General features: G+C 70.3%; 98 protein-coding genes and 2 pseudogenes (2 of these 100 running past the window's edge). 48 read left to right on the top strand and 52 right to left on the bottom strand.

Annotated elements, in window-relative coordinates:
- Window positions 1-44, bottom strand: the 5' portion of a protein-coding gene (locus tag ACSMXX_RS26410) for an amidohydrolase family protein (protein ID WP_473181179.1). Its footprint begins 1,048 nt before the window's first position; the window shows 44 of its 1,092 coding nt (coding positions 1-44); it begins with the start codon at window positions 42-44; its stop codon lies beyond the left edge, outside the window.
- Between the two features lie 489 nt (window positions 45-533).
- Between ACSMXX_RS26410 and ectA the strand changes: the two genes are divergently transcribed.
- From ectA to alc, 10 genes are all read left to right on the top strand, one after another.
- A complete protein-coding gene (gene ectA, locus ACSMXX_RS26405; RefSeq protein ID WP_473181178.1) occupies window positions 534-1,061 on the top strand; it encodes a diaminobutyrate acetyltransferase in 528 nt (175 codons plus the stop codon).
- A gap of 134 nt (window positions 1,062-1,195) precedes the next feature.
- Window positions 1,196-2,464, top strand: coding sequence for a diaminobutyrate--2-oxoglutarate transaminase (gene ectB, locus ACSMXX_RS26400; protein WP_473181177.1), 1,269 nt, complete (start codon window positions 1,196-1,198; stop codon window positions 2,462-2,464).
- A gap of 79 nt (window positions 2,465-2,543) precedes the next feature.
- A complete protein-coding gene (locus ACSMXX_RS26395; protein WP_197353269.1) occupies window positions 2,544-2,945 on the top strand; it encodes an ectoine synthase in 402 nt (133 codons plus the stop codon).
- A 107-nt stretch (window positions 2,946-3,052) separates the two neighbouring features.
- On the top strand, window positions 3,053-3,952 hold the full coding sequence (gene thpD / locus ACSMXX_RS26390; RefSeq protein ID WP_473181176.1) for an ectoine hydroxylase: 900 nt from the start codon (window positions 3,053-3,055) through the stop codon (window positions 3,950-3,952).
- Window positions 3,953-4,090: 138 nt separating this feature from the next.
- Window positions 4,091-4,933 (top strand): urea carboxylase-associated family protein, encoded by an 843-nt coding sequence (locus tag ACSMXX_RS26385; RefSeq protein ID WP_473181175.1) that lies wholly within the window; start codon window positions 4,091-4,093, stop codon window positions 4,931-4,933.
- 220 nt (window positions 4,934-5,153) lie between these two features.
- A complete protein-coding gene (locus ACSMXX_RS26380; RefSeq protein WP_473181174.1) occupies window positions 5,154-5,843 on the top strand; it encodes a GntR family transcriptional regulator in 690 nt (229 codons plus the stop codon).
- Between the two features lie 279 nt (window positions 5,844-6,122).
- Entirely contained in the window at window positions 6,123-7,643 is a 1,521-nt protein-coding gene (locus ACSMXX_RS26375) for an NCS1 family nucleobase:cation symporter-1 (RefSeq protein ID WP_473181173.1), read from the top strand.
- Window positions 7,644-7,718: 75 nt separating this feature from the next.
- The gene (locus ACSMXX_RS26370; RefSeq protein WP_473181172.1) at window positions 7,719-8,444 is read left to right on the top strand and encodes an aspartate/glutamate racemase family protein; all 726 of its coding nucleotides are present in this window, start codon (window positions 7,719-7,721) and stop codon (window positions 8,442-8,444) included.
- A 118-nt stretch (window positions 8,445-8,562) separates the two neighbouring features.
- A complete protein-coding gene (gene allB, locus ACSMXX_RS26365) occupies window positions 8,563-9,939 on the top strand; it encodes an allantoinase AllB (protein ID WP_473181171.1) in 1,377 nt (458 codons plus the stop codon).
- Window positions 9,936-11,126 (top strand): allantoicase, encoded by a 1,191-nt coding sequence (gene alc / locus ACSMXX_RS26360; protein ID WP_473181170.1) that lies wholly within the window; start codon window positions 9,936-9,938, stop codon window positions 11,124-11,126. The genes allB and alc overlap by 4 nt, the downstream gene beginning before the upstream one ends.
- Window positions 11,127-11,207: 81 nt before the next feature.
- Here alc and ACSMXX_RS26355 read toward each other — a convergent pair whose 3' ends face one another.
- Window positions 11,208-12,740 carry an aldehyde dehydrogenase (NADP(+)) gene (locus ACSMXX_RS26355; protein ID WP_473181169.1) on the bottom strand — a complete coding sequence of 511 codons (1,533 nt, stop codon included), beginning with the start codon at window positions 12,738-12,740 and terminating at the stop codon, window positions 11,208-11,210.
- 121 nt (window positions 12,741-12,861) lie between these two features.
- On the opposite strand from ACSMXX_RS26355, the gene ACSMXX_RS26350 reads away from it, so the two are divergent.
- On the top strand, window positions 12,862-13,632 hold the full coding sequence (locus ACSMXX_RS26350) for an IclR family transcriptional regulator (RefSeq protein WP_473181168.1): 771 nt from the start codon (window positions 12,862-12,864) through the stop codon (window positions 13,630-13,632).
- Between the two features lie 52 nt (window positions 13,633-13,684).
- Window positions 13,685-14,116 (top strand): DUF952 domain-containing protein, encoded by a 432-nt coding sequence (locus ACSMXX_RS26345; protein WP_473181167.1) that lies wholly within the window; start codon window positions 13,685-13,687, stop codon window positions 14,114-14,116.
- Between the two features lie 161 nt (window positions 14,117-14,277).
- Here the strand turns inward: ACSMXX_RS26345 and ACSMXX_RS26340 are convergent, their stop codons facing one another.
- The 3 genes from ACSMXX_RS26340 to ACSMXX_RS26330 form a co-directional block, all read right to left on the bottom strand.
- Window positions 14,278-14,862 (bottom strand): carboxymuconolactone decarboxylase family protein, encoded by a 585-nt coding sequence (locus tag ACSMXX_RS26340; protein ID WP_473181166.1) that lies wholly within the window; start codon window positions 14,860-14,862, stop codon window positions 14,278-14,280.
- Between the two features lie 115 nt (window positions 14,863-14,977).
- Complete coding sequence (locus ACSMXX_RS26335; protein WP_473181165.1) at window positions 14,978-16,390, bottom strand: hypothetical protein; 1,413 nt, start codon at window positions 16,388-16,390, stop codon at window positions 14,978-14,980.
- On the bottom strand, window positions 16,390-17,448 hold the full coding sequence (locus ACSMXX_RS26330; RefSeq protein ID WP_473181164.1) for a 5-dehydro-4-deoxyglucarate dehydratase: 1,059 nt from the start codon (window positions 17,446-17,448) through the stop codon (window positions 16,390-16,392). Before ACSMXX_RS26330 ends, ACSMXX_RS26335 begins: the two co-directional genes overlap by 1 nt.
- 291 nt (window positions 17,449-17,739) lie before the next feature.
- Between ACSMXX_RS26330 and ACSMXX_RS26325 the strand changes: the two genes are divergently transcribed.
- Window positions 17,740-18,549: an NAD-dependent epimerase/dehydratase family protein gene (locus ACSMXX_RS26325; RefSeq protein ID WP_473181163.1), complete on the top strand. Its 810-nt coding sequence runs from the start codon at window positions 17,740-17,742 to the stop codon at window positions 18,547-18,549.
- Between the two features lie 66 nt (window positions 18,550-18,615).
- The gene (locus ACSMXX_RS26320; RefSeq protein ID WP_473181162.1) at window positions 18,616-18,945 is read left to right on the top strand and encodes a GlsB/YeaQ/YmgE family stress response membrane protein; all 330 of its coding nucleotides are present in this window, start codon (window positions 18,616-18,618) and stop codon (window positions 18,943-18,945) included.
- Window positions 18,946-18,982: 37 nt separating this feature from the next.
- On the opposite strand, the gene ACSMXX_RS26315 is transcribed toward ACSMXX_RS26320, so the two are convergent.
- Both ACSMXX_RS26315 and ACSMXX_RS26310 read right to left on the bottom strand, forming a co-directional pair.
- The gene (locus tag ACSMXX_RS26315) at window positions 18,983-19,849 is read right to left on the bottom strand and encodes a polysaccharide deacetylase family protein (protein ID WP_473181161.1); all 867 of its coding nucleotides are present in this window, start codon (window positions 19,847-19,849) and stop codon (window positions 18,983-18,985) included.
- Window positions 19,850-19,959: 110 nt separating this feature from the next.
- The gene (locus tag ACSMXX_RS26310; protein WP_473181160.1) at window positions 19,960-20,574 is read right to left on the bottom strand and encodes a TetR/AcrR family transcriptional regulator; all 615 of its coding nucleotides are present in this window, start codon (window positions 20,572-20,574) and stop codon (window positions 19,960-19,962) included.
- Window positions 20,575-20,690: 116 nt separating this feature from the next.
- Between ACSMXX_RS26310 and ACSMXX_RS26305 the strand changes: the two genes are divergently transcribed.
- From ACSMXX_RS26305 to ACSMXX_RS26280, 6 genes are all read left to right on the top strand, one after another.
- A complete protein-coding gene (locus ACSMXX_RS26305) occupies window positions 20,691-21,914 on the top strand; it encodes a DMT family transporter (protein WP_473181159.1) in 1,224 nt (407 codons plus the stop codon).
- Window positions 21,799-22,932 (top strand): TerD family protein, encoded by a 1,134-nt coding sequence (locus ACSMXX_RS26300; protein WP_473184981.1) that lies wholly within the window; start codon window positions 21,799-21,801, stop codon window positions 22,930-22,932. The genes ACSMXX_RS26305 and ACSMXX_RS26300 overlap by 116 nt, the downstream gene beginning before the upstream one ends.
- A gap of 225 nt (window positions 22,933-23,157) precedes the next feature.
- The gene (locus ACSMXX_RS26295) at window positions 23,158-24,555 is read left to right on the top strand and encodes an NADP-dependent succinic semialdehyde dehydrogenase (RefSeq protein WP_473181158.1); all 1,398 of its coding nucleotides are present in this window, start codon (window positions 23,158-23,160) and stop codon (window positions 24,553-24,555) included.
- A 443-nt stretch (window positions 24,556-24,998) separates the two neighbouring features.
- Window positions 24,999-25,772, top strand: coding sequence for a crotonase/enoyl-CoA hydratase family protein (locus ACSMXX_RS26290; RefSeq protein WP_473181157.1), 774 nt, complete (start codon window positions 24,999-25,001; stop codon window positions 25,770-25,772).
- A 148-nt stretch (window positions 25,773-25,920) separates the two neighbouring features.
- A complete protein-coding gene (locus ACSMXX_RS26285; protein WP_473181156.1) occupies window positions 25,921-26,373 on the top strand; it encodes an effector-associated constant component EACC1 in 453 nt (150 codons plus the stop codon).
- Window positions 26,370-28,256: a caspase, EACC1-associated type gene (locus tag ACSMXX_RS26280; protein WP_473181155.1), complete on the top strand. Its 1,887-nt coding sequence runs from the start codon at window positions 26,370-26,372 to the stop codon at window positions 28,254-28,256. Before ACSMXX_RS26285 ends, ACSMXX_RS26280 begins: the two co-directional genes overlap by 4 nt.
- A 48-nt stretch (window positions 28,257-28,304) precedes the next feature.
- Here ACSMXX_RS26280 and ACSMXX_RS26275 read toward each other — a convergent pair whose 3' ends face one another.
- Window positions 28,305-29,897, bottom strand: coding sequence for a hypothetical protein (locus ACSMXX_RS26275; RefSeq protein WP_473181154.1), 1,593 nt, complete (start codon window positions 29,895-29,897; stop codon window positions 28,305-28,307).
- A gap of 308 nt (window positions 29,898-30,205) precedes the next feature.
- Between ACSMXX_RS26275 and ACSMXX_RS26270 the strand changes: the two genes are divergently transcribed.
- Window positions 30,206-32,044 (top strand): endonuclease/exonuclease/phosphatase family protein, encoded by a 1,839-nt coding sequence (locus tag ACSMXX_RS26270; RefSeq protein WP_473181153.1) that lies wholly within the window; start codon window positions 30,206-30,208, stop codon window positions 32,042-32,044.
- A 176-nt stretch (window positions 32,045-32,220) separates the two neighbouring features.
- On the opposite strand, the gene ACSMXX_RS26265 is transcribed toward ACSMXX_RS26270, so the two are convergent.
- The 12 genes from ACSMXX_RS26265 to ACSMXX_RS26210 all read right to left on the bottom strand — a co-directional run bounded on the left by ACSMXX_RS26265 (window position 32,221) and on the right by ACSMXX_RS26210 (window position 42,401).
- Window positions 32,221-33,117 (bottom strand): EI24 domain-containing protein, encoded by an 897-nt coding sequence (locus ACSMXX_RS26265; RefSeq protein WP_473181152.1) that lies wholly within the window; start codon window positions 33,115-33,117, stop codon window positions 32,221-32,223.
- Window positions 33,118-33,228: 111 nt separating this feature from the next.
- Entirely contained in the window at window positions 33,229-34,236 is a 1,008-nt protein-coding gene (gene dapD, locus ACSMXX_RS26260) for a 2,3,4,5-tetrahydropyridine-2,6-dicarboxylate N-succinyltransferase (protein ID WP_473181151.1), read from the bottom strand.
- Window positions 34,237-34,407: 171 nt separating this feature from the next.
- Entirely contained in the window at window positions 34,408-34,974 is a 567-nt protein-coding gene (locus tag ACSMXX_RS26255) for a TetR/AcrR family transcriptional regulator (protein WP_473181150.1), read from the bottom strand.
- Window positions 34,974-35,294: a DMT family transporter gene (locus ACSMXX_RS26250; RefSeq protein ID WP_473181149.1), complete on the bottom strand. Its 321-nt coding sequence runs from the start codon at window positions 35,292-35,294 to the stop codon at window positions 34,974-34,976. Before ACSMXX_RS26250 ends, ACSMXX_RS26255 begins: the two co-directional genes overlap by 1 nt.
- Window positions 35,295-35,432: 138 nt before the next feature.
- The gene (locus ACSMXX_RS26245) at window positions 35,433-35,762 is read right to left on the bottom strand and encodes a metal-sulfur cluster assembly factor (protein ID WP_473181148.1); all 330 of its coding nucleotides are present in this window, start codon (window positions 35,760-35,762) and stop codon (window positions 35,433-35,435) included.
- Window positions 35,759-36,226 (bottom strand): Fe-S cluster assembly sulfur transfer protein SufU, encoded by a 468-nt coding sequence (sufU, locus tag ACSMXX_RS26240; RefSeq protein ID WP_473181147.1) that lies wholly within the window; start codon window positions 36,224-36,226, stop codon window positions 35,759-35,761. Before sufU ends, ACSMXX_RS26245 begins: the two co-directional genes overlap by 4 nt.
- A 44-nt stretch (window positions 36,227-36,270) precedes the next feature.
- Window positions 36,271-37,542, bottom strand: a complete 1,272-nt coding sequence (locus ACSMXX_RS26235; RefSeq protein ID WP_473184980.1) for a cysteine desulfurase — start codon at window positions 37,540-37,542, stop codon at window positions 36,271-36,273.
- Window positions 37,543-37,547: 5 nt separating this feature from the next.
- Window positions 37,548-38,312, bottom strand: a complete 765-nt coding sequence (gene sufC / locus ACSMXX_RS26230) for a Fe-S cluster assembly ATPase SufC (RefSeq protein WP_473181146.1) — start codon at window positions 38,310-38,312, stop codon at window positions 37,548-37,550.
- 7 nt (window positions 38,313-38,319) lie between these two features.
- Window positions 38,320-38,658 carry a non-heme iron oxygenase ferredoxin subunit gene (locus ACSMXX_RS26225; RefSeq protein WP_473181145.1) on the bottom strand — a complete coding sequence of 113 codons (339 nt, stop codon included), beginning with the start codon at window positions 38,656-38,658 and terminating at the stop codon, window positions 38,320-38,322.
- On the bottom strand, window positions 38,655-39,863 hold the full coding sequence (gene sufD / locus ACSMXX_RS26220) for a Fe-S cluster assembly protein SufD (protein WP_473181144.1): 1,209 nt from the start codon (window positions 39,861-39,863) through the stop codon (window positions 38,655-38,657). Before sufD ends, ACSMXX_RS26225 begins: the two co-directional genes overlap by 4 nt.
- Before the next feature lie 109 nt (window positions 39,864-39,972).
- Entirely contained in the window at window positions 39,973-41,394 is a 1,422-nt protein-coding gene (gene sufB, locus ACSMXX_RS26215) for a Fe-S cluster assembly protein SufB (RefSeq protein ID WP_473181143.1), read from the bottom strand.
- Window positions 41,391-42,401, bottom strand: coding sequence for a helix-turn-helix transcriptional regulator (locus tag ACSMXX_RS26210; protein WP_473181142.1), 1,011 nt, complete (start codon window positions 42,399-42,401; stop codon window positions 41,391-41,393). The genes sufB and ACSMXX_RS26210 overlap by 4 nt, the downstream gene beginning before the upstream one ends.
- 188 nt (window positions 42,402-42,589) lie before the next feature.
- Here ACSMXX_RS26210 and ACSMXX_RS26205 point away from each other — a divergent pair, with 188 nt between their 5' ends.
- The 4 genes and pseudogenes from ACSMXX_RS26205 to ACSMXX_RS26190 all read left to right on the top strand — a co-directional run.
- Window positions 42,590-43,516, top strand: coding sequence for an ABC transporter ATP-binding protein (locus ACSMXX_RS26205; protein WP_473181141.1), 927 nt, complete (start codon window positions 42,590-42,592; stop codon window positions 43,514-43,516).
- A gap of 47 nt (window positions 43,517-43,563) precedes the next feature.
- On the top strand, window positions 43,564-44,280 hold the full coding sequence (locus tag ACSMXX_RS26200; protein ID WP_473184979.1) for an ABC transporter permease: 717 nt from the start codon (window positions 43,564-43,566) through the stop codon (window positions 44,278-44,280).
- An 81-nt stretch (window positions 44,281-44,361) separates the two neighbouring features.
- Window positions 44,362-45,504 (top strand): COX15/CtaA family protein, encoded by a 1,143-nt coding sequence (locus ACSMXX_RS26195; RefSeq protein ID WP_473181140.1) that lies wholly within the window; start codon window positions 44,362-44,364, stop codon window positions 45,502-45,504.
- A 91-nt stretch (window positions 45,505-45,595) separates the two neighbouring features.
- Window positions 45,596-45,907: pseudogene (locus ACSMXX_RS26190) on the top strand (hypothetical protein); the annotation flags it as partial.
- A 244-nt stretch (window positions 45,908-46,151) separates the two neighbouring features.
- On the opposite strand, the gene ACSMXX_RS26185 reads toward ACSMXX_RS26190, so the two are convergent.
- Window positions 46,152-47,093, bottom strand: coding sequence for a heme o synthase (locus ACSMXX_RS26185; RefSeq protein ID WP_473184978.1), 942 nt, complete (start codon window positions 47,091-47,093; stop codon window positions 46,152-46,154).
- Window positions 47,094-47,434: 341 nt separating this feature from the next.
- Between ACSMXX_RS26185 and tkt the strand changes: the two genes are divergently transcribed.
- From tkt to pgl, 5 genes are read left to right on the top strand one after another with little or no spacing between them, the layout of a single operon-like run.
- Complete coding sequence (gene tkt / locus ACSMXX_RS26180; protein ID WP_473181139.1) at window positions 47,435-49,510, top strand: transketolase; 2,076 nt, start codon at window positions 47,435-47,437, stop codon at window positions 49,508-49,510.
- Window positions 49,511-49,564: 54 nt separating this feature from the next.
- Window positions 49,565-50,707 carry a transaldolase gene (tal, locus tag ACSMXX_RS26175; RefSeq protein WP_473181138.1) on the top strand — a complete coding sequence of 381 codons (1,143 nt, stop codon included), beginning with the start codon at window positions 49,565-49,567 and terminating at the stop codon, window positions 50,705-50,707.
- A gap of 5 nt (window positions 50,708-50,712) precedes the next feature.
- Window positions 50,713-52,239, top strand: a complete 1,527-nt coding sequence (gene zwf / locus ACSMXX_RS26170; protein ID WP_473181137.1) for a glucose-6-phosphate dehydrogenase — start codon at window positions 50,713-50,715, stop codon at window positions 52,237-52,239.
- Window positions 52,236-53,267 (top strand): glucose-6-phosphate dehydrogenase assembly protein OpcA, encoded by a 1,032-nt coding sequence (gene opcA, locus ACSMXX_RS26165; RefSeq protein WP_473181136.1) that lies wholly within the window; start codon window positions 52,236-52,238, stop codon window positions 53,265-53,267. The genes zwf and opcA overlap by 4 nt, the downstream gene beginning before the upstream one ends.
- A 41-nt stretch (window positions 53,268-53,308) precedes the next feature.
- Window positions 53,309-54,073: a 6-phosphogluconolactonase gene (gene pgl / locus ACSMXX_RS26160; protein ID WP_473184977.1), complete on the top strand. Its 765-nt coding sequence runs from the start codon at window positions 53,309-53,311 to the stop codon at window positions 54,071-54,073.
- A gap of 84 nt (window positions 54,074-54,157) precedes the next feature.
- Here pgl and ACSMXX_RS26155 read toward each other — a convergent pair whose 3' ends face one another.
- The 13 genes from ACSMXX_RS26155 to ACSMXX_RS26095 form a co-directional block, all read right to left on the bottom strand.
- On the bottom strand, window positions 54,158-55,624 hold the full coding sequence (locus tag ACSMXX_RS26155) for a Glu/Leu/Phe/Val dehydrogenase dimerization domain-containing protein (protein ID WP_473181135.1): 1,467 nt from the start codon (window positions 55,622-55,624) through the stop codon (window positions 54,158-54,160).
- Window positions 55,625-56,187: 563 nt separating this feature from the next.
- Window positions 56,188-57,837, bottom strand: a complete 1,650-nt coding sequence (gene pgi, locus ACSMXX_RS26150; RefSeq protein ID WP_473181134.1) for a glucose-6-phosphate isomerase — start codon at window positions 57,835-57,837, stop codon at window positions 56,188-56,190.
- A 160-nt stretch (window positions 57,838-57,997) separates the two neighbouring features.
- Window positions 57,998-58,333, bottom strand: coding sequence for an RNA polymerase-binding protein RbpA (locus ACSMXX_RS26145; protein ID WP_473181133.1), 336 nt, complete (start codon window positions 58,331-58,333; stop codon window positions 57,998-58,000).
- Between the two features lie 267 nt (window positions 58,334-58,600).
- Window positions 58,601-58,837 (bottom strand): preprotein translocase subunit SecG, encoded by a 237-nt coding sequence (gene secG / locus ACSMXX_RS26140; RefSeq protein ID WP_473181132.1) that lies wholly within the window; start codon window positions 58,835-58,837, stop codon window positions 58,601-58,603.
- Between the two features lie 188 nt (window positions 58,838-59,025).
- Complete coding sequence (tpiA, locus tag ACSMXX_RS26135) at window positions 59,026-59,802, bottom strand: triose-phosphate isomerase (protein ID WP_473181131.1); 777 nt, start codon at window positions 59,800-59,802, stop codon at window positions 59,026-59,028.
- Window positions 59,803-59,947: 145 nt separating this feature from the next.
- Window positions 59,948-61,180, bottom strand: coding sequence for a phosphoglycerate kinase (locus tag ACSMXX_RS26130; RefSeq protein ID WP_473181130.1), 1,233 nt, complete (start codon window positions 61,178-61,180; stop codon window positions 59,948-59,950).
- A 149-nt stretch (window positions 61,181-61,329) separates the two neighbouring features.
- Window positions 61,330-62,334: a type I glyceraldehyde-3-phosphate dehydrogenase gene (gap, locus tag ACSMXX_RS26125; protein ID WP_473181129.1), complete on the bottom strand. Its 1,005-nt coding sequence runs from the start codon at window positions 62,332-62,334 to the stop codon at window positions 61,330-61,332.
- A gap of 221 nt (window positions 62,335-62,555) precedes the next feature.
- Window positions 62,556-63,533 carry a DNA-binding protein WhiA gene (gene whiA / locus ACSMXX_RS26120; RefSeq protein ID WP_028435605.1) on the bottom strand — a complete coding sequence of 326 codons (978 nt, stop codon included), beginning with the start codon at window positions 63,531-63,533 and terminating at the stop codon, window positions 62,556-62,558.
- A complete protein-coding gene (locus ACSMXX_RS26115; protein ID WP_473181128.1) occupies window positions 63,524-64,576 on the bottom strand; it encodes a gluconeogenesis factor YvcK family protein in 1,053 nt (350 codons plus the stop codon). The genes whiA and ACSMXX_RS26115 overlap by 10 nt, the downstream gene beginning before the upstream one ends.
- 17 nt (window positions 64,577-64,593) lie before the next feature.
- On the bottom strand, window positions 64,594-65,622 hold the full coding sequence (gene rapZ / locus ACSMXX_RS26110; protein WP_473181127.1) for an RNase adapter RapZ: 1,029 nt from the start codon (window positions 65,620-65,622) through the stop codon (window positions 64,594-64,596).
- 25 nt (window positions 65,623-65,647) lie between these two features.
- Window positions 65,648-67,657, bottom strand: coding sequence for an excinuclease ABC subunit UvrC (gene uvrC / locus ACSMXX_RS26105; protein ID WP_473181126.1), 2,010 nt, complete (start codon window positions 67,655-67,657; stop codon window positions 65,648-65,650).
- Between the two features lie 123 nt (window positions 67,658-67,780).
- Window positions 67,781-68,437: an MBL fold metallo-hydrolase gene (locus tag ACSMXX_RS26100; RefSeq protein ID WP_473181125.1), complete on the bottom strand. Its 657-nt coding sequence runs from the start codon at window positions 68,435-68,437 to the stop codon at window positions 67,781-67,783.
- Window positions 68,438-68,539: 102 nt separating this feature from the next.
- The gene (locus ACSMXX_RS26095; RefSeq protein WP_473181124.1) at window positions 68,540-69,271 is read right to left on the bottom strand and encodes a maleylpyruvate isomerase family mycothiol-dependent enzyme; all 732 of its coding nucleotides are present in this window, start codon (window positions 69,269-69,271) and stop codon (window positions 68,540-68,542) included.
- A 214-nt stretch (window positions 69,272-69,485) separates the two neighbouring features.
- Between ACSMXX_RS26095 and uvrA the strand changes: the two genes are divergently transcribed.
- Together uvrA and ACSMXX_RS26085 are read left to right on the top strand one after the other, a co-directional pair.
- Window positions 69,486-72,449 (top strand): excinuclease ABC subunit UvrA, encoded by a 2,964-nt coding sequence (uvrA, locus tag ACSMXX_RS26090; protein WP_473181123.1) that lies wholly within the window; start codon window positions 69,486-69,488, stop codon window positions 72,447-72,449.
- Between the two features lie 515 nt (window positions 72,450-72,964).
- A complete protein-coding gene (locus ACSMXX_RS26085) occupies window positions 72,965-76,282 on the top strand; it encodes a phosphodiester glycosidase family protein (RefSeq protein ID WP_473184976.1) in 3,318 nt (1,105 codons plus the stop codon).
- A gap of 51 nt (window positions 76,283-76,333) precedes the next feature.
- Here ACSMXX_RS26085 and ACSMXX_RS26080 read toward each other — a convergent pair whose 3' ends face one another.
- The 4 genes from ACSMXX_RS26080 to uvrB form a co-directional block, all read right to left on the bottom strand.
- A complete protein-coding gene (locus ACSMXX_RS26080) occupies window positions 76,334-77,299 on the bottom strand; it encodes a TerC family protein (RefSeq protein ID WP_473184975.1) in 966 nt (321 codons plus the stop codon).
- A gap of 389 nt (window positions 77,300-77,688) precedes the next feature.
- The gene (locus ACSMXX_RS26075) at window positions 77,689-79,668 is read right to left on the bottom strand and encodes a TerD family protein (protein WP_473181122.1); all 1,980 of its coding nucleotides are present in this window, start codon (window positions 79,666-79,668) and stop codon (window positions 77,689-77,691) included.
- An 89-nt stretch (window positions 79,669-79,757) separates the two neighbouring features.
- Window positions 79,758-80,336 (bottom strand): TerD family protein, encoded by a 579-nt coding sequence (locus tag ACSMXX_RS26070; RefSeq protein ID WP_473181121.1) that lies wholly within the window; start codon window positions 80,334-80,336, stop codon window positions 79,758-79,760.
- A 201-nt stretch (window positions 80,337-80,537) separates the two neighbouring features.
- Entirely contained in the window at window positions 80,538-82,670 is a 2,133-nt protein-coding gene (uvrB, locus tag ACSMXX_RS26065; protein ID WP_473181120.1) for an excinuclease ABC subunit UvrB, read from the bottom strand.
- 159 nt (window positions 82,671-82,829) lie between these two features.
- On the opposite strand from uvrB, the gene ACSMXX_RS26060 reads away from it, so the two are divergent.
- From ACSMXX_RS26060 to ACSMXX_RS26050, 3 genes are all read left to right on the top strand, one after another.
- Window positions 82,830-83,720, top strand: coding sequence for a glycerophosphodiester phosphodiesterase (locus ACSMXX_RS26060; protein ID WP_473181119.1), 891 nt, complete (start codon window positions 82,830-82,832; stop codon window positions 83,718-83,720).
- A 242-nt stretch (window positions 83,721-83,962) separates the two neighbouring features.
- Entirely contained in the window at window positions 83,963-84,574 is a 612-nt protein-coding gene (locus ACSMXX_RS26055) for a methylated-DNA--[protein]-cysteine S-methyltransferase (protein ID WP_473181118.1), read from the top strand.
- A gap of 205 nt (window positions 84,575-84,779) precedes the next feature.
- The gene (locus ACSMXX_RS26050) at window positions 84,780-86,141 is read left to right on the top strand and encodes an MFS transporter (RefSeq protein WP_473184974.1); all 1,362 of its coding nucleotides are present in this window, start codon (window positions 84,780-84,782) and stop codon (window positions 86,139-86,141) included.
- Here the strand turns inward: ACSMXX_RS26050 and ACSMXX_RS26045 are convergent.
- The 3 genes from ACSMXX_RS26045 to ACSMXX_RS26035 all read right to left on the bottom strand — a co-directional run bounded on the left by ACSMXX_RS26045 (window position 86,116) and on the right by ACSMXX_RS26035 (window position 88,433).
- On the bottom strand, window positions 86,116-86,832 hold the full coding sequence (locus tag ACSMXX_RS26045; protein WP_473184973.1) for a PIG-L deacetylase family protein: 717 nt from the start codon (window positions 86,830-86,832) through the stop codon (window positions 86,116-86,118). The two genes, ACSMXX_RS26050 and ACSMXX_RS26045, sit on opposite strands and share 26 nt — an antisense overlap.
- A gap of 99 nt (window positions 86,833-86,931) precedes the next feature.
- Window positions 86,932-87,747 carry an MHYT domain-containing protein gene (locus ACSMXX_RS26040; RefSeq protein WP_473181117.1) on the bottom strand — a complete coding sequence of 272 codons (816 nt, stop codon included), beginning with the start codon at window positions 87,745-87,747 and terminating at the stop codon, window positions 86,932-86,934.
- Between the two features lie 221 nt (window positions 87,748-87,968).
- Entirely contained in the window at window positions 87,969-88,433 is a 465-nt protein-coding gene (locus tag ACSMXX_RS26035; protein ID WP_473181116.1) for a type II toxin-antitoxin system PemK/MazF family toxin, read from the bottom strand.
- A 57-nt stretch (window positions 88,434-88,490) separates the two neighbouring features.
- Here ACSMXX_RS26035 and ACSMXX_RS26030 point away from each other — a divergent pair, with 57 nt between their 5' ends.
- A complete protein-coding gene (locus tag ACSMXX_RS26030) occupies window positions 88,491-89,195 on the top strand; it encodes a type 1 glutamine amidotransferase (RefSeq protein ID WP_473181115.1) in 705 nt (234 codons plus the stop codon).
- Window positions 89,196-89,231: 36 nt separating this feature from the next.
- On the opposite strand, the gene ACSMXX_RS26025 is transcribed toward ACSMXX_RS26030, so the two are convergent.
- A complete protein-coding gene (locus ACSMXX_RS26025) occupies window positions 89,232-89,900 on the bottom strand; it encodes a nucleoside/nucleotide kinase family protein (RefSeq protein WP_473181114.1) in 669 nt (222 codons plus the stop codon).
- 248 nt (window positions 89,901-90,148) lie between these two features.
- Here ACSMXX_RS26025 and ACSMXX_RS26020 point away from each other — a divergent pair, with 248 nt between their 5' ends.
- The 4 genes from ACSMXX_RS26020 to ACSMXX_RS26005 all read left to right on the top strand — a co-directional run bounded on the left by ACSMXX_RS26020 (window position 90,149) and on the right by ACSMXX_RS26005 (window position 93,861).
- On the top strand, window positions 90,149-90,616 hold the full coding sequence (locus tag ACSMXX_RS26020; RefSeq protein WP_473181113.1) for an excalibur calcium-binding domain-containing protein: 468 nt from the start codon (window positions 90,149-90,151) through the stop codon (window positions 90,614-90,616).
- 152 nt (window positions 90,617-90,768) lie between these two features.
- Complete coding sequence (locus ACSMXX_RS26015) at window positions 90,769-91,077, top strand: acylphosphatase (protein ID WP_473181112.1); 309 nt, start codon at window positions 90,769-90,771, stop codon at window positions 91,075-91,077.
- Window positions 91,074-92,000, top strand: a complete 927-nt coding sequence (locus ACSMXX_RS26010; protein WP_473181111.1) for a Mut7-C RNAse domain-containing protein — start codon at window positions 91,074-91,076, stop codon at window positions 91,998-92,000. Before ACSMXX_RS26015 ends, ACSMXX_RS26010 begins: the two co-directional genes overlap by 4 nt.
- 247 nt (window positions 92,001-92,247) lie before the next feature.
- Window positions 92,248-93,861 (top strand): alpha/beta hydrolase, encoded by a 1,614-nt coding sequence (locus ACSMXX_RS26005; RefSeq protein WP_473181110.1) that lies wholly within the window; start codon window positions 92,248-92,250, stop codon window positions 93,859-93,861.
- A gap of 159 nt (window positions 93,862-94,020) precedes the next feature.
- On the opposite strand, the gene ACSMXX_RS26000 is transcribed toward ACSMXX_RS26005, so the two are convergent.
- From ACSMXX_RS26000 to ACSMXX_RS25990, 3 genes are all read right to left on the bottom strand, one after another.
- Window positions 94,021-94,404 (bottom strand): hypothetical protein, encoded by a 384-nt coding sequence (locus ACSMXX_RS26000; RefSeq protein ID WP_473181109.1) that lies wholly within the window; start codon window positions 94,402-94,404, stop codon window positions 94,021-94,023.
- 88 nt (window positions 94,405-94,492) lie between these two features.
- The gene (locus tag ACSMXX_RS25995; protein WP_473181108.1) at window positions 94,493-95,812 is read right to left on the bottom strand and encodes an SWIM zinc finger family protein; all 1,320 of its coding nucleotides are present in this window, start codon (window positions 95,810-95,812) and stop codon (window positions 94,493-94,495) included.
- A gap of 208 nt (window positions 95,813-96,020) precedes the next feature.
- A complete protein-coding gene (locus ACSMXX_RS25990) occupies window positions 96,021-98,939 on the bottom strand; it encodes a DEAD/DEAH box helicase (RefSeq protein WP_473181107.1) in 2,919 nt (972 codons plus the stop codon).
- A gap of 184 nt (window positions 98,940-99,123) precedes the next feature.
- Here ACSMXX_RS25990 and ACSMXX_RS25985 point away from each other — a divergent pair, with 184 nt between their 5' ends.
- Complete coding sequence (locus tag ACSMXX_RS25985) at window positions 99,124-99,810, top strand: DinB family protein (RefSeq protein WP_473181106.1); 687 nt, start codon at window positions 99,124-99,126, stop codon at window positions 99,808-99,810.
- Window positions 99,811-99,877: 67 nt separating this feature from the next.
- Here the strand turns inward: ACSMXX_RS25985 and ACSMXX_RS25980 are convergent, their stop codons facing one another.
- The 5 genes from ACSMXX_RS25980 to rpsA form a co-directional block, all read right to left on the bottom strand.
- Window positions 99,878-100,477 carry a hypothetical protein gene (locus ACSMXX_RS25980; RefSeq protein WP_473181105.1) on the bottom strand — a complete coding sequence of 200 codons (600 nt, stop codon included), beginning with the start codon at window positions 100,475-100,477 and terminating at the stop codon, window positions 99,878-99,880.
- Window positions 100,478-100,600: 123 nt separating this feature from the next.
- Window positions 100,601-100,975, bottom strand: coding sequence for a tetratricopeptide repeat protein (locus ACSMXX_RS25975; RefSeq protein ID WP_107374435.1), 375 nt, complete (start codon window positions 100,973-100,975; stop codon window positions 100,601-100,603).
- Between the two features lie 170 nt (window positions 100,976-101,145).
- Window positions 101,146-101,748, bottom strand: coding sequence for a dephospho-CoA kinase (gene coaE, locus ACSMXX_RS25970; RefSeq protein WP_473181104.1), 603 nt, complete (start codon window positions 101,746-101,748; stop codon window positions 101,146-101,148).
- A gap of 115 nt (window positions 101,749-101,863) precedes the next feature.
- Entirely contained in the window at window positions 101,864-102,844 is a 981-nt protein-coding gene (locus ACSMXX_RS25965; protein ID WP_473181103.1) for a proteasome assembly chaperone family protein, read from the bottom strand.
- A 243-nt stretch (window positions 102,845-103,087) separates the two neighbouring features.
- A complete protein-coding gene (rpsA, locus tag ACSMXX_RS25960) occupies window positions 103,088-104,629 on the bottom strand; it encodes a 30S ribosomal protein S1 (RefSeq protein ID WP_473181102.1) in 1,542 nt (513 codons plus the stop codon).
- A 352-nt stretch (window positions 104,630-104,981) separates the two neighbouring features.
- On the opposite strand from rpsA, the pseudogene ACSMXX_RS25955 reads away from it, so the two are divergent.
- Window positions 104,982-105,839: pseudogene (locus tag ACSMXX_RS25955) on the top strand (class I SAM-dependent methyltransferase).
- 44 nt (window positions 105,840-105,883) lie between these two features.
- Here the strand turns inward: ACSMXX_RS25955 and ACSMXX_RS25950 are convergent.
- Together ACSMXX_RS25950 and polA are read right to left on the bottom strand one after the other, a co-directional pair.
- Complete coding sequence (locus tag ACSMXX_RS25950; RefSeq protein WP_473181101.1) at window positions 105,884-107,563, bottom strand: lytic murein transglycosylase; 1,680 nt, start codon at window positions 107,561-107,563, stop codon at window positions 105,884-105,886.
- Window positions 107,564-107,635: 72 nt separating this feature from the next.
- Window positions 107,636-110,293, bottom strand: a complete 2,658-nt coding sequence (gene polA / locus ACSMXX_RS25945) for a DNA polymerase I (protein WP_473184972.1) — start codon at window positions 110,291-110,293, stop codon at window positions 107,636-107,638.
- A 46-nt stretch (window positions 110,294-110,339) separates the two neighbouring features.
- On the opposite strand from polA, the gene ACSMXX_RS25940 reads away from it, so the two are divergent.
- The 6 genes from ACSMXX_RS25940 to ACSMXX_RS25915 all read left to right on the top strand — a co-directional run.
- Window positions 110,340-110,543 carry a hypothetical protein gene (locus ACSMXX_RS25940; protein ID WP_473181100.1) on the top strand — a complete coding sequence of 68 codons (204 nt, stop codon included), beginning with the start codon at window positions 110,340-110,342 and terminating at the stop codon, window positions 110,541-110,543.
- A gap of 127 nt (window positions 110,544-110,670) precedes the next feature.
- The gene (locus ACSMXX_RS25935; protein ID WP_473181099.1) at window positions 110,671-111,165 is read left to right on the top strand and encodes a PaaI family thioesterase; all 495 of its coding nucleotides are present in this window, start codon (window positions 110,671-110,673) and stop codon (window positions 111,163-111,165) included.
- 10 nt (window positions 111,166-111,175) lie between these two features.
- Complete coding sequence (locus tag ACSMXX_RS25930; protein WP_473181098.1) at window positions 111,176-112,096, top strand: hypothetical protein; 921 nt, start codon at window positions 111,176-111,178, stop codon at window positions 112,094-112,096.
- Between the two features lie 289 nt (window positions 112,097-112,385).
- Complete coding sequence (locus ACSMXX_RS25925) at window positions 112,386-113,627, top strand: branched-chain amino acid ABC transporter substrate-binding protein (RefSeq protein WP_473181097.1); 1,242 nt, start codon at window positions 112,386-112,388, stop codon at window positions 113,625-113,627.
- A 99-nt stretch (window positions 113,628-113,726) separates the two neighbouring features.
- The gene (locus tag ACSMXX_RS25920) at window positions 113,727-114,656 is read left to right on the top strand and encodes a branched-chain amino acid ABC transporter permease (protein ID WP_473181096.1); all 930 of its coding nucleotides are present in this window, start codon (window positions 113,727-113,729) and stop codon (window positions 114,654-114,656) included.
- A 5-nt stretch (window positions 114,657-114,661) separates the two neighbouring features.
- Window positions 114,662-115,343 carry the start of a branched-chain amino acid ABC transporter permease gene (locus tag ACSMXX_RS25915; RefSeq protein ID WP_473181095.1) on the top strand. Its footprint extends 1,151 nt past the window's final position, so the window shows 682 of its 1,833 coding nt (coding positions 1-682); the start codon lies at window positions 114,662-114,664; the stop codon falls past the right edge of the window.

Genomic DNA, 115,343 nt, shown 5'->3' with positions numbered 1-115,343 from the left:
GCCAGCACGCGCCCCTTGATGTGGAGATTGCCGAGGTCGCTCATGCCACGCACCCTATGAGGCGGCGCCCTTGTTCCTGCACCCGTCCGGCAAGGGCACTACGCTGGGGCCCGTACACACAGTGGTGATCCCATTGCGTGTCCCGGGGAAAAGATGCGACATCGAAGCCATTAGCGGAGAATGCATTTCCGCGGCTATGCAGAGCGTAGCTTCCTGTATTCTTCTGCCCGCTTTCGGATTCTTTAAACGCTAAGATTTTTCACCGGTTATCACGGCGGAATTCGGCCGTGGATCAGGGTCGTTACGGCAATGTGACGGACTCCACAGACCGCCCGGTCCGCCCTGGAAAATACTGATATGCAGGGACGAAAGGGTACCCCTTGACGCACGGGCGCGCCTGCGCGCGATAACACACGAACCCCCTTCTGCGTAACCCTGCCCCGCCGTGCGTTTTTGCTGTCTGCTAGGTAAATTTAATACCCATGACCGCCGCACAAGCAGACCATGCACGTGCCCACAGAGATTTCCTGGAAATGCCGGAAGGGCTGACACTCGACGCTCCGCGACTGGAGGAGGGAGCGGCGCTCTGGCGCATCGCCCGCGACTCCCGGACGCTCGACCTCAACTCTTCCTACAGCTATCTCCTGTGGTGCCGCGACTTCGCCGCCACCTCCGTGGTGGCGCGTGACGCGGGCGGTGAGCCGGTCGGATTCATCACCGGCTACGTGCGCCCGGCGCGCCCGCGGACCCTCGTCGTCTGGCAGGTCGCCGTCGACGAAGCGGCACGCGGCCGCGGACTGGCTGCGGCGATGCTGGACGGGCTGACCGCCCGCACGGCCCGGGAACTGGGTGTCGACGGGATCGAGACCACCGTCACCCCCGACAACACTCCCTCCAACCGCCTCTTCACCTCCTTCGCGGAGCGTCACGGGGCGGCTACGGAGAAGGAGGTGCTCTTCGATGCCGGAGTGTTCCCGGAGAGCGGTCACGAGCCCGAAGTGCTGTACCGGATCGGCCCGGTGGCGTCCCTGACGGACATGGGCCGGCCAGGCGCGCACTGAGACTGCGCGCTCCGCCGCTCCGGTGTGCCGCTTCGCACCCCATGGACTTCGAACCATCCGCGACCCCCATTCCGCGACGATCCCGACCCCCCGACCGAACTTCTTCGCACGCAACTCACTCCCAGGAGCATGCCGTGACCATCACCCAGCCCGACCTCAGCGTCTTCGAGACCGTCGAGTCGGAAGTCCGCAGCTACTGCCGTGGCTGGCCCACGATCTTCGACCGGGCCCAGGGCTCGCACATGTACGACGAGGACGGCCATACCTACCTCGACTTCTTCGCCGGAGCCGGCACGCTCAACTACGGCCACAACAACCCCGTACTGAAACGCGCGTTGCTGGACTACCTGGAGCGTGACGGGGTCGTGCACGGCCTCGACATGAGCACCGCCGCCAAGCGGGCCTTCCTTGAGACCTTCCAGGAGAAGATCCTCAAGCCCCGCGGCATGAACCACAAGGTGATGTTCCCCGGCCCGACCGGCACCAACGCCGTCGAGGCGGCCCTGAAGCTGGCCCGAAAGGTCAAGGAGCGCGAGTCCATCGTCTCCTTCACCAACGCCTTCCACGGCATGTCCCTCGGCTCGCTCGCCGTCACCGGCAACGCCTTCAAGCGCGCCGGCGCGGGCATCCCGCTGGTGCACGGCACCCCGATGCCCTTCGACGACTACCTGGGCGGCACCACCGACGACTTCGTCTGGTTCGAGCGGCTGCTGGAGGACCAGGGCTCCGGCCTGAACAAGCCCGCTGCCGTCATCGTCGAGACGGTGCAGGGCGAGGGCGGCATCAACGTCGCGCGCGCCGAGTGGCTGCGCGACCTGTCCGACCTGTGCAAGCGGCACGACATGCTGCTCATCGTCGACGACATCCAGATGGGCTGCGGCCGTACCGGCGCCTTCTTCTCCTTCGAGGAGGCGGGCATCAAGCCGGACATCATCACACTGTCCAAGTCCATCGGCGGCTACGGGATGCCGCTCGCCCTCACCCTGTTCAAGCCGGAGCTGGACATCTGGGAGCCGGGCGAGCACAACGGCACCTTCCGCGGCAACAACCCGGCCTTCGTCACGGCCACCGCCGCCTTCGAGACGTACTGGACCGACAGCCAGATGGAGAAGCAGACGCTCTCCCGCGGCGAGCAGGTCGAGACGGTTCTGCGGGCGATTTCGGAGGAACACAGCGAGGACGTCGCCGACTTCCGCGGCCGCGGGCTCGTGTGGGGTCTGGAGTTCCACGACAAGGACCGCGCCGACGCGGTGGCCAAGCGGTGCTTCGAACTGGGCCTGCTCATCGAGACGTCGGGCCCCGTGAGCGAGGTCGTGAAGCTGCTTCCGGCGCTTACGATCACTCCCGAGGAACTGGACGAGGGCCTGCGTGTGCTGGCCCGGGCGGTGCGCGAGACCGCGTAACTCACCCGTTCACGGCCCGCCCCGGTTGCGTCCGGGGCGGGCCGACCCCGTAATGAAGAGAGAAAGGTACGCCAGAACCGTGATTGTTCGTTCTTTCAAGGACATCGAGGACACCGACCGTCACATCAAATCCGCATCCGGCACCTGGGAAAGCAAGCGGATCGTGCTGGCCAAGGAGCGTGCCGGCTTCTCCCTGCACGAGACCGTGCTGTACGCCGGGACGGAGACGTCGATGTGGTACGCGAATCACATCGAAGCCGTACTGTGCGTAGAGGGCGAGTCCGAACTCACCAACGATGAGACGGGTGAGAAGCATCTGATCACCCCCGGGACCATGTATCTGCTCGACGGGCACGAGAAGCACACAATGCGCCCCATCACCGATTTCCGGTGCATCTGTGTCTTCAATCCGCCCGTAACGGGCCGGGAGGATCACGACGAGAACGGCGTCTACCCGCTTCTCACCGAGCCTGACGACTGAGCCCACGAGGCTCGGCCGGCACAGGCCGCTCAGGCGGCTCCGCCCGCCGCGGCTTCGGCCGCTCGCCCACCCAACAGGGCCGTACGAGAGGAGAGGAAGGCAACACCATGACCACCGCACCCGAGCGCACCGCCGACCTGTACCCGACTCGCGGAGCCACCGAGGTGGCCACCCCACGCATGGACCCGGTCGTGTGGTCCGAAGCGGGTACTCCGGGGCCCATCGAGGCCGCGGTCCTGGCGGAATACGAGCGGGACGGGTTCCTTGCGGTCGATCAGCTCATCACCCCCGATGAGGTCGACAAGTACCGCATGGAACTGGATCGGCTCACCACGGATCCGGAGGTCCGTGCCGACGAGCGCTCGATCGTCGAGCCTCAGTCGGACGAGATCCGGACCGTGTTCGAGGTGCACAAGATCAGCGAGGTCTTCGCCGAACTGGTGCGGGACCCGCGTGTAGTGGGCCGGGCGCGGCAGATCCTGGGATCGGACGTCTACGTCCACCAGTCCCGGATCAACGTCAAGCCGGGCTTCGGTGCCACTGGTTTCTACTGGCACTCCGACTTCGAGACGTGGCATGCGGAAGACGGACTCGCGATGATGCGAACCGTGTCGGTCTCGATCGCGCTGACCCGGAACTACGACACCAACGGCGGCCTGATGATCATGCCGGGGTCGCACAAGACCTTCCTCGGCTGCGCGGGCAAGACGCCGAAGAACAACTACAAGAAGTCGCTGCAGATGCAGGACGCGGGCACGCCGTCCGACGAGTCCCTGTGCAAGTTCGCCGACGCGCACGGCATCAAGCTCTTCACAGGCGAGGCCGGTTCGGCGACCTGGTTCGACTGCAACTGCATGCACGGGAGCGGTGACAACATCACTCCGTACCCGCGGAGCAACGTGTTCATCGTCTTCAACAGCGTGGAGAACGAGGCCGTGGAGCCGTTCGCGGCGCCGGTCCGCCGTCCCGACTTCATCGGGGCGCGCGATTTCACCCCCGTGAAGTGACGCGGCGCGGAGCGCGCTGAGCCCGCTGGATGAGGGGGGAGGCCGCATGACGGCCTCCCCCCTTTTCTGCCGGGCGGATCTTTGATGCGATCTCTGCCGGCACGCTCCGTGGAACCCTCCGGGAGGGAGAGCACACTCATGGCCGGCACTGCCGCCGCCTACCAGGCCGACGAGGGCGGCCCGCTCGACGTCGACCGCGCCTTCTACGCCAGGGTCTCCGCGGACGCAGGCCGCGAACTGGTGAACAGCTTCACCGTGCCCGTGCGTTCAGGCCGCGCGTGGGAGGTGCCGGCCGGACATCTGTGCCGCCTGGTGACGGTGGACGGGCCCCAGGTCGGCGACCTCAACGTATGGAACCGGCACGACCCGCGCGAGCGGCTGTGGGCCTCCCGCACACGGCAGTTGCAGCGTGCGCACGTGAGCGTCCACGACCGGCTGTGGTCCACGCTGCCCTTCCTGCGCCCGCTGCTGACGGTCACCGGCGACACGCTCGCCTCGTACGGACGCGACGCTGAGGGCGGCAGGGTGCACGACCTGCTGGGCACGCGCTGCGATCCGTACGTCAACCGCATGCTGACCGGCGAGGACTTCGACTTCCACTGTCACTCGAATCTGGTGCGGGCCGTACTGCCGTACGGGCTCACCGAGTTCGACGTGCACGACGTTCTGAACGTCTTCCAGTGCACCGGACTCAACGAGGACGACCAGTACTTCATGAAGGACTGCCCCGCACGGCCTGGCGACCACTTCGAGTTCTTCGCCGAACTGGACCTGCTGTGCGCGCTGTCGACGTGTCCGGGCGGCGATCTGTCCGTACCGATGTGGGGGCCGGGATCCGATGTGGACCCTGTGGAGTTCTGCCATCCGATCGGGGTGGAGGTCTACCGCGTCGATCCCGGGCTGCTCAGCGGCTGGGCGGCGCCGGAGCGGGCCGCCTACCGCGGACTGCACGGCATGATGCGCCCCGAGTGGCGGCCCTGACCTCCCTGCTGCCTCATACGCCGCGTCGGGACGTGCTGTGCGCGTTCGCCGGAGCCCAGGTGCGGCGGGAGTCCGCGGAAGGGGACGCGCGCCTTGGGCGGCCACCTGACGGAGCAGGTCACCGAGGACTCGTGATCGACCCCCGCACCCGCGCACCCCGGCCAGGCCTCGGGCACAGAGCTTAGGCTGGGGTGCGAAGACCTGAGGAGGCTCTGTGTCCGTGACTGAGGACCCCGGTCCGGAGAAGTCCGGGTTGCGATCCGGATCGGACAGTTCCGGCCGGCGCGCACCGCTGCGGGACCAGGTCCGCAATGCGCTGCAGGCCAGGATCAGTCAGGGCGTCCTTCGGCCGGGTGACCGGATCTTCGAGCAGGAGGTCGCCGCCGAGTTCGGCATGTCCCGGGTACCGGTGCGGGAAGCCATCCGCATGTTGCAGAGCGAGGGCCTGGTCGACGTGCTGCCGCAGCGGCGCGGTGTTTTCGTACGCAGTCTGGGCCGCCGGCAGGTCGAGGAGCTCTTCGACGTCCGCGAGGCGCTGGAGGTGCTGGCGGCGAGGCTGGCGGCGGAGCGTGCACCGTCGGAGACCGCGGACCGGCTCGGCGAGCTGGCCGGCCGCGCACGCCGCGCGTGGGAGGCCGGCGACGTCGAGGCGATGTCCGATGCCAACGCCGAGTTCCACGACCAGCTCGTCGTGCTGTCCGGCAACGAGGTGCTCGCGTCCATGCTGGAGCCGCTGCACGGGCGTCTGGCGTGGTTGTTCCGGATCAACCGGGAGCCCGACCGGGTGTGCGGCGAACATGAGGAACTGCACGCCGCGGTCGTGGCCGGGGATGTGGAGCGGGCGCAGGACGTGGCGCGGCGGCACGTGCGGTCGAGTCGCATGATGGTCCTCGACCGCGTCCTGTACTGAAGCGGCTTCCCGGCCGCCCACCGGGCGTGGGGCAGGGCACCGGAAACGGACTTTCTCTGCCGCGGCAGGGAGGTCCCCTTGGCCCCAGTCAGGCTCGACACCCGGAGTGCAGGAGTCGTCTCGCAAGGTTCTGGCTCGTCATGGGCGTAGCGAGGACTGTGTGCTCGTCGTGCGTTTGCTCTTGACCCCGGGCCCGACCGCTCCTAGCTTACGTATACGTTCAAATATACTTCCGCATAGCGGAATTCAACATTCGTTTCGCGGTAACTAGGAGCAGCCATGTCTCCTGAGCACGCACACGCCACAACCGCGGTGACCTCCTTGGAGCCGCCACCTCAACACCCGGCACGACGCCTCAGTTCACGTCTCTACAACGAGGACCTCGCCCCGCCCGTCGAGCGGCGCTGGAAGACGTACAGCATCTTCGCGCTGTGGATGAACGATGTGCACAACATCGGCAACTACACGTTCGCCGCCGGTCTGTTCGCGATCGGGCTCGGTGCCGTCCCCTCATTCTTCGCCCTGCTGATCGGCATCCTCGTCGTGTTCTGGGGGATGAACCTGATGGGACGCATGGGACAGAAGACCGGGGTGCCCTTCCCCGTGATGTCCCGCATCAGCTTCGGCATCCACGGCGCGCAGATCCCGGCGCTGATCCGTGCGGTGATCGCCATCGCCTGGTACGGAATCCAGACCTACCTCGCCTCGCTCGCGGTGGTCGTGCTCGCGCTGCGCATCGATCCGGATCTGAGGCCGATGACCCAGGACTCCATTCTCGGCTTGTCCAGCCTCGGATGGATCTGCTTCCTCGGGCTCTGGTTGGTTCAGCTGGTGATCCTCACCTTCGGCATGGAGATCATCCGGAAGTTCCAGGACTGGGCGGGCCCGGCCGTCTGGATCGTCATGCTGGTCATGGCTGTGTGGGTGTTCGTGCTCGCCGGCGACCGGATCTCGTGGACGCCGCCGAACGCGCTGACCGGCTCGGCGATGTGGTGGGAGATGCTCGGCGCCGCCGGGCTGACGATCTCCACCTACGGCACGCTGATGCTGAACTTCTGCGACTTCTCCCGCTTCGCGCCCAACACCCGCTCGGTCATCCGCGGAAACTTCTGGGGACTTCCGGTGAACTTCACCGCGTTCGCGATGGTCTCGATCGTCGTCACAGCCGGGTCATACACCCTCTTCGGTGAGATCATCACCGACCCCGCAAAGATCATCGCGCGCGTGCCGAACACGTTCGTCCTGGTCGTCGGCGCGCTGATGTTCGCCTTCGCCACCATCGGCGTGAACATCGTCGCGAACTTCGTCTCGCCCGCGTACGACCTGGCGAACCTCGCGCCGAAGTACATCAACTTCCGGCGCGGCGGGATCATCAGCGCGGTGCTGGCCGTGGCCGTACTGCCGTGGAACCTCTACAACAGCCCGACGGTGGTGAACATCTTCCTCTCCGGACTCGGCGCCGTGCTCGGCCCGTTGTTCGGGGTGATCATGGTGGACTACTGGCTGCTGCGCCGGGCGAAGATCAACGTTCCCGAGCTCTACACCACCGATCCGGACGGCGAGTACGCGTACCGCCGAGGGTTCAACCCCCGTGCGCTGATCGCCTTCCTGCCGTCCGCCGCGATCGCGACCGTGCTCGCGCTGCTGCCCACCTTCGAGATCCTCTCGGCGTTCTCCTGGTTCATCGGTGCCGTGCTGGCCGGGGTCCTCTACTACGTGGTGGCCGACAGGAATCAGACCTTCACCGACGTCTCGGGCGAACACCTGGGACAGAGCACCGTCGCCGCCGGAATTCACTGAGCCGGTCGTGGGGGTGGTGGCCGGTCATCCCCACCCCCACGGCCACGTGTCCACACGAGTCGATGAAGGAGTCGCATGCGCATCGTCGTCGCCAATGTCAACACCACCAAGGGCGTCACCGAGGCCATCCGTCAACAGGCAGTGAAGGCCGCGACGCCCGGGACCGAAATCGTGGCGGTGACACCGGAGTTCGGGCCGGAATCCGTGGAGTGCAACTTCGAGAGCTATCTCTCGGCGGTCGCCGTGATGGACCGCCTGCAAGCAGTCGAGGAACCCTTCGACGCAGTCGTGCTGGCCGGCTTCGGCGAACACGGCAAGGAGGGTGTGGCCGAACTCGTCGACAAGCCCGTCGTGGACATCACCGAGTCGGCCGCGCACATGGCCTGCCTGCTCGGCCGGCGCTTCTCCGTGGTGACGTCGCTGCGGCGCACCAGGGGGCAGATCCACGACCGGTTGCAGCTGATCGGGCTGGCCTCCCGGTGCGCCTCGATCCGCGCCACCGAGATGACGGTTCTCGACCTGGAGGGCGACCTCGAACGTACTGGTGAGCGCGTCGTCGAGGAGGTGACCTGGGCGGTGGAGGCCGACGGTGCCGATGTCATCTGCCTGGGGTGCGCGGGCATGGCGGGCGTGGCCGATCGCGTCCAGGCCGAGGTCGGGGTGCCGGTGGTCGACGGTGTCACGGCGGGGGTCGCCCTCGCCGAGTCCCTCGTACGGCTCGGCCTCAGCACCTCCAAGGTCGGCAGCTGGGCGGCGCCGCCGCCGAAGAGGATCACCGGCTGGCCGATTTCCCAGCGGTGATCGAGTGCCGGGAAGCCCGGCCGGCGGGCCTTCGCCGGCCTCGCGCCCGGGCCGGCGCGATGACTGCTTCAGCAATTCGTCGTCCGAGAAGTCATCCACGAAGATGAGGGTGCCCGCAATGTCCGAATCTGCCAGGGTGGCCACCGCGGAGTTCGACGTCCTCTTCCGCGCACAACGCATAGCCGGACCGAACGGAGAGGGTTCCGGCAGCGTCGGCGTCCGTGACGGCAGGATCGTCGAAGTCGGCCTTCTGGACGCCGACTTCGATGCCGCCCGCGTCGTGGAGCTCGCCGGCGACGAGGTGCTGCTTCCGGGGCTGGTCGACACCCACGTGCACATCAACGACCCCGGCCGCGCCGAGTGGGAAGGGTTCGAGACCGCGACCCGCGCCGCCGCCGCAGGCGGGATCACCACCCTTCTCGACATGCCGCTGAACAGTCTTCCGCCGACCACCGACGTCGACGCGCTGGAGGTCAAGCGCAAGGCCGCGCTCGACCGCGTACACGTCGACGTCGGGTTCTGGGGTGGCGCCGTCGACGACAACCTCGCGGAACTCCGCGGACTGCACGAGGCCGGCGTCTTCGGCTTCAAGTGCTTCCTGCTGCACTCCGGGGTCGAGGAATTCCCGCCGCTGGATCCCGGTGGACTCGAAGACGCTCTGCGCGAAGTCGCCGGGCACAACGCGCTGATGATCGTGCACGCGGAGGACTCCGAGGCGATCGAACACGCGCCGGCTGCCCACGGCGAAACCTACGGCGACTTCCTCGCCTCCCGGCCGCGCGGTGCGGAAAACGTAGCGGTCGCGCAGGTCATCGAGCTTGCCCGCCGGACAGGCGCCCGTGTGCACATCCTGCACCTGTCGTCGTCCGACGCGTTGCCGATGATCGCCTCTGCCCGTACGGACGGAGTGCGGGTCACCGTCGAGACGTGCCCGCACTACCTCGGCTTCACCGCCGAGGAAATCCCCGACGGCGCCACCCAGTTCAAGTGCTGTCCGCCGGTACGGGAAGCCCGCAACCGCGAACTGCTGTGGAAGGGCCTTGCCGACGGCATCATCGACTGCGTGGTCAGCGACCACTCGCCCTGCACGCCCGACCTCAAGCGCTTCGACATCGGCGACTTCGGCGTGGCCTGGGGCGGCGTCTCCAGCCTGCAGATCGGTCTCTCCGCGGTGTGGACGCAGGCCCGTCTGCGCGGGCACACGCTGTCCGACGTCGTGCGCTGGATGTCGCGCAATCCCGCCGAACAGGCCGGAATGCGGCACAAGGGAGCCATCGCCCCAGGGCACGACGCCGATTTCTGCGTCTTCGCGCCCGACGACGCGTTCGTCGTCGACGTCGCGGACCTGCACCACCGCAACCCCGTGTCGCCTTACGACGGCCGCGCACTCGCCGGCGTCGTGCGCAGCACCTGGCTGAGGGGCGTGCAGATCGCCGGCGCCGGAGCGGATTCGCCCGCACACCAGGGCAAGTTGCTGAACCGAGGAGAGGTATGAGCCGGAAAGACACCGTGTCCGAGGGCGGGCAGCCCGTCGCGTCAGCCTGTTCAGCCCTTCCCGACCTCGCCTCCCGCGCGCTCGGCGGCAGCGTGGTGTTCGCCAACGACGAGCTGTTCGCCGAACGCGAGAATCTGATCAAGCCGGAAACACCCGTCTACCAGCCCTACACCTTCGGCCACAAAGGACAGATCTACGACGGCTGGGAGACTCGCCGACGGCGTGAGGACGGGTACGACTACGCCGTCGTCCGCCTCGGACTCGCCGGGGTGATCCGGCGGCTCGTGGTCGACACCGCGTTCTTCAAGGGCAACTACCCGCCCGAAGTGTCGGTCCAGGCATGCGCTGTCGAGGCATACCCCAGCCCGGAAGAACTGCACGACGCCGACTGGGAAGAACTCCTCCCGCCCACGGCGGTCCAGGGCGACACCCGGAACGTCTTCGACGTCGACGCACCGCGCCGCTACACGCACCTGCGGCTGTGCATGCACCCCGACGGCGGGATCGCACGCCTTCGCGTACACGGGGAGCCCATCGCCGATCCCCGGTGGATCGCCCGTCAACTCGACCTCGCAGCACTGGAGAACGGCAGTGAGGTCACCGGGTGCAGCAACATGTTCTACTCGTCCCCGGCGAACCTGTTCGCGCCCGGATTCGCCCGCGTGATGGGCGAAGGCTGGGAGACCTCGCGGCGGCGCGACGAGGACAACGACTGGGTGTCCGTCCGCCTCGCGGCTCCCGGCAGCGTGCACTGGGCCGAGATCGACACGAGCCACTTCGTCGGCAACGCACCGGGCTGGGCTTCGCTGTCCGGTTGCGACGCGCGCACCAGTGATCCGGCCGAGCCGAGCTCGTGGTGCGAACTGCTGCCACGCACCACCCGCCTGCAACCCGACACGAGGCACAGGTTCAAGCTGTCGGTCCGTGCCGAGATCACCCACGCCCGGCTGGACATCCGTCCCGACGGCGGCATGGCGCGGCTACGGCTGCACGGCAGCGCCAGCGATCACGGCCGAGCGGAGCTCGTCCGCCGCTGGTTCAACCTGCTCCCCGACGCCCACGCTGAGACGGTGCTGACCGGCGAAGCCGGTCTCAGCGCCGATCGCGCCGCCGCCCTGACCGCGCAGCGGCCCCTCGCGTCGGATGCCGCTCTGCCGGCGGAGCTGGCGGTGCTGCTCGACGCATAACCGGGCGCGAGAAGGCAGCAGCGAGAGGGTGGGCGAATCGTTCGGGCCGGACCATTTCGTGAGGGGTTCTCCCCCCGTCGTTCAGTCCTCCCTGCGGCCGTCCACGCGCCGCGGCAGCCCCAGCGGGTTCGCGTCACGCAGTTCGGGCGGCAGCAGCGCCTCCGGAGCGTCCTGGTAGGCGACCGGGCGCAGCCAGCGCTCGATGGCCGTGGCCCCGACGGAGGTCGAGGTGGACGTCGTGGCCGGGTACGGCCCGCCGTGGTGCTGTGCGGGTGCGACGGCGACGCCCGTGGGCCAGCCGTTCACCAGGACACGGCCCGCCAGCGGCGTCAGGGCGGCGAGCAGGCGTGCGCCCTGGCCGCCGTCGCCCGCCGCTTCGGCGCCGCTGAGGTGCAGGGTGGCGGTGAGGTTGCCGGGCAGCCGGGAGAGCGCGGCGGTGACCTCGTCCTCGTCCCGGTAGCGGGCGACGACGGTCACGGGTCCGAAGCACTCCTCAAGCAGCAGCTCGTACTGCGGGTGCGAGAGCTTCTCCGCCGGGACGGTGAGAAAGCCGGCGCTCACCGAGTGCTCGTCCTCGCCCGCGCCCGCGGGTACGGGCGAGGCCACGCCGTCCAGTTCGGCTCGCGCGCTGATTCCGGCGACGAACGCCTCCCGCATACGGGAGTCCAGCAGCGGGCCCTGCGCCGACTTGCTCACGGCGCCCCTCAGGGCTTCCAGCAGGCGGTCGCCGGCCTCGCCCTCGGGCGCGAGCACGAAGCCCGGCTTGGTGCAGAACTGGCCGGTGCCCATGGTCATGGAGCCGGCGAGCCCTTCACCGATCTCCTCGGCACGCTCGGCCGCGGCGGCTCCGGTGACGACGACCGGGTTGAGGGAGCCGAGTTCGCCGTGGAAGGGGATGGGCGTGTGCCGTGCGGCGGCGGCGTCGAAGAGGGCACGGCCGCCGCGTACGGAGCCGGTGAAGCCGACCGCCGTGACCAGCGGGTGCTTGACGAGTTCGACGCCGGCCTCGAAGCCGTGCACGACGCTCAGCACGTCCTCGGGCAGGCCCACTTCGGCTGCGGCGCGCCGCAGCGCGGCGCCCGTCAGCGCGGACGTCGCCGGGTGGTCCGGGTGTGCCTTGACGACGACGGGGCAGCCGGCCGCGAGTGCGCTGGCGGTGTCGCCGCCGGGCACGGAGAAGGCGAGCGGGAAGTTGGACGCGGCGTACACGGCGACGACGCCCAGCGGGATCTTGTAGCGGCGCAGGTCTGGGCAGGGTGGCGTCGCGTCCGGGTCCTTGTGGTTGATGGTGACGCCGAGGTACGCGCCGTCCTCGATCTCGTCGGCAAAGGCGCGCAACTGCGCCTGCGTGCGGGCCAGTTCACCGGTCAGACGGGGCCGTCCGAGGGCGGTCTCCGCATCGGCGGTGGTGATGATCTCCTCGCTCGCCGAGCCGAGTTGCCCCGCGGCGGCGCGGAGCAGCGCGGCGCGCACGGTGCGGTCGGCGAGCGGCTCCCTGGCGGCGTGTGCCGCCCGTACGGCCGTGTCCACCTCGCCGGCCGTCGCCTCCGTGCCGACCTGTTCGCGCTGCTTTCCGGTCCGGGGGTCGACGCTCCACACTGGTGCTGCTGCCACCGCGATTTCCTCCTGCCACGTGCTTGTCTCCGCAGAGAGGCCGTTCGATATGCTGAACATCATCTCTGTCAGTGAACCTGCCGGGGAGCCTATGAGCGCCACAACAGAGGGGTCAAGGACGATGTCAGCTGGCGAGACGGGTGCATCGCAGGTCAAGTCCGCCGTGCGCACTGTGGAGCTGCTCGAGTTCTTCGCGGGAAGGCCGGGGATGCACTCCCTCGCCGACGTCCAGGAAGCGGTCGGGTACCCCAAGTCCAGTCTCTACATGCTGCTTCGCACCCTCGTCGATCTGGGCTGGGTGGAGACGGACTCCACGGGCACAAGGTATGGCATCGGCGTGCGCGCCCTGCTGGTCGGCACCTCCTACATCGACGGTGACGAGGCCGTGGCCGCGGCCCGGCCGACCCTCGACCGGCTCTCCGACGACACCACGGAGACCATTCACATGGCGCGGCTCGACGGCACGAACGTCGTCTATCTCGCCACCCGCCAGTCGCAGCACTATCTGCGTCCGTTCACGCGCGTAGGGCGCCGGCTGCCCGCGCACTCCACGTCCCTGGGCAAGGCACTGCTGGCGACGTACGACGACGAGCAGGTGCGGAAGATGCTGCCGGAGACGCTCTCCACGCTCACCGAGAACACCCTCACCGACCGCGAGGCGCTCATCGAGGAGCTGGCCCTCGTACGTGAGCAGGGCTACGCCGTCGACCGCGAGGAGAACACGCTGGGCCTGCGCTGCTTCGGCGTCGCCATCCCCTACCGGACGCCCGCGCGGGACGCCATCAGCTGCTCGGTGCCGGTCGCGCGGCTCACGCCCGCGCACGAGCAGATGATCAAGGACGCGCTCTTCGACGCCCGCGACCGGCTGACACTGGCGACGCGGCGGCTGTGAGTCGACGCGGGCGGCTGTGAGGCAGGGCCGCGGCCGCGGCTAACGTGTGGGCATGGCTGAGCTGTTGCACATCACGGAGCGTTCCGTGTGGGAGGCCGCCCGCGCGTCCGCATCCGGCACGTACGAGATGTCCACGCGTGGCCTCACCCTGGAGGAGGTCGGGTTCATCCACTGCTCGCAGCGGCACCAACTGCCGCAGGTGGCACAGATGTTGTACGGGGGACGGGATCCGGCGGATCTGGTGGTCCTCGTGATCGACAGCGAGCGGATCTCCGCGCCGGTGCGTTACGAGCCGCCGGAGCCCGCAGCAGTCTGCGCAGAGGCCCCGGGCGACGCAGGCGGTGCGGGCGGCGCGGAGGGTGCGGAGGGTTCGATGGGCGCGGCGGCCGGCCGGAGCGGGTTGTTCCCGCACATCTACGGGCCGCTGCCCGTCCCCGCGGTCGTCGCCGAGGAGCCGTGGACCTGGGAGGCCCCGGAGGGCTGACGCGTGCGGCGGCGGTGCGCCCGTGCGGTGTACGGCCGCAGGCGGACCACGTCCCTCACTCCGCGCCGCCCGCGGCCGTACGGCCCGCCGGCCGCAGCCCCGCAAGCCCCGCAGCGGGCGGCGGCACCCCACAGCCACCCGCGCGGGGCCGTCCCCCCGGCTCAGGAGGCCGCGGCGCCCCTCTCCCCCTTCTGCACGGGCTGCACAGCGCACTGGTCGGAGAAGCCCTGACCGGCGAGACCGAGGGCAGCGTTGATGCGTGAGCGGCTGTTCTCGACGGCGACCATCGCGGTCAGCTCCACGAAGGCGCTCTCCCCCAGCCTCCCGATGAGGGCCTCCGCCATCTCGTCGGTCACCGTCGGCTCGGTATCCGTCATCGCCTCGGCGAACTCCATGACGAGCAGCTCCAGTTCGGTGAAGCGCTCGCGGTGCTCCCGCCAGGCCGGCACGTACTGGATCTTCTCCATCGGCATGCCCAGGTCTTCGGCGAGCCAGTAGCCGAAGTCCACGCACCAGGAGCAGCCGATGCGGGCGGCGGAGACCATCTCGGCGAGGTGCTTGAGGCCAGGATCAAGGTCGCGCCACTTCGCGATCCGGGACTCGTACAAGAGGGTGGCGCTCAGCACCTTGGGGTTGTGTGCGACGGCCCTGACCGGGTCCATGGCCTTGCCGTACTTGCGGCGGGAGTACCACTCGGCGATGCGAAGCGAGATGCCTCGTGGCGGATCGAGCGAGATGCGTGCCATGGCTGGCGCTCCTTCGTCCCTTGGTTCCAGGTGTCCGTGCCGGACCGGGGGCTGTGCTCCGGCTGACACCTGTACGACGGGACGAGCCGCGCGGATGTGACACGCGCCGGTGGGGTCACCCTGCCGGGTTCCCGGAACCGGCGTCCGCGCCGATGCCCCGCAGGGCCTCCGCCACGGCTGCGAGGTCGGAATCCGGGGCCAGCCCTCCGTGGTAGAGCCGCAGCTCGTTCGCGCCCAGGGCGCGGGCGTGGGCCGCGTCCTCGGCGAGGGTGTGCGGGGAGCCGCCCATGCCGGAGACGACGGTGAAGTTCGCGGCGACGGTGAAGGCGCGCGCCCCGGCGTCCCCGCCCGCGCCTTCGTGCCCTTGCCCCCGGGCGGCGCACGGCCCGAACGGGCCGAGCGCACCGGCGCGTTCGGCTGGGCCGCCGGTGCAGGGCACCACCACTCCGTCAACGTCCTCGACGGCCTCGGCGGGCGCGATGCCCGCGTTCGCACCGAGCCGGTGCGGCGCCGGGTCGGCGTGCAGCAGCACGCGGAATCCATGCCCGGAGTCCCGACCGGCGTCCTGGCCGGAACCCTTGCCGGAACCCCGACCGGAACCCTTGCCGGCATCCTGGCCGTCCCGCACCGGGCCCTGACCCACCCCGGCCCGCTCCGCCGCCGCGCTCCGTACCGCCGCCACGGCTTCCCTCCGCAGGCGGCGCGCCGCCTCCCCCCGCCAGGACGCGAAGACGGCGGCCGCGTCGTCGCCCAGCAGCTCACGTACCCGCGCCCACTCCCCCTCCCGGGCGCCGCCGGCGGCGTCCGTCTCCGCGTCCGTGTCCGGCCCCGCACCGCTCCACACCGGCTCCAGGGCGCCGGCGACGCGGGCCCGCAGCTCTTCCGGATCGGCGCCGAGCGCCGCGTACCCGTCCCGGCACACCTCGCAGAAGCACAGCGACATCAGGTACTGGGCTGCGCCGCCCAGCCGGACTCCCCCGGTCTTGTCGTGCGCGTGCAGATGCGCCCAGCCGTACCAGCCGCACGACTCCAGCTCCGTACCGCTGGTGTGGGGCCGCACCGCGGCCTCCCCGGCCAGGGTCACGGCGTATTCGCGCACCTCCGGGCGTGCGATGCACGGCGCCCAGGGATAGCGGTCGCCGTACGCGTTGCGGACGGTGACGTGCCCGTGCTCCTCGCCGAGGCGGGAGTTGTGGGCCAGCACGACCCAGGAGTGCACCTCCAGTCCGGCCTCGATCAGCGCGCGTGCCGCCTCGCCGTACGCGCCGCCCGGATCGTCGCCGTCCACCCACCCCTGCTCGTACGGGCGCAGTCCCCGTCCGCTCCAGCGCTCAGCGCCGGGCGGATAGAGCACCGCGGAGTGCCGCGCGGTGACGACGCGGTGGCGCGGATGGCGCGGCGTGAGGGCCCGGACGGAGTGATACGCGGAGGCCAGGGTGACCTGCTGGACGCCGAGGGCCGCGAGGCGCCGCGGCGCCCCGGGGTCGCCCACGACGTCCCACGGGTAGAGGAACGCGCCGGCGCGCATCAGCGGGCGCCGCCGTCCGCACCCGGCGTCGCGCCGCCCCCGGGCCCGTCCGCCGGCCCGTCGTCCGAAACCAGCGCGAGGCCCCGCTCGATCAGCCCGGCCAGCTCCTTCACATGCGCGGCGGAGGGTTCGGACAGCGGCGGACGCACCTCGCCCACGTCCAGCCCGCGCATCCGCACGCCGGCCTTCACCAGCGAGACGGCGTAGCCGCGGCCGCGGTCGCGCAGCTCGACCAGAGGGCGGAAGAAGCCGTCGAGCAGCCGGTTCACGCAGGCCTCGTCGCCCGTGGTGAGCGCACGGTGGAAGGCGAGGGCGATCTCGGGGGCGAAGCAGAAGACAGCGGAGGAGTAGAGGGTCACGCCCAGACTGCGGTAGGCGAGACCCGTCTGCTCGGCGGTGGGCAGTCCGTTGAAGTAGCGGAACGAGTCCGCCACTTCGGCAGGCACCTCCGTGCGGACCGTGCTGATGATCCGCTGCATCAGATCGAGGTCGCCGTGACCGTCCTTGAGCCCGATGACGCCCGGGGTGCGGGCGAGCCGCGCGACGGTGGACGGCGCGAAGAGGGCGTTGTCCCGCTGGTAGACGATGACGTCCAGGGAGGTGGCCGCGGCCAGCGCGGTGTAGTGCCTGAGCAGCCCCTCCTGCGAGGGGACGACGAGATAGGGCGGCATCGCCAGCAGGCCGTCCGCGCCCGCCTCCTCGGCGAGCGACGCGAACTGGCGGGCGAGCGCCGTGCCGTAGCCCGCGCCGGCGACGACGGGAACCCGGCCCTGCGCCTCGTCCACCGCTGCGGCCACGCAGTCGCGGAACTCCTGCGGCGTGAGCGCGTGGAACTCACCGGTGCCGCAGCAGGCGAAGACGGCTCCCGCGCCCGCGTCCAGGCCCCCGCGCACGTGTGCGCGGAACACGTCGAGGTCGAGCCCGCCGTCGGGCCCGTAAGCGGTCACCGGAAAGAAGAGCAGCCCTTCCAGCCGGTCGGCGAGCGGCCGGCTCTCCGGTGCCGCCGCACCGGACGAGGCGGCCGAGGAAGCTGAGGAGGACGAGGCGGGTGAGGTCATTGCGCGCTCCTGCTCGGGGCGGTACGGAGGCGAGTCACGGCGCCGCACCGCCCGCACCTCCGGGTGATCGTACATCCGTACATGTTTCTGATCTGCGTCTATATTTCTGAACGAGTCAAACGTTAGGCCAGCTCGCCCGCACGGGTCAAGGCCGCACCGTGCGTCCGCCACCTCGTCAGGCGACCGCCACCGAGGGTTGCGAGCCCTGCCCCGCCGTCCTTGACGCCGCAGCCCGGACCTCCATAGCGTGTCTCCATATATGAACCATGTCTATGGACGGAGAATGCGTCGATGTCCGCTCCCCGCACCGTCCTGCTCACAGGCGCCGCCGGCGGCCTCGGAACCCTGATGCGCGGCCTGCTTCCCCGGTACGGATACCGGCTGCGCCTGTTCGACGTCCGCCCCGTCGAGGGCGAGCCCGGCGCCGTCACCGCGGACCTCGCCGACACGGCCGCCCTGCGCGAAGCCGTACGCGGCGTGGACGCGGTGATCCACCTCGCGGGGATCTCCCTGGAGGCACCCTTCGAGAAGATCCTGCACTCCAACATCGAGCGCACCTACCGGCTCTACGAGGCCGTGCGCGAAGAGGGCGTGCGCCGCGTCGTGTTCGCCTCCTCCAACCACGCGGTGGGCTTCACGCCCCGCCCGGCCGACGGCGGCCCTCTCATCCCCGTCGGGACGCCGCACCGCCCCGACACCTACTACGGCCTCTCCAAGTCCTTCGGCGAGGACCTCGCACAGCTCTACTGGGACCTGCACGGCATCGAGACCGTCTCCGTGCGCATCGGCTCCTGCTTCCCCGAGCCGACCTCCGTGCGGATGCTGTCGCTGTGGCTGAGCCCGGCCGACGGCGCCCGCCTCTTCCACGCGGCTCTGACGGCGACGGACGTACGGCACACGGTGGTCTACGGCTCCTCGGCCAACACCCGCCTGTGGTGGGATCTCTCGTCCGCCCGCGCGCTCGGCTACGAACCGCGTGACGACTCCGAGCCGTACGCGGCCGAACTCATCGCGAAACAGGGGGAACCGGACCCGGAGGACCCCGAACACGCCCGTCTCGGCGGGCACTTCTGCACTCGGCCGCCCATCTGGCCGCACTGAACCAGCAGTCGGGGGGCATGATGGACCAGAACCGATCACGCAGGTCGCCCACGGGGAGGGCCCACCATGAACTTCATCGCAGACACCGACCCGGAATCCGCCCTGTCGGGGCTCATGGACTCGGGGCTGCTCAGCTGGCTGATCCTCGGTCTGATCGCGGGCACCGTCGCGAAGGTCATCCTTCCGGGACGCGACCCGGGCGGCCTGCTCGGCACGATCCTCATCGGCATCGCCGGCGCCTTCATCGGCGGCTGGCTCTCCTCCACGTTCCTGCACCGCTCGGTGGACCGTGACTTCGTCGACCCGGCCCTCTGGGTCTCGGCCGTCGCGGGTTCCCTGGTGCTGCTCATCGGATACAGGATCTTCTTCGGCCACTCCCGGGAACGCCGCCGCTGAGGGCCGCCGGCGTCCCCAGCCGCTGAACGGCGGCCGGTCAGCCGCCCCAGCCCTTCCCCGTACGGTCCTCGAACACATCGGTGTCGGACGGCAGTACGGGCGTGTAGCCGGAGTCGAGCAGCCGGGGAAGGAAGTCGCGCAGCGCGGCGACCGTCTGCGAGCGGTCTCCGCCCCCGTCGTGGGCGAGCAGGATCGACCCCGGGCGCACGTTCTCCAGAACGGTCGAGGTGACCTCTCGCGCGCCGGGTTCCTCCCAGTCGCACGTGTCCACCGACCAGCCGAGCGGGCTCATGCCGAGGGAGGCAGAGATCCCGAGGGCCCGCTTGTTCCAGTCGCCGAAGGGGGCGCGGGCCAGGGCCGGTGCCTTGCCCACCGCCTCCTCGACGACGTCGCAGGTGCGGGCGAACTGCTCATGTATCTCGTGGGAACGCATCCGCGTCAGCAGCGGGTGGCTCCAGGAGTGGTTGGCTATCTCGTGACCGGCGTCGGTTATGGCCTTGAGCAGCCAGGTGTGGGCCGACGCGTCGCTGCCTATGACGCAGAACGTGGCCTGCACACGGCAGCGGCGCAGCACCTCCAGCACCTGCGGGGTGTAGACGGGGTCGGGCCCGTCGTCGAAGGTCAGGGCTATCTCGCGCCGGCCGGAGTCCAGCGTGTGTGCGACGGACGTGCTTCCGCGCACCTTCGGGCCGGCCTGACCCGCCTCCGGCTGCAGCCGGTAGGACTGCGGGCGCGCCGCCGTCCGCGAGTGGCGCATCGAGTGCCGGGCGCCGCTTTTCGCGTCCGCGCCGGAGGAGCCGGATCCGCCCCCGGCGGCGTGCGCGCGGTTCGCGGCGCAGGCGCCGGCTATGAGCATCCCGCCGAGGAAGACGCGTCTGGTGTTCATGCGTGTCTCAGATGTCATGCGGGACGTACTGCCACGCCGGAGCGTAGTCACACGTAATCAGACAGTGATTTACCAGGATTCCACCCGGCTGCCGCACTACGCCTCCGGCCCCGGCGGAAGCCCGTCTGCTATTGCGGGAGCCGCGGGACCGGGCCGTCCTGGCAGCCCTCCCGTACGAGGGCGCTGCGGGCCATCGAGCGCGCGGCGGCGACCGGCTCGGCCACGACGTGCAACCCGCCCAGCACCGTCGCCCCCTCGTGCAGCAGCACCAGCTCGTCGGCGAGCCGGCCGGGTTCCCCGGCACCGGCCTCCACCGTCAGCTCCCGCAGGAACTCCCGCAGCCAGCGCTTCTGTCCGGCGATCACCTCCCGGCCGGAGTGCTGCGGATCCGGCAGCTCCGCCGCCGCGTTGACGAAGCCGCAGCCGCGCGGGTTCTCACGGCGCATCCACTCCTCCAGTGCGTCGAAGGTGCGCAGGACGCGCTCACACGGACCCGCGGCACCGTCCGAGCGCACCTGCCCGGTCAGCCACTGCCGCCAGCGCTCGTCACGCTCTCTCAGGTACGCGGCGACCAGGGCCTCCTTGGAGCCGAACCGGTCGTAGAGGGTCTTCTTGGTGACACCCGCCTCCTTCGCGATCAGGTCGACCCCGACGGCCGTGATGCCGCGCCCGTAGAACAGCTCCGCCGCCGCGTCCAGGATCCTGCGGGCTGCCGGCGTGAGCTCCGCCGCCGTCTGCGTCATGACGTCTCCCTGCACCGCTTGCGGTAAACCGATCTGTTTAGTTCACTCTATACCCAGCGAGGTAAACAGATCGGTTTACCTCACGGCGGGACGACGCTGACTGACGGGAGCCACCAATGCCACCTGCGATGCGCACGCACCTCACCGGCGTCGGGCTCGTCGTGATGTGGAGCTCCGGCTTCATAGGCGCGGAGCTCGGCACCCGGCAGGCCTCTGCGGACACGCTCCTGATGTGGCGCTTCCTGACCGCCGCCGCACTGCTGGGGGCAGTCGCGCTCGTGCTTCGGCGACGGCGGCGGACCGCGCGGAAAGGTACGGAAACCGAAGGGGCCGGTCGCGACGGGCGCCGGCTGCCGCCGCGCGCCCTGGTGGAGCAGTCCGTGATCGGTCTGCTCTCCCAGGGCGTCTACCTCGGCGCGGTCGTCTGGGCGGCGGGCCTGGGCGTGCCCGCCGGAACGTCGGCGCTGATAGCCGCCCTGCAGCCGCTCGCCGCCGGTGCCCTCGCCGGCAGGCTGCTCGGTGAGACGGTCACCCGGCGCCAGTGGGCAGGGCTCGCGCTGGGCCTGGCCGGGGTGGCGGCGGTCGTACGGGACGACCTCACCTCGGCGTCCGCGACGCCCCTCGCCTACCTGCTCCCCTTCGCTGGAATGGCCGGGCTGCTGGCCGCCAGCTTCCTGGAGCGCCGTGCCCGCCACCGGGTCGGCGCTCTCGACGCGTTGCCGGTGCACTGTCTGGTGAGCGCGGTCCTCTTCACGGGGCTCGCCGCCGGCGCCGGCGAGGGGCACATGACTCCGCCGCTGACCGGCGAGTTCTGGCTGGCCGTGGCCTGGGTGGTGGTGCTCTCCACCTTCGGCGGCTACGGCTTCTACTGGCTGAGCCTGCGGCACAGCGGCGTCACCCGTACGAGCGCACTGATCTATCTGACGCCTCCCACGACGGTCGTCTGGGCGTACGCGATGTTCGGGGAACGCCCCGGCCTGTTCGCCGTTTCGGGGATGGCGGTCGCGGTGCTCGGGGTGGTCGTCGCGGTGCGCACCCCCGTACACGGCCGCCCCGTTCACGGGCGGGAGCGGTGGCGGGCACAACCGGCACCAACAGGGGCACCGGCAAAGGAACCGCAAAGCACGGCCGCTCGTTACGACCGGCATGACGGCAATGACTCCCGGCTCGAACCTCCCGCTCAGCACGGCCCAGGTGGCGGTGGAGGTGACCGCACCGTCCCGCCTGGACGTCTCAGGACTGCTCCTCGGCGAGAACGGAAAGGTCCGCTCCGACGACGACTTCGTCTTCTACAACCAGCCGGCGGCACCCGGCGTGACGCACAGCAGCGGTGCCGCTGACGCCATCACCGTCGACACCGCGAAGGTGCCGGCCGATGTGCAGAAGGTCGTGGTCACGGCGAGTCCCGACGCTCCCGGCGCCTCCTTCGCGGGGATCGAGCCGACCGCCACCGTCCGCGACGCCTCCACGCGGGAGGTGATCGCCACATTCACTCCGCCCGCCCTCGGCAATGAGACGGCGCTCGTCGTCGTCGAGGTCTACCGCCGCGGCAACGACTGGAAGGTCCGTGCCGTGGGCCAGGGCTACGCCAACGGACTCGGCGGCATCGCCACGGACTTCGGCGTCAACGTGGAGGAACCGGCCGCACCGGTGGCCACCCCGGCACCCGCCCCCACTCCCCAGGCGCCCCCGCCGCCGCAGGCCCCGCAGGCCGTTCCGGCTCCCCCGCCCACTCCCGCGGCACCGGCCCCGCCGCCCGCGGGCAGCGGCAAGATCAATCTCGACAAGGGCAAGGTGAACCTCCAGAAGAACCAGACGGTCTCGCTCACCAAGGGCGGCCGTCCCGTGCTCAGCAGCGTCCGGATGGGCCTGGGTTGGGAGCCCGTCTTCCGTGCCGGCGGCCGGGCCAAGGAGATCGATCTGGACGCGTCCGTCATCGCCTACGACGCCAACCGCAAGAAGGTCGACGCCTGCTATTTCGGCAAGCTCGCCATCCTCAACGGCGTCGTGCAGCACTCCGGCGACAACCTCACCGGAGAGGGCGGAGGCGACGACGAGGCCATCACCGTCCACCTGGGGAACCTGCCGCCCCAGGTCAGCGGCCTGGTCTTCACCGTCAACTCCTTCTCGGGGCAGAAGTTCACCGAGGTGGCCAAGGCGTACTGCCGTCTCGTGGACGCCGCCACCGACCAGGAGCTGGTCCGCTTCGACCTCAGCAACGCCGAGCCGCGCACCGGGGTGCTGATGTGCAAGCTCGTACGGCAGTTCTCCGGCGAGTGGGACATGACGGCGCTCGGTGAGTACGTCGACTCCCGTACGGTCCGCGGCATGGTCAAGCCGGGCGGCGCCGCGCTCTGAGCCTCAGGCCCTGTCCGGACGGTCTCCTCGGGTACGCGAAGACCGTCCGGACAGGGCCTAGCGCCGCGAATCCGGGGTACCGCAAGGGCACGGACACACGAGTGCGCGTACGCCCCGCGGGCCCCGGTTCGCCGTGCCCGGCTCGCGGCGGTCCCGGCCGCCCGGGGCCGGCCGGTTGCGCGTTCGTCGTGCACAGGCACCGAAGCAGCCGAAGGAGGCGCTCACATGGCCATCGCCACGGTGAATCCGGCCACGGGCGAGACCCTGAAGACGTTCGAACCGCTCAACGCCGGCGAGATCGAGGAGCGGCTCTTCAGGGCGCACCGCGCCTTCCGCGAACACCGTCTGACCAGCTTCGCGCAGCGGGCCGCACTGATGCACCGGGCGGCGGACCTGCTGGAGGCGGACCAGGACGGCATCGCCCGCACCATGACGACCGAGATGGGCAAGCCGCTGGTGGCGTCCCGCGCCGAGGCGGCCAAGTGCGTCAAGGCGATGCGCTGGTACGCGGAGCACGCAGAGGCGCAGCTCGCCGACGAGCATCCGGCACCCGGGGACGTGAAGGACTCCGGAGCGGCGCGGGCGTTCGTGCGCTACAGGCCGCTGGGCACGGTGCTGGCGGTCATGCCCTGGAACTTCCCGCTCTGGCAGGTCGTGCGCTTCGCGGCGCCCGCCCTCATGGCCGGCAACACCGGGCTGCTCAAGCACGCGTCGAACGTGCCACAGACCGCGCTCTATCTGGAGGAGCTCTTCCGCCGCGCAGGGTTCCCCGAGGGCGCCTTCCAGACCCTCCTCGTAGGCTCCGGCGCGGTCGCAGACCTGCTCCGCGACGAGCGGGTCGTGGCCGCGACCCTCACTGGCAGCGAGCCCGCGGGCCGCTCGGTCGCCTCCATCGCCGGGGACGAGATCAAGAAGACGGTGCTGGAGCTCGGCGGCAGCGACCCCTATCTGGTACTCCCCTCGGCCGACCTCGACAAGGCCGTACGCACCGCCGTGACGGCCCGGGTGCAGAACGCCGGGCAGTCCTGCATCGCCGCCAAGCGCTTCATCGTGCACACGGACGTCCACGACACGTTCGTCTCCCGGTTCGTGGAACGGATGTCCGCGCTGAAGGTCGGCGACCCGATGGCCGAGGAGACCGACGTCGGCCCGCTCTCCAGCGCGCAGGGCCGCTCCGACCTGGAGGAGCTCGTCGACGACGCCACGCGCCGCGGCGCCACCGCCCTGTGCGGCGGCGGGCGCCCGCTGCACCTCCCGGACGGGTGGTACTACGAGCCGACGGTGCTCACCGGGGTCACCGAGGAGATGAGGATCCACCGCGAGGAGGCCTTCGGTCCCGTCGCGACCGTGTACAGGGTGGACGGCCTGGACGAGGCGGTCGAACTCGCCAACGTCACCTCGTTCGGCCTCAGTTCCAACGCCTGGACGCGCGACTCCGCCGAGCAGGAGCGTCTCACCCGCGATCTTGAGGCGGGCGGCGTCTTCTTCAACGGCATGACGGCCTCGCACCCGGGCCTGCCGTTCGGCGGCGTCAAGCGCTCCGGTTACGGACGGGAACTGGCCGGCCACGGCATCCGGGAGTTCTGCAACGCGACCACGGTGTGGTTCGGGCCGGAAGAGTGACAATGGTGTTGTCCGGTCCGTGAGCGCGACGGACCGGACCGGCAGCACGCCGGGTCCGGCGGGGACCGGACGGGCGGGCCGCACTCCCGCTGAGGCGGATCGGTCCGCTCGCCCGGCCTCTGCCGCTTTTTTCGGGCCGCACACGGCCACTCGCACGCACAGGCGCAGGCACGCGCAGGCACGGCCGCCCGCGGGCCGGGCCACACCGGGCCCGGCCGGGCGCCTGTACCGAACACGCGTGGCAGATCGATTCCGGTCGTCCGCATGACGGACTCCCGTCCCATGGTCCGGGAAGCGCAAGGACCGCTCGGCGACGGCGGCCGGCACCCCGCTCACCGGCCCGGCACCCGTCCGTGGCCCTCGCGCAGCCCCCGGTAGTCTCGGCACCGCACTCGCGCCGCCCCTGCCCGCCCGTCCCCACCCTGCCGGAGGTCGAGCCCGCCGTGACCGTACGAGCCGTACGCACCGAGAGGCGGGGGCCGGTCACCACCGTCGTCCTCTCCCGTCCCGACGCACGCAACGCCGTCGACGGTGCCACGGCCGCCGAACTCGCCGACGCCTTCCGCGACTTCGAGACCGATCCGGAGGCGATGGCCGCGGTGCTGTGGGGCGAGGGCGGCACGTTCTGCGCCGGTGCGGACCTCAAGGCAATCGGCACCGAACGCGCCAACCGCGTCGCACCGGACGGCGACGGCCCGATGGGGCCCACGCGGTTGCGCCTGTCAAAGCCGGTCATCGCCGCCGTCGCCGGCCACGCGGTCGCCGGCGGCCTCGAACTGGCTCTCTGGTGCGATCTGCGGGTCGCCGAGGAGGACGCGGTCTTCGGGGTCTTCTGCCGCCGCTGGGGCGTCCCGCTGATCGACGGCGGCACCGTGCGTCTCCCCCGCCTGATCGGCACCAGCCGTGCCCTCGACCTCATCCTCACCGGCCGTCCGGTACCGGCGGCCGAGGCGTACGACATGGGGCTCGCCAACCGCCTCGTACCACACGGTGAGTCACGCGCCGCGGCCGAGGAACTCGCCGCCCAGCTCGCCCGCTTCCCGCAGACCTGTCTGCGCGGCGACCTCGCGTCCGTACACGAGCAGGAGGGCCTGCCCGAGGACGAGGCGATGGCGCGTGAACTGCGCCACGGACAGGCCCCGTTGCGCCAGGCGGCGGAAGGCGCGGCCCGCTTCGCCGCTGGCGCCGGCCGCCACGGCGACTTCGACTCGATCTGACCGCACCGCCACCGGAGATGCCTGCGGCCGCCACCTCCGCCGGTCTTCGCACGGCTCGTTCTGATCTCCTCAGCGCCGGTACGGGCACTGTGAGTTGCTCCGGGAGTGCGCCGGAAGGCAATGTGTGGCACACAGGGGGTAACAGAGGATGGATTTACGGTTCACGCTGCCCGACGCCACGGATGACGACGAGTTGGGGCAGCTGTACGAGTGGCTGCGCGCCGACCGCGATCTGCGCACCGGCTCCGAGATCACGCTCGCGCCCGCCGCGCCCGTGCCCGGCAGGATGGGCACGGCCTTCGACGTGGTGCAGATCGTTCTCGACTCGGGACTCCAACTGGCCTCTCTCGCCGTCGCGATCGCTTCGTGGCGGAAGGCGTGCGAGCCGCGGTCGGCCGTGACCATCGTCCACGACGATGCGGAGATCAGGCTGCGCCGGGCGGACCTGGACGATGTGCGCACCGTCCTCGACGCCCTGGAAAGGCTCCGCGAGGGTCAGGGCACGGGCACCGACGACGGGCAGGCCGGAGAATCCGGCGGGCCCGGACAGTCCGAGGGGCACGGGGAGTCCGGCAGGTCCCGGGAGGACGGTGTGCGGTGAGTGCGCTGCCCGATCCTCAGCGGTCCGCGGCAGTGATCATCGGAGTCGGTGAGTACACGCACCTGCCCCGGCTGCCCGCCGTCGCCAACAACCGTGACCGGCTCAGGCACACCTTGGCCGACCCGGACGTCTGGGGCCTGCCCGAGAAGCGGTGCCACGAGGTACCGGACCCGCCGACGTCGGCGAAGCTGATCGATCCGGTCATCCGTGCCGCACGGCAGGCCCGCGACACCCTGATCGTGTACTACGCGGGACACGGCTTCGTCGACCACAGGGGCGAGCTCTTCCTCACCCTCCCCGACTCGAAGAACGGGTGGCGTCACACGGCCGTCCCATACGACTGGCTGCGTCAGTCGATCCTCGAACAGAGCAGCGCCCAGCGGCGGATCGTGATCCTCGACTGCTGCTACAGCGGGCGCGCGCTCGAAGGGATGTCTGATCCCGCCGCCAACCTCCCGGCTGCCGCCGGCGTCAACGGCACGTACGTTCTGACATCTGCGGCGGAGAACGCCCAGGCACTCTCCCCGAAGGGCGAGGAATGCACGGCGTTCACCGGAGAGTTCACCCACGTCCTGCGCGAAGGGGTGCCGGACGGAGGGGAGTTCCTGACTCTGGACGCGGTCTACGGACGGGTCCTGGAGTCGCTCAGGTCCAAGAGCAGGCCGGAGCCTCAGGAGCAGGACCGGGGGCGGATCGGCAGACTTCCGTTCGTACGGAACATGCAGTACGAGGGAGCAGCCGAAGACCCTCCGCCGCCCCCGCAGCGGCGTCGGCGCGGCCTCCGCCTGGCCACCGCGGCGGGCGCGCTACTGCTGGCCGCCGCCGTCCCCGTCGCGTGGTGGTGGCTGCCGGGTGAAGCCGGGTCCGGCTCCGGCCGCTGCTCGAAGCACGCCTCACTGGTCGGGCTGACCGACCGGCTCGACAAGGCCCGGTACGAGGGACATCAGCTGTCCGGGCTGTCGTCGCTGGCCCTGGAAGGTCAGTCGCGGGTCCTCGCCCTCTCGGACCGGAGTCATCAGCTCTACGAACTGTCCCTCGGCCCCGGCGGGAAGCCCGAGGAGGTACGGATCGACGACACGATCACCCTTCGCGACAAGGACGGTTCGGACTACTCCCCCAAGGAGTTCGACGCCGGGGCCATGGCGCTGGAGGAGGGTGGGAAGAGCGTGCTCGTGGCGTCGGAGACCGGGTCCTCCGTCAGCCGGTTCGACCGCGGCAGCGGGCGGCGGGTGCACGGATTCGAGGTGCCGGAGAGGTTCCGCGCCGAGCCGGAGGGCGGCGCGCGGAAGAACGGGGGCTTCGAGTCGATGACCCTCAGCCAGAACGGCAGGTTCCTCTACGTGGGCACGGAGGGCTCGCTCCAGGACGACGGAACCCGCGGGGACAGGTCCCTGATCCGCATCCTGCGCTACAAGGGGACACCGGGCGGCGACTACACCCCGAAGAAGCAGTTCGCCTACAGGACGGAGCCCGGACTCGGCCTCGTGGACCTCGTGGCTGTCGGCAGGGGCCGCGTGCTGGCCGTGGAGCGCGGATACACCAGCGGCAAGGGGCACACAGTGCGCGTCTACGAGATCTTCCTGACCAGCAAGAGAACCGATGTCTCCTCGGTGCGTTCGCTGGCCGATACGGAGGACGGGGTGTTCGCGCGCAAGCAGCCGCTCTTCGACCTCGCGGAGTGCCCCGCACCCGGTGGGGAAGACGGCTCGGGAGGCGAGGGGAAGCAGCCCGGTCCGCTGCTGGAGAACGTCGAAGGCGCGGCCCTAGGGCCTCCGTTGACGGAGGGGGAGCACGATGACCGGCGCCTGCTGTATCTCGTCTCCGACGACAACGGCAGAGCCAAGCAGAAGACATGGCTGTACTCGGTCGGCGTCAAGTGGTGAGACGCCGGCTCCGGGCCGCCCCGGCACCGTCGCCGGCGTCGTGCCCGCTCAGCCCAGCCGGCTGCGGGCCTTGAAGGCCGCCTTGCGTGCGTCCTTCGCCGTCTGCTTGTCGGGGTGTACGCGGCCCATCGCCTCCAGGACGTCGCCCGTCGCCGGGTGGTCGACCTTCCAGGCCTTGTCGAAGAACCCCGCGTGCTGATCGACCAACCCCTGTACCAGGCCCTGGAGTTCGGCGGCCTCACCGGCCGTCGCCAGCTGCGCGGCGATCGTGTCGACAGTCAGCCAGAAGACCATCTCCTCGTCGGGCTGCGGGACGTCCTGCGCGCCGTGCTCGACGAGCCACACACGGGCCAGTCCGCCCAGTTGCCGGTCCTCCAGGACTTCGCGCAGGGCCGGCTCGGCCTCCGTACCGATGAGGGAGAGGGCCTGCTGGCATGCGAGGCGGCGGGAGGGTGCGTGCTCGTCCGTGCCACGGGACGCGGTGAGCAGTTCACGGGCGGACTCCAGGGACGTACGGGCTGCGAGCCAGGACTCGATCTCCGCCTGTGCGTTCTCCTCGGTGTACACGGTGAGCGCGCTCAGCAGCGTCTCCGCGTCCGTTTCGGCGAGGTCGCCGACGGCGGGGGCTTCGACGCCCGCCTCGCGCATGCGTACGCGCACACCGTGGATTCCGAGCGGGGTCAGCCGCACCATGCCGTAGCGGGATACGTCCTCTTCGTCGAGGTTCTCCGGCAGTTCGGCGTCCTCGTCGGTCTCCTCGGTCAACGCCTCGTCCACGGGCTGGTATTCGACGAGCCCGGTCGGCGCGAGCATCCGGAACTGCTCGTCGAGCTTCATCATCGCCGCCGAGACCTCTTCGAGAACGGCGTCCGTGGGCTCCTCCATGTCGTCCGGGACGATCATCGAAGCTGCGAGCACCGGCAGCGGCACCATCGCACCGGCGGAGACGGCCTGATCGCTCGCGGTAAGGACGTAGAGATTGCCCAGCGTCCCGTCGAGGAAGTCGGCTTCCTGCTCCGGGTTCCAGTCGAGGGAGTCGAGGTCGATGGCCTCCGGATCGATCTGCCCGTCCTCGCCGGTGACGCCGTCGAGGCCGCCGATCAGGTCCTCGAAGCTCGGGGTCGCGGCGTCGGCGAGCACGCTCTCCAGGCCGCCCTGCCAGATCTCCAGCACGTCCTGCGGGCTGCCACTCCGGAACTGGTCCAGTTCCACTCCGGGACGTGCGGTGCCCACGGGCTCCTCGGTGATGGTGACGCCCCCTGCCGCGCCGGCCTCCGCGCCCGCTTCCCCGCCTTCGTCGGCGCCGCCCCCGCCGTCCTCCTCGACCTCCAACAGGTCCGTGTCGACGGCCAGTTGCCAAGCCTGTGCCGTGTGCATCTCCCCGTCCTCGTCCTCGGAGAGCCCGAGATGGGCGACGGCCTCCTTCAACTGCTCCGCGAGCAGCTCACCTCCGGCACCGACGGGCACACCTGCGGCGCCCCCGGGGCCGGCGGCTCCGCCCTCTTCTCCGGCCCAGACCGCGAGGCGTGCGGCCCACGAGAAGAGCGGTGCGGCCAGTGCGTCCCGCGCGAGTTCGGCTTCGGAGGACAGCCGCACGGGCGGCATGGCGGGACGGTCGCCCCCGGTCGTTTCACCGGACATCAGCGCGTTCATCTCCTACGGGTGCTACACGTTGCGGGAAGGATGCGGCCCCCAGCGTAGACGGGATGTGTCCCGCACTGCCCGAATCGCGTGGCCGTCACTCTTGCGCCTGTCGGTCACCGTCCGACGACTCCGGGTGGCACCGGAAGGCGGCCGCCCGGGAGTTGTGTGGCACACATGCTCAATGGTCCGCATCTGCTTGACAAGTGAGATGAGCACGACAGACTTTTACGCGCGTAGAGATTACCCGTCCGTAATGACCGTACGGACCTGGAAAGTTCGTAATCCGCCACCCCCCGGAGGCACCGTTGTCGTCCCGTCTCGCCCGTACCTCCGCACTCACCGTCGCGGCGGTGTGCGGATCAACACTGCTCGTCATGACCGCCGTCTCCGCGTCCGGGAGCACGGCCGAGGAGCCACGCCTCCACGACATCCAGGGCAGCGCCCGGATTTCGCCGTTCGCCGGCAAGCAGGTCGCGGATGTGCCGGGAGTCGTCACGGCGGTGCGCGGATTCGGCAAGGCGCGCGGCTTCTGGCTCCAGGACCCGAAGCCGGACGACGATCCCGCCACCAGCGAGGGCATCTTCGTCTTCACGGGCGAGAAGACACCCGACGTCGAGGCCGGGGACTCCATACGGATATCCGGCGAGGTCGCCGAGTTCTACCCCGGCGGCGAGGAAGCCGGCGGCCAGTCCGTCACACAGCTGACGGACGCCGAGTGGAAGGCTGCCTCGAAGAAGAAGGCGAAGCTGCCCAAGGCCGTCGGCCTCGACGCGGACCGCGTCCCCGACGCGTACGCACCCGAAGGCAAGGGCGACGAAGGAAACATCGAGTCGCTGAAGCTGCAGCCCCGCAAGTTCGCGCTGGACCTCTACGAGTCCCTCGAAGGCATGCGCGCCGGCCTCAAGAACGCGCCGGTGACCGGCCCGAGCACCGAGTTCGGCGAGCTGTGGGTGACGGCCGACCCCGGTGAGAACCCGACCCCGCGCGGCGGCACCCTCTACGGTGACTACGACCAGCAGAACGGCGCCCGCATGAAGGTGAGTTCGCTGCTGCCGCGCGAGGAGAACCCCTTCCCGAAGGCGGACGTCGGCGACGAGCTGCGCGGTACGACCACCGGGCCCCTCGACTACGACAACTTCGGCGGCTACACCGTACGGGCCACGGCCATGGGCGAGTTGAAGGACAACAAGCTGAAGCGGGAGAAGACCCGCAAGCAGAGCAAGGACGAACTCTCCGTCGCCACCTACAACGTCGAGAACCTCTCCCCCGAGAGCGAGCCCGCGAAGTTCGAGCGTCTCTCCGAGGCGCTGGTGAAGAACCTCGCCTCCCCCGACGTCGTCGCCCTGGAAGAGGTGCAGGACGACTCCGGCCCGCAGGACGACGGCACCGTCGCCGCCGGCAAGACCCTCAAGACGCTCACCGACGCGATCGAGAAGGCGGGCGGCCCGGCGTACGAGGCGCGCCAGATCGACCCCGGGAACAACGCCGACGGCGGCCAGCCCGGCGGCAACATACGCGTCGCGTTCCTCTACAACCCGGACCGGGTCGACTTCACAGACCGCAAGGGCGGCGACGCGACCACGCCTGTGAAGGTGGACGACGACGGCGGTGCGCCGAAGCTGTCGGCCAACCCGGGCCGCATCGAGCCGCAGGACGAGGCGTGGAAGGAGAGCCGCAAGCCGCTTGCCGGCGAGTTCACCTTCAAGGGCCGCCAAGTCTTCGTCGTCGCCAACCACTTCAGCTCCAAGGGCGGCGACCAGCCGATGGAAGGCCGCTTCCAGCCGCCCGTGCGCGAGTCCGAGAAGCAGCGCACCGCGCAGGCGAAGCTCGTCAACTCCTTCGCCAAGAAGGTCGAGTCCGTCGACAAGGACGCCGCGGTCATCGCCGCCGGGGACTTCAACGACTTCCCCTTCTCCCCCAGCCTCGACGCCATCCGCGAAGGCGGGGTCTTCACCAGCCCCATGGACGAGCTGCCGGCCGAGGAGCGCTACGGCTACGTCTTCAACGGCAACTCGCAGGTCCTCGACCATGCGGTGACCAGCCCGGGTGTCGGCCCGGTCAAGTACGACATCGTGCACATCAACGCCGAGTTCCAGGACCAGGCCAGCGACCACGACCCGTCGGTCATCCGCCTGAAGCCGTAAGGCGGCTCACACGGCCGCACCACGACCGTCCCGCCGGCGGGCGCCCTTGAGGGTGGGCGCCCGCCGGTTGTTCCTGCCGTGACCGGCACTCCGGCCGTGCCGTCTCTGCCGCAGCAAGCCGGCCATCGACCGCGCCCCGGTCGGGCTCACCACCACGCTTCCCGGCATGACGCCGCCTACTGCGGGCTTCCCCCGCGGGGCCACGGATCCGGGGTCTTCGGAGCACTGATTCCGGGTGCGGGTGCCGGTGCCTGGCCCGGGCCCGCTCCCGGTCCCCGTCCCGGAGCCGGCCCGAACTGCCCGCCCTCGCGGCCGTCCCGGCTCTCGCGCCGCTCGTCCTCGCCCGTCAGATCCCGTACGAGCAGCGCCGCGCCCGCGACCGCACCCGGCATCAGCACGACCGCGACCAGCGGCACCAGGAACAGCAGCACCAGCGGGACGCCGAAGCCAAGCGCCAGCGCCCTGCGCGTACGCAGGACGCGCAACCTCTCCCGTACGGGAATACCGCGGCGCTGCATGGCCACGGAGACCAGCTCAAGGGTGAGGAAGAAGCCCGAGACGCAGAAGCCGAGCGCGGGCACGACGGTCTGGCCGACCGCCGGCAGGAAGCCGAGGAAGAAGAGCGGGACGGCGAGGAGAAGCATGCGCCACAGCACGAAGAGGCTGTCGCACAGCGACGTCCACACCTCCCGCCACACGGGGCGGTCCGGGCCGGGCGGCGCGCCGCCCTCAGACTCCTCGACCTGCTCCGACAGCTTCTCGTAGAAGGGGTCGCCGATCACGAGCGTGACCGCGGTGAAGGTCACCACCGACAGCAGCAGCGCGCCGATCCAGAGGAGCACCGCGAAGAGCCCGCGCAGGGAGTCCCGCCACAGCTCGTCCCAGTCGTCCGCGAAGGGCGTGGCCCAGGCGGCGACGTCTCCCGCGTAGAAGGCGAGCGCGGTGAGCGCCGCCGCGTAGAGCACCAGAGCCAGCAGCGCGGGCAGCAACCCGAAGCCGAACCACCGTCCGTGGCCCAGCGCCCACCGCTGTCCACGCCCCAAGTACCGCATCCCCGCGGCGAGATCACGCATGCCCGTAAGCCTATGGCCTACGGGCATGCGGGCGGCAACGCGGCCGGGGCGCAGCGGGCCGTGGAGCCACCGGAAAGAACGGGCAATCGGTGAACGGTGCGCGCCCCGCGGTCAGTTGTGGCTGTGGAGCGCCTCGTTCAGCCCGCCCCACGAGCCGCTGCGCTGGAGGACCTCGACCCTGCCGGTCGTCGAGTTGCGGCGGAAGAGCAGATTGTCAGCGCCGGACAGCTCCAGCGCCTTGACGATCTTCCCGTCCGGCAGCGATACGCGCGTGCCGGCCGTCACGTACAGTCCCGCCTCGACGATGCAGTCGTCACCGAGGGAGATGCCGATCCCGGCCTCGGCACCCAGCAGGCAGCGCTCCCCGATGGAGATCCGCTGCTTGCCGCCGCCGGAGAGCGTGCCCATGATCGAGGCGCCGCCGCCGATGTCGGAGCCGTCGCCGACGACGACGCCCGCGCTGATGCGGCCCTCGACCATGGACGTGCCGAGGGTGCCGGCGTTGAAGTTGACGAAGCCCTCGTGCATGACGGTGGTGCCCTCGGCCAGGTGCGCTCCGAGGCGTGCACGGTCGGCGTCGGCGATACGCACGCCCTTCGGTGCGACGTAGTCCGTCATACGCGGGAACTTGTCGACGCTGGTGACGCTCAGATGCCTGCCCGCGGCGCGTGCAGCGAGCCGCACCTGCTCCAGCCGGTCGACGGCGACCGGGCCGAGGCTCGTCCAGGCGACGTTGGCGAGCAGTGCGAACTGGCCCTCCAGGTTCAGCCCGTGCGGCCGTACGAGGCGGTGGCTGAGCAGATGCAGCCGCAGGTACGCGTCGTGCGTGTCCGCGGGCTTGTCCTCCAGCGAGCCGATGACCGTACGCACGGCCACGGTCTCGACCCCGCGCACCGCGTCGGGGCCCAGCGCCTCCCGGGCGGCCTCGCCCAGCGCCTCGGCGGCCTGCTCCGGGCTCAGGCGCTCGCTCCCGACGGGGCCCTCGGGCTCTTCGACGAGTTCGGGGGCGGGGAACCAGGTGTCGAGGACGGTCTCTTCGCCGTCGCTTCCGCGGGAGATGGTGGCGAGCCCGACGGCGACCGCGCCGGTCGTACGAGGTGAGGTGGCTGCTTGCGTCATGCCGCGCACGTTATCGGCCCTCCCGCGGACGAGGCCAACCGGTCTCAGCCGTCGGAAGCCACCGCGGCGGAGGCCGGACGCGGGGCGGACGCCGGACGGGGCGGAGGCCGGACGCGGAGCGGACGCCGGACGCGGAGCGGCGTCGCACCAGCGACGCACCCGCCGGCCTCTTCAGGTCTCGCCCGTGACGCGCGCGAGCGCGGCCCGCACCGCCGCACGGTCGAACGGCCGGTCGGTGAGCAGCAGTTGCAGCAGCAGCCCGTCGATCAGCGCCACGAGGACCCGCGCGGTGGCGGCGTCCGCGGTGTGCCGCCCGATGACGTCGACCATCTCGTCCAGCCACGCCGCGGCCACGGGCTGCAGAGCCGGACGCCGCAGGGCGGCGAGATAGAGCTCGTACTCCAGGCGGATACGGCCGCTGTCCCCGTACGCGTACTCCTCCAGAAGCCGCGTGAGCACGTCCGCGAGCGGCGGGCCCCCGCCGGCCCGCGCGTCCGTCCCGGACAGCGCCTCCGCCCAGTCCTTCATGCCGCTGCGCGGCCCGGTGCAGACCTGCTCCAGTGCGGCCACGAGCAGGTCGTCGAGGCCGGCGAAGTGGTACGTGGTCGACCCGAGCGGCACACCCGCCTCCGCGGCGACGGTGCGGTGGCTCAGCCCTCCGATTCCCTTGAGCTCGACGATCCGGATGGCAGCGTCGATGATGCGCTCGCGGCGCTCCGGGTCGTACCGCCGTGCCATCAGTGGATCCCGCCGAGGTTGAGCACGACGACTCCCCCGATGACGAGCACGATGCCGATGATCTTCGCCGCCGTGACCGACTCCCCGATGAAGACGATGCCGATCGCGGCGATGGCCGCGGTGCCCACGCCGGCCCAGATCGCATAGGCGGTCCCGACGGCCATCGTCTTGAGCGCCTGCGCGAGCAGTATGAAAGCCACGGCATAGCTGAAGCCCGTGATCAGGGACGGCAGCAGCTTGCTGAAGCCGTTGCTGTACTTCATCGCGGTTGTGCCCACAACCTCCGCCAGGATCGCGCCGGCGAGCGTCACATAGACCATGCGTACGAGCGTACACAACGTTGTGTACGGGCGTACATTACCGGGGCCCCGCGCGTCACCCTCCGCCCGTCACCGGCATGAGAAACGGCCATGCCGCCAGGATGTCCTGGCGGCATGGCCGTTCGTGCGCGGCAGCGGTCAGACGTTGAAGCCCAGCGCCCGCAGCTGGTCGCGGCCGTCGTCGGTGATCTTGTCCGGACCCCACGGGGGCATCCAGACCCAGTTGATCTTCAGCTCGTCGACGATGCCCTCGGTCGCGGACTTGGCCTGGTCCTCGATGACGTCCGTCAGCGGACAAGCCGCCGAGGTGAGCGTCATGTCGATCGTGGCGATGTTCGACTCGTCGATGTGGACCCCGTAGATCAGGCCCAGGTTGACGACGTCGATGCCCAGCTCAGGGTCGACCACGTCGAGCAGCGCCTCGCGGACCTCGTCCTCGCTCGCGGGCTTCGCGGTGGTCTCGGTCATGCCGTCTTCTCCTTTACCGAGTCCTCGCCCAGCGCCTGGGCGGTGGCGTCCTTCCATGCCATCCAGCTCAGCAGAGCACACTTCACACGCGCCGGGTACTTCGAGACCCCGGCGAAGGCGACGGCGTCCTCCAGCACGTCCTCCATGGCGTCGTCCGGCTCGAGCTGCCCCCTGGACTGCATCAGCTCCAGAAAGGTCTCCTGGATCGTGCGGGCCTGGCCGAGCTCCTTGCCGACCAGCAGCTCGTTCAGTACGGAGGCACTCGCCTGGCTGATGGAGCAGCCCTGGCCCTCGTAGCTGACGTCGCTGATCGTCTCGCCGTCGTAGCGCACACGCAGCGTGATCTCGTCACCGCACGTCAGGTTGACGTGGTGCACCTCGGCGTCGCCCTCGCGCAGGCCCTTGCCGTGCGGGTTCTTGTAGTGGTCCAGGATCACTTCCTGGTACATGGAGTCCAGCTTCACGAGTCAGTCCGTCCGTCCAGTCCTCTGCGGCCCACGCCGTCGTCCTAGGCGAAGAAGTTCCGTACGTGTTCCACGCCCGCGGCCAGGGCATCCACCTCGGCCGGCGTGGAGTACAGATAGAACGACGCCCGCGTGGTCGCAGGAATTCCGTACCGCAGACAGACCGGCCGTGCGCAGTGGTGTCCCACGCGGACGGCGATGCCCTGCTCGTCGAGCACCTGGCCCACGTCGTGCGGGTGGATGTCCCCGAGCGTGAAGGAGATCGCGGCGCCCCTGTCCTCGGCCGTGGTGGGGCCGATGAAGCGCAGGTCCGGGATCTCGCTCAGCTTTCCCACGGCGTACGCGGTCAGCGCGTGCTCGTGCTCCTGGATCCGGTCCATGCCGATGGCCGACAGGTAGTCGACGGCCGCACCGAGGCCGACGGCCTGGGCGATCGGCGGCGTGCCCGCCTCGAACTTGTGCGGCGCGGGCGCGTACGTCGACGCGTGCATGGTGACCGTCTCGATCATCTCGCCGCCGCCCAGGAAGGGCGGCAGGTCGTCGAGGAGCTCCTGCCGGCCCCACAGCACGCCGATGCCCGTGGGGCCGCACATCTTGTGCCCGGTGAAGGCGACGAAGTCGGCCTGGATCGCCTGAACGTCCAGCACCATGTGCGGTGCCGCCTGTGAGGCGTCGACGACGACGAGGGCGCCGACCTCATGGGCCCGCCGGACGATCTCCTCGACCGGGTTGATCGTGCCCATGATGTTGGAGACGAGCGTGAAGGAGACGACCTTGGTCTTCTCGGTGATGATCTCGTCGACGGCGGACAGGTCGAGCCGCCCGTCGTCGGTGAGGCCGAACCACTTCAGCTTCGCGCCCGTACGCTGCGAAAGCAGCTGCCAGGGAACGATGTTGGAGTGGTGTTCCATCTCCGTGATGACGATCTCGGTGTCGTGCTCGACCTTGTAGGGCTCGTCGGCCCAGCCGAGCATGTTGGCCACGAGATTGAGCGACTCGGAGGCGTTCTTGGTGAAGACGACCTCGTCTCGGCTGGGCGCGTTGATGAAGCCCGCGACCTTGTCCCGCGCCCCCTCGTACAGCGCCGTGGCCTCCTCGGCGAGGACGTGGACACCGCGGTGGACGTTGGCGTTGTGGCGCTCGTTGTAGTCGCTCATCGCGTCCAGGACCTGGCGCGGCTTCTGCGAGGTCGCCGCGTTGTCCAGGTACACGAGCTTGTGCCCGTCGTGGACCGTGCGGTCCAGGATGGGGAAGTCCTTGCGGAGTGCCTCGCTCAGTAGTTGATCAGACCCAGCGAGCAGACCCGGAAGCGTCACATCGCTCACGAAGCGGCGCCTCCCTTCACGTACTCCTCGTAGCCCTCTTCCTCCAGCTTGTCGGCCAGCTCGGGACCGCCGGACTCGGCGATCCGGCCCTTGGCGAACACGTGGACGTGGTCGGGCTTGATGTAGCGCAGGATGCGCGTGTAGTGGGTGATCAGCATGGTGCCGACCTCGCCGTTCTCACGGACGCGGTTGACGCCCTCGGAGACCACCCGCAGCGCGTCCACGTCGAGGCCTGAGTCGGTCTCGTCGAGGATCGCGATCTTCGGCTTGAGAAGCTCCAGCTGGAGGATCTCGTGCCGCTTCTTCTCACCGCCGGAGAAGCCCTCGTTGACGTTCCGCTCGGCGAAGGACGGGTCGATCTGGAGGCGCTCCATGGCCTCCTTGACCTCCTTCACCCACAGCCGCAGCTTGGGCGCCTCACCGCGCAGCGCCGTCGCCGACGTACGCAGGAAGTTGGAGACGGAGACGCCGGGCACCTCGACCGGGTACTGCATGGCGAGGAAGACGCCGGCGCGGGCGCGCTCGTCCGGAGTCATCTCCAGGACGTCCTCGCCGTCGAGGCTCACCGAGCCGCCGGTGATCGCGTACTTGGGGTGGCCCGCCAGCGAGTAGGCGAGCGTGGACTTGCCGGAACCGTTCGGCCCCATGATCGCGTGCGTCTCGCCCTGCTTCACAGTCAGGTCGACGCCGCTGAGGATCTCGGTCGGGCCGTTCTCGGTCTCGACGGAGACGTGCAGGTCGTTGATCTCAAGCGTTGCCATGGGGACTTCAGGACTCCTGTGTGACGGAGACGAGCACAGCCGCATCGGGGCCGTCGCCTTCGATTCTTACGGGGTACACGGGGATGGGGCGGGTCGCGGGCAGCCCGGACGGCTTGCCCGTGCGCAGATCGAAGCTGGAGCCGTGCAGCCAGCACTCGATCTGGCAGTCATCGACCTCGCCCTCGGACAGTGAGACGTTCGCGTGCGAGCAGATGTCGTTGACCGCGAACACTTCTCCCTCCGTACGGACGAGAGCGACCGGCACACCTTCGAGCTCCACCCTCTTGGGAGTGTCCACCTCCAGCTCGCCGAGCGCCGCCACGCGCACGAAGCCTTCGCCGCTCATACGGACGCCTCCAGCTCCGCCTCGATCTTCTCGATGAGGCGCTTCTCCACGTCCGGCAGACCGATCTGCTGGACGAGTTCGGCGAAGAAGCCCCGCACGACCAGCCGCCGCGCCTCCTGCTCGGGGATGCCCCGGGCCTGGAGGTAGAACAGCTGCTCGTCGTCGAACCGGCCGGTGGCCGAGGCGTGGCCCGCCCCGACGATCTCACCGGTCTCGATCTCGAGGTTGGGCACCGAGTCGACCCGCGCGCCGTCCGTCAGGACGAGGTTGCGGTTCAGCTCGTAGGTGTCGGTGCCGGTGGCGGCGGCACGGATCAGCACGTCGCCGATCCAGACCGCGTGCGCCTCGGCACCCTGCAGAGCACCCTTGTAGACCACGTTGCTGCGGCAGTTGGGCCTGTCGTGGTCGACGAAGAGGCGGTGCTCCTGGTGCTGGCCGTTGTCGGTGAAGAACAGGCCGTAGAACTCCGCCTCGCCGCCCGGGCCCGCGTAGTTCACACGAGGGTGGAGACGTACGACGTCACCGCCGAAGGTGACGACGACGGACTTGAACGCGGCGTCCCTGCCCACCAGCGCGTTGTGCTGCGAGCAGTGGACGGCCGTGTCGTCCCAGTCCTGCACGGATACGACGGTCAGCTTGGCGCCGTCGCCGAGGACGAACTCCACGTTGGCGGCCCGCACCGCGTCGCCGGTGTGGTCGATGACGATGACGGCTTCCGCGAAGTCCTTGACCTCGAAGACCGTGTGCCCGTAGGTCACGCCGCCCTCGCCGTGCAGGGACACCCGCACCGGCTCCTTCAGCACGGCCTCCTTGGGCACCGTCACGACCGTGGCCTTCTCGAAGGAGGAGAACGCCTGCGCGGCGACCCGGTCGACCGGGGTGCCGGCCCGTCCGACGCGCGCGTCGTCGCGCCCGACGGTCTCCAGCGTCACGCCCTCGGGTGCGTCCACCTCGACCTTGAGTGAGCCGGACGCCTCGGCCGTGCCGTCGTGCAGCCCCTTGAGCCGCTCGATCGGTGTGAAGCGCCACTCCTCCTCCCTGCCGTGCGGCACGGGGAAGTCCGCCACGTCGAAGGAGGGCGGTGCACTCATCCGGGTGGCGACGGTGGACTCAGCTGCCACCGCGATCGCTCCGGTGGTGTTCGAACCGACCGGTGGGGGTCCTCCCTGGACGACGTCCTCGGGGGAGTTCTGAGCCTCAGCCATGGCGCTCGTATTGCTCACTCTCTGGGAATCGGAAGCCTCGAAGGGACTCTGCGGAAGCTGCCTGGGTCAAGTCGCTTGCGGTGCGGGCCGCGAGGCGCGCGGGCCGGCCTCAGCCGACCGCGCCCTCCATCTGCAGCTCGATGAGCCTGTTGAGCTCCAGCGCGTACTCCATCGGGAGCTCCTTCGCGATGGGCTCGACGAAGCCGCGGACGATCATCGCCATCGCCTCGTCCTCGGACAGGCCCCGGCTCATCAGGTAGAAGAGCTGGTCGTCGCTGACCTTGGAGACGGTGGCCTCGTGGCCCATCGTCACGTCGTCCTCGCGGACGTCGACGTACGGATAGGTGTCCGACCGGGAGACCGTGTCCACGAGCAGCGCGTCGCACAGCACGTTCGACTTCGAGCCCTCGGCGCCCTCGGCGATCTCGATGAGACCGCGGTAGGACGTGCGGCCGCCGCCGCGGGCCACCGACTTGGAGACGATGTTGGAGGACGTGCGCGGTGCCATGTGCACCATCTTCGCGCCGGCGTCCTGGTGCTGGCCCTCGCCCGCGAAGGCGACCGAGAGCGTCTCGCCCTTGGCGTGCTCGCCCATCAGGTAGACGGCCGGGTACTTCATGGTGACCTTCGAGCCGAGGTTGCCGTCGACCCACTCCATGGTCGCGCCCTCGTAGGCCACCGCACGCTTGGTGACCAGGTTGTAGACGTTGTTCGACCAGTTCTGGATCGTCGTGTAGCGGCAGCGGCCGCCCTTCTTCACGATGATCTCGACGACGGCGGAGTGCAGCGAGTCCGAGTCGTAGATCGGAGCCGTGCAGCCCTCGACGTAGTGCACGTAGGCGTTCTCGTCGACGATGATCAGCGTCCGCTCGAACTGGCCCATGTTCTCGGTGTTGATGCGGAAGTAGGCCTGGAGCGGGATGTCGACGTGCACGCCCGGCGGCACGTAGATGAACGAACCGCCCGACCACACCGCGGTGTTGAGCGCGGCGAACTTGTTGTCACCGGGCGGGATGACCGTGCCGAAGTGCTCCTGGAAGATCTCCGGGTGCTCGCGCAGCGCCGTGTCGGTGTCCAGGAAGAGAACGCCCTGCTGCTCCAGGTCCTCACGGATCTGGTGGTAGACGACCTCCGACTCGTACTGCGCGGCGACACCGGCGACCAGGCGCTGCTTCTCCGCCTCCGGGATGCCGAGCTTGTCGTAGGTGTTCTTGATGTCCTCGGGCAGGTCGTCCCAGGTCTGCGCCTGCTTCTCGGTGGAGCGGACGAAGTACTTGATGTTGTCGAAGTCGATGCCCGAGAGGTCCGAGCCCCAGTTGGGCATGGGCTTCTTCTCGAAGAGCCGGTGGCCCTTCAGGCGGAGCTTCAGCATCCAGTCCGGCTCGTTCTTCTTCCCCGAGATGTCGCGGACGACCTCGTCGGAGAGGCCACGCTTCGCGGTGGCACCGGCCGTGTCGGAGTCGGCCCAGCCGTACTCGTACTTGCCCAGCCCGTCGAGCTCAGGGTGAGCAGTCTCCGTAGGAGAGGTCATGCGGGGTTCCTCCCGGCGGTGTTCGCAGGTGCTGTGGTGGCGTTGCTCGCCTTGGTGTCGCTCTTGCTCTTGTTGCTTGTGCTCTTGTTGCTCTTGTCGGTCTTGCTCTGGTGCGTGCTGCTTGCGCTCGTCCTGCCCGGGGCTTCACCGGCGCTCCCGCCGGTGGTCCTGCCGCCGGGCCCTGCGACGTTCCCGGACTGCGACGGGGATCCGCCCCGGGGTCTTCCCGCCGAGGGCAGGCTCTGCGGGACGAAGGTGGTGCACACCCCGTCGCCGTGGGCGATCGTGGCCAGCCGCTGGACGTGGGTGCCGAGCAGTCGGGAGAAGACCTCCGTCTCCGCCTCGCACAGCTGCGGGAACTGCTCGGCGGTGTGCGCCACCGGGCAGTGGTGCTGGCAGAGCTGCTCGCCCGCGGGGGCACCTGCCGGGGCGGGTGCGCTGCGCGCAGTGGCAGCGTACCCGTCCTTGGTCAGTGCCTCCGCCAGAGCCCGGGTGCGCTCCTCCGGCGGCACCCGCTCCAGTGCGCGCCTGTACTGCTCCGCCTGGGCGGCCACTCGGGCGCGGGCGAAGTCCGCCACCGCCGCGTCGCCGCTCTCGCCGCCGCCGGCGCTCTGCGCTATCCAGCGCAGGGCGTCCGCGGCCAGCTTGTCGTAGTCCTGGTCGAAGGCGTCCCGGCCACAGTCGGTCAGTGCGAAGACCTTCGCGGGCCGCCCACGGCCGCGCGAGCCGTAGACCCGCTTCTCATGCGGTTCGACGACGCCGTCGCCCACGAGTGAGTCGAGATGGCGGCGGACGGCGGCCTGCGTCAGCTCCAGGCGCAGCGCCAGCTCGGCGGCGGTGGACGGGCCGTGGTCCAGGATGGAACGCGCCACCCTGTTGCGCGTGCCGCGCTGCTCGTCCTGGCCGCCGGGGCCTCCGGACTGGCCGGACTGGCCGGGCACGGACGAACCGCCGGCGGCCGCTCCGGCCGCCGCTCGCGTCTCGTGTCCTTCAGCCGTCTTTTTCACAACGTCATTGTTGCGTAATTCATCGCGGCGCGGCAAGCCGCCTCCTGACCTGGCGGAATGGCCTGCGTCACGTAAGGGGAGCCTTACCTCCCGCTCACGACCGCCGCCCTGCCGCCCCCGCCGGGGGACCGTCACGCATCTCAACCCCCGGGCACGCAAGGCACTTCGGAATCCTTAGACTCCCCCATATGGGAAGCGGAGGGGCTCTCGAGGTCGTGGGCCTGGTGAAGCGGTACGGCAGCAGGACGGCAGTCGACGGGCTCGGCATGTCCGTCCCGCACGGCACGGTCACGGCGGTCCTCGGCCCCAACGGTGCGGGCAAGACCACCACCGTCGAGACCTGCGAGGGTTACCGCAGACCGGACGCCGGCACCGTCCGCGTCCTCGGGCTCGACCCCGTCGCACAGGCCTCCCGGCTGCGTCCCCGCATCGGCGTCATGCTGCAGAGCGGCGGCGTGTACTCGGGGGCGCGCGCCGAGGAGATGCTGGCCCACATGGCAGGCCTGTACGCGAACCCGCTGCCGGTCGACTCGCTCGTCGACACCCTCGGCCTGGAGAGCTGCGGCCGTACGCCCTACCGGCGGCTCTCCGGCGGCCAGCAGCAGCGGCTCTCGCTCGCCATGGCCGTCGTCGGCCGCCCCGAGCTGGTCTTCCTCGACGAGCCGACCGCCGGCCTCGACCCGCAGGCGCGCCGCGCCACCTGGGAACTCGTACGTGCGCTGCGCACCGACGGAGTCACCGTCGTACTGACGACGCACCACATGGACGAGGCCGAGGAACTGGCGGACGACGTCGTCATCATCGACGACGGCCGCATCGTCGCCGACGGCTCACCGGACGAGCTGTGCCGCGGCGGCGCCGAGAACTCGCTGCGCTTCACCGGACGGCCCGGCCTGGATCTGGCCTCCCTGCTCAAGGCCCTGCCCGACAACACCGCCGCCGCCGAACTCGTCCCCGGCGGCTACCGCGTGACAGGCACCGTCGACCCGCAGCTGCTGGCCACGGTCACCTCTTGGTGCGCGCAGAACGGCGTCATGCCGGACCGCATCTCGGTCGAGCGCCGCACCCTGGAGGACGTCTTCCTGGAACTCACAGGCAAGGAGCTTCGTTCGTGAGCGCCGGCACCTTCATCCCGGCGCCGGGCGCGGCGCCGCTGTGGCGCATGATCGGCGCCCAGGCTGCCCTGGAGACCAGGATGCTGCTGCGCAACGGCGAGCAGCTGCTCCTCACCGTCGTCATCCCGACGCTGCTGCTGGTGCTCTTCAGCTCGGTCGACGTCGTCGAGCTCGGCGGCGGTGCCCGTGTCGACTTCCTCACCCCCGGCATCCTGGCGCTGGCCGTGCTCTCCACGGCCTTCACGGGCCAGGCAATCGCCACCGGATTCGAGCGCCGCTACGGCGTACTGAAGCGGCTCGGCGTCTCCCCGCTGCCCCGCTGGGGTCTGATGGCGGCCAAGACCTGCTCGGTACTGGTCGTCGAGGCGCTGCAGGTGACGCTGCTGACCGTGGTCGCGCTCGCACTCGGCTGGTCGCCGCACGGCAACCCGGCCGCCGTGGCGCTGCTGCTGCTCCTGGGCACGGCCGCGTTCTCCGGTCTCGGGCTGCTGCTGGCGGGGACGGTACGGGCGGAGGCCACCCTCGCCGGGGCGAACCTGGTCTTCGTCCTGCTGCTGGTGGGCGGCGGTGTCATCGTGCCGCTCGACCGCTTCCCGGACGGCGTGCAGAGTGTGCTCGGGGTGCTGCCGGTCTCCGTTCTCTCCGACGGCCTGCGCGAGGTGCTCCAGCACGGAGCCGGCGTCCCGTGGAGTGGCCTCGGCGTACTGGCCGCTTGGGCGGTGGCGGGGCTCGCCGCCGCGGCGGCCTTCTTCAAGTGGGAGTGAAGGGCTCATCCTGGGCGGCTCGCACCCCGTCCCGCCCCTCCCCCGACCCCTCGTGAATGCGCGCACAAGCTCGCCCCTACGATGTCTCCCGTGCCTCCCCTGCCGAACCAGCCGAAGCCGCAGAACCTGCTCGAACTCCTGCGCAATCCGGTCGCGTACATCGCCGGGCGCTGGACGCCCGCCCCGGGCACCGTCCGCCGGGCCGCCCTCTCGGCGCTCGTGATGAGCGTCGTCATCATCGTGACCGGCGGCGCCGTGCGTCTGACCGGCTCCGGGCTGGGCTGCGAGACCTGGCCCAAGTGCAGCAGCGACAGCCTGTACGCCACCTCGGAGATGGGCGTGCACGGGGTGATCGAGTTCGGCAACCGGATGCTGACGTACGTGCTCAGTGCCGCCGTCGGCTGGACCATCGTCGCCGCACGGGCCGCCAAGCCGCGCCGCAGGAGTCTGAGCCGGCTGGCCTGGTCGCAGTTCTGGCTCGTCATGGGCAACGCGGTGATCGGCGGCGTCACCGTGCTGACGGAGCTCAATCCGTACACGGTCGCCGGGCACTTCCTTCTCGCCACGGGGCTGCTCACGGTCGCCGCGCTGACCTGGCTGCGCGCCAGGGAGGGCGACGTACCGCCTCGTCCGCTGGCGGGCCCGCCGGTGAAGAAGCTGGTGGTCATGCTGACCACAGCGGCCGCGGCCCTGGTGGCCGTGGGCACCGTCGTGACGGGTTCCGGGCCGCACGCGGGCGACAGCAGCAAGGTGCCTCGCATGCCGGTCGACGTCGAGGTGGCAGCTCAGGTGCACGCCGCCCTGGCCTGGATCGTGGTCGCTCTGACGCTGGCGGTCTGGCTCGTCCTGCGCGCGTTCGACGCACCCGAGGGTCCGAGGCGCCGCACCCGTGAGCTGCTGATCGTGCTGCTCGCACAGGGAGTCCTCGGCTACGTCCAGTACCTCACGGACCTGCCCGAGGTCCTGGTCGGGCTGCATCTGCTGGGCGCGGCCCTGGTGTGGATCGCGACGCTGCGCCTTCTGCTGTCGCTGCGGGAGCGCGGACTGCCGCCCGGGAGCGCCCCGGAGGAGGTCCGCGCGGCGGCGTCCGGCGGAGCACCCCACGGCACGGAGCCCGAGTACGGGCCCGGCCCGGCCGGCGCCGTGCCGGCCCCCGCCGACGGCGACCGGGACAGGCCCGCCGCGGCCTCGTCGTCCGGGTCGTCCGGGTCGTCCGGCCCGTAGCTCCCGCATGGCCGTGACCCTGGCATGTGGCATCGGTCTCCCGTCCCGCAGGCCCGTGGTCGCGCCGTATACCCGCCGGTAGCATCGAGGCATGGCAGACAGCAGCAAGCGGGCGGCCAAGCTCGCCAAGGAGATCACCGCGTTCGCGCAGCGGCACGGCGGCAGCGCGGACGGACAGATCGCCTACGTGGGCCAGGCAGGTGCCCGTATCGCGCTCGTCGGCGCCGACGGGACCTGGGGCGACCTGATGGCTCCGTCGTCAGAGGCGGCCCGGCAGGCCACGGAGCTGGCGGGCATCACCGTGCACGAGTCCTTCGACGGCGAGATGGCCGCGAGGATGGAGACCGGCCCCTACGAGTGGAGCCGCATGGCGGGCATCCAGCTCGGCGGCGAGACCGGTGGCGCCCGCAGCCCCGCCGGCAAGAGCTCCGCGAGCCCGGCAGACTCCTCGGGCTCAGCGGACGCCTGACGCCTGACGCGGCGCACCACGATCCGTTCCGGGGGGAGCGGTGAGGGCCCGGACCACCGTCACTGGTCCGGGCCCTCACATGTGTACGGGCTGGACCGTCGCGCCGCCCGGCGTCTCCCGGGCGCAAGCCGCTCTTCCCAGGTCCAGGGCAGCTCCTCCGCAGCGCAGGCCCTCTTCTTCAGCGCAGGAAGGGATCGATCGCGACCGCCACGAACAGCAGCGAGACGTACGTGATCGACCAGTGGAAGAGCCGCATCTCCTTCAGCTTGGCGCCCTTCGCCCCGGACTTGGCCCGCGACTGCAGCGCGTGCGCCTCCCAGAGCCACCAGCCGCCCGACACCAGGGCGACGCTGGTGTAGAACCAGCCGACATATCCCAGCGGCCACAGCAGGAGCGAGACCGCGACCATCATCCAGCTGTAGAGCACGATCTGACGTGCCACCGCGGAGTTCGTCGCGACGACGGGAAGCATGGGCACGCCGACGCGCGCGTAGTCCTCGCGCACCTTCATCGACAGCGGCCAGTAGTGCGGCGGCGTCCAGAAGAACATGACGAGGAAGAGGATGACGGCGGCCCAGCTGACCTCGTTGCGCACCGAGGACCAGCCGATGAGGACGGGCATGCAGCCCGCGATGCCGCCCCACACGATGTTCTGCGAGGTGCGCCGCTTGAGCACCATCGTGTAGAGGAGGACGTAGAAGAGCAGCGCGCCCAGAGAGAGCGCCGCCGAGAGCCAGTTGACGAGCAGTCCGAACCACAGGGTGGAGGCGACCGCCAGGGTCAGCCCGAAGACGAGGCCCGCACGCGGAGTGAGGACTCCGGTCACCAGGGGCCGCTTCTCGGTGCGGTGCATCAGCGCGTCGATGTCACGGTCGACGTACATGTTCAGCGCGTTGGCGCCGCCCGCGGAGAGATAGCCACCGGCACAGGTCGTCACGACGAGCCACATGTCGGGGACGCCCTGGGCGGCGAGGAACATCACCGGAATCGTGGTGATGAGCAGCAGTTCGATGATGCGGGGCTTCGTCAGAGCGACGTACGCCTTGACGCGGGCACCGAACGACCGGTCCACGGTGCTGGTCTCGAGCACCCCCGCGGGACGGGATCCGACGGCCGTCACGTACACCCCTGATGACTTCATGAATGCGAGCGTGAACGGGCCACGTTCCGTAAGGCTCGCGCGTACCACGCCACTTTAGACGGCGCCGGTATCCGGCCTGCGCGGGGGGTGCGGCGGCGGCTCCCGGGGCGACCCCCGGGAGCAGAGGCGGAGCCTCCGGTCCGGCTCTGCCGCATGCGCCCGGAAGGAATCCGGGCCGGGCGGTTCGCTGTTGCCGCAAGTGTCGGTGTGCCGTTGGTGAGCACCCGGAAGAGATGCGTGTAGCACAGGGGTACGCTCGACACCGCCGGTGAGCGCAACGCACCGGACGCCGAACTTGTGGAGAGGAGCCCTGACCCAGGGTGAGCACGAAGCCGACCACCACAGACCTCGAATGGACCGATCTGGACCAACGGGCTGTCGACACCGTCCGGGTCCTGGCCATGGATTCCGTGCAGAAGGTCGGCAACGGCCACCCCGGCACGGCCATGGCACTCGCACCCGCGGCCTACCTGGTCTTCCAGAAGCTGATGCGCCACGATCCGGCCGACCCCGACTGGCCGGGCCGCGACCGGTTCGTCCTCTCCGTCGGCCACTCCAGCCTGACGCTCTACATCCAGCTCTACCTTGCGGGTTACGGCCTGGAGCTGGACGACCTCAAGACCTTCCGTACGTGGGACAGCAAGACGCCCGGGCACCCGGAACACGGCCACACGGTCGGTGTGGAGACGACGACGGGCCCGCTGGGCCAGGGCGTCGCCAACGCCGTGGGCATGGCGATGGCGGCCCGTTACGAACGCGGCCTCTACGACCCGGACACCCCCGCCGGCGAGTCTCCGTTCGACCACACCATCTGGGCGTTCGCCAGCGACGGCGACCTCCAGGAAGGCGTCTCGGGTGAGGCGTCCTCGCTCGCGGGTCATCAGAGGCTCGGGAACCTCGTCGTGATGTGGGACGACAATCACATCTCCATCGAGGGCGACACCGAGACCGCCTTCTCCGAGGACTCCGTCAAGCGGTACGAGTCCTACGGCTGGCACGTGCAGCGCGTCGACCCGCTGCCCAACGGTGATCTCGACCCGCACGCCCTGTACAAGGCGTTCAAGGCGGCCAAGGCCGAGACCTCCCGCCCGTCCTTCATCGCCGTACGCTCCATCATCGCCTGGCCCGCGCCCGACGCGCAGAACACCGGTGCGGCGCACGGTGCGGCGCTCGGCGAGGAGGAGGTCGCCAAGACCAAGAAGGTCCTCGGCTTCGACGCCGAGCGGCACTTCGAGGTCGGCACGGACGTTCTGGAGCACACCCGCAAGGCGTGGGACCGCGGACGCGAGTCGCGCGCCGCCTGGGAGAAGCACTTCGCAGAGTGGCGTTCGGCGAACTCCGAGCGGGCGGCCGAGTTCGACCGCATCCGCGCGGGGGACCTGCCCGACGGCTGGGAGAAGGCGGTCCCTTCGTTCGAGCCCGGCAAGGAGATGGCGACCCGCAAGGCGTCGGGGGCCGTACTCAAGGCGCTCGGCCCGGTGATCCCGGAGCTGTGGGGCGGATCGGCCGACCTCGCCGGCTCCAACAACACCTCGTTCGACGAGAGTTCGTTCCTGCCGGAGGGCAATCCGCTGCCCGGTGCCGACCGTTACGGGCGCACGGTCCACTTCGGCATCCGCGAGCACTCGATGGGCGCGACCATGAACGGCATCGCGCTGCACGGCAACACCCGCGTCTACGGCGGCACCTTCCTCACCTTCTCCGACTACATGCGGCCTGCCGTGAGGCTCGCGGCGCTGATGAAGGCGCCCGTGACCTACGTGTGGACGCACGACTCCATCGGTCTCGGCGAGGACGGCCCCACCCACCAGCCGGTCGAGCACCTGCCCGCGCTGCGCACCATCCCGGGGCTGAACATCGTCCGCCCGGCCGACGCGAACGAGACGGCGGTCGCCTGGGCCGAGGTGCTGCGCCGGCACGGCGACAAGCCCGCCCCGCACGGCCTGGCGCTGACCAGGCAGAACGTCCCCACCTACGAGCCCAATCACGAGGCCGCCAAGGGCGGATATGTGATGTTCGAGGCGGACGGCGGCCAGCCGCAGGTGATCCTCATCGGCACGGGCTCCGAGGTCCAGCTGGCAGTCGAGGCGCGCGACGTCCTCCAGGCGGAGGGTGTGCGTACGCGGGTCGTGTCGATGCCGTCCGTGGAGTGGTTCGAGGAGCAGGACCAGGCGTACAAGGACAGCGTGCTGCTGCCGACCGTGCGGGCGCGGGTGGCGGTCGAGGCGGCGGTCGGTCTGACCTGGCACCGGTACGTCGGTGACGTGGGGCGGATCGTCTCGCTGGAGCACTACGGCGCGTCCGCCGACTACAAGACGCTCTACCGGGAGTTCGGGCTCACTGCCGAGGCGGTCGTCACGGCCGCACGGGAGTCGCTCGAAGCCGCCTCCCGCTGACGCCGCGCCCCGGCACGTACAGCGAAGCTACGACAAGCAGGAGTTGCAATTCCCATGACAGACGCTCTCAAGCGCCTCTCCGACGAAGGCGTCGCGATCTGGCTGGATGACCTGTCCCGTCACCGGATCACGTCGGGCAACCTGGGCGAACTCATCGACGAGCAGCACGTGGTGGGCGTCACCACGAACCCGACGATCTTCCAGAAGGCCATCTCTTCCGACGAGAAGTACGACCAGCAGGTCTCCGACCTCGCCTCTCGCGGCGTCACCGTCGAGGAGGCTCTGCGCATGATCACCACCGCCGACGTGCGGGACGCCGCGGACGTGCTGCGGCCGGTCTTCGACGCCACCGGCGGCAAGGACGGCCGGGTCTCCATCGAGGTCGATCCCCGGCTGGCGCACAGGACCAAGCCGACCGTCGCCGAGGCGCGGCAGCTGGCCTGGCTGGTGGACCGTCCCAACACCTTCATCAAGATCCCCGCGACCAGGGCCGGCCTGCCCGCGATCACCGAGACCATCGGCAAGGGCATCAGCGTCAACGTGACGCTGATCTTCTCCCTGGAGCGGTACCGCGAGGTCATGGACGCCTTCCAGGCCGGGCTGGAGAAGGCCAAGGCCCTCGGCCTGGACCTCTCGCAGATCCACTCGGTGGCGTCCTTCTTCGTCTCCCGCGTCGACACCGAGATCGACAAGCGGCTCGACGCGCTGGGCACCGACGAGGCGAAGGAGCTGAAGGGCAAGGCGGCCGTCGCCAACGCCCGCCTCGCCTACCAGGCTTACGAGCAGGTCTTCGGCGCCGCCGACGGTTCTTCCGAGCCGCCGGAGCGCTGGAGGGTCCTGGAGCGCGCCGGAGCCAACAGCCAGCGCCCGCTGTGGGCCTCGACGGGCGTGAAGGACCCCTCGCTCCCCGACACCCTCTACGTGACGGAACTGGTCGCGCCGAACACGGTCAACACGATGCCGGAGGCGACCTTGAAGGCCGCCGACGACCACGGCGACATCACCGGCGACACGGTCCGCGGCAGCTACGCGGACGCCCAGGCGGCGCTCGACGCCGTCGCCGCCGCCGGCATCTCCTACGACGACGTGGTCCAGGTCCTGGAGGACGAGGGCGTGGAGAAGTTCGAGGCGTCCTGGAACGAACTGCTGTCTTCCACCGAGGCGGAGCTCAAGCGCCTCACGCCGAAGGAGGCGTAAGGAAGTTGACCGACGCAGCCAATCCGCTGCGTGACGCACTGGACCGGCGGCTCCCGCGCATCGCGGGACCGTCGGGTCTGGTCATTTTCGGCGTCACGGGTGATTTGTCACGTAAAAAGCTGATGCCAGCCGTCTACGACCTCGCGAACCGCGGTCTGCTCCCGCCGGGGTTCTCCCTCGTCGGCTTCGCCCGCCGGGACTGGGAGCACGAGGACTTCGCACAGGTCGTGCACGACTCCGTGAAGGAACACGCGCGCACACCCTTCCGTGAGGAGGTCTGGGAGCAGCTCTCGCAGGGAATGCGCTTCGTGCCCGGCGTCTTCGACGACGACGAGGCCTTCCGCACCCTGAAGTCGACCATCGAGGAGCTGGACAAGTCCCGTGGTACGGGCGGCAACTTCGCCTTCTATCTCTCCGTGCCGCCGAAGTTCTTCCCCACCGTCGTCTCCCAGCTGAAGAAGCACGGCTTGTCCGGCGCCGGCGAGGGCTCGTGGCGCCGCGCGGTCATCGAGAAGCCCTTCGGGCACGATCTGCCCAGCGCACAGAAGCTGAACGCGATCGTGCACGACGTCTTCCACCCCGACCAGGTCTTCCGCATCGACCACTACCTGGGCAAGGAGACCGTCCAGAACATCCTGGCGCTGCGCTTCGCCAACACGATGTTCGAGCCGCTGTGGAACCGCAGTTACGTCGACCACGTACAGATCACCATGGCCGAGGACATCGGCATCGGCGGCCGCGCGGGCTACTACGACGGCATCGGCTCGGCGCGTGACGTCATCCAGAACCACCTGCTCCAACTCCTCGCCCTCACGGCGATCGAGGAGCCGGCCTCCTTCGGCGCCAAGGCCCTGGTCACCGAGAAGCTCAAGGTTCTCAACGCCGTACGCCTCCCGCGTGAGCTGGGCAAGCACACGGTCCGCGGCCAGTACGCGGCTGGCTGGCAGGGCGGCGAGAAGGTGCGCGGCTATCTGGAGGAGGAGGGCATCGACCCGAAGTCGAAGACCGACACCTTCGCCGCGATGCGTCTGGAGATCGACAACCGCCGCTGGGCGGGCGTGCCGTTCTACCTCCGTACGGGCAAGCGCCTGGGCCGCCGCGTCACCGAGATCGCGGTCGTATTCCAGCGCGCACCGCACTCCCCCTTCGACGCGACCGACACCCAGGAACTCGGTCAGAACGCCCTGGTCATCCGCGTACAGCCGGACGAGGGCATCACCATCAGGTTCGGCTCGAAGGTGCCCGGCACACAGATGGAGATCCGGGACGTGACCATGGACTTCGCCTACGGCGAGTCCTTCACCGAGTCCAGCCCGGAGGCGTACGAACGCCTTCTGCTCGACGTCCTGCTCGGCGACGCGAACCTCTTCCCGCGCCACCAGGAGGTCGAGCGGTCCTGGGAGATCCTCGACCCCGTCGAGCACTACTGGGACAAGCACGGCAAGCCCGAGCAGTACCCCGCCGGCACCTGGGGCCCCCAGGGCGCCGACGAGATGCTCGCACGCGACGGACGGAGCTGGCGCCGGCCATGAACATCGACCTCACGGACACCACTTCGAGCCAGATCAACACCACGCTCGTCCAGGCCCGCCGTTCGATCGGCTCCCCCGCCGTCGGCATGGTCCTCACGCTGGTGATCGTCACGGACGAAGGCAATCACTACGACGCCCTGAAGTCGGCGAGCGAGGCCTCCAAGGAGCACCCTTCGCGCATCCTCGTCGTCATCCGCCGGCCCGGCCGCTCTCCCCGTGACCGCGCGTCGGCCAGGCTCGACGCCGAGGTGCGGGTGGGCAGCGACTCGGGCACCGGGGAGACCGTACTGCTGCGCCTGCACGGCGAGTTGGCCTCGCACGCCTACAGCGTCGTGCTCCCGCTGCTGCTGCCCGACGCGCCCGTCGTCGTCTGGTGGCCGGAGGACGCGCCCGAGCACCCGTCCGAGGACAAGCTCGGCACGCTCGCACAGCGGCGCATCACCGACGCGGCGGCCGCGGAGGACCCGGTCGCCGCGCTCAAGCTGCGCGGCGAGACATACGCGCCCGGCGACACAGACCTGTCCTGGACCCGGCTGACGCCCTGGCGGAGCGTGCTCGCGGCGGGCCTGGACCAGCAGTCGCTGAAGGTGCGTTCCGCGGTGGTCGAGGGCGAGGGCGACAACCCGTCGACGGAGCTGCTCGCGCTGTGGCTGGCCGAGCGCCTGCGCGTATCGGTGGAGCGCAAGGTCACGGACGGCCCCGGCATCACCGCCGTACGGATGGGAACGGCCGACGGCGAGATCTGCCTGGACCGCGCTGACGGCTCGCTCGCCGAACTGGCCGTGCCCGGGCAGCCGGACCGCCATGTGGCACTTCACCGGCGCGGCACGGCCGAGCTGATCGCGGAGGAGCTTCGCCGTCTGGACCCGGACGAGGCCTACGCGTCGGCCGTGCAGTACGCCGTCAAGCAGCTGGGCAGGGCAGGCGGCCGGGGCAACGGCGGCGGCGCCCGGAGCACCGAACGGCCGCAGCCAGGCGCCGCGAAGAAGGCCGCCAAGCCGGCGGCCAAGAGGGCGACGAAGAAGTGAGCGCAGCCGCCCAGGTCTTCGTGCACCGCGACAAGGACGAGATGGCCCGGGCGGCCGCCGCACGCCTCGCCGCCCGCATCGCCGAAGCACAGTCGGCGCGCGGCAGCGCCTCGGTCGTGCTGACGGGCGGGCGCAACGGGAACGGTCTCCTCTCCGCGCTGGCCTCCTCCACCGGACGCAGCGGACCCAACGGACGGGAGGCCGTCAACTTCTCCCGGCTGGACCTGTGGTGGGGAGACGAGCGGTTCCTGCCCGAGGGCGACCCGGAACGCAACGTCACACAGGCGCGCGAAGCCCTTCTGGACTCCGTGCCCCTCGACCCGGTGCGCGTGCACGCCATGGCCGCATCCGACGGTGCGTACGGCGGAGACGTGGAAGCCGCGGCCGAGGCCTACGAGACCGAACTGGCCGCCGCCGCACGCTCCGAGGGCCGTCCCGGGGACCGGGCGCGCGTCCCCTCCTTCGACGTGCTGCTACTGGGCGTGGGCCCGGACACGCATGTGGCGTCGCTCTTCCCGGAGCACGCGGGCGTACGGGAGACCGAACGCATGGTCGTCGGTGTGCAGGGCGCCCCCAAGCCGCCGCCCGTGCGCATCTCGCTCACGCTGCCGGCCATCCGCGCGGCGCGTGAGGTGTGGCTGCTGGCAGCGGGCGAGGACAAGGCGCAGGCCGCGGCTCTCGCCCTGTCGGGCCCTGGCGAGGTGCAGGCACCGGCATCCGGCGCGTACGGCACGGAGCGCACGCTGTGGCTGCTGGACGAGGCCGCCGCGGCAGGGCTGCCGAGCGGCCTGATCCGAGGCGGGTGAGCCACGGGTTGTTCCCCGAAGTGCCCTGCGACCGGCGGAATCCGGTCGCAGGGCACTTCACGCTTCGCGTCAGCCGGCGCCGGCTCAGGGCTGGGCGGAGTCCGCTTCGTCGGCGGGGCCCGGCCAGTACGCCGGGTACGCGGCGGCCGGCTGCCGTCCGGCCTCCAGGGAGTTCTCGACCACGGCCGACCCCGGGCAGGAGGCGCTCGGGGCGTTCATGACGGCTTCGGCGAGGTCGGAGGCCTGGGCCTCGGTGATGTCCGGGGCGTGCGAGAGCGTGGCGGCCGTTTCCTCGCCCACGTCCGGGATCTGCGCCCCCTGTGGCGTGTCGGGGAAGAGATCGCGGAAGGCCACCGCTCCGCCCATCTCGTCGATCATCCGCTGCGAGTTCTCCTTCGCGAAACGCACTCCCGCGGTCCGCACAGAAGTCCCGCCCCCCCCGGCGCGGCTCAACAGGTTCCGTACGAGCGGACGGATCTGCTCGGACAACCTGGCGCACGCACCGGCGGGGCTGACCACCTCGCCGAGGATGACCCACCAGGCTCCGGCGGCGGCACCCGTGTTCGCGATGAAGTCGGGGATCACCGTGACCCCCCGCTCCAGCAGACGCTGCTCGGCCTCGGGGGTGGTGGGCACGTTCGCCGCCTCCACAACGAACCTGCCGCGGATCCGGTCGCAGTTGCCCGCTGTGATCGTGTGGCCGACGGCGGCCGGCACCAGCACTTCGACGTCCATGCCCAGCCACTCGTCACCGGGCGCCTCGATGTCGTCCTCGCGCAGCACGGAGCGGTCGATGACGCCGCCCGTCGTCCGTGCGGACAGCAGGAGTTCGACGTCGAGACCGCGCGAGGTGTTGAGGACCAGGCCCCGTGCGTCGGTGATCCCGACGATCTTCACCCCCGCACGTGCGAGGTAGAGCGCCGTCGATCCGCCCATCGCACCGAAACCCTGCACGACCGCGCGCGCCGTCTCCGCCGGGATGTCCTCGTGCTCCAGGGCCGCCAGGGCCGACTCCGCGACGCCGTAGCCGCCGATGAGTTCCGAGAGCAGCAGCCCGTCCGTCCGCGTGGTGAAGGCCTGCTGGATACGCGACCGGACCTCGGCCTGGTCCTGTGAACGGACCACCGCGGCGTGGAAGGACGTCTCACCGATGCCGACCCGGCTGAACGCCCGGTCGAGCTGCTCCTGCTGTGTGCCGAGGTCGCCCGCGGTGACCCAGAAGCGTTCGAGCAGCGGCCGGACCCCCTGGAGGAAGCGCTCGCGCACCTCTTCGGCCCGCGGGTCCTCGGAGTCGAAGTCGATGCCGCCCTTGGCGCCGCCGACGTGAATCCCGAAAGCGCCCATCTTCAGGGTCATCTCCCGGGCGAGTTCGGCCACTTCGCCGAGTGTGCACCCGGGCCGCATGCGCAGGCCGCCCGTGGCGATGCCCGTCACCAGCTGGTCGATCACGACGAACCCGCGAGCCGAGGTCTGGTTGTCACGCCACGTGATCTGCAGATAGGGCTCATGCTCAAGCACCTGCAGTTGCGTCTCGACAGCTGTTTGTGTCACTTGGCACTCACCCTTTCTAGTTACTGATAGGCACTTACTCACGCATGGGACTACTCACGCGTGGGACTTTCGACGACTCGGCCGTAGAACCGGCTGTCGTTTGTTACTCCCGGGGAACCGAAGACGGGAATTCTTGCGCGGAATCGAGCGGCTGCACGCGCTCGCAAACAATCGACGACCATGCAAGCAGGACGAATTACGCCCGCAGGGCACGCTTGTGGCGAGCCCTTAACACGAGCGCAATAAAGTTCATCGGAATACGCAGAGAACGCATCTGGTTGCGTTGTGCGTAGCGCCCACTGTGAGGTCGGGCTTCATCCCTTGTCAAGCGGTCTCTTGGGTTGATTCCGGGGCCGGTTTTCGCCCTCCGCGCGGCCCTTTCGAACCGGAAAGAAAATGCAGCTCAGCGCGGTCGGCAGAACCCCCCGGGATCGGTCTGACAGAAAATCAGCCCCGTCCGGCCCTGACGGACGAGGACGCCCTCGCGCGGCGAAGGCGTCCTTTCGTCATCGGCGTCGTCCCAGGGCCCTCTCCAGCACCACCGGACGAGGAGGACGGGGACCTCAGCGGCCCCGCAGCCGGCGGTACCGGGCGACCAGTCCGGCCGTCGAGCTGTCGAGCCCTTCGACGTCCGTGCCGTCCGTCAGGGCCGGCTCCAGCCGCTTGGCGAGGACCTTGCCCAGCTCGACGCCCCACTGGTCGAAGCTGTCGATGTTCCACACCGCGCCCTGGACGAAGACCTTGTGCTCGTACAGGGCGACGAGCTGGCCGAGCACCGAGGGGGACAGCTCCTCGGCGAGGATCGTGGTCGTCGGGCGGTTGCCGGGGAAGGTGCGGTGCGGCACCTGCGCCTCCGGGACGCCCTCCGCCCGTACCTCCTCCTCGGTCTTGCCGAAGGCGAGCGCCTGCCCCTGTGCGAAGAGGTTCGCCATCAGCAGGTCGTGCTGCCCGGCCAGGTCGCCCAGACCGGGTGCGGGGCGTGCAATGCCGATGAGGTCGGCGGGGATCATCTTCGTGCCCTGGTGGAGCAGTTGGTAGTACGCGTGCTGCCCGTTGGTGCCGGGCGTACCCCAGACGACGGGGCCCGTCTGCCAGCCCACGGGGCGCCCCTCGCGGTCGGTCGACTTCCCGTCGGACTCCATGTCCAACTGCTGCAGATACGCCGTGAACTGGGAGAAGTAGTGGCTGTAGGGCAGCACGGCGTGGGTCTGCGCGTCGAAGAAGTTGCCGTACCAGATGCCCAGGAGCCCCATCAGCATCGGCGCGTTGGCCTCGAAGGGTGCCGTGCGGAAGTGCTCGTCGACCAGGCGGAAACCGCTCAGCATCTCGCTGAAGTGATCGGCTCCGATGGCGACCATGAGAGAGAGCCCGATGGCGGAGTCGTAGGAGTAACGACCGCCGACCCAGTCCCAGAACTCGAACATGTTCTCCGTGTCGATGCCGAACTCCGAGACCTTCCCGGCGTTCGTGGAGACCGCGACGAAGTGCCGGGCGACCGCCTCCCGCGCACCACCGAGGCCCGCAAGGAGCCACTCGCGGGCCGCGGTCGCGTTGGTGATCGTCTCGACGGTGGTGAAGGTCTTCGACGCCACGATGAAGAGCGTCTCGGCCGGGTCGAGGTCCCGCACGGCCTCGTGCAGGTCGGCGCCGTCCACGTTGGAGACGAAGCGGAAGTCCATGTCCCGCTTCGTGTACGGCCGCAGCGCCTCGTACGCCATCTTCGGTCCCAGGTCCGAACCGCCGATGCCGATGTTGACGACGTTGCGGATCCGCCTGCCGGTGTGGCCTGTCCACTCCCCGTCGCGCACCCGCGCCGCGAAGAGCGCCATCCTGCCGAGCACGGCGTGCACATCGCCTACGACGTTCTCACCGTCGACCGTGATCTCGGACGAGACGGGGGCGCGCAGCGCGGTGTGCAGAACCGCCCGGTCCTCGGTGATGTTGATCTTCTCGCCGCGGAACATGGCGTCCCGCAGCGCCACGACCGAGGTGCCGGCCGCCAGCTCCCCCAGGAGCCGGAGCGTCTCGTCCGTGATCAGCTGCTTGGAGAAGTCCAGGTGAAGATCGCCCACCTGCAGGCCGTACCGCTCGGGGCGCCGCGCGTCGTCGGCGAAGAGCGTGCGCAGATGTGTGTCGCCGAACTCCTCGCGGTGCTTGGCCAGCGCGTGCCACTCGGGCAGTTGATCGAGCCGGGTGGGGCGTGCTCCGTTCATCGGCGGTCGTCACCTTCTCCTCGTACTGAATACGCCGCGCACCAACCTAATTGACGGGTGATGCGGGCCCGCGCGCACCGCACGGAGCGGCCGGGGCAGTGACGGGGGACGGTACGGGACGCCCGAGGCGCGGAGGTGAAGGGAGGACGACGGGGAGCCGTCAGATCTCGCCGCGGAGCTTGGCGAGGGCCTCGGCCAGGATCGCCTCGCCGTCCTCGTCGCTGCGGCGCTCGCGCACGTATGCGAGGTGGGTCTTGTACGGCTCGGTCCGGGGCGGGTCCGGCGGGTTCTCCTCGTCCGTACCGGCCGGGAAGCCGCAGCGGGGACAGTCCCAGGTCTCGGGGATCTGCGCGTCGCTGGCGAAGCTGGGCTGTGTCTCGTGCCCGTTGGAGCACCAGAAGGAGATGCGCAGGCGGGGCGCGGTCTCGCCTCGCTCGGCCTCCCCCATCGGCCCCGCCCCGACCCGGCTTCCCCGGATCGCGTTGCCACTTGCCACGGTCGTAACTCCCTGCCTCGCGGTGCCGCGGAACATCGACGATGAGTCCGTCGCGGGCGCCCTAGTGTACGTAGGGCCCAACGCGCGTCCAGTGACCGGAGTTACTGCGTCGGCTCCGGACGCGAGCCTCATGATAGGCCGGGTACGGCGACTTGCGGCTGCTCTTGCAAGGGCGGAGACGCCCGCCCCGGGTGCCGGGGCACGCAAGCGGCAGGTGAGTGCGGGACGGCGGCCGAGGCGCCGCCCCGCGTCACGGCTCCGGCTCCGTCAGCTCTCCAGCTTCATCAGCAGACCGAGCACCACGATGATCGCGAACCAGACCAGGCCGACCACCACGGTGAGCCGGTCGAGGTTGCGCTCGGCGACCGAGGAGCCGCCGACGGACGACTGCATGCCGCCGCCGAACATGTCGGAGAGGCCGCCGCCCTTCCCCTTGTGCATCAGCACCAGCAGCGCCATCAGGAAGCTGAAGACGATGAGGGCGATTGAGAACCCCATGATCACGGCTGGACCAACTCTCTCGGACTTCGCGGACTACTTCACATGTGAGGGGGCCGGACGCGCGCCCGGCCCCCGACAGCGTACGACGGGCGGGGGCCCGGCGTCATACGCCTGCCCTTTCGGGCCGTCCCCGGCTCTGCTCGTGCCGGGGCGTGTCACCGGTCAGGTCACCGGTCGGGGCACCGGGCAGGTCACTGATCGCGGAAACGCACGATCTTGACGAACTCCTCCGCGTCCAGCGAAGCACCGCCCACCAGCGCACCGTCGATGTCGGGCTGCGCCATGATCTGCGCGACGTTGCCGGACTTCACCGAGCCGCCGTACTGGATGCGGACGGCGTCGGCGGTCTCCTGCCCGTACAGCTCGGCGAGGCGGCCGCGGACGGCGCCGCAGACCTCCTGCGCGTCCTCCGCGCCGCACGTCTTGCCGGTGCCGATGGCCCACACCGGCTCGTACGCGATCACGATGGTGGCCACCTGCTCGGCGGTCACCTCCTTCAGCGCGCCGTCGACCTGGGCGAGGGTGTGCGCGACGTGGCTTCCCTCTTCGCGCACCGCGAGCTCTTCGCCGACGCACAGGATCGGCGTCAGGTCGTGCTCGAAGGCCGCCTTCACCTTCGCGTTGACCAGCGGCTCGTCCTCGCCGTGGTACTGACGGCGCTCGGAGTGGCCGATGGTGACGTAGGAGCAGTGCAGTTTGGCGAGCATCCCACCGGAGATCTCTCCGGTGTACGCGCCGGAGGCGTGTGCGGACACGTCCTGGGCCCCGTACTTGATCTTCAGCTTGTCGCCGTCGACCAGGGTCTGAACGGAGCGCAGGTCGGTGAACGGCGGCAGAACCGCGACCTCGACGGCCGCGTGGTCCTTGTCCGTCAGGGCGAAGGCGAGCTTCTGCACGTGGGCGATGGCCTCGAGGTGGTTGAGGTTCATCTTCCAGTTGCCCGCCATCAGCGGGGTGCGGGTGGTCACGGGGTCAGTCCTCCATTGTTCGCTCCGCCGCGGCAGCGGCTCATGTCACGGACGCACGTGCTGGGGGTACCGCCCACCGAAGGCAGGGGGAGCAGCGGTGCGGGCAGAGTTGCTGCCTGCGGCTTGACCGCCGCACACGCGTCGCTCACGCATCCTCCAGTGCGGCGAGGCCGGGCAGCGTCTTGCCTTCGAGGTATTCGAGGCTGGCGCCGCCGCCGGTCGAGATGTGGCCGAACGCGTTCTCGTCGAAGCCGAGCAGGCGTACGGCGGCAGCGCTGTCTCCGCCGCCGACGACGTTGAAGGAGCCGCTGTCCAGCAGCGCCTGGGCGACGGCGCTGGTGCCGTCGGCGTAGTCGGGATGCTCGAAGACACCCATCGGGCCGTTCCAGAAGACGGTCGCGGCGTCGGCGAGCTTCGCGGCGTACAGCTTGCGGGTCTCCGGGCCGATGTCCAGGCCCATCACTCCCGCCGGGATCGCGCTGACGGTGACGGTGGACGGCCCGGCCGGCGCCTTGGTCTTCAGGTCGGGGAAGCTCTCCGCGGCCAGCACGTCCACGGGCAGCACGAACTCCACGCCCAGCTTCTCCGCCTGCTCCAAGTACCCCTTGACAGTGGGGATCTGGTCCTCCTGCAGCAGCGAACCGCCGACCTCGTGCCCCTGGGCCTTGAGGAAGGTGTACGCCATTCCGCCGCCGATGAGGATGCGGTCGGCCTTGTGCAGAAGGTGCTCGATGACGCCCAGCTTGTCCGAGACCTTCGCACCGCCGAGCACCACCGCGTACGGGCGTTCGACGTCCTCGGTGAGCTTCTTCAGCACCCCCACCTCGGTGGCGATGAGGCCCCCGGCGGCGTGCGGCAGACGAGCCGGAAGGTCGTAGACGGAGGCGTGCTTGCGGTGCACGGCGCCGAAGCCGTCACCGACGTAGAGGTCGGCCAGCGCAGCGAGTTCACTTGCGAAGGCCACGCGCTCGGCGTCGTCCTTGCTGGTCTCCCCGGCGTTGAAGCGCAGGTTCTCCAGAAGCGTCACGCCGCCGTCGGCGCTCGCCTCCACCGCGGCCTTCGCGCTGTCGCCCACCGTGTCGGACGCGAACGCGACGTCCTTGCCGAGGAGTTCACCGAGCCGCTTCGCGACGGGCGCGAGCGAGAACTGCGGATCGGGCGCGCCCTTGGGCCGGCCGAGGTGTGAGGCCACGACGACGCGCGCACCGTTCTCGGCCAGTTTGCGGATGGTGGGGACGGCGGCCCTGATGCGGCCGTCGTCGGTGATGCCCCGTTCTTCAACAGATGCAGCGCCGTCGAGCGGGACGTTCAGGTCGGCGCGGACGAAGACCCGCTTGCCGCCCACTCCCCCGGCGATGAGTTCGTCGATCGTCTTCATGCTTGCTGGTGCTCTCCTTGGAGTTCAGGCCCTCGTTGTCGCGCGGCGGACCTCACACGGCAGGGCTCGCAGGGCGCGTCATCGCGCCCTGCGAGCCCTGCCACGGTCTGCCATCTCTCGGCGCTGCTCGGCCTCGTAGGCGGGAGCGCTCAGAGCTTGTCGCCGACGAAGGTGGTCAGGTCGACGAGACGGTTGGAGTAGCCCCACTCGTTGTCGTACCAGCCGACGATCTTCGCCTGCTTGCCCTGGACCATCGTGAGCGACGCGTCGAAGGTGCAGGACGCGGGCCAGTTGACGATGTCCGAGGAGACGATCGGGTCCTCGGTGTACTCCACGATGCCCTTCAGCTGGCCCTCTGCGGCCTTCTGGAAGGCGGCGTTGATCTCGTCCCTGCTCGCCTCCCGTTCCAGCTCCAGGACCAGGTCGGTGACGGAGCCCGTGGGCACCGGCACACGCATGGCGATGCCGTCCAGCTTGCCCTTGAGGTGCGGGAGGACGAGGGCCGTGGCCTTCGCGGCGCCCGTCGAGGTCGGGATGATGTTCTCGGCGGCAGCGCGTGCGCGGCGCAGGTCCTTGTGCGGGAAGTCCAGGATGCGCTGGTCGTTGGTGTACGCGTGGACCGTCGTCATCATGCCCTTGACGAGGCCGAAGTTCTCGTCGGCGATCTTCGCCATCGGCGCCACACAGTTGGTGGTGCAGGAGGCGTTGGAGACGACGTGGTGCTTGGCCGCGTCGTACTTGTCCTCGTTGACGCCCATGACGACGGTGATGTCCTCCTCCTTGGCCGGAGCCGAGATGAGGACCTTCTTCGCGCCGGCCGCAAGGTGCTTGGCCGCGTCGTCGCGCTTGGTGAAGATGCCGGTGGACTCCACGACGATGTCGGCGCCGAGCTCGCCCCAGGGCAGCTGGGCCGGGTCGCGCTCCGCCATCGTCCTGAAGGTCTGGTTGCCCACCGTGATCGTGTCGTCGGTGTGGCTGACCTCCTGCTTGAGGCGGCCCAGGATGCTGTCGTACTTCAGCAGGTGCACCAGGGTCGCGTTGTCGGTCAGGTCGTTGACACCGACGATCTCGATGTCCGCCCCCTGCTCGAGCAGTGCGCGGAAGTAGTTGCGACCGATGCGGCCGAAGCCGTTGATGCCTACGCGGATCGTCACGAACCGATCTCCTCGTTGGTACGCCGGCATGGACACCGGCAAAGCTGTATGGGATGTCCCCGACCGCTTCCGACCCTACCGCGCTCCACTCTTTACGGTGACATCGGCCACCCGCCGTCCACGGGCCGGGACGCGGGGCGGCCTGAAGGGTGCCGCCCAGGGAGCGCGGACGACCCTGAGACCCGCGGCGGCCCGGGGGACGGGCGACGGGGCAAACGGGGTCAGCCGACCATCTCTTCCGTGAGGCTGGTCTCCGTACCCGGAATGCCCAGGTCCTGAGCACGCTTGTCGGCCATCGCCAGGAGCCGGCGGATACGGCCGGCGACGGCGTCCTTCGTCAGCGGCGGATCGGCGAGGGCGCCAAGCTCCTCCAGCGAAGCCTGCTTGTGGTCCATGCGCAGGCGGCCGGCTGCGGCCAGGTGCTCGGGCACGTCGTCGGCGAGGATCTCCAGCGCACGCTGCACGCGTGCGCCCGCCGCGACGGCCGCACGCGCCGATCGGCGCAGGTTGGCGTCGTCGAAGTTGGCCAGGCGGTTGGCGGTGGCGCGGACCTCGCGGCGCATCCGCCGCTCCTCCCAGGCCAGCACGGACTCGTGAGCGCCCAGCCGCGTCAAGAGCGCGCCGATGGCGTCACCGTCACGGACGACGACGCGGTCAACGCCGCGCACCTCGCGGGCCTTCCCCGCGATCTGAAGCCTGCGCGCGGCACCGACGAGTGCCAGCGCCGCCTCCGGACCGGGGCACGTGACCTCCAGCGACGAGCTGCGGCCCGGTTCCGTCAGCGATCCGTGCGCGAGGAACGCACCGCGCCAGGCGGCCTCGGCGTCGCAGGTGGCCCCCGAGACCACCTGCGGCGGAAGGCCGCGGATCGGGCGTCCGCGGCTGTCCACCAGCCCTGTCTGGCGTGCGAGCTGGTCGCCGCCCGCCACGACCCGTACGACGTAGCGGCTGCCGCGGCGGAGCCCGCCCGGCGCCATCACCACCAGGTCGGAGCTGTGTCCGAAGATCTCCAGAACGTCCTTGCGCAGGCGCCGGGCCGCAATGCCCGTATCGAGCTCCGCCTCGATCACGATCCGCCCGCTCACCAGGTGCAGGCCGCCCGCGAACCGCAGGATCGACGAGACCTCGGACTTCCGGCAGCAGGTCCGGGTGACGGGAAGCCGGGAGATCTCGTCCTTCACTGCAGCCGTCATCGCCATGGGCCGATCCTTCCATGCATCCGAAAAATACGGTCGTACGCGGCTGCCAGCAGCTCCGGATCGTGCCTGGCTGCACCTCCCCCGGGGCCTTCGCCCTGGGCGGCACCTCCGGCCGCCGCGACCGGTGACAGCTGAGCCGTCGCTCCGAGCCGCTCGGCGGCCTGACACAGGGAATCCCGGTCGGGAACGGCGTTCTCGTCGGCCAGCACCACGTCGAAGGCGAGTTTAGGGGCGTGTCGGGCCAAAACGTCCAAATGACGCTGCGGGGAGAAGCCTTCTGTTTCTCCGGGCTGCGGAGCGAGGTTCAGCGAGAGCACCTTGCGGGCCTTGGTCTGCGTCAGGGCGTCGAGCAGTTCCGGGACGAGCAGGTGCGGGATCACAGAGGAGAACCAGGAGCCGGGGCCCAGTACGACCCAGTCCGCGTCGAGTACGGCCTTGACCGCCTCGGTGACGGCGGGCGGGTCGTGCGGCACGAGATGGACCTGCTGCACCTCGCCCCGGGTCAGGGCGACCGTGGCCTGGCCCCGGACGGTCGAGACCTCGTCGGGGCGCGCCGGGTCGTGGCCGCGTACCAGCGCCTGGAGCTCCAGCGGGACCGCGGACATGGGCAGCACCCTGCCGTGCGCGCCGAGCAGTTTGCCCACCAGGTCGAGGGCCTGGACGTGGTCACCGAGCTGCTCCCAGAGCGCGACGATCAGCAGATTCCCCACCGCGTGGTCGTGCAGGTCGCCGCGGCTGACGAACCGGTGCTGGACCACCTCGGCCCAGGTGCGGCCCCACTCGTCGTCGCCGCACAGCGCCGCGAGCGCCTTGCGCAGGTCGCCGGGGGGCAGCACGCCCAGCTCGTCGCGGAGGCGGCCGCTGGAGCCGCCGTCGTCGGCGACGGTCACGACGGCGGTGAGGTCCCCTGTGATGCGGCGCAGCGCGGTGAGCGACGCGGACAGGCCCGCGCCGCCGCCGAGTGCCACGACCTTCGGCTGGGCGCCGTGCCGTGCCGTGCGTGTGTTCACCGGGCGCCGCAGCCGGATGGTCCTACGAGGCATTCGCGCTTCTCACGTCCTCATTCACGTCCCATGTCGCGGTGCACCACGACGGTCTCCACACCGGCGTCGGAAAGCCGGCGGGCCAGCTTCTCCGACACGGCGACGCTGCGGTGCTTTCCGCCCGTGCAGCCGACCGCGACGGTGACGTAGCGCTTGCCCTCCCTGCGGTACCCGGCGGCGATGAGCTGGAGCAGCTCGGCGTAGCGGTCCAGGAACTCCTTCGCGCCCGGCTGGTCGAAGACGTAGTCCGAGACCTCTTCGCTCGTGCCGTTGTACGGGCGCAGCTCCGGGACCCAGTGCGGGTTGGGGAGGAAGCGGCAGTCGGCGACGAGATCGGCGTCAACGGGAAGCCCGTACTTGTACCCGAAAGACATCACCGTGGCGCGGAGTTCGGGCTCCTCCTCGCCTGCGAAACGGGCGTCGAGCTTGGCCCTCAGCTCGTGGACGTTCAGGCCGGAGGTGTCGATGACCATGTCGGCGTCGCCGCGCAGCTCCCGCAGCAGGTCCCGTTCGGCCGCGATGCCGTCGACGATCCTGCCGTCGCCCTGCAGCGGGTGAGGGCGGCGCACCGACTCGAAGCGGCGTACGAGCGCCTCGTCGCTCGCCTCCAGATAGACGATGCGGCGCTTGACCTGCCGCTGGGAGAGGTCCGCTAGGGACTCCTTGAGGTTGTCGAAGAAGCTCCGCCCGCGGACGTCGACGACGACGGCGATGCGCGCGACATTGCCCTGCGAGCGCGCGCCCAGGTCGACCATGGTGGGGATCAGCTCGGGCGGGAGATTGTCGACCACGAACCAGCCGAGGTCCTCCAGGCACTTGGCGGCGGTGCTGCGTCCGGCGCCGGACATGCCGGAGATGATCACGAGCTCCGGGATCACGGCGTCCACGGGCGCGTCCGCGGGCGGGGACGCGTCCGCACCCGGGGCTGTGTCTGTGCCGGTGCCCGTGCCGGGGCCAGTGGCGGTGCCCGTGCCGGGGCCCGGCTGCACCGGCTCTCCGGCCCGGCCGGCGTCTCTGGGCTGTTCCTGCTCGTGCTCGCTGCTCATGCTCTCCGCCCCCCGTCCTCGTGGCTCACTCTTCTTCAACGATCTCACCGGTCGCTGTGTTCACGGCCGGCCCGGAAGACTTCGTGACAAGCGCGGCGGCGACCGTCTCCGCCGTCTTGCGGCCCACACCCGGTACCTCGCAGATCTCCTCGACGGTCGCCGCGCGGAGCCGCTTGAGGGAGCCGAAGTGCTTCAGCAGCGCCTGCTTGCGGGACGCCCCGAGGCCGGGGACGGCGTCGAGCGGGCTCGCCTTCAGGGTCTTGGAGCGTTTGCTGCGCTGATACCTGATCGCGAAGCGGTGCGCCTCGTCACGTACTCGCTGAAGCAGATAGAGGCCCTCACTCGTGCGGGGCAGCACGAGGGGGTCCTCCTCCTCCGGCAGCCACACCTCTTCGAGGCGCTTGGCGAGCCCGCAGACGGCGACGTCGTCGATGCCCAGCTCGTCCATCGCGCTGCGGGCCGCGGCGACCTGCGGACGGCCGCCGTCCACCACGATGAGCTGGGGCGGGTAGGCGAACTTCCGGGGCCTGCCGTCCTCGTCGCGCGCTCCGGTGCGCGCGGGAGAGCCCTCCGCGGGCTCCGGGCCCTCGCCCTCGGCGGGCTGCTCGCCCTCGCCGCCCCACTCGCCCGTGCGGCGCTTCTCCTGGAGATAACGACGGAAGCGGCGGCTGACGACCTCGTGCATCGAGCGGACGTCGTCCTGACCGGCGACCGACTTGATCTGGAAGCGGCGGTATTCGCTCTTGCGGGCGAGGCCGTCCTCGAAGACGACCATCGACGCGACCACGTCGTCGCCCTGGAAGTGGGAGATGTCGAAGCACTCGATGCGCAGCGGCGCCGAGTCCAGACCGAGGCCCTCGGCGATCTCCTCCAGCGCGCGCGAGCGCGTCGTGAGGTCGGACGCGCGCTTGGTCTTGTGCAGGGCAAGGGCCTGCTGTGCGTTGCGCTCCACCGTCTCCATCAGGGCGCGCTTGTCGCCGCGCTGCGGTACGCGCAGGCTGACGGCCGAGCCGCGGCGGTCGCCGAGCCACTGCGCGGCCGGTTCCGGAGGCTCGGGAAGCGCGGGGACCAGGACCTCCTTGGGGACGCCCTCACCGCTCTCCTCGCCGTAGAGCTGCTGGAGCGCATGCTCGACCAGTTCGGGCGTGGCGATCTCCTCGACCTTGTCGGTGACCCAGCCGCGCTGGCCCCGTACCCGGCCGCCGCGCACATGGAAGATCTGGACCGCTGCCTCCAGCTCGTCCTCGGCGACGGCGATCAGGTCGGCGTCGGTGGCGTCCGCGAGGACCACGGCGCTCTTCTCCATGGCGCGCTTCAGCGCGTCCATGTCGTCGCGCAGCCGTGCCGCCTTCTCGTACTCCATGTCGTCGGACGCCTGCTTCATCTCGCGCTCCAGGCGGCGCAGGTACGAGCCCGTGTGCCCGGCGACGAAGTCGCAGAACTCCTCGGCCAGTTCGCGGTGCTCCTCCGCGGTGACGCGGCCCACGCAGGGGGCGCAGCACTTGCCGATGTAACCGAGCAGGCAGGGGCGGCCGATCTGGGCGGAGCGCTTGAACACACCGGCCGAGCACGTGCGTACGGGAAACGCACGCAGCATCAGGTCGACGGTCTCGCGGATCGCCCACGCGTGTGCGTACGGACCGAAGTAGCGCACGCCCTTCTTCTTCGGGCCGCGCATCACCTGGACCCGCGGATACTCCTCGTTGAGGGTCACCGCGAGGGACGGATAGCTCTTGTCGTCGCGGTACTTGACGTTGAAACGGGGATCGAACTCCTTGATCCAGGAGTACTCCAGCTGCAGCGCCTCGACCTCCGTGGAGACCACCGTCCACTCCACCGAGGCGGCGGTCGTGACCATGGTGCGGGTGCGCACATGAAGTCCGGCCAGGTCCTGGAAGTAGTTCGCGAGCCGCTGACGCAGGCTCTTGGCCTTCCCGACGTAGATCACCCGTCGGTGCTCGTCCCGGAACCGGTAGACCCCCGGTGAGTCGGGGATCTCACCCGGTTCGGGACGGTAGCTGGAGGGGTCTGCCATGCCGCACAGCCTACGTCCGTGCGATGACAGCACCCTCGCCCGCCGCAGGGGCCCGGCCTGGCTGCGGCGAGGGTGCGGCAGCCGTGCGCCGCCGCACCCCGCCGCACCGTCAGACCGGCGGCGTCACCAGCCGCGCTCGCGCCACTCGGCGAGGCTGGGGCGCTCGGCGCCCAGGTTCGTGTCACCGCCGTGGCCGGGGTAGACCCAGGTCTCGTCGGGGAGTTGGGCGAAGAGCTTGGTCTCGACGTCGTGGAGCAGACTCGCGAACGCCTCGGGGTCGTCGTGGGTGTTGCCGACGCCGCCAGGGAACAGGCAGTCGCCGGTGAAGAGATGCGGATGCCCGTGCGGGTCGTCGTAGACGAGGGCGATCGAGCCGGGCGTGTGACCGACGAGGTGCCGGGCGGTCAGCTCGTTCTCACCGACCCGGACGGTGTCACCGTCCTCGACCAGTACGTCGGTCGCGACCGGGATCCCTTCGGCGTCGAAGCGGCCGGCGCACGTACGGGCGCCAGTGGCCTCGACGACCGGCGCGAGGGCCTGCCAGTGGTCCCCGTGCCGGTGGGTGGTGACGACGGATGCGATGCCGTCGGAACCGATGAGTTCGAGCAGCGTCTCCGGCTCGTTGGCCGCGTCGATCAGCAGCTGTTCGCCGGTCCTGCGGCAGCGCAGCAGGTAGGCGTTGTTGTTCATGGGGCCGACCGCGACCTTGGAGATCATCAGGTCGGTCAGCTCGTGCACGTCGGCAGGTCCCCCGACCTGCACCTCTCCGGTGTAAGCCATGACGACAGCCTAGGCGGTGCCCCACGGGCCCGCGCCAGAGCGGCGGCATGGCGATGTGCGGACATGCAGCGCGTGACCCAGGCGCGGCTGGACCCGGCCGTACTACAGAGCCGGCAGTTCCGGGAGCGGGTCGCGCGCGGAGAGCCCCGCGCCGGAGCTGCGCCCCGTCAGCCAGGCGACCAGGGCGGTGGGGCTCCCGGCGACGACGACGGTCTTCGAGGCGTCGTCCCCGGCCGCGCCCGTACGCCAGCTGACGCCGTCCTCCGTACGGAGTTCGACGGGTGCGGAGATGCCGGGGTGACCGGAGAAGCGCCGGGCCATGTTGGCCAGTTCGCGCTCGATGAACGTGGCGGGCAGGTCGTCCATGGCGTAGCCGATGCCGAGGTCGACGTGGTGGAGCTCGACCTCGATCCAGCGCCGGAACGGCAGGGAATACGCGCGGTCCGTCACGCCGTTACGCAGTTCCACGGTGCGTTGCCAGGCGGAGTCGCTCTGGGCGGCGAAGGCGCCGTCGAGGCGTGCGGCGCTCTCGCGCAGGTCCGCCAGGTGCTCGGCCACGGTGCGTCCGGCGTCGCGCTCGATGTCGCCGTCACGGCTCTCGGCGCTGGTGTACATGGGCCGCTCGGCGAAGACGTTCAGCAGGGCGTCGGCGTTGCGCGCGAGGTGGGCCAGTACATGACCCCGGGTCCAGCCGGGCAGCAGCGAGGGCTTGGACGCGGTGGCGTCGTCGAGCTGCTCGACTTCGGCGAGGAGCGTGCCGGTGGCGGCCCGCAGCGCGGCGGCGTCGGCGACGGGATCGGGAGCGGAGGCGGCGGGGTTCGCTGACTGCGTCATGATCTCCAAGCTAGCTCCGGCGCTCCTCCGGGTGGAAGACACGAACGCGGCACGACCCGCAGGACTTCCGCAAGGGAGACTCAGAATCGAATGCACGTGCTATAAGCTCTGAGGGCGGTACCGACACGGTCCGGGACACACTCGGACGGCACCGCCTCTAGTCTTGAGCGGGGGGCTCCTGCGCAGTCGGGGCACCCTGCTTCTCACACGAAAGGTGCCAACCGGCGTGGCCTCTGACCGTCTTCTTGTCCGTGGCGCTCGCGAGCACAATCTCCGGAATGTCTCGGTCGACCTCCCGCGCGACTCGCTCATCGTCTTCACCGGTCTGTCGGGGTCGGGCAAATCCTCCCTGGCCTTCGACACGATCTTCGCGGAGGGCCAGCGCCGCTACGTCGAGTCGCTGTCCGCGTACGCCCGGCAGTTCCTCGGCCAGATGGACAAACCCGATGTGGACTTCATCGAGGGCCTCTCCCCCGCGGTCTCCATCGACCAGAAGTCGACCTCGCGCAACCCGCGCTCGACGGTCGGCACGATCACCGAGGTCTACGACTACCTCCGGCTGCTCTTCGCCCGCATCGGCAAGCCGCACTGCCCGGAGTGCGGCCGGCCCATCACCCGCCAGTCGCCGCAGGCCATCGTCGACAGGGTGCTCGGCCTGGAGCCGGGCAGCCGCTTCCAGGTGCTCTCGCCGCTGGTGCGTGAGCGCAAGGGCGAGTACGTCGACCTCTTCAACGAGCTGCAGACCAAGGGCTACAGCAGGGCGCGCGTCGACGGGCAGACCGTCCAGCTGTCCGAACCGCCGAAGCTGAAGAAGCAGGAGAAGCACACGATCGAGGTCGTCGTCGACCGCCTCACCGTCAAGGAGAGCGCGAAGCGGCGGCTGACGGACTCCGTGGAGACGGCGCTCGGCCTCTCGGGCGGCATGGTGATCCTCGACTTCGTCGACCTGGACGAGGACGACCCGCAGCGCGAGCGGATGTTCTCGGAGCACCTCTACTGCCCGTACGACGACCTGTCGTTCGAGGAGCTGGAGCCGCGCACCTTCTCCTTCAACTCGCCCTTCGGCGCCTGCCCCGACTGCACCGGCATCGGCACGCGCATGGAGGTGGATCCGGAGCTGATCGTCCCGGACGAGGAGAAGTCGCTGGACGAAGGCGCCCTGCACCCGTGGTCGCACGGGCACACGCGGGACTACTTCGGCCGCCTCATCGGTGCGCTCGCCGACGCGCTCGGCTTCCGTACTGACATCCCCTGGGCCGGGCTGCCGCAGCGGGCCAAGAAGGCGCTCCTGTACGGGCACAAGACGCAGATCGAGGTGCGCTACCGCAACCGGTACGGGCGGGAGCGTGCCTACACCACGGCCTTCGAGGGGGTCGTGCCCTTCGTCAAGCGGAGGCATCAGGAGGCGGAGACCGACAGCAGCAGGGAGCGCTTCGAGGGCTACATGCGCGAGGTGCCCTGCCCCACCTGTGACGGCACCCGCCTGAAGCCGGTCGTGCTCGCGGTGACGATGCAGGGGAAGTCGATCGCCGAGATCTCGGCGATGTCGATCAGCGAATGCGCCGACTTCCTGCGCGAGATGACGCTCAGCGACAGGGACAAGAAGATCGCCGAGCGGGTCCTGAAGGAGGTCAACGAGCGGCTGCGCTTCCTCGTCGACGTCGGCCTGGACTATCTGACACTCAACCGCGCGGCCGGGACGCTCTCCGGCGGCGAGGCGCAGCGCATCCGGCTGGCCACACAGATCGGTTCGGGCCTGGTGGGTGTGCTGTACGTGCTCGACGAGCCCTCGATCGGGCTGCACCAGCGAGACAACCACCGGCTGATCGAGACGCTGGTACGGCTGCGGGATCTGGGCAACACGCTGATCGTCGTCGAGCACGACGAGGACACCATCAAGGCGTCCGACTGGGTCGTGGACATCGGCCCGGGCGCGGGCGAGCACGGCGGCAAGGTCGTGCACAGCGGCCCGATGAAGGAACTCCTGGAGACCGCCGAATCGGTGACCGGTGACTACCTGGCCGGGCGGAAGAGCATCCCACTGCCGCAGGTGCGCAGGCCGGCCGATCCGGAGCGTCAGCTGACGGTGCGCGGTGCCCGTGAGAACAACCTCCAGGACATCGACGTGTCGTTCCCGCTGGGCGTGCTGACGGCGGTGACGGGCGTCTCCGGCTCGGGCAAGTCCACCCTCGTCAACGACATCCTCTACACCCATCTCGCCCGCGAGCTGAACAACGCCAAGTCGGTGCCCGGCCGGCACACCCGGGTCGACGGCGACGACCTGGTGGACAAGGTCGTGCACGTCGACCAGTCGCCGATCGGCCGGACGCCGCGCTCCAACCCCGCGACGTACACAGGGGTCTTCGACCATGTGCGCAGGCTCTTCGCGGAGACGACGGAGGCGAAGGTGCGCGGCTACCAGCCGGGGCGCTTCTCCTTCAACGTCAAGGGCGGCCGGTGCGAGAACTGCTCCGGCGACGGCACCATCAAGATCGAGATGAACTTCCTGCCGGACGTGTTCGTGCCGTGCGAGGTCTGCCACGGCGCGCGCTACAACCGGGAGACGCTGGAGGTCCACTACAAGGGCAAGAGCATCTCCGAGGTGCTGGAGATGCCCATCGAACAGGCGACGGAGTTCTTCGAGGCGGTGCCCGCCATCGCCCGCCATCTGCGGACGCTCAACGAGGTGGGCCTGGGTTACGTACGGCTCGGGCAGCCCGCGCCGACGCTCTCCGGCGGCGAGGCGCAGCGCGTGAAGCTGTCGAGCGAGCTGCAGAAGCGCTCCACGGGGCGCACCGTGTACGTGCTCGACGAGCCCACGACGGGGCTGCACTTCGAGGACATCCGCAAGCTCATCTCGGTGCTGGACGGTCTGGTCGACAAGGGCAACACGGTCATCGTCATCGAGCACAACCTGGACGTCATCAAGACCGCGGACTGGGTCGTCGACATGGGCCCGGAGGGCGGGTACGCCGGTGGCCTCGTCGTCGCCGAAGGCTCCCCGGAGCAGGTGGCGGCGATCCCGGCGAGTCACACGGGGAAGTTCCTGCGGGACGTGCTGGGCGACCGGGTGAGCGACGCGCCGCCGCCGGCGGCCGCGGGTGTGAAGACGGCCGCGCGCAAGGGGATTTCGTCCGGGGGCGCCGCACGGAAGCGGGCCTCGAAGAGCAAGCGGTAGCCGCGCCGCGGGCGTCCCGGTGGGGCTCGGCCGCGGGTCGCCCGCACGTTCATAGTTCACATCCACCCGCGCGGCGGCGGGGAGTTCGAGAAGAGCCTGCGAACTCCCCGCCGCCGCGCGGCGCTTTGTCGTCGGGTCCCGTTCCGTTCCACGTTCCGTGTTCTCAACTGGACCGCGCAGAACGGGAGTTGATGCACATGGTTCTTTCCGAATTTTCTTCCGGACATCTGGTGCGGACCGGTCACCGCTGAGACCCTTTGCGGCGCTGTGCGCAGAAAGCGCACGGAACACCCGTGTTTACAGGGGATGTTGTGATACGAGTAAACGTACGCAGAAGAGTCCTCGCCCGGTCACTGCTCAGCGCAGTGACCGCTTTTTCGTTTCTGACGGTGATTCAGCCACCGTCGGCGAACGCGGCCCCCGCGGCCGCCCCCGTACTCCCAGCGACCACTCGGATCAGCGCACCACAGCCGGCGGCGGCCGCCGCCCCCGCAGGCATCCCCGACGGCGACGGCATGGAGCTGTCCCGCACCAGCCGCCCCGTCGCACCCGGCGCCCGGCTCACCTCGTTCCAGCGGCTGGAGCCGGACAAGTGGCTGCGGGCTGACGCTCTCAGCGTCGAACTCGGCGGCGGCGACGACGGCGACAGAGGAGACGGCCGAGACAGCCAAAGCGACGGCAGCGGCAGCAGCGGCGGCACCCGTGCCGACTACCTCTCCTCCGGCGAGGTCTCCACCCGCCAACCCCTGAGCGAGCAGGTCGAGGCGCACGACCCGGGCGATGGCCGCCGTACCGTCGCGGCCTTCAACGCCGACTTCTTCGACATCGACGAGACGGGGGCACCGCTCGGCCCGGGTGTGCGCGACGGCCACGTGACGCACTCCCCCGCGGCCGGCAACAGCGACTCCCTCGGCTTCGGCCCGGACGCGGCGGGCCGGATCCTCGGACTCTACTTCGAGGGCACCCTCACCCTCCCCGAGGGCAAGCACCCGCTGACCGCCTACAACGCGGCCAACGTCCCCGAGAACGGCATCGGCGCCTACAACTCCCGGTGGGGAAAGGCCGATCGGGCACTCACCACCGACAGCGACCCCGAATCCACCGAGGTACGGCTGCGGCACGGCCGCGTCACCGAGGTCGCCGACGAGCCCGGCAGCGGCCCGATAGCCGAGGACACCACGGTGCTGGTCGGTCGCGACACCGGCGCGAAGAGGCTGGACGGGCTGAGGGTGGGCGACCGCGTCTCGCTCGAATACCACGCCCGTACGGACGACGGCAGTCGCGTCCCCCGGACCGCGGTCGGCGGAAGGGGCCTGCTGGTCGTCGACGGGCAGCCGCAGAACTGGGAGGGCAGGCCCAACAACGCGACGGCCCCCCGCACCGCGGTCGGCTTCTCCAAGGACGGCACGACGATGCACGTGATGTCGGTGGACGGACGCCAGGCGGCCTCCGGCGGTGTGACGCTCACCGAACTCGCCCTGATGATGAAGGACTTGGGCGCCTACAACGCCCTCAATCTGGACGGCGGCGGCTCATCCACCCTCCTCGCGCGCGAACCGGGCGCCGAACACGCCCAGTTGGAGAACGCGCCGTCCGACGGGGAGGAGCGCGAGGTGCCCAACGGGCTGGCTCTGACCGCTCCCGAGGGCAGCGGAGCGCTGAAGGACTTCTGGGTGGAGGCGGCCGCAGACCCGGCCGCCGCCCCCACCGCGGACAACATGCCCGTCGGTCACCCCGAGCGGGTCTTCCCGGGCCTGACAAGGAAGTTGACGGCCGCCGGCTACGACGAGTCCTACGGCCCGGCCAACGGCAGTCCGCGCTGGTCGGCGGCCCGTCCCGGCGTAGGGCGGGTCGACGGCGACGGTGTCTTCCACGCCCGCCGCGCCGGCTCGACCCGGGTCACCGCACACCAGGGCGAGGCGCGCGGCTCGACGCATCTGTCGGTCATCGGCGACCTCTCCCGCATCAGGCCCACCCGTGAGCGTGTCGGGCTGGCGGACGGCGGCGCCGAAGGCTCGTTCGGCATCGTCGGTTTCGACGCCGGCGGCACCAGCGCGCCCGTGGATCCGGCCGACGCCCGCCTGGAATACGACCGTTCGCTCTTCTCCATCCGTCCCGACAGCGCCAGGGGCGGCTTCGCCGTGACGGCGCGGCCCGGTCAGGAGTCGGCGTCCGGTGTCGTGACGGTCGAGGTCAGGGGGCGCACCACGAAACTCGCCGTCACGGTCGGGCTGCACGAGGAGAGGACCGCAGGCTTCGACGACGCCGCGGACTGGAAGTTCAGCGCCGCACGCGCCGAGGGCTCACTGGCGGCCGACCCCGGAGGCAGGGAGGGCACGGGGCTGAGGATGACCTACGACTTCAGCCGGTCCACCGCCACCCGCGCCGCGTACGCGACACCGCCGGCGGAAGTGCCCGTACCGGGGCAGCCGCAGAGCTTCACCATGTGGATCAGGAGCGACGGCAAGGGCGCCTGGCCCTCGCTGCATCTGAAGGACGCCGGCGGCACCGACCATGTGCTGCGCGGCGGGCACCTCACCGAGGAGGGCTGGCAGCAGGTCGCCTTCGAGGTCCCGGAAAACGTCAACTACCCGCTCCGGGTGCACCGTTTCTACCTCGCCGAGACCAGACCCGCCGAGCAGTACACCGGTGAAGTCGTCCTCGACGAGCTGACGGCCCGCATTCCGCCGGACGTCGAGCTGCCGGAGACGGCACGTCCGCACGATCCGCTCATCTCGACGGCGGCCGATGTCGCGGGACGCGACTGGCGGTTCGCGGTGATGTCCGACGCGCAGTTCGTGGCCCGCGATCCGGACAGCCCGGTCGTACGGCAGGCCCGCCGCACCCTCAGGGAGATCCGCGCGGCGGGGCCGGACTTCGTCATCGTCAACGGCGATCTGGTCGACGAAGGGTCGGAGGAGGATCTGAGCTTCGCGCGCCGCGTGCTGGAGGAGGAACTGGGAGACGCCGTCGAGTGGTACTACGTGCCGGGCAATCACGAGGTGATGGGAGGCAGCATCGCGAACTTCACCGCCGAATTCGGTTCGCCGCAGCGCACGTTCGACCACAAGGGCACCCGGTTCATCACCCTCGACACCTCCTCGCTCTCCGTACGCGGCGGGGGGTACGCCCAACTGCAGGGACTGCGACGGCAGTTGGACGCCGCAGCGGGTGATCCCTCCGTCTCGTCCGTGACGCTCGTGCAGCACGTGCCTCCCCGGGACCCGACGGGGCAGGAGGCGAGCCGGCTGACGGACCGTATGGAGGCGGACCTGCTGGAGGACTGGCTGGGCGGCTTCCGTGCCCGTACCGGCAAGGGGGCCGCATTCATCGGGGCGCACGCGGGCGTCTTCGACGCGTCCCGGGTGAGCGGCGTGCCGTACCTGGTCAACGGGAACTCCGGCAAGGCGCCGGCCGCACCGCCGGAGCGTGGCGGCTTCACCGGCTGGTCTCTGCTCGGCGTCGACCAGGAGGCCCCTCGGCACACTCAGGACTGGATCGCCGCGCAGACCAGGGCACATGTCGACGGCCTCACCATGGACGCGCCGACGGAACTGCGAGTCGGCAAGTCGGCACGCGCCGCGGCCACCGTCACACAGGGAGAGGGCGAGTCGGCACGGAAGGTGCCGGCCGGCTGGCCGCTCAGCACGGACTGGTCCGGCTCCGGCAACCTCTGCGTCAAGGGCGGCCGGAACGCCGCGGACGAGGGGCGCTGTTCCGCTTCGTACGATCCGCGGACCGGCACGCTCACCGCGCACCGGCCGGGGACCGTCACGCTGGCGGTGGACGTGGCGGGTGAGCGGACGGAGCGGCAGGTGACGATCACCCGCTGATCCCCCCGGCGCAGGCGGAGCGGTGCCCGGCCGGGCCGGGCACCGCTCCGCTCAGGCGTCCACGTCCTTCTTGTCCTTCGTGTTCCGTGTGGCCGCGAGGCTCGTGAGGGTGGTGACGACGAGCACGGCGCAGATGACGCCCAGAGACACGGGGATGCTGATCTCCGGCACATGCACACCGGCCTCGTGCAGCGCGTGGAGCACCAGCTTGACGCCGATGAAGCCGAGGATGACCGACAGCCCGTAGGACAGATGCACCAGCTTCTGCAGCAGGCCGCCGATGAGGAAATACAGCTGCCGAAGGCCCATCAGGGCAAAGGCGTTGGCGGTGAAGACGATGTACGGGTCCTGGGTGAGGCCGAAGATCGCCGGGATGGAGTCCAGCGCGAAGAGGACGTCGGTCGAGCCGATCGCCAGCATCACGATCAGCATGGGCGTCATCAGGCGCTTGCCGTTCTCGACGACGAACAGCTTCGTGCCGTGGTAATCCTTCGTTGAGGGGACGCGCCGCTCAACCATCTTCAGGAAGCGGTTCTCCTCGTACTCCTCCTCATGGCCTCCGCGGGCGTCCTGGATGAGCTTCCAGGCAGTCCAGATGAGGAACGCCCCGAAGATGAAGAAGATCCACGAGAAGGCCGAGATCATCGCGGCGCCCGCGGCGATGAAGACGGCCCGGAGCACCAGCGCGATCAGCACGCCCACCATCAGCACCCGCTGCTGATAGGCGGCCGGCACCGAGAACTTCGCCATGATCAGGACGAAGACGAAGAGGTTGTCGACGCTCAGGGACTTCTCGGTGATGAACCCCGCGAAGAACTCGCCCGACGCCTCGGTCGTTCCGAAGAGCCAGAGCCCGACCCCGAAGAGTCCGGCCAGGACGATCCAGACGGTGGTCCACACCCCGGCCTCCTTGAGGGAGACCTCGTGCGGTTTGCGCCCCCCGATGAAGAAGTCGGCGGCGATGAGGGCGCAGAGACCGACGATCGTCAGTGCCCAGACGTTCAGGGAGACATCCATGTACTCATCCTCCGGCTCGCGTGTGCGCATCGGCCGGAGGTCTCCTCCACCTGGCGCACGCTGTGACGCGCTGCCGGGCCGGCGCCCCGGGACCGGTCACATCCGGTCCGTACTGACGGGGACACCGCTGGGTGCCGGGAGTACTCCCCTCCGCACAAAGAAGAGTAAAGCAATGCCAAGGAAACGTAAAGAGAACCAGGTCAGGGCACAGGCCTGGATGGGCCGGGGCTCAAGTCAGGGCACAGGGCCGGGCGCAGGCAGGGCAGAAGCCGGGGCACATCCCAAGAAGGGCCATGTGCCAGGGCCGTGGCCGGGACCGTGGCCGGGGTCGGGGCGCATGGCCGGGGTTGGGGCCGGGGCGCGCCGCTCGGCTCGTACCGCGGCCCGGCTCAGCCCTCCGCTTCGTGCGTGCGCCGTGCGCGCTCCGACGCGACCTGGCCCAGCACCTTCGTCAGCACCTGGCTGCCGGGCGGCACGAGCGGAGGCTCATACGTCCAGTGATGACCGACCCACGGATCGGCCAGGTGATCGTCCGGGACGGGCGTGATGCGCAGCAGCGCCCGCCACAACGGTGAGAGCACCGGCCCGTATGCGCGGGCGTCCTCAAGGTCGGCGACCATCATCAGATGGACTCCGACGGACGGGCCCTCGTCGGCGAGATAGCGCAGCTGTGTGACGGCGCGGTCATCGAACCCGTGCGGGAAGTCGTGGACGACGAGGAGCTGTTCGGCGGTGTCGAGATCGGCGGGCAGCGCGTCCGTGGCGCGGCTGCGGACCGCCATCTGCACCAAGTCGACGCGGCGGGTGAGCTGTTCGAGCACGGTGCTCACACCGGCGGGGCCCGAGGCGGGCGGCACGGGCAGCACGCCGCTCTCGACGAGCGGCGCGAGCGCGGCCGAGGCGGAGCCCGCCGGATCGATCACGTGGAGCGTGAAGTCGCCCGCGGGATAGACCGCAGCCAGACGTGCGGCGACGGCGGTCGCGGTCTCCGCCGCGAGACGGCGCAGTTCGTCGGAGCTCACCACCGAGGCGGCGGCCGGGCCCGTAGCGGAGGAGCCGGACGCGCCGCTGCGACCGCTGTCGATCCACAGGCCCCGCTCCAGCGGCAGGCGCACCAGCATCGGGATCCGCAGACCGGCGCTCTCGGGAAGTGCGAGGTCGCCCAGGCGCATGGCCATCGGCGTCTCCAACGGCGGCCGGTAGCCGTGCCAGACGGGGTTGTCCCAGCGGGCGTAGGCGGGCGGCAGCGCCGGTTCGACGACGTCGGCCTCCGCGCTCAGCTGCCCCAGGTCACGGTCGAGAACCTCACGGGCCTGCTCGACGAGCCGGGTCTGTTTGGTGCGCGCCTCGCTGCGTGCCGCGTCGGCCGCGGGGCCGACGCGTGTGCGCGGGTCGGAGAGCACTTTGTCCAGCTCCTGCTCCATCCGCGACTCGGCGAAGTCGACTGCGGAGCGGTAGGCCGCGACCGTACGGGCCAAGTCCTCGAACATGTCCCAGATCTGGTTGTACAGCCGCTCGTCCATGCTCCAGCCGTTGGCGTCGCCTGCGACCGGCACGTGCGGGCCCGGCTCCGGCGACCCCGGTGGCGCGGATGCGGCTGCAGGTGTCCGGCCGGGTGCGGGGGACGTGCCGGAAGACGACGGTGCGGACGGCGGCGGCGCGGCGGCGCGACCGGGATGCCGGTAGCTGATGCGGCCGTCGCCGGCGGCGGTGGCCGCGCCCGCGCCGCTGTCGGCGATGCCCCCCGCGGCGCCGACGGTGGCTTCGCGGGAGCGCTCCCCGTCCGTACGGGGCGGAGGCGGAGCCACGGAGCGGTCCCTGCCGGCGGCCACGGCGTCATTGATCGTCGCGGCCAACTCCTGGGCGCGGAGCAGTCCTTGGTCTGCGAGCATCGCGGAGAGCCCGCCGGCGTAACCCTGCCCGACCGCGCGGACCTTCCAGCCGCCCTGACGGCGGTAGAGCTCCAGCGCGAGGACGGCGGACTCCGCGTCGAGCCCGGTGAGTGTGCAGCTCACGATCCCGGCTCCGTCGAGCCCGGTGACGGTCACGAGCGGCGGCGCCAGCTCCCCGAACCGCACCGGCCCGCCTGCCCCGGTGGGCAGAGCGAGCAGCACGTTGACGCAGTGGACGGCTTCGGGCAGGGCGTCGAGGTCAACCGCCAGGCGGTGCTCGGCCGCTGCCTGCCGGGACACCTCCAGGCCGGGCAGCTGCGGCTGCGCGGGGTGAGCTATCCACCCCTCCTCCCGCATCCTGCCGTCCTGGTCGTTGAGCGTCGCACCGGCGATGACCGGCCGCTCCGAGGTGACCCGGATCTCCAGACGGGCTTCCGGCAACGGGTGGTTCTGCCCCCGAACCAGCTCGGCCGTCATCCTCGCTCCCCCTTCTCACCGTCCGGCGACGGCCGCGCCTGCCGCCGCATCCCCGTCTTCCCCTGCTGAGTTGCGCCGTTACGGGCGGCTCAGAGGTGGGGCACCATCGCGGGCATCAAGTCCTGGAACGTACGGCCGTTGGTCGGCGCGCCGACGGCCGTCATCTGCCAGCCGCTGCCCTGCCGGTGCACCTTGGCCATGATCTGAGCGGTGTACTGGCCGCCGCCGGTCAGCGTGTAGCGCGCCAGCTCCTGCCCGTTGCTCTCGTCGACGAGACGGCAGAAGGCGTTCTCCACCTCTTCGAAGGTCTGCCCCGTGAAGGAGTTGACCGTGAAGACGATCTGGTCGATGTGGACGGGGATGCGCTGCAGATCCACCATGATCGCCTCGTCGTCGCCCCCCTGCCCGGCTCCGCCGACGAGGTTGTCGCCGGTGTGCCGCACTGAGCCGTCGTCGCTGACGAGATGACGGAAGAAGACCACGTCCTTCGGCTCGGTGCCCGCGAACAGCACCGCCGAAGCGTCAAGGTCGATCTCCTTGCTGCGCTTGCCGAACAGACCGCGGCGCGGGGCAGCCTTCCAGCCGAGTCCCATCCGCACCGCAGACAGGTTGCCCCCGTCCTCCTTCTGCAGGCTGATGGCCTGTCCCTTGGACAAGTTCACCGACACGTGACTACCCCTCTCACTTTCCGCTGCCGTCCGCTCGCGACGGCGGTCACTCTCCGACCCTACGCATGCACGCGAAGCACCCGGTCAGGGCGTCCGGCTTTGTGTCGCTCTTGCAACACTCACCTGCGGCTCAGCTGCGCCGACGCCCTTCCCGCAGCTGCCCGCATGCACCGTAGCCCGGAGCGGCTCGGGCGCCGCGGGCTACTTGAGCCCGGCCTCCCTCATCTGCCGCAGCTCCTTCTTCAGTTCCGAGACCTCGTCGCGGAGCCGGGCCGCCACCTCGAACTGGAGCTCCGCCGCGGCGGCCCGCATCCGCTCGGTCATCTGCTCGATGGTCTCGGCCAGTTCGGCGGCGGGGCGGTCCGTGAGCACCTCCGTGCCCGCGCGCTGCTTCCGGCCCGCCGACTTCGCCGGAGTGGGCGCCTTGCCCTTGCCCGTACGGTCGGCGCCGGCCTTCTTCTCCTGGCGGTACCCGGAGCCGAGGAGCTGTTCGGTGTCAATGTCCTCGCGGGCGATGTCGGCGACGATGTCACCGATCTTCTTGCGCAGCGGCTCGGGGTCGAGGCCCCGCTCCTTGTTGTACGCGATCTGCTTCTCGCGGCGGCGGTTCGTCTCCTCGATGGCCTTCTCCATGGCGGGCGTCGCCTTGTCCGCGTACATGTGCACCTGGCCCGAGACGTTGCGCGCGGCGCGGCCGATCGTCTGGATCAGGGACGTGCCGGAGCGGAGGAAGCCCTCCTTGTCGGCGTCGAGGATGGCGACCAGCGAGACCTCCGGCAGGTCGAGCCCCTCGCGCAGCAGGTTGATGCCCACCAGCACGTCGAACTCGCCGGAGCGCAGCTCCCGCAGCAGCTCGATGCGGCGCAGCGTGTCGACGTCGCTGTGGAGGTAGCGGACCTGGATCCCCAACTCCAGGAAGTACTCGGTCAGATCCTCAGCCATCTTCTTGGTGAGGGTGGTGACCAGCACCCTCTCGTCCTTCTCCGCGCGCGTGCGGATCTCGTGCACGAGGTCGTCGATCTGGCCCTCCGTGGACTTGACCACGACCTCCGGGTCGACGAGGCCCGTCGGACGGATCACCTGCTCCACGAAGCCGTCGCCGCGGGAGAGCTCATACGGCCCGGGGGTCGCCGAGAGATAGACCGTCTGGCCGATGCGCTCCACGAACTCCTCCCACTTCAGCGGCCTGTTGTCGATCGCCGAGGGCAGCCGGAAGCCGTGCTCCACCAATGTGCGCTTGCGGGCGGCGTCGCCCTCGTACATCGCGCCGATCTGGGGGACCGTCTGGTGCGACTCGTCGATGACGAGAAGGAAGTCGTCGGGGAAGAAGTCGAGCAGCGTGTGCGGGGCGGTGCCCGGCTCACGGCCGTCGATGTGACGGGAGTAGTTCTCGATGCCCGAGCAGGTGCCGATCTGGCGCATCATCTCGATGTCGTAGGTGGTACGCATCCGCAGCCGCTGCGCCTCCAGCAGCTTCCCCTGCTTCTCCATCGACGCGAGCTGCTCCTCCAGCTCGGCCTCGATGCCCGTGACGGCACGCTCCATGCGCTCAGGGCCGGCGACATAATGCGAGGCGGGGAAGACGTACAGCTGCTCGTCGTCCGAGATGACCTCGCCGGTGACGGGGTGGAGCGTGGAGAGGGCTTCGATCTCGTCGCCGAACATCTCGATGCGGACGGCCAGTTCCTCGTAGACCGGGAAGATCTCGATGGTGTCGCCGCGGACCCGGAAGGTGCCGCGCGTGAACGACATGTCGTTGCGCGTGTACTGCACCTCGACGAAGCGGCGCAGCAGTTCGTCCCTGTCCGTTTCCTGGCCGACCTTGAGCGGCACCATGCGGTCGACGTACTCCTGGGGGGTGCCCAGACCGTAGATGCAGGAGACGGAGGCTACGACGACCACGTCGCGCCGCGTCAGCAGCGAGTTCGTCGAGCTGTGCCGCAGGCGCTCGACCTCCTCGTTGATGGAGGAGTCCTTCTCGATGTAGGTGTCCGTCTGCGGGACGTACGCCTCCGGCTGGTAGTAGTCGTAGTACGAGACGAAGTACTCCACCGCATTGTTCGGGAGGAGTTCGCGGAACTCGTTCGCCAACTGCGCGGCCAGGGTCTTGTTCGGCGCCATGACCAGCGTCGGCCGCTGGAGTTTCTCGATCATCCAGGCCGTGGTGGCCGACTTGCCGGTGCCCGTCGCCCCGAGCAGCACGACATCTTTCTCGCCCCCGCTGACGCGCTGCGCCAGCTCACTGATGGCGGTGGGCTGGTCACCGCTGGGCTGGTAGGGGCTGACGACCTCGAAAGGCGCCACCGTACGTTCGATCTGGGTCTGCGGCCGCATGCAGACCACGGTACGACCCCCCACTGACAACGGGCTCACGCAGCGGGACGGAACAGTCGCACCACGTTCACACCCACGACACTCCGCTTCTGCTTCCGTGTATCGCACAACGGGAAGCCTTTAGCTGACAGTGTTCGCACGAACGCGAGGAGTCCCCGTATGTCGATGCGCCGTGCAGTAGCCGCCGCCACCGGTGTGCTCCTGGGTATGTCCGCTCTCACTCTCACCGCGTCCCCGGCCCAAGCGGCCGCGCGCCAGGACACCACCAGCAGCAAATCGCCGGTCACGGTGGCACACCGCGGAGCTTCCGGTTATGCGCCGGAGAACACGCTCGCGGCGGTCAGGAAGGCCGACAAACTCGGCTTCGACTGGGTCGAGAACGATGTACAGCGCACCAAGGACGGCGAGCTCGTCGTCATGCACGACACCACGCTCTCCCGTACGACCAACGCCGAGTCCCTCTACCCGAAGCGCTCACCGTGGAAGGTCTCCGACTTCACGGCCAAGGAGATCGCCCGCCTGGACGCCGGAAGCTGGTTCAGCGACGACTACGCGGGTGAGAAGGTCCCCACTCTGGAGCAGTATCTGAAGCACATCACCAAGAGCGACCAGAAGCTGCTGCTGGAGCTCAAGGCCCCTGAGCTGTACCCGGGCATCGAGGCGCAGACGCTCAGAGAGCTGCGCAGCGAGGGCTGGCTGGACGGCTCGCACCTGAAGAGCAAGCTCGTCATCCAGAGCTTCAACGCCAACTCGGTACGGACGACGCACGTCCTGAACTCGGGCGTGAAGACGGGGTTCCTGGGCAATCCGAAGGTCTCGGAGCTGGACTCGTACGCGAAGTTCACCGACCAGATCAACCCGACGCACTCGACCGTGACGAAGGACTACGTCGACGCGGTGCACGCGCGCAAGGGCGCTCTCGGGAAGCAGATGCAGGTCTTCACATGGACGGTGAACGACGCATCGACCGCGCGCTCGGTCGACAAGGCCGGTGTGGACGGCATCATCAGCAACTTCCCCGACGTCGTCCGGGACGCGACGGGCGGCTGAGCCGGACCGTCGGCCGGACGGGTCCGCGCCGGACCGCTCCGCGCAGTGGCCGGTCTTATGACCGCCTCCGTTCCCTGACCCCCACATCTCTACCCCCCCACTTCTCTGTCCCCCACATCTCTCCCGGAGTGGCTCGGCCCCGCTTCTCTGTCCCCACTCCTCCCTCAGTCCCCCACTCCCTCTTCTCCCCGACGGACATCGCGCGTCCGGCAACTGTCAGAGGGGCCCTCTACGGTTGCCGCATGAACGAGACAACGGCGAGTACGGCAGCCCGCGCCTCCAGCTGGACGGTGCGGGACACCCCTGTCGGCCCCCTGCTGCTCGCCGCGACCGACGAGGGCCTGGTCAATGTCGCCTTCCACGCCGATACGGCGACCGCTGACCGGGCCCTCGCCCGGATCACCGGCCGGCTGGGTTCGCCGCCGGCCCGTGCGGACGGGGCCGCGGATCCGGGCCCCGGAGGAGACTCCGACTCCGCAGGTCCCGCCGGTGGCCACGTCCTCGCAAGTGCCGCCGCGGAGCTCGACTCCTATTTCCGCGGTGAGCTCCGCGAGTTCACCGTGGCCCTGGACTGGTCGCTCTCGGGCGGCTTCAACGAGAAGGTGCTCCGGGAGCTGCTGGCGTCCGTGCCGTACGGAGCCACGGCCGGCTACCAGGATCTCGCCGACCGCGTGGGCGAACCTGGGGCCGCCCGGGCCGTCGGCACGGCCATGGGCTCGAATCCGCTGCCGGTCGTCGTCCCGTGTCACCGGATCGTCGAGAGCGGCGGCGGCCTCGGCGGATTCGGCGGCGGACGGGAGACCAAGCGCACGCTGCTCGCCCTCGAAGGGCTGCTTCCGGAGCCGCTGTTCTGATGCGGGCGGCTGCTGACGGCCCGCCCTCCCGGCGAGGCGCGAAACCCCGTAGGCGTATGCGCCCCGGCCTGCCAGACTGCCTGGCGTGACCGACACCAACAACGCCGCGGACGCACCTGACAGGTCAGGCTCCCGTGCCGGCCGTCCGCCGCTCCCACGGGGCGCGGAGCTGACGCGGCTCCGCCGCCGTACCGCGGTCGTGCTCATGGTCAGTCAGATGCTCGGCGGTCTCGGAGTAGCCACCGCGGTGACACTGGCGGCCGTGCTGGCCAAGGAGGTCAGCGGCTCCGAGGCGCTCTCCGGGCTCGCCTCGACCTCGGCCGTCATCGGTACGGCCCTGTTGTCACTGCCCCTCGCATCACTCATGGCGGCGCGCGGCCGCCGCGCCGGGCTGACCCTCGCGTACGTCATCGGGGCCGCGGGCGGCGCTGTCGTCGTCGCCGGAGCCGTGCTCGGCAACTTTCCGCTTCTGCTGTTCGGCACGACGGCGTTCGGCGCGGCCAGCTCGGCCAACCTCCAGGCCCGGTACGCCGCCGCCGACCTCGCCGAGCCGGGGCAGCGTGCGCGCGCCATCTCTCTGGTCGTATGGGCGACCACGGTCGGTGCCGTGCTCGGCCCGAACATCGCCGGGCCCGCCGGCGACACGGTCACCTGGCTCGGCGTTCCCGCGACGGCGGGGGCGTTCGCATGGGGCGCGGCGGTCTTCCTCGTCACCGCCGTCCTGGTCCATGTGCTGCTGCGTCCCGACCCGCTGCTCACGGCCCGCGCCCTCGCCGAGGCGGACGAGGCGGACGAGGCGGACGGCACCGGGACCGCCGTCGAGGGAGAGGCCGTTGCCGAGGCCGACGCCGCTGCCGCTGCTGCCGCTTCCGCCGCCGGATCAGGTGAGGCGGGCACCGTCGGCGCGAGGCCGCGGCCGCCCGTGGTCGCGAAGCTCCGCCCGGGGAACGCGGACCGTTCGCTGCGTGCCGGTTTCGCCGCCGTCACCGCGTCCGCGCACGCCCGGCTGGCCCTGGTGACGATCGCCGTCGCACATACCGCGATGGTCTCGATCATGGTGATGACACCCGTCGACCTCGGCAGACACGGTGCCGGCATCGAGCTGATCGGCGTCGTCATCAGCGCGCACATCGTGGGCATGTACGCGTTCTCGCCGGTGATGGGCTGGCTCGCCGACCGCCTCGGACGGCTGGTCGTGATTCTGTTCTCCGTCGTGCTGCTCGCCTGTGCCGCCGCTCTCGCGGGAACCGCGGACGGCCACCACACCCAGTCGGGCGTCGGCCTGTTCCTGCTCGGCCTCGGCTGGTCGGCGGGGCTCGTATCGGGCTCGGCGCTGCTGACCGACTCGGTGCCGCAGCCGGCCCGTGCCGCCGTACAGGGCCTGTCCGATCTGACGATGAACGCGGCGGCGGGCGCCGGCGGTGCGCTGTCCGGGCTCGTCGTCTCGCAGGCGGGCTACGGCTGGCTCAGCGCACTGGCGGCGGCGCTGCTGATACCGGTCCTCGTCCTGACGCTGCAGGGCCTGGGGCCCTCAGCCGCCGTCACCGCGGATACAGCTCGAAAGTGACGCAGTCCCGGCCGCCGAACCGCTCCGCGCCGAGCCCGACGGCCCACTCGGTGAAGGAGCGGGCATAGCTCTCCACGGGTTCGTCGCTGAGCGCGGCGATGTATGCGCGGTGCTCGGACAGCGAAGCCACGGCCCGGTCGACCGCCCCTTTCCCCACCGGCACCGCGTGCGTCGCCTGCGGTGAACCGGCGACGGCTACCCAGCGCACACCGCCCCAGGCGCCCTCCACACCCGAGACGAGCTGCTCGGGGAAGATCCAGCGGTTCCCGGCGTCGCCGGCCGCGTCCAGGACGGCCCGGCCCACGGCGCGGTGATCGGGGGTGTTCCACGTCGTGCCGCCCCAGGACTCCCTGTGGTTGATCGTCACGACGAGCTCCGGCCGCCACTTCCGTACGGCGGCGGCGATGTCCCGGCGCAGCGGCACGCCCTCCTCGATCACGCCGTCCCTGTGGCTGAGGAACTCGACCGCGGTGACGCCGACCGTACGGGCGCTGGCGTGCTGCTCGGCCTCACGCACCCGGGCGCACTCCGCGGGCTCCAGCCCGTCGATGCCCGCCTCGCCGCGCGTGACCATGAGGTAGGAGACTTGTTTGCCGTCGGCGGTCCATTCGGCGACGGCCGCGGCCGCCCCGTACTCCATGTCGTCAGGGTGCGCCACTACCGCGAGGGCGCGCTCCCAGTCGCCGGGCATCGCCGCCAGTTGCTCACCGGGGTTCGGAGCCACCCGCTTCCACCTGCCTTCCGGTTCTTCCCGTGCCGGACGCCCGTGCCGCGCTCCCGGCCGCCCGGGTCAGCGCTGTTCGAAGGGGACCCACTCCAGCTTCTCGCCGGTGCCCTCCCCGGGACGTGTTCCCCACTTCCGCCGGCCGTCCCGCTCCATCATCGGATCGAGGCTCACGAACAGCGTGATCAGCAGCAGAAGAAGCACCGGCCCGATGAGTACGGGCGTGAGCGTGCCCAGCGACGAGGAGCTGCCGACCGCGCCGTCCTCGTTGTAGAGGCGTACCGACATCCCAGCCATGCCGGTGTAGTGCATCCCGATGAAGCCGAGTCCCATGATCAGTGCGCCGGCCAGCGAGGCGCCCATGTGCCTCACCCGTGTCGCGCACCACAGCCCCGCGGTCGTCACGACGACGGCGAGGGCGGCGGAGATCGCCATGATCCGCTCGTCGTACCGCACCGCGCCCGGGACGCGCATGCCCATCATCCCCAGGTAGTGCGTGGCGGATACGCCCAGCCCGAGGATCAGGCCCCCGCCGAGGACCCCCAGCCAGGCGCGACGGCCGGCGAGCAGCAACAGGGCGAAGGCGGAGACAAGGACGGCGAGGACGAGGCTCCCGTACGTCATCAGCATGTCGTACTCGATCGGCGCCTCACCGACGCGGAAGCCGATCATCGCAACGAAGTGCATGGTGAAGATCCCCATGCCGACGGCGACGGAGCCGAGCAGGAGCCATGCCGCCCTTCTGCGGCGTGCGGCGCCGGGCGTACGCATGGCGCACCTGAGCCCGAGGGCGCCTCCCAGGCAGGCCATGGCGTACGCCAACAGCGGCGTGACAGGCCCGTACACGAGTACCTCCGGCTGCGCCGCAGCGGTACGGAACATCGTCCGTCACCCCATCAGGAAGCGTGCATGAATGGCCACAGAACCATCACTTGGTCAACACACGTGCGGGGGACTCATGTTAGGTACCCGTGCGCCCGCGCGCGCCCCATTGGACAAGACCTTCACAGCTGTCCAGGGTGATTGCGCCGGGCCTGGTTCCCACGGTCCGCTGCCCGGACGGCGCCAGGGCCGTTCCCGGGGAGGGCCCGGACCGGACGGTTTCAACGCCAGGCGTAGATCTGCTGCAGGCGGTGCACGACCCGGTTGAACCGTGCCCTGTCCAGCGCGCACGCCTCACGCCGCATCCCGTCCGGGTGGACCCGCAGCACCCGCTCCGTGCCCACCCAGGAGTCACGTCCGCTCCGGTCCCACGGACCGGCGCCGAGCGGCAGCCACCCGGGCTGACCGTCGCGTTCCCGCGAGGTCAACTGGACGCCGAGCACCGTCCCCTGGTCCTCCCGGGCCACTATCAGCACGGGACGGTCCTTGCCTCTGCCGTCGTCCTCCTCGTACGGAACCCACGTCCAGACGATCTCGCCCGGGTCCGGATCGCCGTCCGGATCCGGGGCGTAGGCGGTGCGCACCCTGCCGACGTCCGCCGGTTCCACTTCCTCGGTCGCCGCGTGGCCGCTCCTGCCCGGATACTCCTGTGCGCCGTCGTGGACCTCGTTGCTTGAATGGCTCATGCCGGGAACCTATCGCCGTCCCGGGGCAGGGCGTGACGACGGAAGGCGGGCGGAACAGTGCGTGCTCTCGTGGTGCAGAACACCCCGGCGGGAGGTCCGGGCCGCTTCGGGAGCCGGCTCGCCGAACAGGGCCTCGGTCTGGACGTCGTACACGCCTGGGACGGCGGGCGGCTGCCGGAGGACCTGACGGGGCACCGGAGTCTGATCGTTCTCGGCGGCGGCTACATGCCGGACGCCGACGACCGCGCGCCCTGGCTCGCCCCTGTCCGCGCGCTGGCGGAGGAGGCGCTGCGTACGGGAGTGCCGGTGCTCGGAATCTGTCTGGGCGCGCAGCTCCTGGCGTACGTCGCCGGCGGGACCGTACGGGCGGAGCACGGGCTGCCGGAGTCGGGCAGCACCGAACTCACGCTGCGTCCCGAGGCGTTGGACGATCCGCTCTTCAAAGGGCTGCCGGCCCGCGTGAAGGCGATCGAGCACCGCGTCGACGCGATCAGCAGGCTCCCCCGGAACGCGCACTGGCTGGCGAGCAGCAAGCGCTGTCCCGTACAGGCGTTCCGTGTCGGGGAGTCCGCGTGGGGCGTGCAGTTCCATCCCGAGGCGACGCCGCAGCACATCCAGGGCTGGGACGCGGAGGCGCTGCGCCGGCAGGGCTTCGACCGGGACGAGCTGGTCCGCACGGCCGAGCGCGACGAGCCGGAGTCACTCAGGAACTGGCAGGGATTCGCAGACCGGTTCGCGTCCCTCGCCCTGAACGGTGCCTGAGCCGGGCGGTTCCCCGTGCGCTTGTCCGGTCCGCCGTCACGCCGGCGGCGGACTGCCGTGCCGTGGCGGGCCGTTCCACGCCGGATGCCGCGGTTTGTCGGCGCGTACGCAGACATCGGCGGCCGCTTCGGGGGCCACTTCCTCGGCGTAACGGGCGAAGGCCGGCAGCTTCCACCGTTCGTCCGCCGGTGTCTGCCGCTCCAACGCGCCCGCGGAGAGCCCGAGATGCACCGACAGGTCGAAGGGAAACCAATGACCGAGCAGGAACGGTCCGTGCAGCAACATCACGCCACCCGGGGGAAGTTGCACGTACGGGCTGCGGGTGGGCCGGTCGGCGGACGGAGCGCGCAGATCGGGAAGGACGCGGCCGTCGCCGCCGGAGTCGAGAGGGCCGATGACCTCACGCCACAGGGCTCCGGTGTCGTACCAGAGGTCGTAGTACGCGTCGGGGTCCTGTTTGCCGAACTCGAAGCGAAGGGAGTCCGCGCGGAGGAAGCCGTCGGCGTCGACGACCAGGGCGGGCCTGCCGCGCAGCCGCAGAGCCTCCGCCAGCTGCGCCGCGAGCTCGCCCGTAGGGGCGGGCGGCGGGCCGTCGACGGCGACGCGGTGCCACGCGCTGCCGTCCCCGGGGGCGGACGCCTGCCCGGCGACGTGTTCGGCGAGCTGCTCGGTGAGGATCTCCCAGGTGACCGGTTCGAGTCGCACCCACCCATCGTGACGTGCACCGGCCGCGACGCGCATGCGCGCACGCGGCGGGCGGGTGCTGCGGGGTGCTGCGGGATGCGATGGGATGCGGCGGGGTGGGGCGCGGGCAGCCGGCTCCGGCGAGGCGATACGGCACGCACACGCAGGTCTCAATTCGATTGATATCTCCGCTTTTTCATCACTACTTCTCCTCAACTTCCCCATATCGGGCCACACTTGCGGCCTCACTTCGCGAGGGGAGCCCGCCCATGCATCCCGGTCAGCCTCAGCCCCGGCCGTTCCCGCCGTACCCGGGCCCGCCCCGCACTCCGGGATGGGCGCGCAAGCGCGTGCTGATACCGGGGCTCTTCCTCACCTGGTTCTTCGGTTTCGCCCTGGGCACGACCGGCGCGGCCGACTCACCTCCCGACGACGGCACGAGGACATCCACGACACCGCGCCCGACGGCCACGACGACCGTCACCGAGACGGCCACGCCCGAGGCCGAGCCGGTGCCCACCGTCACCGAGACCAAGAAGGTGAAGGTCAGGACGACGGTCACCGTCACGGCGGAGGCGCCCGCCGCCGGGGACCCGGGCTCGGGAGGCGCCGGCTCCGTGCACTACGGCAACTGCTCCGAGGCGCGCGCCGCGGGCGCGGCCCCCGTGCACAAGGGCGAGCCGGGCTACGGACGGCATCTGGACCGTGACGGGGACGGCGTCGGCTGCGACATCTGACCGGCCGGGGGACGGCTGCACGGCCGCTCCGGTGGATCACCCGCCCGTGATGTCCCTATCCTGGACGAGTGATCCACCGGGTCCTGGACGAGTGATCCACCGGCGTCAGCGCCCCGGGCCGCACAGGATGATCCACCGGAGGTGTCCGGCCGATGTACCGCAAGCGCGTGATCGTCTCAGGCGCCGTGCAGGGCGTGTTCTTCCGCGACACCTGCAGTGCGACGGCGACGGCCCAGGGCGTGAACGGATGGGTCCGCAACCTCCCGGACGGCGGCGTCGAGGCGGTCTTCGAGGGCGAGACGGGCGCCGTCGAGCAGCTCGTCGACTGGGCGCACGAGGGCCCGCCGACGGCCAGCGTGGAGAACGCGGAGGTGTACGAGGAGCAGCCGGAGGGGCTCACGGGCTTCGAGGTCCGTCCCACGCCGCACGACTCCGCTCCCCCGCCCGACGGCGGCTCGTGAATCACCCGCAGCACATCCGGCTCCGCTTCGCCGACGGCCTGCTCTTCTTCCTCGCCGCGCGGCACCGGCGCTCCGGCGGAACGGACATGTCCCATGACGGGACATCGACACTCGGTCATGTCATCCAGTCCCTCGGCGTGCCTCTCACGGAGGTGGGCGGGCTGACCGTACGCGGCGCGGGCGAGTCAGCAGAGTCAGCCGGCCGGCGGGTCGCCCCCTCGTACCGTCCGCGCGACGCGGAGGTCGCCGATGTGGCAACCGTCCCGCGTCCGCAGCCCGTTCCCGCTCCGGGGCCGCCGCGCTTCGTGCTCGACGTCCATCTGGGGGCGCTGGCCAGGCGCCTCCGCCTCGTGGGACTCGACACCGTCTACGGCAACGACGCCTCCGACGACGGGCTGCTCGCGCAGGCCAACGCCGAGCGCCGGGTGCTCCTCACGCAGGACCGCGGGCTGCTGCTGCGCCGGTCGCTGTGGCTGGGCGCATATGTGCGGGGCGACCGTCCTGACGACCAACTCCTCGACGTCCTGGACCGGTTCGCGCCCCCTCTGGAGCCGTGGACCCGCTGCATGGCCTGCAACGGGGCGCTGTCGCCGGTCGCCAAGTCCGAGGTCGCGCCCCTGCTGCGGGCGGGCACGCGGCGTACGTACGACAGCTTCGTACGTTGCCGCTCCTGCTTCCGCGTCTTCTGGCGGGGCGCGCACAGCGACCGGCTGGAGACGCTGGTGGCGGCGGCGCGCGAGGCGACGGGCGGGGGCGCGGACACGGACACGGACGTGAGCACGGGCTCGGGCGCGGACGGCACAGGCACAGGCACGGGCACAGCAGGCGGCGGTACGGGCGCGGAGGGCGGCGCTGCCGCCAACGGCCCGCGCCCGGGTGCGCGTTCGGAACGGGGTTCGCAACCGCGCCCGGATCAGGCATAAGCCGTAAACCACCCGGCCGGCTCCCGGACAGGCCTCAACACCCCTTCGCCGCCTGCCGGTTGCCCGCACCCGGCGTACCGGCCGTACGGCTTGCGCGCGACGCGCGTCACATCCCAGGTCACAGGACCGGACCGATTTTGCGCGGAAGCATCCCTGGGGGTGCGCGAGTGCTGCACGATGCGGTATGGCCGCGAGGTGCGGCCTTGACTCTCCCACTGGAGCTCGGATGAAAAGAAGAAGACGCGTCATGGCCGTGTACGGCGGCGCCGCGGTCGTGCTGGCCGGACTGATCACGGCCATACCGGTCGCGGCGAACGCCGGATCCACTGATGCCGCCGGCCCGTCAGGCAGCGCCGGCAAACTGAAGTGGACCGACTGCGCCACGGAGGACTACCCCGACCTGCAGTGTTCCAAGGTCCGAGTGCCGCTGGACCACAGCAAGCCGGACGGCAAGAAGATCACCATCGCCCTCTCCCGCGTGGAGCACACCGCCGAGAAGTCCCAGGGACCGCTGCTGGTCAACCCTGGCGGCCCCGGCGGCAGCGGGCTGACTCTCGCGGGCTTCGTCGCCAAGTCGCTGCCGAAGAAGGTCGCGTCGCAGTACGACGTGATCGGTTTCGACCCTCGCGGAGTCGGCAAGAGTGAGCCCGCACTCGACTGCAAGCCCGGCTACTTCGATCCGGTGCGCCCCGACAGCGTGCCGCGGAGCAAGAAGGACGAGCTGGCCAACATCGAGCGCGCCAAGGGCTTCGCCGAGGCGTGCGGCAAGAAGCACGGCAAGCTGCTGCGCCACATCAACACAATCAACGCGGTCAAGGACATGGAGCGGATCCGCACCGCGCTGGGCACCAAGAAGATCAACTACTTCGGCTACTCGTACGGCACATATCTCGGAGCCGTCTACGCCAAGCTGTACCCGGACCGCGTACGCCGCGCCGTGCTGGACAGCATGGTCGACCCCGACGGCGTCTGGTACGACGCCAACATCGCCCAGGACCACGCCTTCGAGTCCCGCCACAAGGCATTCATGGCGTGGGTCGCCAAGCACGACGCGGACTACAAGCTCGGCAAGGACCCGGCCGCGGTCGAGAAGGCCTGGTACAAGATGCGCGACGCGGTGCGGGAGAAGCCCGCGGGCGGCAAGGTCGGCGCTTCCGAACTCGAGGACACCTTCATCCCCGGCGGCTACTTCAACGGCTCCTGGCCCGATCTGGCCGCGGCCTTCGCCGCGTTCGTCAAGGACAAGGACACCGCCCCGATCGTCGACGCGTACGAGGCGATGGGCGCCGTGGACGCGGAAGGCGACAACGGCTACTCCATCTACACCTCGGTGCAGTGCCGTGACGCGTCCTGGCCGCGTGACTGGGGCACTTGGCATCATGACATGGAGAAGGCGTACGAGAAGGCACCCTTCATGACATGGAACAACGCCTGGTACAACGCTCCTTGTGCCTTCTGGCCGGTGAAGTCCCAGACGCCGCTGGACGTTTCGAACAAGAAGCTCCCGCCGCTTCTGCTCTTCCAGGCCACCGACGACGCGGCCACCCCGTACGAGGGCGGCGTCAACATGCACCGCAAGCTGCGCGGTTCGAGCCTCGTCGTCGAAGAGGGAGGCGGCAACCACGGCATCAGCCTGAGCGGCAGCAAGTGCCTCGACGGTCACCTGGCCGACTACCTCGCGACCGGCAAGGTCCCGAAGGGCAAGGGCAGCGGTGAGGCTGAGGCCACCTGCGAGGCGCTGCCCGAGCCGGAGCCGCTGAGCCCCGAGGACGCCAAGGCAGCCGTTCCGGCACCGTACGGCTCCGAGGGCACCGCCGACCGCGGCGGCGAGCTGCACCGCCTGCTCGGAAACCGGGGCTGAGGTCCGGCGGCCTGTCGTCGGGCGGGGAGCCCGTCGGCAGGCCGGCCGGCATGGCCGGTTCATCCGTGAACGCCCCGGGCTCGGAGGCAGAAGCCCCGCCGCCCGGGGCGGATCACGACCGGAAAGACAGACCCCCAGCCGCCGAAGGGGATCGGCCCGCTAGCCGCCGAAGGTGATCGGCCCGGAGAAGTCGCGGCCCTGGATGACGGGACCGCTGACGCGGGCGTCGCCGGAGATGGCGTTGTGGACGGAGCCACTGTCGATCCGGACGGGGAACCCGTGCTGCGCGGCCCAGGACTCCAGGCCGGCGGCGAAATCCTCGTCCCGTTCGCTCTCCTCGATCACCCTGGTGGTCAGGACGCGGACCTGTTCCTCGTCGCCGGCGTCGTCGGGCAGCGCGATCTCGTCTCCCGCACGCCTCCCGCCGACACGGCGGCACAGGGCGAGCAGCGACTCCCACGCGTGCCTGCCCGCTTCCGTACCGACGGAACTCGCCGCCCCGCTGACCGCCGCGGCGATCGCGCTCGCTGAAGCCGTGTCCATGCTGCTCCCCCTCGCAAGTCCGCGCAGACGCACGGCAGTTGATGGTATCGCCTCACGCCCGCACAGGGCGGGCGCACACAGCCGGCTCTCAGCCCTCCGTCAGGGCCGCCAGGGCCGCGACCGGATCGCTGTCCGCGGGACCTTCGGGCCACCACTCCTGCGTCCTGCCGTCGCCGGTGCGTTCGCTGCGGTACGGGTACCAGCGGCCGTCGCGGCCATAGCGGAGCTGGAAGGTACGGGTGGGGTCGGTGAGGCGGTTGTGCTGGATCGTCATGCGGGGCAGGCCGGCGGCGGCGAGCACACCTCGTGCTCGGTCGAAGCCACCGGCCGGCGGATCCCAGGCGGTCTCCAGGACGGACAGGCCCTCGTCTCCCTGCCGCCACGCCGCGGCGGCCCTGGCCAGGTCCTGCGCGGTGTGCCCGCTCTCGCGCGCGAGCCGGGCGAAGAGGGCTGAGAACGTGCCACGGCCGGTGAGTCGGGGGTGAGTGGCCGCGAGGCGGACGGCGTCGTGCGCTGGCGGGAGCGGTTCGAGGGCGGCGGGCCCGGCCGTGAGGGCCGAATGGGCGCGCCGTGCCGCGTCGGTGGCGAGGAAGGTGAGGGCTGCGGGGTCGGGTGCGCCGGGAAGCCCGGGAAGCAACGGCGGTTCGCCGGGCTCGGGGGGCGGGTCCAGGGGCGGGGGCAGCGGCGGACGTACGGACGTGGCCAGCGCGTCGCGGGCCGGGATGCCGGGTGGGGTGTACGGGGAGCCCGTGCCGGCACCGGTGCCCGCGGCACCGGCCGCCTTACGGGCGGCGGCACCGGCCGCTTCACCGGCGCCTTCACCGGCGTGCGCCGAATCCCCCGCCTCCCCCTCGCTCACGCCCCTCACCCCGCCCACGCCACGCACGCCGTTCCAGGCGCGCGCGTGCGCGTCGTGAGCGCTCAACTTGGCGTTGCGGCGGGCCAGTTCGTCGATCAGCTCCTCCTCGTCCTGCCCGCGCAGAAGCAGCAGCACGAAGGGGTCCGCGTCCAGGAAGCGAGCCGTCTGATAGCACAGGGCCGCCGCATGCTTGCAGGGGCGCCCGCTGTCGGGGCAGGAGCAGGCCGGGTCGAGTTCGCCGGGCCCCGGCAGCAGCCGTACGCTTGCGGCATCCGCCGCGTCCACCAGCGCGTGCGGCATGTCCTTGTCCAACAGCGCGGCGATGTGGGCCGGTTGGGCGCAGACCGCGTCCAGGAACGCGTCCCGTTCCCGCTCGGTCAGCACCCGCATGCGGATCACCGTGCGGTACGGGCGGGGGCGGCTGCCGCTCACGGGTGCGACGATCCGGCCGGGCGTGACGGTGATCGTCCCGACGTGGCCGCCCCGCGCGTACATACGTCCCCGGGAGAGCCGTCCGGCGTCCAGTGAGGAGTCCTCCAGGGCCCGCACCCACGCGTTGCCCCACCAGGATTCCGCGAAGGGGCCCCGGGCGCCCGGGCGGGGAGGCGCAGGTGGAAGGCTGCGCGCACGGGCCGGCACGGGGCCGGAGTCCGCAGCGGCGCCGCCCGACGGAGACCGGTCCGCCGGGATGCCCCGCCGCCCGTTCACGCAGTCCTCCCGTTTCACGCCGTACACCCGCTCACGCCCGTACACCCGTTCACGCCGTCCTCCTCAGCGAGACGAGGTCGGCGAGCTCCGCGTCGGTCAGTTCGGACAGCGCGGCCTCACCGCCGCCGAGCACCGCGTCGGCCAACTCCCGCTTGGAGTCCAGCAGCTGGGCGATCCGCTCCTCGACCGTCCCCTCGGTGATGATGCGGTGCACCTGCACAGGCTGCGTCTGGCCGATGCGGTAGGCCCGGTCGGTCGCCTGCTCCTCCACGGCCGGGTTCCACCAGCGGTCGTAGTGGATGACATGCGCGGCGCGGGTGAGATTGAGTCCTGTCCCCGCGGCCTTCAACGACAGCAGGAACACCGGCACTTCACCGTCCTGGAAGCGGTGCACCATCTCCTCCCGCCGCGCGACGGGAGTGCCCCCGTGCAGCAACTGCACCGGCACGCCCCGCTGTTGGAGATGGCGCTCGATGAGCCTCGCCATCGCCACGTACTGCGTGAAGACCAGCACCGCGGCGCCCTCCGCGAGGATGACGTCCAGCAGCTCGTCCAGCAGTTCCAGCTTCCCGGAACGGCCCGCGAGCACGGCGCTCCCCTCCCGGCCCGGCGCCGCGGCGGCCTCCTTCAGATACTGCGCCGGGTGGTTGCAGATCTGCTTGAGCGCCGTCAGCAGCTTCATCACCAGACCGCGGCGCGCCATGCCTTCGGCCGCCTCGATGCGGGCGAGGGTCTCGCGTACGACGGCCTCGTACAGCCCGGCCTGTTCACGTACGAGCCCGACCGGGTGGTCCGTCTCCGTCTTCGGCGGCAGTTCGGGCGCGATGCCGGGGTCGGACTTCCTGCGCCGCAGCAGGAACGGCCTCACCAGCCGGGCCAGCCGCTGTGTCGCCTGCTCGTCCTCACCGCCCTCCACAGCGCGGGCGTACCGGGCGCGGAAGGACTTCAGCGGGCCGAGCAGCCCCGGAGTCGTCCAGTCGAGGAGCGCCCACAGCTCGGAGAGGTTGTTCTCGACGGGTGTGCCGGTGAGGGCGACGCGTGCGGGAGCGGGCAGGCTGCGCAGCGCCCTCGCGGTGGCGGAGTGCGGGTTCTTCATGTGCTGCGCCTCGTCGGCGACGACCATTCCCCAGCGGTGGGCGGCCAGTTGGGAAGCGGCGGAGCGCGCCGTGCCGTAGGTGGTGAGGACGAAGCCGCCGGCTCCCCCTTGCTCCGTGCCGCCCGGGAGGCTCCGTGCGGGCCCGTGGAAGCGGGAGACGGGGACTTCCGGCGCGAAGCGTTCGATCTCGCGCTGCCAGTTGCCCAGCAGCGAAGCGGGGCAGACGACGAGGGTCGGCTCCCGCGAACCGGCCTGCGCGCGGTGCAGATGGAGCGCGATCAGCGTGACGGTCTTGCCCAGCCCCATGTCGTCGGCGAGGCAGCCGCCCAGGCCGAGCGACGTCATCGTCTCGAGCCAGGCCAGACCGCGAAGCTGGTAGTCGCGGAGTGTGGCGTGCAGCCCGTCCGGCTGGGCGAGCGGCGGGAGTTCGGCGGTCAGTCGTGCCCGCAGCCCGGCCAGCGCCCCGACCGGCACGGCCTCCACGGTCTCCCCGTCGGCCTCCGCGGTGCCGGTGAGCACGGCCGCCAGGGCGTCGGCCGGCTCCAGCAGACCAAGGTTGCGCTTGCGGGCCTTGCGTACGAGCCCGGGATCGACCAGCACCCACTGGCCGCGCAGCCGCACGACGGGCCGGTGGGCTTCCGCCAGCGCGTCCATCTCGGCCTCGGTCAGCGGTTCGTCGCCCAGGGCCAACTGCCAGCTGAACTGGAGGAGTTCGTCCGCCTCGAAGAAGCCGAAGCCGTCCGACGCCGAGCCCGGGGCGGGCCGGATCACGGCCGTCGCGGTCAACTCCCTTGCCACCTCGCGCGGCCAGTGCACGGCGACACCGGCGGCGGCCAGCCGGGTCGCCGCCCTGCCGAGCAGGTCGCTCAACTCGTCATCCGCGAGCGGCAGTACGTCCGGGACGGGACGCTCCAGAAGCCGCCCGAGCGGCGGCCACACCCGGGCGGCGCGGCGCAGCGCGAGCAGGGTGTCGATGCGGGCGCGGGGGCCGAAGTGGTCAGCCCCGGCCCACATTTGGGCCGCGTCCGCGACGAGCACGGGGTCGGCGAGGCTGTGCACCTGTACGACGGCCGCCGAGCCCCTGCGGAGCTGCCCGCCGCGGCCCCTTGCCGCGGAGCCGGCGCCGGAGCCCTCCTCCTCGGGCCCCGCGTCGAACAGATCGTGGGCGGAGAGGTCGAGGCGCAGCGAGATCCGCACACCCGTGGCCATTTCTGCCGCGACCTCGGCCGCCCATTCGCGCGCCGCCCCCGGCAGCCGCTGCGGCGCCTGTGCGGCGAAGGGCGCACCGACCGCGTACGGTGCCGCCGGCGTACGCGGCAGCGTGTCGGCCACGGCGTCGAGGAAGGACCGCAGCAGGCTCTCGGGAGCGGGCAGCAGCAGCGGGCTGCCGCTGCCCGGCACGGGCACCGCGTGCGCCTCGGCCGGCATGGCGGCGGCGATCGCCCGCACCTGGGCGACGTCCTGGGCGTCGAGCGGCCCGGCCCGCCAGGCGTCGGTGTCCCCGATGCCGACGCCGGGCACCAAACGGCCCCGCGCCACGAGATGCAGTGCGTGCAGCGCGGCCGCTCCCCAGCACGCGGCGGCCGGATGGGCTCCCGGTTCCTGCCGCGCACGGACCAGCACAGGAAGCGCCTCGGCCACGCCCACGCTCAGCGCCGCGGCCGCACGGGACCTGGCGCCCTTGCCGTGCCGCCGCGCGACGCTCAGCGTCAGCGGCTCCGCACCGCGGACGCCGGCGTCACCCGGCTCCGGCAGCGCCCCGCCGTCCGGACGCCAGAAGGCGACCCTGCCGCTGCGGGAGGGACCCGGCGGCTCCCCCGGCAGAAAGACCGCCGCGCACCGCGCGAGCCCGCCCCCCGGGGGCACTGCCATCCGCGCCACCGCTTCCGCTTCTCGTGCCGTGCGGACCGTGCGCTCCCCTGTGACGCACGGTCCCCACTCGAACGCGCCTGAGTCTACGGCGCACCACTGACAGCGCCCGCACACTTTTCCGACCAGCGATGACCGTCCGGAAACCGTCGCGCGCGGACACCTGCGGGGTTGGTACGTTCACGCCATGCCCGACAACGAAGCGGCAGATCCCGCCTCCGTGATGACCGTGACCGCCGACGATGTGCGCACAGCTGTACGGCTCGCCGTCGCCGCCCTCAGCGCGGGAACGGAGGCGGACTGGAGCGTCAAAGCGGGTTCGCTGGATTGGGACTGCTGGGAGACCGTCGAGCATCTCAACGACGACCTGTTCGGCTATGCCGCCCAACTCACCCCGGACAACCCTCCGTTGACGGACGGCATCCCTTTCGGTTACACGCGCCGGCAACCGGACGGCCCCGCCAACGTGGTCTTCGCGGACCGCGCCGCCGGCCCAGCTGGGCTGCTGCGGGTCCTGGAGGCCTGTGGCTCGCTGCTGACGGCCATGGTGCGCACGGCACCGACGGAGCTGCGCGCCTGGCATCCCTACGGCGTCTCCGACTCCGCGGGTTTCGCCGCCATGGGCATCGTGGAGACGCTGGTCCACGTGTACGACGTCGCTCAGGGCATCGGCATCCCCTGGGAGCCGCCGGAAGACCTGTGCCGGCGAGTGCTCGCGCGTCTCTTCCCCGGTGTACGGGTGGACGCCGCGCCCTGGCAGGCCCTGCTCTGGGCCACGGGCCGTACGGAGCTCCCCGGACACCCACGCCGGACAGAGTGGCGCTGGTACGGCGAGGTCGCCCGGCAGGAGTACCCCGCTCCCGCCGCAGGCTGAGGCGCCGCCCATCGCCCCCGTACTCGGGCGCCCTTGGCGCCGCGACCCGCCCGTACGCGCGCGGCCCTCAGAGCACCCACATCATGTAGAGGCACACCGCGATTCCACCGCCGCCCCCGATGTACAGGTACTTCATCACCACCGCTGCCCGCGTGCCGCTGACGCGTGCCCCGACGGCGAACGCCTGCTGCCTGCTGGGGAAGATGCCGGTCGCGGCGAAGGGCACGCCCAGAGCGGCGACGATCCACCCGAAGAAGAAGAGCCCGTTCCAGCGCCAGATCTCACGGAATCCCACGGGCACAAAACCGTTCCCCGACTGCTGGACCTCGATTTCCTCGCCCTGCCGCAGCTCCCGCCTCACCTCGGCGCCGTGCACGGCCCGTGATCCGTCCTCGGGACGGAAGATGCCTGAACAGACCGTGGTGTCACTGGAGTTGCGGGTTCCCTGCTCGACCCGGCAGGCCTCGACGGTGATGGTTCCCTGCCGTCCGGCCATGCCCGCGGCATGCGCACCGTTGTAGACGGCGAAGCACACACAGACCAGGGCGCCGAGGAAGAACAGCGCACCCAGTGCTCTGCCCTTCCAGCTCGGACCGGGAAGTGCCGCGTACGGGCTCGTCAGACCCAGTTCGGGACTCAGGCCGGACTGTCCTCCCCCTCCGCCCAAGCTGCTGAAGATTCCCCGTCCCCCCGCGCCCGCCATGCTCTCCCCCTGTCACCGCCGCTGCCGCTGGTGCTGCCGCACGGCGGTGCAGCACGCCGCGCGGCGCAACACCCTAGCGGGCGGCTCTCAGGACGAGCGCGGAGGGTCGAAGGCCGCGGCCTCGACGAAGTCGGGCCGCGGATCCAGGGCCGCGGCCAGCCGGAAGTGCCGCCGCGCCTCGTCCTTGCGGTCGGCGCGCTGCAGCGTACGCGCGAGTGCGAAATGGGCGAACGCGTTGTCCGGCTCGCGCTCCAGGACGGTCTGGAACTCCATTTCCGCCGGACGCAGTTGTGCGCCCAGAAAGAATGCGCGAGCGCGCAGCAGCCGCGCTGCCGTGTTCTCCGGGTGCGCCGCGATGACCGTGTCGAGCAGCTTCAACGCGCCACGCGGGTCGTGCGCGTTGAGCAGCTGCTCGGCGGCGCGGAACTCGATGACCAGGGTCTCAGGGGTGGCCTCGGACACGTGGCGGCCTCCTCACCGGTACCGGTGTGACAGTTGCGGTGCACTGGCGCCAGAACGCCTCATCCCCTGTAGCTATTCCCAGTCGCAACCGGTGGCACTCCGCTCCCACCGGAGCGGACTACGCACCGGGCTACGGCGGACGCCGTGCCGCTCCGGCGAGCGGCCCGGCCCTACGCCCGTCGGCGCAGCTCCTCCCACACCTCGCTCACCCGTGCCTGGAGCCCCTCCAGCGGGCCGTCGTTGCCGATCACGATGTCGGCCAGCGCCAGCCTCTCCTCGCGTGTCGCCTGCGCCGCCATGCGGGATGCGGCTTCCCCCTCGGTCATGCCGCGCAGCCGCACGAGCCGGTCGAGCTGCGTCTTCGGGGATGCGTCGACGACGAGGACCAGGTCGTAGAGCGGCCCGAGCCCGTTCTCGGTGAGTAGGGGCACGTCGTGGACGATCACTCCGCCGCTGTCCGCCTCTTCCGCCTGACGCTCCAGCTCGGCGGAACGCTCGCCCACGAGCGGGTGGACGATCGCGTTGAGCGCGGCAAGCCTCTCCGTGTCGGCGAAGACGACAGCCCCGAGCCCGGGCCGGTCCAGGCTGCCGTCCGGTGCGAGGATCTCCTCCCCGAACTCGGCGACGACGGCGGCCAGCCCCGGCGTGCCGGGCTCCACCACCTCCCGGGCGATCTTGTCCGCGTCGACGATCACGGCACCGTGCTCGTCCAGCAGCCGCGAGACCTCGCTCTTTCCGGCGCCGATTCCGCCCGTCAGTCCCACCTTCAGCATGCCGGCAACGCTATACGGTGCACGGAATCCGGCCACGCCCAGGCCGGTCCGCACGCTCACTGCGCCGGGCCCGCTCAAGGGCTGTCGTGCCGCTCCGCCGGGTCAGCCCAGTCGGTCAGCCCGCGCTGTCCCCGCCGGTGCCTCCGTCGGCGCCGCCTCCGCTGCTGCTCTCGCCGCCCTCGTCCTCACGCTCGGCGAGGAAACGTTCGAAGACCGCGCCGAGCTCGTCCGCTGAGGGCAGTTCGCTGGGTTCGGCCACCAGGTTTCCCCGCGTCTCGGCGCCGGCGAGCGCATCGTACTGCTGCTCGAGCCCCCGTACGACGGCCACGAGGTCCTCGTCTCCCTCGGCGAGCTGCCGTTCGATCTCGTTCTGGGTCTTGAGCGCCTCGTTCCGCAGGGCGTGCGCTACGTCGGGCAGCACCAGCCCCGTCGCGGAGGTGATGGCTTCGACGATGACGAGCGCGGCGTCCGGGTACGCCGACCGGGCGACGTAGTGCGGCACGTGCGCGACGACGCCGAGCACGTCGTGCCCGGACTCGGCGAGCCGCAGCTCGATCAGGCCGGCGGCGCTGCCCGGGACCTCGGCCTCCTCGAAGAGAGCGCCGTGGCCCGGTACGAGATCCGTACGCGTGCCGTGCGGTGTGAGGCCCACGGGACGGGTGTGGGGAACGCCCATCGGGATGCCGTGGAAGTTGACGGACATGCGCACGCCCAGGCGTTCGGTGATCTCACGGACGGCCGCGGTGAAGGCTTCCCACTGCACGTCCGGTTCCGGCCCGGACAGCAGCAGGAACGGCACACCTGTCGCGTCGCGTACGAGGCCGAGCTCCAGCCGGGGCGTCTCATAGGAGACCCAGCGGTCGCTGCGGAAGGTCATCGTGGGGCGGCGCGCACGGTAGTCGACCAGCCGGTCGGCGTCGAAACGCGCGACGGTGACGCAGGGCTGGCTGTCCTTCACACGCTCGACGATCTGCTCTCCTGCCTCGCCGGCGTCCATGTAGCCCTCGAAGTGATACAGCATCACCAGGCCCGCGCCGTCGGGCCCGCCGATGACGGCGTCGACCGCTTCGAGTCCGCTCTCGTCCCACGTGTACACGCTCTGCCCACTGTGCGGTTCAAGCACTGCTGGCGCCCCTAACTAGTCGCGTTCACACTGCACAACGGTGCGTGAGCCGCCGGCATTCCTGCGGCAGGCCACGCACGGGCGCAGGCACGGACGCGGGCATGGGCACGGACGCACGGACAGCGAAGTGGGGCCCGCTCCGCGAAGGAGCAGGCCCCACTCTCTGTGCTGTCAGCTGCAGCCGCCGCTCAGCGGCGGACTCTCAGCTTCGGCGCTTCAGCTCTGGCCGCCGGCGAGCTTCTCGCGCAGCGCCGCCAGCGCCTCGTCCGAGGCGAGGGCACCGGAGTCGTCGTTCGACTCCGAGGAGTACGAGCCGCCGCCGGAGGCGCCGGCCTGGCCACCGCCGCCGCCGTTGCCGCCCTGCTGCGGCTGGGCGCTGCCGCCGCCGGCGCCGGCACCCTCGGCCGCCGCCTGCTCGTCGGCCTCGCGGGACTTGATGACCTGCGCCTGGTGCTGCTCGAAGCGCTGCTGCGCCTCGGCGTACTGGCGCTCCCACTCCTCGCGCTGCTTCTCGTAACCCTCCAGCCAGTCGTTGGCCTCGGGGTCGAAGCCCTCGGGGTAGATGTAGTTGCCCTGGTCGTCGTACGACGCGGCCATGCCGTAGAGCGTCGGGTCGAAGTCGACCGTGGTCGGGTCGGCACCGAAGGACTCGTTGGCCTGCTTCAGCGAGAGGCTGATGCGGCGGCGCTCCAGGTCGATGTCGATGACCTTGACGAAGATCTCGTCGTTCACCTGGACGACCTGCTCCGGGATCTCCACGTGGCGCTCGGCCAGCTCGGAGATGTGGACCAGACCCTCGATGCCCTCGTCCACGCGGACGAACGCGCCGAACGGCACGAGCTTCGTGACCTTGCCGGGCACGACCTGACCGATCTGGTGCGTACGGGCGAACTGCTGCCACGGGTCTTCCTGCGTCGCCTTCAGCGACAGGGAGACGCGCTCGCGGTCCATGTCGACGTCGAGGACCTCGACCGTGACCTCCTGGCCGACCTCGACGACCTCGGACGGGTGGTCGATGTGCTTCCAGGACAGCTCGGAGACGTGCACCAGACCGTCCACACCGCCCAGGTCGACGAAGGCGCCGAAGTTGACGATGGAGGAGACGACGCCCGAGCGCACCTGGCCCTTCTGCAGGGTGGTGAGGAAGGTCTGGCGGACCTCGCTCTGCGTCTGCTCCAGCCAGGCACGGCGGGAGAGAACCACGTTGTTGCGGTTCTTGTCGAGCTCGATGATCTTGGCTTCGAGCTCCTTGCCGACGTACGGCTGCAGGTCGCGGACACGGCGCATCTCGACCAGGGAGGCCGGCAGGAAGCCCCGCAGGCCGATGTCGAGGATGAGGCCGCCCTTGACGACCTCGATGACGGTGCCGGTGACGATCCCGTCTTCTTCCTTGATCTTCTCGATGGTGCCCCAGGCACGCTCGTACTGAGCGCGCTTCTTCGAGAGGATCAGGCGCCCCTCCTTGTCCTCCTTCTGGAGAACGAGGGCTTCGATCTCGTCACCGACGGCGACGACCTCGTTGGGGTCGACGTCGTGCTTGATCGACAGTTCGCGGGACGGGATGACGCCTTCGGTCTTGTAACCGATGTCGAGCAGGACCTCGTCCCGGTCGACCTTCACGATGACGCCGTCGACGATGTCGCCGTCGTTGAAGTACTTGATCGTCTCGTCGATCGCGGCGAGGAAGGCTTCCTCGGAACCGATGTCGTTTACCGCAACCTGCGGAGTGGTGGCGGTGGTCTCGGTGCTGCTCGTCATGTGTGAAAGGGTCTCCGGTACGGACATGAAGTCGTAGGTTCTGCTACGCCGAGAGCCCGTTATCGCACCGCGCATGCAAGCCAGCCGGACACAGCCTTGAGAGCCACAAACCCGAGGGGATACACCACTGATGCGAGCGCGGCCTGCTCCGTCCGAGGCACGCAGGCCCGCAGCGCAACTTGTAGCATACGGGGGCCGCTGGGCATGGTCAATGCGCGAAAGAGCACAGCTGGGGTGGAACGTCCCATAACCGGCGCACCCGTGACCGCGTGCACCCGTCCAGGCACTGAACGGCGTCCCCGCAGCGCCCACGGCGACAAGTGACGGACGCGAGAGTACGACGGCGGGCCAGATGATCCAAGACGACGGCGGCAGCGGCAGCGGCAGCACGACGGAAGGGCCGGAGCCGGAGGCCGTGCGGAGGCACGCCGGAGGCACCGAGAGCAGCAGGGCCAACCGCGGCTGGTGGGACCGCAACGCCGACGAGTACCAGGACGACCACGGCGCCTTCCTCGGCGACGACCGTTTCGTGTGGTGCCCGGAGGGACTCGATGAGGCGAAGGCCCGGCTGCTCGGGCCGGCCGCGGAACTGCGCGGCCGGCGCGTGCTGGAGGTCGGCGCCGGCGCCGCGCAGTGTTCGCGCTGACTGGCGGCGCAGGGTGCCCGTCCCGTCGCGCTGGACCTCTCCCACCGGCAGCTCCAGCATGCGCTGCGCATCGGCGACGGCCGGGGCGGCCGCCCCGGCTTCCCCCTGGTGGAGGCGGACGCGGGGGCGCTGCCGTTTGCCGGCGGCGCCTTCGACTCGGCTTGCTCGGCCTTCGGTGCTCTGCCCTTCGTCGCCGATCCGGTGCGCGTGCTGCGGGAGGTGCGGCGGGTGCTGAAACCGGGCGGTCGCTGGGTCTTCTCCGTCACGCACCCGCTGCGCTGGGCGCTGCCGGACGAGCCGGGCCCGGAAGGGCTGACGGTGCTCAGCTCCTACTTCGACCGGACGCCGTACGTCGAGGAGGACGCGCGGGGCCACGCGGTCTACGTCGAGCACCACCGCACGATGGGTGACCGGGTGCGGGACGTGGTGAGCGCGGGGTTCCGGCTGCTGGACGTCGTCGAACCGGAGTGGCCGGACTGGAACACCCAGGAGTGGGGCGGATGGTCACCGCTGCGGGGGCGGCTGATCCCCGGGACGGCGATCTTCGTGTGCGAGCGCGACTGAGCACGGTGAACGGCTGGGCATGGTGAACGGCGGCCGGGCCGCGGTCATTTCTTGGTGACCGTCAGCTCCATGTCGTACGTGGAGCCGTCGGCGGTGGTGAGGCGGAGGGTGAAGGTCCCGGTGTGGCCGTCGGTGTGGACGGTCGGGAGTTTGAGTACGCCGCTGTCGCCCAGGATGCCCGTGGACTCCGTGCGGGAGCGGACCTCGTTGCCGAAAAGGTCCTTGAAGTAGGGGCCCTTGGTGTTCTCCTTGCCGTCCTCGGTGACCATCGTGGCGGTCACGGGCACGCCCCCGGCGGCTCCCTTCCGGTGTTCGAGCTTGACCTCGATGTCGGTGAACTTCGAGTCGGCCGGGGCCTTCAGGGGGCCCTCGGGGTCGCGAGCGAAGGTGTACTTGGGGGTGACGGTGGCGCCCATGGTGACCGTGGGCAGATCCCGTCCGAGTGCTGTGGCGGTGACGGTGAACTTGCCTGCCTGCTTGCCCGCGCCGATGACGGGAGCGGTGGCGTGGCCGTCGGCGCCGGTGGTGGCGGTGGCCTCTTTCTTGCCGGCGGGGAACCGGGCTCCCGTCGCGCCCTTGATCGTGTACTTGACGCGGATGCCGTCGACGGCCTTGCCGGACTTGTCGACGGCACGTACGCGGGGACGGTTCTCGATGTTCCCGCCCGTGTAGCCCTTCAACTCACCGGCGAGGACCGGCTTCAGGGCCGTCGCGGTACCGGGGGCCGGCGTCTCGTCGCCACCGCCGGGCCCGCCGTCCCCGTTGCCGTCGCCGTCTCCCTCGCCGCCGTCGCCCTTGCCGGGCTTGCCGGCTCCGGAGCCGCCGTCCTGCGAGCCCTTGCCCTTGCCGGGCCCGTCCGAGACGCCCGCGCCGGGTGAGTCGGGCAGGGCCCCAGCGCCGTCGGGGACCTGGTGTGCGCCCTTGCGGTAGAACTCGTACCAGGCCAGCACCGTACGCAGGTAGTCCTGGGAGTTGTTGTAGCTGAGGATCGCGCGGTCCAGGCCGGCCTTGGTGCTCAAGTCCCGTTCGCCCGCGCAGAGATACCCGGCCGCGGCCATTGCGGCGTCGTGGATGTTGCCCGGGTCGCGGGTGCCGTCGCCGTTGCCGTCGGCGGACCAGCGCGACCACGTGGAGGGTATGAACTGCATGGGTCCCACGGCGCGGTCGAAGCGCTTGTCGCCGTCGAGCCGCCCGCCGTCGGTGTCGGTGATACGGGCGAAGCCTGAGCCGTTCAGCACGGGGCCCAGGATCGGCTTCAGGGTGGTGCCCGCCTTGTCGACGGCCCCACCGCGTGCCTGACCGGACTCGACCTTGCCGATCGCGGCGAGCAGTTCCCAGCGCAGCCCGCAGGCGGGGTCGGAGGCGTTCTGCGAGCGCGCGGCCTTCTTGTACGCGGCGAGCACCGACGCCGGGATGCCGGACTCGGATGGCGTGTCAACCGAACTGCGGGGCGGGGCGGGGGATTCGAGAGGCGGCAGTTCGGTGTGGTACGAGTCGTCACCCGGCGAACGGTCGGGCTGGGCGTCGTCCGGGCGCTCCTTGCCGGGCCCGTCGGCGCGGTGATCCACCTCCGCGCCAGGTGCCTGCGAAGCGGTCAGCGCCGCCATCGTCGCGGCGGCGATGGCCGTGCCCGCCACTCCACGGCGGATCTTCCTGCCGCCGCCGCGAATCCCGCGATACCGCACCATGTGCCGGACCCCCTGCTTCTGCCCTGCGGTCGTCAACACGGTGACACTACGACAAGTGCCGGGCCGCGTCTGCGGGTCGGGGCATTCCGACCGGTGCGGAGCAGGGCGTCAGTGCGCCGCGGACTCCCAGTCGTCGCCGACGCCGACGGACACGTCCAGCGGCGCACGCAGCTGGACCGCGGCGGCCATCTCGCGGCACACCAGCTCCTCCACGGCGTCGCGCTCGCCGGGGGCGATCTCCAGCACGATCTCGTCGTGGACCTGCAGCAGCATGCGTGAGGTGAGCTTCTCCTTGCGCAGGGCGGAGTCCACGCGCAGCATCGCCATCTTGACGATGTCCGCCGCGGTGCCCTGGATCGGTGCGTTGAGCGCCATCCGCTCGGCCATGTCGCGGCGCTGGCGGTTGTCGCTGTTGAGGTCGGGGAGGTAGCGGCGGCGGCCCATGATGGTCTCGGTGTAGCCGGTGGCGCGGGCCTCGGAGACGGCGCGGTGGAGGAAGTCGCGCACTCCGCCGAAGCGTTCGAAGTAGTCGTCCATCAGCTTGCGGGCCTCGTCCGGGGTGATGCCGAGCTGCTGGGAGAGCCCGAACGCGGACAGGCCGTAGGCCAGCCCGTAGGACATGGCCTTGATCTTGCGGCGCATCTCGGCGTCGACCTTGTCCTCGGTGACGTCGAAGACCTGCGAGGCGACGGTGGTGTGCAGGTTCTCCCCGGAGGTGATGGCCTCGATCAGCTTCTCGTCGTCGGACATGTGGGCCATCACGCGCAGTTCGATCTGGCTGTAGTCCGCGGTCATCAGGCTCTCGTAGCCCTCGCCGACGCGGAAGGCACGGCGGATGGCGCGGCCCTCGTCCGTACGGACGGGCACGTTCTGCAAGTTGGGGTCGGTGGAGGAGAGGCGGCCGGTGGCGGCGACGGTCTGGCTGAAGCTGGTGTGGATACGGCCGTCGGGGGCGATCGTCTTGATCAGGCCCTCGACGGTGGTGCGCAGCTTCTGCTGTTCGCGGTAGCGCAGCATCAGCACGGGCAGTTCGTGCTCGGTCTGCGCCGCCAGCCACGTCAGCGCGTCGGCGTCCGTCGTCCAGCCCGTCTTCGTCTTCTTCGTCTTGGGCAGGCCCAGCTCTCCGAAGAGCACTTCCTGGAGCTGCTTGGGCGAGCCGAGATTGAACTCGTGCCCGACGGCGGCATGTGCGTCCTTCACCGCCTGCTGGGCGGCGTCGGCGAACTGCTGCTCCAGGCCCGTCAGCCATTCGCGGTCGGCGCAGATGCCGGAGCGTTCCATCCCCGCCAGCACAGCGGAGACGGGCAGCTCCAGGTCGCGCAGCAGATCGGCGGCGCCGACCTGGTCGAGCCTGTCCTCGAAGACCTCACCGAGGTCGAGGATCGTACGGGCCTTGACCATCAGGGCCTGCGCCTCGGCCTGTTCGTCCACGCCGAAGGCCAGCTGCCCGCCGCCCGCGTCGGCCGGGCCCAGCTCGCGGCCCAGATATTCCACCGACAGGGCGTCCATGTCGAAGGAGCGGCGGCCCGGCTTGTCGAGATACGCGGCGAGGGCCGTGTCCATCGTGACGCCGGCGACGCTCCAGCCGTGCTCGGCGAAGACCCGCGTGATCGCCTTGGCGTCGTGGACGACCTTCGGGCGTGCCGCGTCGGCGATCCACGCGGAGAACGCCCTCTCCTCCGCCTCGTCCAGCTGCGCGGGGTCGAACCAAGCCGCGGGACCGCCGCCGGCGGCGAGAGCGATCTCGCTCACGCTGCCGGTGCCCAGCTTCCACACATCGACGGTGGCCAGCCCGAGGGTGTCGCCCGCGTGTTCCTCCAGCCAGCCGGTCAGCTCACCGGAGCCGAGCACGGTGCCGTCGATCTCCACGCCTTCCACCGACGGGGAGACCTCTTCCTCCTGCGCGCCCGGGTCGACGGCGAACAGCCGCTCGCGGAAGTTCTGATGGCGGAACTCCAGGGCGTCCAGCACGACGTTCAGCGTGTCCCGGTCGTAGGCGACCCGCTCCAACTCCTCCGGGCCGCAGCTCAGTTCGACGTCGCGCACGAGCTCCGTGAGGTGACGGTTGAGCGTGACCGACTCCAGATGCGCCCGCAGATTCTCGCCGGCCTTGCCCTTCACCTCGTCCGCACGGCCGGCCAGCTCAGCGAAGGAACCGAACTGACTGATCCACTTCGTGGCCGTCTTCTCGCCGACACCGGGGATGCCGGGGAGGTTGTCCGAGGGGTCGCCGCGCAGCGCGGCGAAGTCCGGGTACTGCTCGGGTGTCAGGCCGTACTTCTCGAAGACCTTCTCCGGGGTGAAGCGCGTCAGCTCCGAGACGCCCTTCGTCGGATAGAGCACCGTGACGTCGTCGCTGACGAGTTGCAGGGCGTCACGGTCGCCGGTGACGATCAAGACCTTGAAGCCCTCGGACACCGCCTGCGTGGTGAGCGTCGCGATGACGTCGTCCGCCTCGAAGCCCTCCACGGCGAAGCGGCGCACCCGCATCGCGTCGAGCAGTTCCCCGATCAGCTCCACCTGCCCCTTGAACTCGTCCGGGGCCTTGGAGCGGTTCGCCTTGTACTCCGCGAACTCCGCGGAGCGCCAGGTCTTGCGGGAGACGTCGAAGGCGACCGCGAAGTGCGTGGGCTCCTCGTCACGCAGAGTGTTGGACAGCATCGAGGTGAAGCCGTAGATCGCATTCGTCGTCTGGCCCGTGGAGGTGGAGAAATTCTCCGCGGGCAGGGCGTAGAACGCGCGGTAGGCGAGCGAGTGCCCGTCCATCAGGAGCAGGCGCGGTGCGGTCTTCTTCGATGCCTTCTCAGTCACGTTGCCGATCCTCCCACGGCCCACCGACAACACCGTCCGCGAGCACCCGGCGAACCCGGAACGGGCCCGTCCACCTCGCCGTCGGGGCAACTCCGTGGCGGCCTCCGCCGCGCCGCTGATCCCGCTGCCCGTCCTCGGCCGTACGGAGCGCGATCTGCGGGGCGGCGGCGGGCAGTTCGAGACGGACGGTGCAAGTCACCGGTGATCCGCATCACTCCTGTCTGAGCGCACGCTCAGGCACCTGATATGACGGTGCGGAACACCCGACCGCATCGACCGGTTGACCATCACGTCACGACGTCGACCGACCACTGTGATCGGAGCCGCTGCCCATGGGCGAGCACACCAGGACCACGTTCCCTCAGGAGATCCTCGACCAGTGGGCGGGGCTCGGGCTCGACCTGCCCGCGCTCTTCTCCGCGGGGCACCTCGGCGAGCGCATGGACCTGCGGATCCTCGACGCCTCGCCCGAGAAGGTCACCGGCACGCTCCCCGTCGAGGGCAACACCCAGCCCTACGGACTGCTCCACGGCGGCGCCTCCGCCGTGCTCGCGGAGACCCTCGGCTCCGTCGGCGCGATGCTGCACTGCGGGCCGGGCAGGCTCGCCGTCGGCGTCGACCTCAACTGCACCCACCACCGAGGCATCCGTTCCGGACTGATCACCGGCACGGCCACGCCCGTACACCTGGGGCGCTCCACCGCGACGTACGAGACCGTCATCACCGACGAGGACGGCAGGCGTGTGTGCAGCGCCCGGCTGACGTGTCTGCTGCGTGACGCCTCCACCGATGCCGCCACCCTGGTCACACCGCCGGAAGGCCGCTAGCTTCCCGCACATGGGAGGCACGGGACGCAGACGCGGAGGGGCCGGCGACGCCCCTCGAAGACCCCGCGCCCGGGGCCGGCCCGCATCCCAGGGCCCGTACCAGGGCGGCCCGTACCAGGACCCTTATCAGGGCGACCCGTACCAGGACCCCTACCAGGGCTCGCAGCAGCCGCCGTACCGGCCCGCGTACCAGCCGCGGCCGCTGCCCCGGGCACAGCCGCCACGGCTGCAGCCGCTGAGACCGCCGCTGCCACCGGCCAGGAGACAGCCACCGCCACCGCAGCGGCCGGAGGTGCTGGCCTCCGGAAGCGACAGCCCCGGGATCGGCGAACTCTGGTACGGCCTCCCCACGCGCGCCCGACGCACCGCCGTCGCCGCCGCGTGCCTCCTCCTGCTCGCCGCCGGCGGCTACGCGGTCGCCATGCAGACGCCCGGCACCGGTACACAGGCACAGCAAGGACAAGGAGAGGGAGCCGAGTCCGGGCCCGTACCGGGAACCGGCACGCCCTCCGCCGCGCACAGACGCATGCCCTATCCCGCGCAGAGCGCCCGCATCACCTTCGACCGCCTCGCCGTCTCCGACCGCGCCCGCCGCACCTTCACCATCCAGCTGCACGCGACAGCCACCTCACCCCTGACCGTCCTGGACGTCGGCCAGGGCTACGAAGCCGTCGACCTGAGCCTCGCCGGGCGGCCGCCACTCACCGTGCGCCCCGGCAACGCACGGACCCTCCTCCTCAAGGCGAAGGTCACCAACTGTGACCGTGTGCCGCTCCGCGCCCGCTCACCCTTCCTCAACGTCACGCTCCGCAACGACCGTGCACGTCAGGAGTTGAGCGTGATCCCGGGCGAGCGCTACGCGGACGCACTCGCGCACGCATTCCGGACGCTGTGCCTGCCCGACAGCCCCGCAGACGCCCCCCAACCCTGAAACGATCTGCTGCTTCGCGTCCCGGAAACGTGTCCGCTACACGCGCGTCACACACCGGATCTTCCCGGACGCTCCTGTACGGACACGTCGCGGTCGGCCCTCAATAACAAGAACGTCACACCTTTGACTGCCCCTCTGCCCCCCGCGATCCGACGGCCATAGAGTCACCGCCAGTCACCGCGCAGCCGGGTGTGCAGTGCAAACCCTGATCCGTTCCGCGGCTCAGGGAGCCCGGCGCGCGACACGGCCCTTCATCTCCGAAGGCCGCGCCATGGGGAAAGGACTGATCGTGCGCCACCGTTCATTGCTCATCATCACCACCGCGGCTGTCGCTGCGGGATCTCTCACGCTGTCCGCTTGCGGCTCACGCGGCGAGGACAGCGGCAAGAGTGGCGGGGAGACCACTCTGACAATCGGTCTCGACGCCCCGCTCACAGGTGATCTCTCCGCGCTCGGCCAGGGCATCAAGAACTCGGCCGACCTCGCCGTCAAGCAGGCCAACAAGGAAAAGACCGTCGACGGCGTCAAGTTCAAGCTGGAGGCGCTCGACGACGCCGCCCAGCCCTCCGCCGGTCAGCAGAACGCCAACAAGTTCGTGGCGGATGACAAGGTTGTCGGCGCCGTCGGCCCGCTGAACTCCAACGTCGGCCAGTCGATGCAGAAGGTGTTCGACAAGGCGAAGATGGTCGAGGTCTCGCCGGCCAACACCGCACCCGAGCTGACGCAGGGCGTCGACTGGCGGACCGGCAAGAAGGAACGCCCCTTCGAGACGTACTTCCGCATCTGCACCACGGACGCCATCCAGGGCCCGTACGCGGCGCAGTACATGTACAACGAGAAGAAGCTCAAGAAGGTCTACGTCATCGACGACAAGAAGACCTACGGCAAGGGCCTCGCCGGCACCTTCAAGTCGGAGTTCGAGGACCTGGGCGGCGAAGTGGTCGGCACCGACCACGTCGACCCGAAGGAGAAGGACTTCACCGCGGTGGTCAACAAGGTCGCCAAGGCCAAGCCCGACTTCGTCTACTACGGCGGCGAGTACCCGGCCGGCGCACCACTCGCCGACCAGGCCAAGAAGGCCGGCCTCGAAGGCCCCGTGGTCGGCGGCGACGCGCTGTTCAGCGCCGAGTACGTCAAGCTCGCCAAGAAGAACTCCGAGGGCGACATCGCCTCGTCCGTCGGCGCACCGCTCGAGACCCTCGACAGCGCCAAGAAGTTCGTGAAGAACTACGAGGCCGCCGGCTACAAGCTGCCCTACGAGGCATACGGCGGCTACGCCTACGACTCCACCTGGGCCATCATCCAGGCCGTCAAGGCCGTCGCCGAGAAGAACGACGGCAAGCTGCCCGAGGACATGAACGAGACCCGCGAGCAGGTCGTCGAAGCCATGCAGGACGTCAAGTTCGACGGCGTCAGCGGCAAGGTCGGCTTCGACGAGTACGGCGACACCACCAACAAGCAGCTCTCGCTGTACGAGGTCAAGAAGGGCGTGCACAAGCCCGTCAAGACCGGCACCTTCGACGAAGACTGAGCAGGGCGACCGCCCCGTTCATCCACACCACTACGCCGCGCGGGGACGCGAACAGCGCCCCCGCGCGGCCGTATCCAGAAACCACTCGGAGGCCCCGCGGTGAACGACCTGCCGCAGCAACTGGCCAGTGGACTCATCCTCGGCGCGATGTACGGCCTCATCGCGATCGGCTACACGATGGTCTACGGCATCGTTCAGCTCATCAACTTCGCCCACGGCGAGATCGTCATGTTCGGGGCCTTCGGCGGCCTCACCGCGTGGCTGCTTCTCCCCCAGGGCACAGCCCTCACGATCGCCCTCCCCCTCATGCTCGTGATGGCCGTGGGAGTGTCCGTGCTCATAGGCATCGGAGCGGAACGCTTCGCCTACCGGCCGCTGCGCAACGCACCCCGGCTCGCACCGCTCATCACCGCGATCGGCCTGTCGATCATGCTCCAGCAACTGATCTGGAGCTTCTACCCCGACGCCAAGAAGGCCCGCAGCTTCCCCCAGTTCAGCGGCGAAAGCGTCCAGCTCCTCGGCGCCAACGTCCAGCGCGGCGAACTCTTCCTGCTCATAGCCGCGCCGATCTGCATGATCGCCCTCGGCTTCTTCGTCGCCAAGACCCGCACCGGCCGCGCCATGCAGGCCACCTCGCAGGACCCCGACACCGCGAAGCTCATGGGCATCAACACCGACCGCATCATCGTCACCGCGTTCGCCATCGGCGCCGCGTTCGGCGGAGTGGCGGCCATCGCCTACGGCCTCAAGTACGGCCAGATCGACTTCAAGATCGGATTCATCCTCGGCCTCAAGGCCTTCACCGCCGCCGTGCTCGGCGGCATCGGCAACATCTACGGAGCCATGGTGGGCGGCGTCGTCCTCGGCCTCGCGGAATCACTGGCCACCGCGTACATCGAACACATCCCCGGCATGGAACTCTTCGGCGGCGGCGCCTGGAAGAACGTATGGGCATTCGTCCTGCTGATCCTCGTGCTCCTCGTACGACCACAAGGCCTGCTCGGCGAACGCGTCACGGACAGGGCGTGATAGCGATGGCAACCACCAACTCCCAAGCGGGAACCACCGCACCCGACGCACCCGCCGAGCCGCTCGACCCCACCGGCGCACCCGGCACCCTGCCGCTGCCGCCCAATACCGCCCGCATCATCACCCTCGCAGGCGCCGTCGGCACCCTCGCGAGCACCATGCTCGCCTGGACCTGGACCGCCGAATTCCCAGGCGACCTCACCTACTACGGCTCACCCGTCGACCTGCAGACCCTCACCCTCGTCGGGTCGCTGCTCACCATCGCCTTCCTCCTCGCCGGCAACGGCGTACGCGGACTGCGCTGGCTCACCCCCGGCGGCCGGACCGCACCCGTGGTCCTGGCGGCCCTCGGCACACTCGGCGTCGCCTGGTTCACCGCCGCAGCCATCGCCGTCGTACTCGGCGGGTTCATCCACTTCGAACCCGGCATGTGGGTCGCCGTCTTCACGAGCCTTCTCACCGTCGCCGGCGCCCTCGGCCTCCGCGCCGACGAACCATTCGACCCCGCCGACCCCGCACTGCGCGACCCCGGACCCTGGCAGCGCTTCCGCCACTCCCTCAAAGCGCCCGCACCCGCCGCCGCGCGCGAACTGCCCGGCTGGGCCGAACTGCTCACCATCGCCGTCACCTTCGGCATCGGGCTGTTCGTCTTCACTTACGGAATCGACACTCCGTACGGCGAACTCT

It is taken from the genome of Streptomyces sp. DSM 116795, from assembly GCF_055792905.1.
Note: the sequence above shows the minus strand (reverse complement) of the source record. Positions and strands in the feature narration are given on the sequence as shown.

Coding starts and splice junctions, on each gene's coding strand:
- ACSMXX_RS26325 (WP_473181163.1), top strand. CDS start 17,740: ATGTCCGCTCCCCGCACCGTCCTGCTCACAGGCGCCGCCGGCGGCCTC.
- ACSMXX_RS26200 (WP_473184979.1), top strand. CDS start 43,564: ATGATCGGCGCCCAGGCTGCCCTGGAGACCAGGATGCTGCTGCGCAAC.
- allB (WP_473181171.1), top strand. CDS start 8,563: ATGTCCGAATCTGCCAGGGTGGCCACCGCGGAGTTCGACGTCCTCTTC.
- rapZ (WP_473181127.1), bottom strand. CDS start 65,622: ATGAGCAGCGAGCACGAGCAGGAACAGCCCAGAGACGCCGGCCGGGCC.
- ACSMXX_RS26340 (WP_473181166.1), bottom strand. CDS start 14,862: ATGGCACGCATCTCGCTCGATCCGCCACGAGGCATCTCGCTTCGCATC.
- ACSMXX_RS26385 (WP_473181175.1), top strand. CDS start 4,091: ATGGCCGGCACTGCCGCCGCCTACCAGGCCGACGAGGGCGGCCCGCTC.
- ACSMXX_RS26080 (WP_473184975.1), bottom strand. CDS start 77,299: ATGGATGTCTCCCTGAACGTCTGGGCACTGACGATCGTCGGTCTCTGC.
- ACSMXX_RS25930 (WP_473181098.1), top strand. CDS start 111,176: ATGGGAGGCACGGGACGCAGACGCGGAGGGGCCGGCGACGCCCCTCGA.
- ACSMXX_RS26245 (WP_473181148.1), bottom strand. CDS start 35,762: ATGACCGAGACCACCGCGAAGCCCGCGAGCGAGGACGAGGTCCGCGAG.
- ACSMXX_RS26055 (WP_473181118.1), top strand. CDS start 83,963: ATGAACGAGACAACGGCGAGTACGGCAGCCCGCGCCTCCAGCTGGACG.
- ACSMXX_RS26130 (WP_473181130.1), bottom strand. CDS start 61,180: ATGAAGACGATCGACGAACTCATCGCCGGGGGAGTGGGCGGCAAGCGG.
- ACSMXX_RS26250 (WP_473181149.1), bottom strand. CDS start 35,294: ATGGTCTATGTGACGCTCGCCGGCGCGATCCTGGCGGAGGTTGTGGGC.
- ACSMXX_RS26335 (WP_473181165.1), bottom strand. CDS start 16,390: ATGCGCGCCGGCGCGTTCCTCTACCCGTGGGACGTCGTGGGCGACCCC.
- ACSMXX_RS26350 (WP_473181168.1), top strand. CDS start 12,862: ATGTCAGCTGGCGAGACGGGTGCATCGCAGGTCAAGTCCGCCGTGCGC.
- coaE (WP_473181104.1), bottom strand. CDS start 101,748: ATGCTGAAGGTGGGACTGACGGGCGGAATCGGCGCCGGAAAGAGCGAG.
- ACSMXX_RS26100 (WP_473181125.1), bottom strand. CDS start 68,437: ATGGCTTACACCGGAGAGGTGCAGGTCGGGGGACCTGCCGACGTGCAC.
- rpsA (WP_473181102.1), bottom strand. CDS start 104,629: ATGACGAGCAGCACCGAGACCACCGCCACCACTCCGCAGGTTGCGGTA.
- tal (WP_473181138.1), top strand. CDS start 49,565: ATGACAGACGCTCTCAAGCGCCTCTCCGACGAAGGCGTCGCGATCTGG.
- uvrB (WP_473181120.1), bottom strand. CDS start 82,670: ATGCGGCCGCAGACCCAGATCGAACGTACGGTGGCGCCTTTCGAGGTC.
- ACSMXX_RS26095 (WP_473181124.1), bottom strand. CDS start 69,271: ATGACGCAGTCAGCGAACCCCGCCGCCTCCGCTCCCGATCCCGTCGCC.
- ACSMXX_RS26285 (WP_473181156.1), top strand. CDS start 25,921: ATGGATTTACGGTTCACGCTGCCCGACGCCACGGATGACGACGAGTTG.
- alc (WP_473181170.1), top strand. CDS start 9,936: ATGAGCCGGAAAGACACCGTGTCCGAGGGCGGGCAGCCCGTCGCGTCA.
- pgi (WP_473181134.1), bottom strand. CDS start 57,837: ATGAACGGAGCACGCCCCACCCGGCTCGATCAACTGCCCGAGTGGCAC.
- ACSMXX_RS26295 (WP_473181158.1), top strand. CDS start 23,158: ATGGCCATCGCCACGGTGAATCCGGCCACGGGCGAGACCCTGAAGACG.
- ACSMXX_RS26345 (WP_473181167.1), top strand. CDS start 13,685: ATGGCTGAGCTGTTGCACATCACGGAGCGTTCCGTGTGGGAGGCCGCC.
- dapD (WP_473181151.1), bottom strand. CDS start 34,236: ATGACGCAAGCAGCCACCTCACCTCGTACGACCGGCGCGGTCGCCGTC.
- ACSMXX_RS26045 (WP_473184973.1), bottom strand. CDS start 86,832: ATGCCCGGCGACTGGGAGCGCGCCCTCGCGGTAGTGGCGCACCCTGAC.
- ACSMXX_RS26275 (WP_473181154.1), bottom strand. CDS start 29,897: ATGTCCGGTGAAACGACCGGGGGCGACCGTCCCGCCATGCCGCCCGTG.
- pgl (WP_473184977.1), top strand. CDS start 53,309: ATGGCCCGGGCGGCCGCCGCACGCCTCGCCGCCCGCATCGCCGAAGCA.
- ectA (WP_473181178.1), top strand. CDS start 534: ATGCCGGAAGGGCTGACACTCGACGCTCCGCGACTGGAGGAGGGAGCG.
- ACSMXX_RS26375 (WP_473181173.1), top strand. CDS start 6,123: ATGTCTCCTGAGCACGCACACGCCACAACCGCGGTGACCTCCTTGGAG.
- ACSMXX_RS26265 (WP_473181152.1), bottom strand. CDS start 33,117: ATGCGTGATCTCGCCGCGGGGATGCGGTACTTGGGGCGTGGACAGCGG.
- ACSMXX_RS25990 (WP_473181107.1), bottom strand. CDS start 98,939: ATGGCAGTGCCCCCGGGGGGCGGGCTCGCGCGGTGCGCGGCGGTCTTT.
- ACSMXX_RS26035 (WP_473181116.1), bottom strand. CDS start 88,433: ATGAGCCATTCAAGCAACGAGGTCCACGACGGCGCACAGGAGTATCCG.
- ACSMXX_RS26255 (WP_473181150.1), bottom strand. CDS start 34,974: ATGGCACGGCGGTACGACCCGGAGCGCCGCGAGCGCATCATCGACGCT.
- ACSMXX_RS26205 (WP_473181141.1), top strand. CDS start 42,590: ATGGGAAGCGGAGGGGCTCTCGAGGTCGTGGGCCTGGTGAAGCGGTAC.
- ACSMXX_RS26330 (WP_473181164.1), bottom strand. CDS start 17,448: ATGACCTCACCCGCCTCGTCCTCCTCAGCTTCCTCGGCCGCCTCGTCC.
- ACSMXX_RS26315 (WP_473181161.1), bottom strand. CDS start 19,849: ATGACATCTGAGACACGCATGAACACCAGACGCGTCTTCCTCGGCGGG.
- ACSMXX_RS25985 (WP_473181106.1), top strand. CDS start 99,124: ATGCCCGACAACGAAGCGGCAGATCCCGCCTCCGTGATGACCGTGACC.
- ACSMXX_RS26370 (WP_473181172.1), top strand. CDS start 7,719: ATGCGCATCGTCGTCGCCAATGTCAACACCACCAAGGGCGTCACCGAG.
- ACSMXX_RS26320 (WP_473181162.1), top strand. CDS start 18,616: ATGAACTTCATCGCAGACACCGACCCGGAATCCGCCCTGTCGGGGCTC.
- whiA (WP_028435605.1), bottom strand. CDS start 63,533: ATGGCGATGACGGCTGCAGTGAAGGACGAGATCTCCCGGCTTCCCGTC.
- polA (WP_473184972.1), bottom strand. CDS start 110,293: ATGGACGGGCACTCGCTCGCCTACCGCGCGTTCTACGCCCTGCCCGCG.
- ACSMXX_RS26310 (WP_473181160.1), bottom strand. CDS start 20,574: ATGACGCAGACGGCGGCGGAGCTCACGCCGGCAGCCCGCAGGATCCTG.
- ACSMXX_RS26020 (WP_473181113.1), top strand. CDS start 90,149: ATGCATCCCGGTCAGCCTCAGCCCCGGCCGTTCCCGCCGTACCCGGGC.
- thpD (WP_473181176.1), top strand. CDS start 3,053: ATGACCACCGCACCCGAGCGCACCGCCGACCTGTACCCGACTCGCGGA.
- ACSMXX_RS26195 (WP_473181140.1), top strand. CDS start 44,362: ATGTCTCCCGTGCCTCCCCTGCCGAACCAGCCGAAGCCGCAGAACCTG.
- ACSMXX_RS26000 (WP_473181109.1), bottom strand. CDS start 94,404: ATGGACACGGCTTCAGCGAGCGCGATCGCCGCGGCGGTCAGCGGGGCG.
- opcA (WP_473181136.1), top strand. CDS start 52,236: ATGAACATCGACCTCACGGACACCACTTCGAGCCAGATCAACACCACG.
- sufC (WP_473181146.1), bottom strand. CDS start 38,312: ATGGCAACGCTTGAGATCAACGACCTGCACGTCTCCGTCGAGACCGAG.
- ACSMXX_RS26040 (WP_473181117.1), bottom strand. CDS start 87,747: ATGTTCCGTACCGCTGCGGCGCAGCCGGAGGTACTCGTGTACGGGCCT.
- ACSMXX_RS26075 (WP_473181122.1), bottom strand. CDS start 79,668: ATGACGGCCGAGCTGGTTCGGGGGCAGAACCACCCGTTGCCGGAAGCC.
- ACSMXX_RS26050 (WP_473184974.1), top strand. CDS start 84,780: ATGGTCAGTCAGATGCTCGGCGGTCTCGGAGTAGCCACCGCGGTGACA.
- sufB (WP_473181143.1), bottom strand. CDS start 41,394: ATGACCTCTCCTACGGAGACTGCTCACCCTGAGCTCGACGGGCTGGGC.
- ACSMXX_RS25935 (WP_473181099.1), top strand. CDS start 110,671: ATGGGCGAGCACACCAGGACCACGTTCCCTCAGGAGATCCTCGACCAG.
- sufD (WP_473181144.1), bottom strand. CDS start 39,863: ATGGCTGAGGCTCAGAACTCCCCCGAGGACGTCGTCCAGGGAGGACCC.
- ACSMXX_RS26225 (WP_473181145.1), bottom strand. CDS start 38,658: ATGAGCGGCGAAGGCTTCGTGCGCGTGGCGGCGCTCGGCGAGCTGGAG.
- uvrC (WP_473181126.1), bottom strand. CDS start 67,657: ATGGCAGACCCCTCCAGCTACCGTCCCGAACCGGGTGAGATCCCCGAC.
- ACSMXX_RS26005 (WP_473181110.1), top strand. CDS start 92,248: ATGGCCGTGTACGGCGGCGCCGCGGTCGTGCTGGCCGGACTGATCACG.
- ACSMXX_RS26115 (WP_473181128.1), bottom strand. CDS start 64,576: ATGCCTCGTAGGACCATCCGGCTGCGGCGCCCGGTGAACACACGCACG.
- ACSMXX_RS26085 (WP_473184976.1), top strand. CDS start 72,965: ATGGAGCTGTCCCGCACCAGCCGCCCCGTCGCACCCGGCGCCCGGCTC.
- ACSMXX_RS26060 (WP_473181119.1), top strand. CDS start 82,830: ATGTCGATGCGCCGTGCAGTAGCCGCCGCCACCGGTGTGCTCCTGGGT.
- ACSMXX_RS26015 (WP_473181112.1), top strand. CDS start 90,769: ATGTACCGCAAGCGCGTGATCGTCTCAGGCGCCGTGCAGGGCGTGTTC.
- ACSMXX_RS26305 (WP_473181159.1), top strand. CDS start 20,691: ATGCCACCTGCGATGCGCACGCACCTCACCGGCGTCGGGCTCGTCGTG.